At 72.9% G+C, this 114469-nt stretch carries 99 protein-coding genes, 2 tRNA genes and 1 pseudogene (2 of these 102 running past the window's edge); 66 read left to right on the top strand and 36 right to left on the bottom strand.

Annotated elements, in window-relative coordinates:
• The 8 genes from IEY98_RS26945 to IEY98_RS26910 form a co-directional block, all read left to right on the top strand.
• Nucleotides 1-354 carry the 3' portion of a GNAT family N-acetyltransferase gene (locus IEY98_RS26945; protein WP_189213460.1) on the top strand. 411 nt of this gene lie to the left of the window's left edge, so only the last 354 of its 765 coding nucleotides appear in the window; its start codon lies beyond the left edge, outside the window; its stop codon occupies nucleotides 352-354.
• Between the two features lie 2 nt (nucleotides 355-356).
• Complete coding sequence (locus IEY98_RS26940) at nucleotides 357-1244, top strand: lysophospholipid acyltransferase family protein (protein WP_189213459.1); 888 nt, start codon at nucleotides 357-359, stop codon at nucleotides 1242-1244.
• Complete coding sequence (locus IEY98_RS26935) at nucleotides 1225-2571, top strand: MFS transporter (RefSeq protein ID WP_189213458.1); 1347 nt, start codon at nucleotides 1225-1227, stop codon at nucleotides 2569-2571. Before IEY98_RS26940 ends, IEY98_RS26935 begins: the two co-directional genes overlap by 20 nt.
• A 113-nt stretch (nucleotides 2572-2684) precedes the next feature.
• Complete coding sequence (locus tag IEY98_RS26930; RefSeq protein WP_189213457.1) at nucleotides 2685-3875, top strand: cysteine desulfurase family protein; 1191 nt, start codon at nucleotides 2685-2687, stop codon at nucleotides 3873-3875.
• A complete protein-coding gene (mnmA, locus tag IEY98_RS26925; RefSeq protein WP_189213456.1) occupies nucleotides 3875-4954 on the top strand; it encodes a tRNA 2-thiouridine(34) synthase MnmA in 1080 nt (359 codons plus the stop codon). The genes IEY98_RS26930 and mnmA overlap by 1 nt, the downstream gene beginning before the upstream one ends.
• Nucleotides 4955-5168: 214 nt before the next feature.
• The gene (locus IEY98_RS26920) at nucleotides 5169-6854 is read left to right on the top strand and encodes a S8 family peptidase (protein ID WP_189213455.1); all 1686 of its coding nucleotides are present in this window, start codon (nucleotides 5169-5171) and stop codon (nucleotides 6852-6854) included.
• 92 nt (nucleotides 6855-6946) lie between these two features.
• Entirely contained in the window at nucleotides 6947-9520 is a 2574-nt protein-coding gene (locus tag IEY98_RS26915) for a CHAT domain-containing protein (protein ID WP_189213454.1), read from the top strand.
• A 230-nt stretch (nucleotides 9521-9750) separates the two neighbouring features.
• Nucleotides 9751-11532, top strand: coding sequence for an AMP-dependent synthetase/ligase (locus IEY98_RS26910; RefSeq protein WP_189213453.1), 1782 nt, complete (start codon nucleotides 9751-9753; stop codon nucleotides 11530-11532).
• Here the strand turns inward: IEY98_RS26910 and IEY98_RS26905 are convergent.
• The gene (locus IEY98_RS26905) at nucleotides 11522-11833 is read right to left on the bottom strand and encodes a hypothetical protein (RefSeq protein ID WP_189213452.1); all 312 of its coding nucleotides are present in this window, start codon (nucleotides 11831-11833) and stop codon (nucleotides 11522-11524) included. The genes IEY98_RS26910 and IEY98_RS26905 overlap by 11 nt on opposite strands.
• 95 nt (nucleotides 11834-11928) lie before the next feature.
• On the opposite strand from IEY98_RS26905, the gene IEY98_RS26900 reads away from it, so the two are divergent.
• Genes IEY98_RS26900 through IEY98_RS26890 form a run of 3 tightly spaced genes read left to right on the top strand, consistent with a single transcriptional unit; the run spans nucleotide 11929 to nucleotide 14877 of the window.
• Nucleotides 11929-12909 carry an efflux RND transporter periplasmic adaptor subunit gene (locus IEY98_RS26900; protein ID WP_189213451.1) on the top strand — a complete coding sequence of 327 codons (981 nt, stop codon included), beginning with the start codon at nucleotides 11929-11931 and terminating at the stop codon, nucleotides 12907-12909.
• 1 nt (nucleotide 12910) lies between these two features.
• Entirely contained in the window at nucleotides 12911-13600 is a 690-nt protein-coding gene (locus IEY98_RS26895) for an ABC transporter ATP-binding protein (protein WP_189213450.1), read from the top strand.
• Nucleotides 13597-14877, top strand: coding sequence for an ABC transporter permease (locus tag IEY98_RS26890; protein ID WP_189213449.1), 1281 nt, complete (start codon nucleotides 13597-13599; stop codon nucleotides 14875-14877). Before IEY98_RS26895 ends, IEY98_RS26890 begins: the two co-directional genes overlap by 4 nt.
• A 506-nt stretch (nucleotides 14878-15383) precedes the next feature.
• Here IEY98_RS26890 and IEY98_RS26885 read toward each other — a convergent pair.
• Complete coding sequence (locus IEY98_RS26885) at nucleotides 15384-16415, bottom strand: methionine synthase (RefSeq protein ID WP_189213448.1); 1032 nt, start codon at nucleotides 16413-16415, stop codon at nucleotides 15384-15386.
• 25 nt (nucleotides 16416-16440) lie between these two features.
• Between IEY98_RS26885 and IEY98_RS26880 the strand changes: the two genes are divergently transcribed.
• Nucleotides 16441-17316: a serine/threonine dehydratase gene (locus tag IEY98_RS26880; RefSeq protein ID WP_189213447.1), complete on the top strand. Its 876-nt coding sequence runs from the start codon at nucleotides 16441-16443 to the stop codon at nucleotides 17314-17316.
• Here the strand turns inward: IEY98_RS26880 and IEY98_RS26875 are convergent, their stop codons facing one another.
• Complete coding sequence (locus tag IEY98_RS26875) at nucleotides 17317-18228, bottom strand: LysR family transcriptional regulator (protein WP_189213446.1); 912 nt, start codon at nucleotides 18226-18228, stop codon at nucleotides 17317-17319.
• Between the two features lie 114 nt (nucleotides 18229-18342).
• On the opposite strand from IEY98_RS26875, the gene IEY98_RS26870 reads away from it, so the two are divergent.
• The 3 genes from IEY98_RS26870 to IEY98_RS26860 are packed head-to-tail and all read left to right on the top strand — an operon-like array spanning nucleotide 18343 to nucleotide 21607.
• Entirely contained in the window at nucleotides 18343-18963 is a 621-nt protein-coding gene (locus IEY98_RS26870; protein WP_229787534.1) for a succinate dehydrogenase cytochrome b subunit, read from the top strand.
• A complete protein-coding gene (locus IEY98_RS26865) occupies nucleotides 18960-20873 on the top strand; it encodes a fumarate reductase/succinate dehydrogenase flavoprotein subunit (protein WP_189213444.1) in 1914 nt (637 codons plus the stop codon). The genes IEY98_RS26870 and IEY98_RS26865 overlap by 4 nt, the downstream gene beginning before the upstream one ends.
• Nucleotides 20870-21607, top strand: coding sequence for a succinate dehydrogenase/fumarate reductase iron-sulfur subunit (locus IEY98_RS26860; RefSeq protein ID WP_189213443.1), 738 nt, complete (start codon nucleotides 20870-20872; stop codon nucleotides 21605-21607). The genes IEY98_RS26865 and IEY98_RS26860 overlap by 4 nt, the downstream gene beginning before the upstream one ends.
• A gap of 4 nt (nucleotides 21608-21611) precedes the next feature.
• On the opposite strand, the gene IEY98_RS26855 is transcribed toward IEY98_RS26860, so the two are convergent.
• Nucleotides 21612-21806, bottom strand: coding sequence for a hypothetical protein (locus IEY98_RS26855; protein ID WP_189213442.1), 195 nt, complete (start codon nucleotides 21804-21806; stop codon nucleotides 21612-21614).
• 151 nt (nucleotides 21807-21957) lie between these two features.
• Here IEY98_RS26855 and IEY98_RS26850 point away from each other — a divergent pair, with 151 nt between their 5' ends.
• The 5 genes from IEY98_RS26850 (at nucleotide 21958) to ligA (ending at nucleotide 27052) form a co-directional block, all read left to right on the top strand.
• Entirely contained in the window at nucleotides 21958-22290 is a 333-nt protein-coding gene (locus IEY98_RS26850; RefSeq protein WP_189213441.1) for a hypothetical protein, read from the top strand.
• A 136-nt stretch (nucleotides 22291-22426) separates the two neighbouring features.
• Entirely contained in the window at nucleotides 22427-23506 is a 1080-nt protein-coding gene (locus IEY98_RS26845) for a WD40/YVTN/BNR-like repeat-containing protein (RefSeq protein WP_189213440.1), read from the top strand.
• Nucleotides 23507-23791: a ubiquitin-like small modifier protein 1 gene (locus tag IEY98_RS26840; RefSeq protein WP_189213439.1), complete on the top strand. Its 285-nt coding sequence runs from the start codon at nucleotides 23507-23509 to the stop codon at nucleotides 23789-23791.
• Between the two features lie 454 nt (nucleotides 23792-24245).
• Complete coding sequence (locus tag IEY98_RS26835) at nucleotides 24246-24893, top strand: hypothetical protein (protein ID WP_373292470.1); 648 nt, start codon at nucleotides 24246-24248, stop codon at nucleotides 24891-24893.
• Nucleotides 24894-24928: 35 nt separating this feature from the next.
• Nucleotides 24929-27052 carry an NAD-dependent DNA ligase LigA gene (ligA, locus tag IEY98_RS26830; RefSeq protein ID WP_189213437.1) on the top strand — a complete coding sequence of 708 codons (2124 nt, stop codon included), beginning with the start codon at nucleotides 24929-24931 and terminating at the stop codon, nucleotides 27050-27052.
• A 65-nt stretch (nucleotides 27053-27117) separates the two neighbouring features.
• Here the strand turns inward: ligA and IEY98_RS26825 are convergent, their stop codons facing one another.
• Nucleotides 27118-27759 carry an ACT domain-containing protein gene (locus IEY98_RS26825; RefSeq protein WP_189213436.1) on the bottom strand — a complete coding sequence of 214 codons (642 nt, stop codon included), beginning with the start codon at nucleotides 27757-27759 and terminating at the stop codon, nucleotides 27118-27120.
• A 206-nt stretch (nucleotides 27760-27965) separates the two neighbouring features.
• Between IEY98_RS26825 and gatC the strand changes: the two genes are divergently transcribed.
• From gatC to gatB, 4 genes are read left to right on the top strand one after another with little or no spacing between them, the layout of a single operon-like run.
• A complete protein-coding gene (gene gatC, locus IEY98_RS26820; protein ID WP_189213435.1) occupies nucleotides 27966-28265 on the top strand; it encodes an Asp-tRNA(Asn)/Glu-tRNA(Gln) amidotransferase subunit GatC in 300 nt (99 codons plus the stop codon).
• On the top strand, nucleotides 28262-29764 hold the full coding sequence (gene gatA, locus IEY98_RS26815) for an Asp-tRNA(Asn)/Glu-tRNA(Gln) amidotransferase subunit GatA (RefSeq protein ID WP_189213434.1): 1503 nt from the start codon (nucleotides 28262-28264) through the stop codon (nucleotides 29762-29764). Before gatC ends, gatA begins: the two co-directional genes overlap by 4 nt.
• Nucleotides 29764-29961, top strand: a complete 198-nt coding sequence (locus IEY98_RS26810; protein WP_189213433.1) for a hypothetical protein — start codon at nucleotides 29764-29766, stop codon at nucleotides 29959-29961. The genes gatA and IEY98_RS26810 overlap by 1 nt, the downstream gene beginning before the upstream one ends.
• Complete coding sequence (gene gatB, locus IEY98_RS26805; RefSeq protein WP_189213432.1) at nucleotides 29958-31460, top strand: Asp-tRNA(Asn)/Glu-tRNA(Gln) amidotransferase subunit GatB; 1503 nt, start codon at nucleotides 29958-29960, stop codon at nucleotides 31458-31460. Before IEY98_RS26810 ends, gatB begins: the two co-directional genes overlap by 4 nt.
• A gap of 403 nt (nucleotides 31461-31863) precedes the next feature.
• Here gatB and IEY98_RS26800 read toward each other — a convergent pair whose 3' ends face one another.
• Entirely contained in the window at nucleotides 31864-33027 is a 1164-nt protein-coding gene (locus tag IEY98_RS26800) for a PQQ-dependent sugar dehydrogenase (RefSeq protein ID WP_189213431.1), read from the bottom strand.
• A 94-nt stretch (nucleotides 33028-33121) separates the two neighbouring features.
• Here IEY98_RS26800 and IEY98_RS26795 point away from each other — a divergent pair, with 94 nt between their 5' ends.
• Both IEY98_RS26795 and IEY98_RS26790 read left to right on the top strand, forming a co-directional pair.
• Nucleotides 33122-34033 (top strand): 2-hydroxyacid dehydrogenase, encoded by a 912-nt coding sequence (locus tag IEY98_RS26795; RefSeq protein WP_189213430.1) that lies wholly within the window; start codon nucleotides 33122-33124, stop codon nucleotides 34031-34033.
• Between the two features lie 17 nt (nucleotides 34034-34050).
• The gene (locus IEY98_RS26790; RefSeq protein WP_189213429.1) at nucleotides 34051-34671 is read left to right on the top strand and encodes a DoxX family protein; all 621 of its coding nucleotides are present in this window, start codon (nucleotides 34051-34053) and stop codon (nucleotides 34669-34671) included.
• Between the two features lie 40 nt (nucleotides 34672-34711).
• On the opposite strand, the gene ilvC is transcribed toward IEY98_RS26790, so the two are convergent.
• From ilvC to IEY98_RS26775, 3 genes are read right to left on the bottom strand one after another with little or no spacing between them, the layout of a single operon-like run.
• Complete coding sequence (gene ilvC / locus IEY98_RS26785) at nucleotides 34712-35725, bottom strand: ketol-acid reductoisomerase (RefSeq protein WP_189213428.1); 1014 nt, start codon at nucleotides 35723-35725, stop codon at nucleotides 34712-34714.
• Between the two features lie 30 nt (nucleotides 35726-35755).
• Nucleotides 35756-36262 (bottom strand): acetolactate synthase small subunit, encoded by a 507-nt coding sequence (gene ilvN / locus IEY98_RS26780; RefSeq protein WP_189213427.1) that lies wholly within the window; start codon nucleotides 36260-36262, stop codon nucleotides 35756-35758.
• A gap of 2 nt (nucleotides 36263-36264) precedes the next feature.
• Nucleotides 36265-38097 (bottom strand): acetolactate synthase large subunit, encoded by a 1833-nt coding sequence (locus IEY98_RS26775; protein WP_189213426.1) that lies wholly within the window; start codon nucleotides 38095-38097, stop codon nucleotides 36265-36267.
• Between the two features lie 279 nt (nucleotides 38098-38376).
• Here IEY98_RS26775 and IEY98_RS26770 point away from each other — a divergent pair, with 279 nt between their 5' ends.
• Complete coding sequence (locus tag IEY98_RS26770) at nucleotides 38377-38772, top strand: PH domain-containing protein (protein WP_229787532.1); 396 nt, start codon at nucleotides 38377-38379, stop codon at nucleotides 38770-38772.
• 75 nt (nucleotides 38773-38847) lie between these two features.
• Complete coding sequence (gene ilvD, locus IEY98_RS26765; protein WP_189213425.1) at nucleotides 38848-40692, top strand: dihydroxy-acid dehydratase; 1845 nt, start codon at nucleotides 38848-38850, stop codon at nucleotides 40690-40692.
• A 42-nt stretch (nucleotides 40693-40734) separates the two neighbouring features.
• Here the strand turns inward: ilvD and IEY98_RS26760 are convergent, their stop codons facing one another.
• Nucleotides 40735-42210, bottom strand: a complete 1476-nt coding sequence (locus IEY98_RS26760; RefSeq protein ID WP_189213424.1) for an alpha/beta hydrolase — start codon at nucleotides 42208-42210, stop codon at nucleotides 40735-40737.
• Between the two features lie 124 nt (nucleotides 42211-42334).
• A complete protein-coding gene (locus IEY98_RS26755; RefSeq protein WP_189213423.1) occupies nucleotides 42335-43045 on the bottom strand; it encodes a hypothetical protein in 711 nt (236 codons plus the stop codon).
• Nucleotides 43046-43143: 98 nt separating this feature from the next.
• On the opposite strand from IEY98_RS26755, the gene IEY98_RS26750 reads away from it, so the two are divergent.
• The 4 genes from IEY98_RS26750 to IEY98_RS26735 all read left to right on the top strand — a co-directional run bounded on the left by IEY98_RS26750 (nucleotide 43144) and on the right by IEY98_RS26735 (nucleotide 48434).
• Complete coding sequence (locus tag IEY98_RS26750; RefSeq protein ID WP_189213422.1) at nucleotides 43144-43419, top strand: DUF397 domain-containing protein; 276 nt, start codon at nucleotides 43144-43146, stop codon at nucleotides 43417-43419.
• Nucleotides 43420-45361: 1942 nt separating this feature from the next.
• A complete protein-coding gene (locus IEY98_RS26745; protein WP_189213421.1) occupies nucleotides 45362-45499 on the top strand; it encodes a hypothetical protein in 138 nt (45 codons plus the stop codon).
• A gap of 131 nt (nucleotides 45500-45630) precedes the next feature.
• Entirely contained in the window at nucleotides 45631-47226 is a 1596-nt protein-coding gene (gene serA / locus IEY98_RS26740; protein ID WP_189213420.1) for a phosphoglycerate dehydrogenase, read from the top strand.
• Nucleotides 47227-47396: 170 nt separating this feature from the next.
• Nucleotides 47397-48434 carry a 3-isopropylmalate dehydrogenase gene (locus IEY98_RS26735; RefSeq protein WP_189213419.1) on the top strand — a complete coding sequence of 346 codons (1038 nt, stop codon included), beginning with the start codon at nucleotides 47397-47399 and terminating at the stop codon, nucleotides 48432-48434.
• Between the two features lie 53 nt (nucleotides 48435-48487).
• Here the strand turns inward: IEY98_RS26735 and IEY98_RS26730 are convergent, their stop codons facing one another.
• On the bottom strand, nucleotides 48488-49066 hold the full coding sequence (locus IEY98_RS26730; protein WP_189213418.1) for a CGNR zinc finger domain-containing protein: 579 nt from the start codon (nucleotides 49064-49066) through the stop codon (nucleotides 48488-48490).
• A 71-nt stretch (nucleotides 49067-49137) separates the two neighbouring features.
• Between IEY98_RS26730 and IEY98_RS26725 the strand changes: the two genes are divergently transcribed.
• The 4 genes from IEY98_RS26725 (at nucleotide 49138) to IEY98_RS26710 (ending at nucleotide 52905) form a co-directional block, all read left to right on the top strand.
• Nucleotides 49138-49875 (top strand): class I SAM-dependent methyltransferase, encoded by a 738-nt coding sequence (locus IEY98_RS26725; protein ID WP_189213417.1) that lies wholly within the window; start codon nucleotides 49138-49140, stop codon nucleotides 49873-49875.
• A 274-nt stretch (nucleotides 49876-50149) separates the two neighbouring features.
• Nucleotides 50150-51769, top strand: coding sequence for a citramalate synthase (gene cimA, locus IEY98_RS26720; protein ID WP_189213416.1), 1620 nt, complete (start codon nucleotides 50150-50152; stop codon nucleotides 51767-51769).
• A 9-nt stretch (nucleotides 51770-51778) separates the two neighbouring features.
• Nucleotides 51779-52567, top strand: coding sequence for a fumarylacetoacetate hydrolase family protein (locus IEY98_RS26715; protein ID WP_189213415.1), 789 nt, complete (start codon nucleotides 51779-51781; stop codon nucleotides 52565-52567).
• An 86-nt stretch (nucleotides 52568-52653) separates the two neighbouring features.
• Nucleotides 52654-52905, top strand: a complete 252-nt coding sequence (locus IEY98_RS26710) for a hypothetical protein (protein ID WP_189213414.1) — start codon at nucleotides 52654-52656, stop codon at nucleotides 52903-52905.
• 91 nt (nucleotides 52906-52996) lie between these two features.
• Here IEY98_RS26710 and IEY98_RS26705 read toward each other — a convergent pair whose 3' ends face one another.
• Nucleotides 52997-53572 carry an NUDIX domain-containing protein gene (locus IEY98_RS26705; protein ID WP_189213413.1) on the bottom strand — a complete coding sequence of 192 codons (576 nt, stop codon included), beginning with the start codon at nucleotides 53570-53572 and terminating at the stop codon, nucleotides 52997-52999.
• Between the two features lie 56 nt (nucleotides 53573-53628).
• Between IEY98_RS26705 and IEY98_RS26700 the strand changes: the two genes are divergently transcribed.
• The gene (locus tag IEY98_RS26700; RefSeq protein ID WP_189213412.1) at nucleotides 53629-54855 is read left to right on the top strand and encodes a helix-turn-helix domain-containing protein; all 1227 of its coding nucleotides are present in this window, start codon (nucleotides 53629-53631) and stop codon (nucleotides 54853-54855) included.
• Nucleotides 54856-55061: 206 nt separating this feature from the next.
• On the opposite strand, the gene IEY98_RS26695 is transcribed toward IEY98_RS26700, so the two are convergent.
• Complete coding sequence (locus IEY98_RS26695) at nucleotides 55062-56228, bottom strand: aKG-HExxH-type peptide beta-hydroxylase (RefSeq protein WP_189213411.1); 1167 nt, start codon at nucleotides 56226-56228, stop codon at nucleotides 55062-55064.
• Nucleotides 56225-57319: an FxsB family cyclophane-forming radical SAM/SPASM peptide maturase gene (locus IEY98_RS26690; protein ID WP_229787529.1), complete on the bottom strand. Its 1095-nt coding sequence runs from the start codon at nucleotides 57317-57319 to the stop codon at nucleotides 56225-56227. Before IEY98_RS26690 ends, IEY98_RS26695 begins: the two co-directional genes overlap by 4 nt.
• 168 nt (nucleotides 57320-57487) lie before the next feature.
• Here IEY98_RS26690 and fxsA point away from each other — a divergent pair, with 168 nt between their 5' ends.
• The 4 genes from fxsA (at nucleotide 57488) to IEY98_RS26670 (ending at nucleotide 63556) form a co-directional block, all read left to right on the top strand.
• A complete protein-coding gene (gene fxsA / locus IEY98_RS26685) occupies nucleotides 57488-57676 on the top strand; it encodes an FxSxx-COOH cyclophane-containing RiPP peptide (protein ID WP_189213410.1) in 189 nt (62 codons plus the stop codon).
• A gap of 115 nt (nucleotides 57677-57791) precedes the next feature.
• Complete coding sequence (gene fxsT / locus IEY98_RS26680) at nucleotides 57792-61514, top strand: FxSxx-COOH system tetratricopeptide repeat protein (protein WP_189213409.1); 3723 nt, start codon at nucleotides 57792-57794, stop codon at nucleotides 61512-61514.
• Nucleotides 61492-62442 carry a hypothetical protein gene (locus tag IEY98_RS26675; RefSeq protein WP_189213408.1) on the top strand — a complete coding sequence of 317 codons (951 nt, stop codon included), beginning with the start codon at nucleotides 61492-61494 and terminating at the stop codon, nucleotides 62440-62442. The genes fxsT and IEY98_RS26675 overlap by 23 nt, the downstream gene beginning before the upstream one ends.
• 1 nt (nucleotide 62443) lies before the next feature.
• Nucleotides 62444-63556, top strand: a complete 1113-nt coding sequence (locus tag IEY98_RS26670; protein WP_189213407.1) for a cation:proton antiporter — start codon at nucleotides 62444-62446, stop codon at nucleotides 63554-63556.
• On the opposite strand, the gene IEY98_RS26665 is transcribed toward IEY98_RS26670, so the two are convergent.
• From IEY98_RS26665 to IEY98_RS26645, 5 genes and pseudogenes are all read right to left on the bottom strand, one after another.
• Entirely contained in the window at nucleotides 63516-65705 is a 2190-nt protein-coding gene (locus IEY98_RS26665; protein ID WP_189213406.1) for a hypothetical protein, read from the bottom strand. The two genes, IEY98_RS26670 and IEY98_RS26665, sit on opposite strands and share 41 nt — an antisense overlap.
• Before the next feature lie 22 nt (nucleotides 65706-65727).
• Nucleotides 65728-66663: a hypothetical protein gene (locus IEY98_RS26660; RefSeq protein ID WP_189213405.1), complete on the bottom strand. Its 936-nt coding sequence runs from the start codon at nucleotides 66661-66663 to the stop codon at nucleotides 65728-65730.
• Entirely contained in the window at nucleotides 66660-67403 is a 744-nt protein-coding gene (locus IEY98_RS26655) for a hypothetical protein (RefSeq protein ID WP_189213404.1), read from the bottom strand. The genes IEY98_RS26660 and IEY98_RS26655 overlap by 4 nt, the downstream gene beginning before the upstream one ends.
• A gap of 107 nt (nucleotides 67404-67510) precedes the next feature.
• Nucleotides 67511-68563: pseudogene (locus tag IEY98_RS26650) on the bottom strand (aminotransferase class V-fold PLP-dependent enzyme); the annotation flags it as partial.
• A gap of 25 nt (nucleotides 68564-68588) precedes the next feature.
• Nucleotides 68589-69815, bottom strand: coding sequence for an FAD-dependent oxidoreductase (locus tag IEY98_RS26645; RefSeq protein ID WP_189213402.1), 1227 nt, complete (start codon nucleotides 69813-69815; stop codon nucleotides 68589-68591).
• A 100-nt stretch (nucleotides 69816-69915) separates the two neighbouring features.
• Between IEY98_RS26645 and gltX the strand changes: the two genes are divergently transcribed.
• The 4 genes from gltX to IEY98_RS26625 all read left to right on the top strand — a co-directional run bounded on the left by gltX (nucleotide 69916) and on the right by IEY98_RS26625 (nucleotide 72643).
• The gene (gene gltX, locus IEY98_RS26640; RefSeq protein ID WP_189213401.1) at nucleotides 69916-71400 is read left to right on the top strand and encodes a glutamate--tRNA ligase; all 1485 of its coding nucleotides are present in this window, start codon (nucleotides 69916-69918) and stop codon (nucleotides 71398-71400) included.
• A gap of 135 nt (nucleotides 71401-71535) precedes the next feature.
• Entirely contained in the window at nucleotides 71536-72327 is a 792-nt protein-coding gene (locus tag IEY98_RS26635; protein WP_229787527.1) for an HAD family hydrolase, read from the top strand.
• Between the two features lie 98 nt (nucleotides 72328-72425).
• Nucleotides 72426-72497, top strand: a tRNA-Gln gene (locus IEY98_RS26630).
• 73 nt (nucleotides 72498-72570) lie between these two features.
• A tRNA-Glu gene (locus IEY98_RS26625) sits at nucleotides 72571-72643 on the top strand.
• A gap of 1501 nt (nucleotides 72644-74144) precedes the next feature.
• Here IEY98_RS26625 and IEY98_RS26620 read toward each other — a convergent pair.
• Nucleotides 74145-74846 (bottom strand): IclR family transcriptional regulator, encoded by a 702-nt coding sequence (locus tag IEY98_RS26620; protein ID WP_189213400.1) that lies wholly within the window; start codon nucleotides 74844-74846, stop codon nucleotides 74145-74147.
• A gap of 64 nt (nucleotides 74847-74910) precedes the next feature.
• On the opposite strand from IEY98_RS26620, the gene leuC reads away from it, so the two are divergent.
• The 3 genes from leuC (at nucleotide 74911) to IEY98_RS26605 (ending at nucleotide 77841) form a co-directional block, all read left to right on the top strand.
• On the top strand, nucleotides 74911-76314 hold the full coding sequence (gene leuC, locus IEY98_RS26615) for a 3-isopropylmalate dehydratase large subunit (RefSeq protein ID WP_189213399.1): 1404 nt from the start codon (nucleotides 74911-74913) through the stop codon (nucleotides 76312-76314).
• An 11-nt stretch (nucleotides 76315-76325) separates the two neighbouring features.
• Nucleotides 76326-76928 (top strand): 3-isopropylmalate dehydratase small subunit, encoded by a 603-nt coding sequence (gene leuD / locus IEY98_RS26610; RefSeq protein ID WP_189213398.1) that lies wholly within the window; start codon nucleotides 76326-76328, stop codon nucleotides 76926-76928.
• A gap of 247 nt (nucleotides 76929-77175) precedes the next feature.
• The gene (locus tag IEY98_RS26605) at nucleotides 77176-77841 is read left to right on the top strand and encodes an HU family DNA-binding protein (protein ID WP_189213397.1); all 666 of its coding nucleotides are present in this window, start codon (nucleotides 77176-77178) and stop codon (nucleotides 77839-77841) included.
• Between the two features lie 398 nt (nucleotides 77842-78239).
• Here IEY98_RS26605 and IEY98_RS26600 read toward each other — a convergent pair whose 3' ends face one another.
• The 3 genes from IEY98_RS26600 to cofC are packed head-to-tail and all read right to left on the bottom strand — an operon-like array spanning nucleotide 78240 to nucleotide 81910.
• Complete coding sequence (locus IEY98_RS26600) at nucleotides 78240-79100, bottom strand: NUDIX hydrolase (protein ID WP_189213396.1); 861 nt, start codon at nucleotides 79098-79100, stop codon at nucleotides 78240-78242.
• Between the two features lie 4 nt (nucleotides 79101-79104).
• Entirely contained in the window at nucleotides 79105-81267 is a 2163-nt protein-coding gene (locus IEY98_RS26595) for an RNA degradosome polyphosphate kinase (RefSeq protein ID WP_189213395.1), read from the bottom strand.
• 49 nt (nucleotides 81268-81316) lie between these two features.
• On the bottom strand, nucleotides 81317-81910 hold the full coding sequence (gene cofC, locus IEY98_RS26590) for a 2-phospho-L-lactate guanylyltransferase (RefSeq protein WP_189213394.1): 594 nt from the start codon (nucleotides 81908-81910) through the stop codon (nucleotides 81317-81319).
• 91 nt (nucleotides 81911-82001) lie between these two features.
• Between cofC and IEY98_RS26585 the strand changes: the two genes are divergently transcribed.
• Genes IEY98_RS26585 through IEY98_RS26575 form a run of 3 tightly spaced genes read left to right on the top strand, consistent with a single transcriptional unit; the run spans nucleotide 82002 to nucleotide 84813 of the window.
• A complete protein-coding gene (locus IEY98_RS26585) occupies nucleotides 82002-82721 on the top strand; it encodes a lysophospholipid acyltransferase family protein (protein WP_189213393.1) in 720 nt (239 codons plus the stop codon).
• Nucleotides 82718-83716 (top strand): NAD(P)H-dependent glycerol-3-phosphate dehydrogenase, encoded by a 999-nt coding sequence (locus IEY98_RS26580; RefSeq protein ID WP_229787525.1) that lies wholly within the window; start codon nucleotides 82718-82720, stop codon nucleotides 83714-83716. Before IEY98_RS26585 ends, IEY98_RS26580 begins: the two co-directional genes overlap by 4 nt.
• A complete protein-coding gene (locus IEY98_RS26575; RefSeq protein ID WP_189213392.1) occupies nucleotides 83716-84813 on the top strand; it encodes a cystathionine gamma-lyase in 1098 nt (365 codons plus the stop codon). The genes IEY98_RS26580 and IEY98_RS26575 overlap by 1 nt, the downstream gene beginning before the upstream one ends.
• Here the strand turns inward: IEY98_RS26575 and IEY98_RS26570 are convergent.
• Both IEY98_RS26570 and IEY98_RS26565 read right to left on the bottom strand, forming a co-directional pair.
• Nucleotides 84810-85547, bottom strand: coding sequence for an anti-sigma factor (locus tag IEY98_RS26570; RefSeq protein ID WP_189213391.1), 738 nt, complete (start codon nucleotides 85545-85547; stop codon nucleotides 84810-84812). The two genes, IEY98_RS26575 and IEY98_RS26570, sit on opposite strands and share 4 nt — an antisense overlap.
• Nucleotides 85544-86143, bottom strand: a complete 600-nt coding sequence (locus IEY98_RS26565; protein ID WP_189213390.1) for a sigma-70 family RNA polymerase sigma factor — start codon at nucleotides 86141-86143, stop codon at nucleotides 85544-85546. The genes IEY98_RS26570 and IEY98_RS26565 overlap by 4 nt, the downstream gene beginning before the upstream one ends.
• A 251-nt stretch (nucleotides 86144-86394) precedes the next feature.
• On the opposite strand from IEY98_RS26565, the gene IEY98_RS26560 reads away from it, so the two are divergent.
• The gene (locus IEY98_RS26560) at nucleotides 86395-86823 is read left to right on the top strand and encodes a cysteine dioxygenase (protein ID WP_189213389.1); all 429 of its coding nucleotides are present in this window, start codon (nucleotides 86395-86397) and stop codon (nucleotides 86821-86823) included.
• On the opposite strand, the gene IEY98_RS26555 is transcribed toward IEY98_RS26560, so the two are convergent.
• Nucleotides 86810-87448, bottom strand: a complete 639-nt coding sequence (locus IEY98_RS26555) for a pyridoxamine 5'-phosphate oxidase family protein (RefSeq protein WP_189213388.1) — start codon at nucleotides 87446-87448, stop codon at nucleotides 86810-86812. The genes IEY98_RS26560 and IEY98_RS26555 overlap by 14 nt on opposite strands.
• Before the next feature lie 69 nt (nucleotides 87449-87517).
• On the opposite strand from IEY98_RS26555, the gene pdxR reads away from it, so the two are divergent.
• Together pdxR and IEY98_RS26545 are read left to right on the top strand one after the other, a co-directional pair.
• Nucleotides 87518-88948 carry a MocR-like pyridoxine biosynthesis transcription factor PdxR gene (pdxR, locus tag IEY98_RS26550; RefSeq protein ID WP_189213387.1) on the top strand — a complete coding sequence of 477 codons (1431 nt, stop codon included), beginning with the start codon at nucleotides 87518-87520 and terminating at the stop codon, nucleotides 88946-88948.
• Nucleotides 88949-89058: 110 nt separating this feature from the next.
• Nucleotides 89059-90135 carry a D-alanine--D-alanine ligase family protein gene (locus tag IEY98_RS26545; protein WP_189213386.1) on the top strand — a complete coding sequence of 359 codons (1077 nt, stop codon included), beginning with the start codon at nucleotides 89059-89061 and terminating at the stop codon, nucleotides 90133-90135.
• Between the two features lies 1 nt (nucleotide 90136).
• Here the strand turns inward: IEY98_RS26545 and fakA are convergent, their stop codons facing one another.
• Complete coding sequence (gene fakA / locus IEY98_RS26540; RefSeq protein ID WP_189213598.1) at nucleotides 90137-91759, bottom strand: DAK2 domain-containing protein; 1623 nt, start codon at nucleotides 91757-91759, stop codon at nucleotides 90137-90139.
• A 131-nt stretch (nucleotides 91760-91890) separates the two neighbouring features.
• Between fakA and rpmB the strand changes: the two genes are divergently transcribed.
• Nucleotides 91891-92082: a 50S ribosomal protein L28 gene (gene rpmB, locus IEY98_RS26535; RefSeq protein WP_189213385.1), complete on the top strand. Its 192-nt coding sequence runs from the start codon at nucleotides 91891-91893 to the stop codon at nucleotides 92080-92082.
• Nucleotides 92083-92110: 28 nt separating this feature from the next.
• On the opposite strand, the gene IEY98_RS26530 is transcribed toward rpmB, so the two are convergent.
• The 4 genes from IEY98_RS26530 to IEY98_RS26515 all read right to left on the bottom strand — a co-directional run bounded on the left by IEY98_RS26530 (nucleotide 92111) and on the right by IEY98_RS26515 (nucleotide 95628).
• A complete protein-coding gene (locus tag IEY98_RS26530) occupies nucleotides 92111-93298 on the bottom strand; it encodes an MFS transporter (RefSeq protein ID WP_189213384.1) in 1188 nt (395 codons plus the stop codon).
• Nucleotides 93299-93358: 60 nt separating this feature from the next.
• A complete protein-coding gene (locus tag IEY98_RS26525) occupies nucleotides 93359-94030 on the bottom strand; it encodes a uracil-DNA glycosylase (protein ID WP_229787521.1) in 672 nt (223 codons plus the stop codon).
• Nucleotides 94031-94164: 134 nt separating this feature from the next.
• Nucleotides 94165-94644, bottom strand: a complete 480-nt coding sequence (locus tag IEY98_RS26520) for a GNAT family N-acetyltransferase (protein WP_189213383.1) — start codon at nucleotides 94642-94644, stop codon at nucleotides 94165-94167.
• Between the two features lie 30 nt (nucleotides 94645-94674).
• Nucleotides 94675-95628 carry a thiamine-phosphate kinase gene (locus IEY98_RS26515; RefSeq protein ID WP_229787520.1) on the bottom strand — a complete coding sequence of 318 codons (954 nt, stop codon included), beginning with the start codon at nucleotides 95626-95628 and terminating at the stop codon, nucleotides 94675-94677.
• 103 nt (nucleotides 95629-95731) lie between these two features.
• Between IEY98_RS26515 and IEY98_RS26510 the strand changes: the two genes are divergently transcribed.
• From IEY98_RS26510 to IEY98_RS26495, 4 genes are all read left to right on the top strand, one after another.
• Entirely contained in the window at nucleotides 95732-95965 is a 234-nt protein-coding gene (locus IEY98_RS26510; RefSeq protein WP_189213381.1) for an Lrp/AsnC family transcriptional regulator, read from the top strand.
• A gap of 19 nt (nucleotides 95966-95984) precedes the next feature.
• On the top strand, nucleotides 95985-96527 hold the full coding sequence (locus IEY98_RS26505; protein WP_189213380.1) for a DUF3515 domain-containing protein: 543 nt from the start codon (nucleotides 95985-95987) through the stop codon (nucleotides 96525-96527).
• A 52-nt stretch (nucleotides 96528-96579) separates the two neighbouring features.
• Entirely contained in the window at nucleotides 96580-98769 is a 2190-nt protein-coding gene (gene recG / locus IEY98_RS26500; RefSeq protein WP_189213379.1) for an ATP-dependent DNA helicase RecG, read from the top strand.
• A gap of 97 nt (nucleotides 98770-98866) precedes the next feature.
• A complete protein-coding gene (locus tag IEY98_RS26495) occupies nucleotides 98867-99625 on the top strand; it encodes a S1 family serine peptidase (protein ID WP_189213378.1) in 759 nt (252 codons plus the stop codon).
• A 489-nt stretch (nucleotides 99626-100114) separates the two neighbouring features.
• Here IEY98_RS26495 and IEY98_RS26490 read toward each other — a convergent pair whose 3' ends face one another.
• Nucleotides 100115-101512: a coiled-coil domain-containing protein gene (locus IEY98_RS26490; RefSeq protein ID WP_189213377.1), complete on the bottom strand. Its 1398-nt coding sequence runs from the start codon at nucleotides 101510-101512 to the stop codon at nucleotides 100115-100117.
• A 257-nt stretch (nucleotides 101513-101769) separates the two neighbouring features.
• Here IEY98_RS26490 and IEY98_RS26485 point away from each other — a divergent pair, with 257 nt between their 5' ends.
• Nucleotides 101770-102888: a S8 family peptidase gene (locus tag IEY98_RS26485; RefSeq protein WP_189213376.1), complete on the top strand. Its 1119-nt coding sequence runs from the start codon at nucleotides 101770-101772 to the stop codon at nucleotides 102886-102888.
• A 163-nt stretch (nucleotides 102889-103051) separates the two neighbouring features.
• Here IEY98_RS26485 and IEY98_RS33460 read toward each other — a convergent pair whose 3' ends face one another.
• A complete protein-coding gene (locus IEY98_RS33460) occupies nucleotides 103052-103819 on the bottom strand; it encodes a pentapeptide repeat-containing protein (protein WP_505606723.1) in 768 nt (255 codons plus the stop codon).
• Between the two features lie 300 nt (nucleotides 103820-104119).
• Here IEY98_RS33460 and IEY98_RS33455 point away from each other — a divergent pair, with 300 nt between their 5' ends.
• The 4 genes from IEY98_RS33455 to IEY98_RS26460 all read left to right on the top strand — a co-directional run bounded on the left by IEY98_RS33455 (nucleotide 104120) and on the right by IEY98_RS26460 (nucleotide 109548).
• On the top strand, nucleotides 104120-104875 hold the full coding sequence (locus IEY98_RS33455; RefSeq protein WP_268244612.1) for a discoidin domain-containing protein: 756 nt from the start codon (nucleotides 104120-104122) through the stop codon (nucleotides 104873-104875).
• Between the two features lie 134 nt (nucleotides 104876-105009).
• Entirely contained in the window at nucleotides 105010-108387 is a 3378-nt protein-coding gene (locus IEY98_RS26470; protein WP_189213374.1) for a pyruvate carboxylase, read from the top strand.
• Nucleotides 108388-108489: 102 nt separating this feature from the next.
• On the top strand, nucleotides 108490-109089 hold the full coding sequence (locus IEY98_RS26465; protein ID WP_189213373.1) for a hypothetical protein: 600 nt from the start codon (nucleotides 108490-108492) through the stop codon (nucleotides 109087-109089).
• A gap of 15 nt (nucleotides 109090-109104) precedes the next feature.
• Nucleotides 109105-109548: a hypothetical protein gene (locus tag IEY98_RS26460; protein WP_189213372.1), complete on the top strand. Its 444-nt coding sequence runs from the start codon at nucleotides 109105-109107 to the stop codon at nucleotides 109546-109548.
• A gap of 3 nt (nucleotides 109549-109551) precedes the next feature.
• Here IEY98_RS26460 and dinB read toward each other — a convergent pair whose 3' ends face one another.
• A complete protein-coding gene (dinB, locus tag IEY98_RS26455; RefSeq protein WP_189213371.1) occupies nucleotides 109552-110745 on the bottom strand; it encodes a DNA polymerase IV in 1194 nt (397 codons plus the stop codon).
• 59 nt (nucleotides 110746-110804) lie between these two features.
• Here dinB and IEY98_RS26450 point away from each other — a divergent pair, with 59 nt between their 5' ends.
• The gene (locus tag IEY98_RS26450; RefSeq protein ID WP_189213370.1) at nucleotides 110805-111557 is read left to right on the top strand and encodes an ArsR/SmtB family transcription factor; all 753 of its coding nucleotides are present in this window, start codon (nucleotides 110805-110807) and stop codon (nucleotides 111555-111557) included.
• A 339-nt stretch (nucleotides 111558-111896) separates the two neighbouring features.
• On the opposite strand, the gene IEY98_RS26445 is transcribed toward IEY98_RS26450, so the two are convergent.
• Nucleotides 111897-113975 (bottom strand): HelD family protein, encoded by a 2079-nt coding sequence (locus IEY98_RS26445; protein WP_189213369.1) that lies wholly within the window; start codon nucleotides 113973-113975, stop codon nucleotides 111897-111899.
• Between the two features lie 140 nt (nucleotides 113976-114115).
• On the opposite strand from IEY98_RS26445, the gene rsmD reads away from it, so the two are divergent.
• Nucleotides 114116-114469: the 5' portion of a 16S rRNA (guanine(966)-N(2))-methyltransferase RsmD gene (gene rsmD / locus IEY98_RS26440; RefSeq protein WP_189213368.1), read on the top strand. It continues 210 nt past the right edge of the window; only the first 354 of its 564 coding nucleotides appear in the window; its start codon is at nucleotides 114116-114118; its stop codon lies off the right edge, out of view.

Below are 114469 nucleotides of genomic sequence, written 5' to 3'. Positions count from 1 at the left end.
GCCGGGATCGCGCGCTACATGCTGCTGTCCGGCCACCAGTGGCTGGCCGGGTGCGCGTCCGTCCCGCTGACCGACGGCGGCACGCTCGCCTCCGGCGTCTGGCAGACCGTGCGCGCCAAGCACTTCGCCGACGAGCGCTACGGCGTGGAGCCGCTGACGCCGTGGCACCCGGAGTCGGTGGCGCCGCCCGCGCGCACCGTCCTGCCGCCGCTGCTCAAGGGCTACCTGCGGCTGGGCGCGTGGGTGTGCGGGCGGCCCGCGCTCGACGCCGACTTCGGCGTGGCCGACTTCTTCGTGCTGCTCGGCCTCAAGCACGTCGACCAGCGCTACCTGAAGTTCTTCCTGGGGGAGTAGCGATGCACCCGTACATGCCGCTCTCGCCGTGCGGCCCGCACTGCCTCGACGGCGACGAGCCGACGGTCGGCCGCGCCCGGGTCGTCCTGCGGCTCGCCGCCGCGGTCGGCGTCGTGCTCGGCGCGTTCCTGGTGCTGCCGTTCCTGGCGCTGATCGGGCGGCGCGGCCGGGAGCTGGCGGCCAAGCTGATCTTCCGGGGCCTGCTGGGCGCCTTCGGGGTGCGGCTCACCGTCACCGGCGACCTGCCCCGCTCGGACGGGCGCGGCGTGCTCGTGGTGACCAACCACATCTCCTGGCTCGACGTCGCCGCGCTCAACGCCGTGCGCCCGATGCGCGCGATGGCCAAGACCGACCTGCGGTCCTGGCCGGTGCTGGGCACGCTGATCGCCCGCGCTGGCACGGTGTTCCTCGACCGGGAGAGCCTGCGCGCGCTGCCCGGCGCGGTGGACGAGTTGGCCCGGGTGCTGCGCGACGGCTCGATGATCTACGTGTGCCCGGAGGGGACCACCTGGTGCGGCAAGGGGATGGGCCGGTTCCGCCCCGCGCTGTTCCAGTCCGCGTTGGACGCGGGCGTGCCGGTGCGCCCGGTCGCCGTGCGCTACCACCTGGCGTCCGGGCGGGAGACGCCCGCGCCCGCGTTCATCGGCACCGAGACGATCCTGGAGTCGATGACGCGGGTGGCCCGGCTCCGCGGCCTGCACGTGGAGCTGCGGGTCTGCGCCGAGATCGCCCCCGGCCGCGCCGACGACCGGCGCTCGCTGGCCGCGCTGACCGAGGCCGCGATGAACACCGCGCTGGGACTGCGCGTGACCATCCCGGCACCGAGAACGGTCTGGACCTCCAGTGCGGTCGAGAGTGCACGATTGGCCGGTGACCACCACCCCGGCTGAGGCGCCGACCGGCAATCCCCTGTGGGGCAGGCAGAACCGCGCGACGACCGTCGGCATCCTGCTGCTCATCACCATCGGCGCGTTCGAGCACCTGGGCGTCAGCACCGCGATGCCCCGGATGCTCGCCGAACTCGACGGCGGGCACCTGTACTCGTGGCCGTTCACCGCGTTCCTCGCCGCGAGCGTGATCTCGACGGTGCTGGCTGGCCGCGTCGCCGACCGGATCGGCCCGCGCCCGGTGCTGCTGGTCGGTCCGGCGCTGTTCCTGGTGGGCCTGGTCGTGGCGGGCACGGCGACGGCGATGCCGACGCTGCTGGCCGCCCGCTTCCTGCAGGGCCTCGGGCTGGGCGCCGAGGCGGTCGCGATCTACGTGCTGATCGCGATGGTGTACCCGGAGAACCTGCGGCCGAGGATGTTCGGCCTGCTCGCGGCGGCGTGGGTGGTCCCGTCGATCCTCGGCCCGACGGCCGCGGGCGTGGTCACCGAGCTGGTGGGCTGGCGGTGGGTGTTCCTGGGCCTCGCCCCGCTCGCCCTGCTGGGCGTGCTGCTGCTCATCCCGACGCTGCGCGACCTGCCGTCGACGGAGTCGTCCGGCCCGGCGCGCCGGGGACTGCCGCTTGCCGCTGTCGCCGCTGGCACCGGCATCGCGGCGCTGACCTGGGCGGTCCAGCACAAGACGCTGTGGCTCGGCCTGCTCGGTCTCGTGCTGCTCGCCCCCGCCCTGCGCGTCCTGCTGCCCGCCGGGACCCTGCGCGGGCGCCCTGGCCTGCCCAGGGTCGTGTTGGGCCGTGGTCTGTTCGCGGGCGCGTTCTTCGGGGTGGAGGCCTTCGTGCCGCTGACGCTGACGGCGGTCCACGGGTACTCGCCCGCGCTGGCGGGCCTGCCGCTCACCGTCGGCGCCCTGGGCTGGTCCGCGGCGTCGTGGTGGCAGGGTCGGGTGGAGCTCCCGCGGTCGGTCCTGGTGCGGATCGGCTTCACCATCCTGGCGGTGGGCCTGGCCGGGATGGCGCTCGTCGCCCCGGACTGGCCGCTGGCCTGGACGGCGTCGCTGTGGTGGGCGATCGCGGGCGCGGGCATGGGCATGGCCTTCCCCGCGGTGAGCGTGCTCGCCCTGGACTACGCCGCCGAGAGCGAGCGCGGCTTCGCCTCCTCGGCCCTGCAGGTCTCGGACATGGTCTTCTCCGCTGTGATGGTCGGCACCGGCGGCGTCCTGCTGGCGGCGCTGGCCTCTACCGCGGCTCCTACGCAGGCCGTGCTGGTGCTCAACCTGGCCATGGCCGGGGTCGCCGCGCTCGGCGCGCTGCTGTTCGCCCGGGTGCGCGACTGACGCGCTGCGTGAGTGCGGCATCGCGGTGCGTGGAACATTCCGCGCCATCGCGGTGTTGGAAGGAGGGTGCTGAGCCTGATGCCCGCGACGGCCCTGGTTACGCTGGTGGCGCGATGACCTACCTCGACCACGCGGCCACCACGCCGATGCTCCCCGAGGCGGTGACGGCGCTCACGAACGCGTTGTCCACCGTCGGCAACGCGTCCTCGCTGCACACGTCCGGCAGACGCGCCCGCAGGGCCGTCGAGGAGGCCAGGGAGTCCATCGCCGCCTCGCTCGGCGCGCGGCCCAGCGAGGTCGTCTTCACCTCCGGCGGCACCGAGGCCGACAACCTCGCCGTCAAGGGCGTCCACTGGGCCCGCAAGGGCCGCAACCGCGTGCTGGTCAGCGCGATCGAGCACCACGCCGTGCTCGACGCCGCCGACTGGCTGCGCGAGCACGCGGGCGCGGACGTCACGTTCCTCGAGGTCGACGACTTCGGCCGCGTGCACGCCGACACGCTGCGCGCCGCCATCGCCGAGGACCCCGACGCGGTGTCGCTGGTCAGCGTGATGTGGGCCAACAACGAGGTCGGCACGGTCAACCCGGTCCGCGAGCTGGCCGAGACCTGCGCCGAGTTCGGCGTCCCCTTCCACACCGACGCCGTCCAGGCCGTCGGCGCGCTCCCGGTCGACTTCGCCGCCGCGGGCCCGAACGCGATGACGGTGTCCGGGCACAAGGTCGGCGGCCCCTACGGCGTGGGCGCGCTGCTGCTCGGCCGCGACGTCCCGTGCGTGCCGCTGGCCCACGGCGGCGGCCAGGAGCGCGAGGTGCGCTCCGGCACCCTCGACGTGCCCGCCATCATCGCCATGGCCGAGGCCGTGCGGGTCGCCGTCGACGAGCGCGAGGCGCGCGCCCGCAAGCTCGCCGACCTGCGCGACGACCTCGTCCGCCGGGTCAGGGCCGCGGTCCCGTCGGCGATCTACAACGGCGACCCCGGGCACACCGCCATGGACGGCGGCCCGTCGCGGCTGCCCGGCAACGCGCACTTCACCTTCCCCGGCTGCGAGGGCGACAGCCTGCTCATGCTGCTCGACGCGCGCGGCATCGAGTGCTCGACCGGGTCGGCGTGCACCGCGGGCGTCGCCCAGCCCAGCCACGTGCTGCTCGGCATGGGCGTCGACCCCAAGCTCGCCCGCGGCTCGCTGCGGTTCTCCCTCGGGCACACCTCGACCCGGCAGGACGTCGACGCGCTCGTCGCGGCCATCGGGCCGGTGGTCGAGCGCGCCCAGTCCGCGGGCCTGGCCGGATTGCGGCGCGGCTGATGCGCGTGCTGGCCGCCATGAGCGGGGGAGTGGACTCCGCGGTCGCCGCCGCGCGGGCGGTCGACGCCGGGCACGACGTCACCGGCGTGCACCTGGCGCTGTCGGCCAAGCCCGGCACGCTGCGCACGGGCTCCCGCGGCTGCTGCACGGTCGAGGACGCCCACGACGCCCGCCGCGCGGCCGACATCCTCGGCATCCCGTTCTACGTGTGGGACTTCGCCGAGCGGTTCACCGAGGAGGTCATCGAGGACTTCGTCGCCGAGTACGCCGCGGGCCGCACGCCCAACCCGTGCCTGAAGTGCAACGAGCGCATCAAGTTCGAGGCGTTGCTGGACAAGGCGATCGCGCTGGGCTTCGACGCCGTCTGCACCGGCCACTACGCCCGGCTGGCGGACGGGACCCTGCGCCGGGCCAAGGACGCGGGCAAGGACCAGTCCTATGTGCTCGCCTCGCTGACGCCGGAGCAGCTGCGCCACGCCATGTTCCCGGTCGGCGACACGACCAAGGACGACATCCGCGCCGAGGCCGCCGCCCGCGACCTCGCCGTCGCGGACAAACCGGACAGCTACGACATCTGCTTCATCCCCGACGGGGACACCCGCGCGTTCCTGGAGTCGCGGATCGGCAGCAGGCCCGGCCAGCTGGTCGACGCCGAGTCCGGCGCGGTGCTGGGCGTCCACACCGGCGTGCACGGGTTCACGGTCGGACAGCGGCACGGGCTGGGCATCGACCGGCCAGCGCCGGACGGGCGGCCGAGGTACGTGCTGTCGTTGGAGCCGGTCGACGGGACCGTCCGGGTGGGACCGGCCGACCGCCTCTCCGTGCGGGAGATCGTGGCCGATCGGGCGGTGTGGCCGCACAACCGGCCGTTGGACGGCGTCGTCGAGTGCGTCGCCCAGGTGCGGGCGCACGGCGGCACCAGCCCGGCGACCGCGGAGTTCCGCGACGGGACGCTGACGGTGCGCCCGCAGGCCCAGTTGCGCGGTGTCGCGCCTGGACAGGCCGTGGTCCTGTACCGACCGGACGCCGACGGGGACGTCGTGCTCGGCAGCGCCACCATCCGCGCCACCAGCGCCTGAGCGCGGTTCATGATCACTGTCCGACACGGCTGATTGAGTGAGTGCTGCTCAGCAGTTCTACTCTGCGTCACCGCCCTCACCCCACTGTGACTTCGCCGCGGCCCGTTACGCAGGAATTATGTAGAGCGACGTATCTGGGGGAGCACGGGATGCTCTACTACCAACGGCAGACACCACCTCTTGAGCAACACGGACCGTCACGAAGGGTGGGGCGATGGTGACGATGGGACCGCACGCCGGATCGACCGTCGATGAGGACTGCCCGCCGGGCGGCGGGACCAGACTCCCCGTCGGTCCCGCCGTGGCGCTGCTGGAGCGCCACCGGGCCAGGATCCTCGACCCGGCGTCCGCCCTGGCCACCCCGGACGGCGCCAAACCCGCGTCCACCCTGTACCGGGGCGACACCCTGCTGGTGCCGCTGCGCCTGGTGCGCGACGCGGAGGCGTTCGCCCGCCTCAACGAGGTGATCGCGCCGATGGGCGCCGTCCTCGAGGCGGTAGTGCCCGCGACCAAGCGCTGGCAGGAGGTCCTGCCCCGGCTCTCCGACGACCTGCCGGTCTCCACCCTGGTCCGGCTGACCGAGGACTCCTGCCTCGACCAGCTGCCCGACCCGTGGGCCCTGCTGGTGCGGCTGCGCCGCAAGCTCGGCATGGCGGAGACCCAGGGGATCGGACTGGAGCACCTGGCGGGAGCGGCATCGGTGGAACTGCACGGGACGCCCTTCGGACACGGCCAGCCGTTCGGCCACGGGCAGCCCTTCGGCCACGGGCAGCCCTTCGGCCACGGCCAGCCGTTCGGGCACGGCCAGGGGCCTGCCGGTCTGCCGCTGGCGACCGGCAGCCGCAACCCCGTCCGGCTGTTCATGCCCCGCCCGCGCAGGCGCGACGTCGACGACATCGGCGCGGGCAGGCGGCCCGTGGTCGCGGTGCTCGACACCGGCATCGGCGAACACCCCTGGCTGCCGGTCGGCGACCCCTGCGACGACCCGGTGGTCGAGATCGCGCCGGACTTCCAGCAGCTGCTGGCCGACGCCGAGGCCGCGCTGGCCGCCGCGAGCGGGCACCAGCCCGGGCCGTCCCTGGCCTCGCCGAACGACCAGCGCGACGTCGTGCAGCCCCTGCTGGGGCTGACGGACTCGCACAGCGGCCACGGGACGTTCGTGACCGGCCTGGTCCACCAGAACTGCCCCGACGCGCGCATCCTGTCGCTGCGGGTGCTGCACACCGACGGCGTCACCACCGACCGGATCGTCCTGCTGGCCCTGGAGTGGCTGCGCCTGCGCGTCGTCGCGGCGCTGGCCGACGGCACGCCGGAGAAGCTGGTCGACGTGGTGTCGCTGTCGCTGGGCTTCTACCCCGAGGCCGACGACACCCAGACCGGGTACCTGCTCGCCGAGGCCGTGCGGAAGCTGACCGACCTGGGCGTCACGGTCGTGGCCGCCGCGGGCAACGACGCCACCGCGCGCCCGTTCGTCCCCGCCGCGCACGCGCTGAACGCCGACGGCAGCAACAACGGCAACGAGCTGCTCGTGGCCGTGGGCGCGCTGAACGCCTCCGGCAAGACCGTGGCGGCGTTCAGCAACGAGGGCGACTGGGTGACCCGCTGGGCGCCCGGCAACGCGCTGGTGTCCACGGTCCCGCTCTGGCAGGGCTCGGGCACGGGGTCGCTCGAACTGGAGAGCGCGGGCCAGGTCCGCTCCGGCCCCGACGGCGACGACCTCACCACCGGCTTCGCGGTCTGGGCGGGCACGTCCTTCGCCACGCCGGTGATCGCGGGCATGCTCGCCGACCGCCTCGCCGACCGGCCGGACCCGGACGAGGTCGCCGAGCGGCCGCACCGGGCCGCGGCGGCGCTCGCCGAGGTCGACGACTACCTCAAGACGCTGGGCTGGAAGCGCTGACGGCGGGCGCGGCGAAACCGGCAACGGCAAGGGAGTGCGGAACGGGCAGGCAGCTTAGGGATACTGAGCGGGAGTCCGTACTGTAATGATCTGTGGCCAGCGACCGTGAGCGGGTTCTGCGCCGGGCCGGGCGGTTCCAGGAGCGGGCTCGGCAGGCCGTCTACGCCTACCGGTTCGCCGACGCGCGCACCGCGCTGAGGTCGGCGCTCGCCGCGCTCGACACCGTCGACCACACCGGGGACGCCGACCTCGTCACCATGCGGGTCCGGGTGCTCGTCAGCCTCGCCTACTCCGACGCGGAGGGGGCGGGCAAGGGGCTCGACGCGCTCGACGCCGCCGAGCGCCTGCTCCCGCAGATCCCGGCCGGGCCCCGGCGGCGCGAGCTGCAGGGGCTCGTCGAGCAGCAGCGCGGGTTCCTGCTGATCCGGGCGGGCCGCGGCGACGAGGGCATGCGGCTGCTCGACTCCGCGGTCCACCACCTGGAGACCGTGCTGGAGCTGGGGGTCGGCGACCCGGACGTGCTCGCGGGCCTGCACATCAACCGCAGCCTGGTGTTCATCGAGCGGGCCGACACCGCCGGGGCCGTCGCCGAGCTGCGGCGCAGCGTCGACCTCGCCGAGCGCTACGACCTCAACCTCGTGGGGATCAAGGCCCGGCACAACATCGGCTACATCGCCTACATGAGCGGCGACCTGCCGACCGCGCTGCGCGACTTCGAGCGCGCGGCGCGCGAGTGCCTCGCCCACGCGCCCAGCCTGGTGCCGGTCGTGCGGCTGGACCAGGCCCGCGCGCTGCTCGCCGCCGGGCTGCCGCAGGACGCCGCCCGGCACCTGGAGGACGCGCTTCCGCTGCTGCGCAAGCAACGCGCGGGCCAGGACGCCGCCGAGGTCGAGGTGACCCTGGCCGCCTCCGCGCTGCTCGACGACCGGGTGCGCGACGCGCGCAGGTGGGCGCGGTCGGCGGAGCGGCGGTTCATCCGCCGGGGCAACCAGCGGTGGGCGGCCGTCGCGGCGCTGGCCGGGCTGCGCGCGGAGACCGCGGGCGCGCTGAGCGCCGGGCGGGTGCCCGGGTCGCTGCCCGCGGTGGCGGTGAAGCTGGCCGAGGAGCTGCGCGGGCTGGGGTTGGTCGACGAGACCGCGCTGGCGCTCATGCTGGCCGTGCGGCTGGAACTGCGCCGCGGCGACCGGGAGGCGGCGCGCTCGCTGCTGGCGCAGGTGCCGAGGCCGCGGCCCACCACGCCGGTCGACCACCGGATGCTGCTGCGGCTGTGCCGGGCCGAACTCGCCGTCGCCGACGGCAACCGCAGGCGCGCGCTGGCCGAGGCCCGGTCCGGGCTGACCGAGCTGGGCACGGCCCGCGACCGGATGGGCGGGCTGGACCTGGTGTGCGGGACCGCCGTGCACGGCCGCCAGCTCGGCGAGCTCGCCGTCCGGCTGACCCTGCGCGGTCGGCCGAGGGCGCTGTACGACTGGCTGGAGCGCACCCGCGCCCAGGTCTACCGCTACGAGCCGCTGCCGGAGATCGACGACCCGCGCATCGCCCAGACGGCAGCGGAGCTGCGGCGCTCGCGGCGGGAGGCGCAGCTGGCCCGGCTGTCCGGCAGGCCGGTGGCGCCGCTGGAGAAGCAGACGGCCGCGCTGGAGCGCGAGGTCGTGCGGCTGGGCTGGTACGCCAGCCCGTGGGGCAGGCCGCGCCCGGTGGCCCCGCTCGACGCGGTGGCGGCCGCGCTGGGGTCGACGGCCCTGGTGGAGTACGCGTCCTCGGGCGGGGACCTGGTGGCGGTGGTCGTCGCCGACGGGGTGACCCGGCTGGTCCGGCTGGGCTCGATGGCCGAGGCCGCCGAGTGGGCGGCGCGGCTCTACAACGACCTCAACGCGCTGGCCCCCGACGTGCTGCCGCCGCCGATCGCCGCCGTGGTGCGCGACTGCGCGGTCCGCAGCGCGGGCAGGCTGGACGAACTGCTGGTGCGGCCGCTGCTGCCCGTCATCGGGGACCGGGATCTGGTCGTGGTGCCCACCGGGGAGCTGTACGCGGTGCAGTGGGGCAGCCTGCCGTCGCTGGTGGGGCGGCCGGTCGTGGTGGCCCCGTCGGCCACGGCGTGGCACACCGCGGCGACCTCGCCGGGCGCGCCGTCCGACCGCGTCCTGCTGGCCCGCGGCCCGAACCTGACCGGCCGGGTGACCGAGGGCGTGTCCCTGCGCGGCATCTACCCCGACGCGATCGACCTCGACGACGAGCACGCCACGGTCGCCGAGGTCCTGTCCGCATTGGACGGAGCCGCGCTTGCCCACGTCGCCGCGCACGGCGAGCACGAGTCCACCAACGCCCTGTTCTCCCAACTCGAACTCGCCGACGGCCCGCTGTTCGCCTACGAGGTAGCCCGCCTGCCCCGCCCACCCCGCCAGGTGGTCCTGGCGGCCTGCGAGCTGGCGCTGAGCTACGTCCGCCCCGGCGACGAGGCCCTGGGCTACGCGGGCGCCCTGCTGGCCGCGGGCGTCCCCACCGTCATCGCCGCCACCAGCCGCGTCGGCGACGAGGCCGCCGCCACCGCCATGGTCGACTACCACCAGCGCCTGCGCGCGGGCCATCCCCCCGCCCGCGCCCTCGCCGAGGCGGTGGCCGTCGACCCGTACCGCCGCCCGTTCGTCTGCCTGGGCTCGGGCTGACCGAATGCCCGTGACCCTCCGACTCGCGCGGGTGACCAGCATCTACTGGTAAGCATCGTCGCCGGGATTCGGCGATGACGCCTGCTGCCCCCGCCTCCACCGACGGCAATCCCCCTGACTACCTGACCTGAACCACCCAATCCGGGCGCAAGGACCGTAGACAGGCGTCAAGGCCGTACCTACGATCACGCCACTGTGTTCTGACCCACACCTCCGCGAGAGGCGGCGTGATGAGTTCTCCCGAGACCCTCTGCTCGGCGTTCCAGGACATCGCGGGGAGGCAGCCCGATGTGGTCGCGTTGCGCGCGCCCGGCGACGTCGTGTCGCTGCGGTGGCGGGACTACGCCGAGCGGGTGCGGGGGGTGGCCGCCGGGCTGGCGGCGCTGGGGGTCGGCCGCGGGGACACCGTGGGGATCATGCTGGCCAACCGGCCGGAGTTCCACGTCGTCGACGCGGGCGCGCTGCACCTGGGCGCCGTGCCGTTCAGCGTCTACAACACCCTCGCCGCCGAGCAGTTGGCCTACGTGCTGGCCAACGCGGGCAACTCCGTGGTCGTCACCGAGGAGCAGTTCCTGCCCGTGGTCCGCGCCTCCGGGGCGGACGTGCGGGTCGTCTGCCTGGAGGAGGGCGTCGAGGGGACGATGTCGCTGCGGGAGCTGGAGGAGTCCGGCGCCCCGGACTTCGACTTCGACGCCGCGTGGCGCGCGGTCGGCCCCGACGACCTGGCCACGATCATCTACACCTCCGGCACCACCGGCCCGCCCAAGGGCGTCGAGCTGACCCACCGCAACGTGCTCGCCGTGGCGGACGCGGTCAAGCAGGCGTTCCAGGTCCGCCACGGGGACCGGGTGCTGTCGTTCCTGCCCTCGGCGCACATCGCCGACCGGGTGGTGGCGCACTACACCTCGATCCTGTTCGGGTCGGTCGTGACGTCGGTGGCCGACCCCAAGCAGCTCGCCGCCGGGCTGGCGGACTGCCACCCCACCGTCTTCTTCGCCGTGCCGAGGGTGTGGCAGAAGTTCAAGCTCGCCATCGACACCGCGCTGGCGGGCGAGCCGGAGAAGAAGCGCAAGATCGCCACCTGGGCCATCCAGACCGGCGTCAAGCACGCCAAACTCTCCGTCGCGGGCAAGCCCGTCCCCACCCTGCTGAGCATCCAGCACAAGCTGGCCGACAAGCTCGTGCTGTCCAAGCTGCGCCACAAGCTCGGCCTCGACGAGTGCCGCGTCGCCGTCTCCGGCGCCGCCGCGATCCCGGTGGACACCCTGGAGTACTTCTGGGGCCTGGGCATCCCGGTGTACGAGGTGTGGGGCATGTCCGAGACCGCGGGCCTGGGCACGTCGTGCCGCCCGGGCCAGGTCAAGCTCGGCAGCGTCGGGATGGCGGTGCACGGCGCGGAGGTAGGGCTGGCCGACGACGGCGAGCTGCTGGTCCGCTCGCCGTCCACCATGCGCGGCTACCGCGGCGACCCGCAGCGCACGGCCGAGACCATCGACATGGACGGCTGGGTGCACACCGGCGACATCGGCGTCATCGATGCCGACGGGTTCGTGTCCATCGTGGACCGCAAGAAGGAGCTGATCATCAACTCCGGCGGCAAGAACATGTCGCCGACGAACATCGAGAACGCGATCAAGGCGGCCAGCTCGGTGATCGGGCAGGTGGTGGCCATCGGCGACGACCGCCCGTACGTCACCGCCCTGGTCGTGCTCGACGTCGACGCGGCCGCGGGCCTGGCGGCCAAGCTCGGCGTGGCGGCCTCCCCGAGCGCGATCGCCGAGCACGAGCAGGTCCGCGAGTTGGTGGCCGAGGCCGTCCGCGCGGGCAACGCCCGGCTCGCGCGCGTCGAGCAGGTCAAGCGGTTCCGCATCCTGTCGGCGGCGTGGGAGCCCGGCGGCGACGAGCTCACCCCGACGCTGAAGCTGCGCCGCAAGCCCATCGCCCGCAAGTACGCCCACGAGATCGACGACCTCTACGCCGAGTCGCCGAGCCCGGCCACGATCAGCGTCTGACGGGGAACCGGACCACCCCGTATCCGGTGGCGGCCGCGGCGAGGCAGACCACCGCCAGGCCGGGGACCGCCACCGGCAGCGGCGCGTCGGTCAGCACGGGCGCGACCGCGAGGACCTGGCCGACGGCCGCCACCTGCACGACCCGCAGCCTGGCCAGCTCGGTCCAGCGCGTGCGGTTGAGCAGCAGGGCGAGCACCGGCAGCACGGGCGCTGCCCAGACCAGGGCGTCCGCGTCGACCAATGCGGTCACGGCGATCGTCAGCAGCGCGACGATGACGGCGAACCGCGTGTGCGAGCGCATGGCGTCCAGCATGCCGGCCGCGGCGTGACCCGGTTCAACATCACTATTCATTAGATGTATACACTCCCGGTCACATTCATACCTGGGGGTGGCCAGTGCTCAACCCACTTCGTGCGGCCGTAGTCGCCGCGTTCGTCCTCACCGCCGGTTGCACCGCGGCCGACCCGCCCGGGCCGCCGCCCGGACTCGCCGAGCGGGGCACGACGTTCACCAAGGCGACCGTCACCAAGCAGGACCTGACCGCGAAGGTCAGCCTCACCGGCAAGGTCGAGCTCAACCCGGTCTACGGCATCGCCGCGCCCGTCGACGGCGAGGTCCGGTACCTGGCCGCGCCGGACGCCGGGCCGGTCGCGCGCGAGACGCGGGTCGCCACCGTGTGGTCGGACGGCGAGCCCACGCGCATCGTCATCCCCGCGGGGGCGGAGTTCGCGGGCAGGCTGGTGGCCGACAGGGCGGTCGTCGTCAAGGGCACGCCCATCGTCTCCGTGCGCCACGGCGGGTACGCCGTCGCCGCCGACATCGACGGCAAGCAGGCCTACGCGATCGCCAACGGCCTCAAGGCCGTGCGCGCGCAGATCGAGGGCGGGCCCGGTCCGTTCGCCTGCGCCACGCTCGGCACGATCGCCGCGCTGCCGCCGGGGACCGTCCCCGAGCCGCCGGAGCCGACCGCGCCGCCGGTGGACCCGACCGCGCCGCCGACGATGGCCGGGCCGCCGAAGGACGTCGAGCCGCAGCCGGAGCCCTCGGAGCCCACCGGCATGCGCCTGGTCTGCACCGCGCCGTCGGGCACCACGCTGATCAACGGCGCCCCCGCGACCGTCGAGGTCGTCACCGCGGAGGCCAAGAACGTGCTCGTCGCCCCGGTCGAGGCCGTGGCGGGCACGCAGGGCAAGGGCCAGGTCGACGTGATCGGGCCGGACGGGGAGCGGGTCACCACCCCCGTGCAACTGGGGCTCACCGACGGCAAGGTGGTGGAGATCAAGTCCGGGCTGGAGGGCGACGAGACCCTCGCCGTGCCGGGGCCGACGCTGGCGGCGCCCGAGCCGACCGGCGAGTTCGGGCCGGGGGGTCCCTGACATGACCGCGCTCCTGGAGCTTTCCGGCATCGCGAAGGTCCTGACCGGGCAGGGGCAGCCCCGGCCGATCCTGACCGGCGTCGACCTCACCGTCCACACTGGGCAGAGCGTGGCCATCCTCGGCCGGTCCGGGTCGGGCAAGAGCACGCTGCTGAGCCTCATCGGACTGTTCGACCGGCCCGACGGCGGCCGCTACCTGCTGGCGGGCGAGGACATCACCACCGTGTCCGAGCGCCGGGCCGCGCGGCTGCGCAGCGAGCGGTTCGGGTTCGTGTTCCAGCGGTTCTTCCTGCTCAAGCATCTCACCGCAGCGCAGAACGTGGCGATGGCGCTGGTCAACGGCCAGGGATGGCTGCCACGGCGCAGCCGACGGGCCACGGTGATGGCCGCGCTGGACCAGATGGGCATCGCGCACCTGGCCAAGCACAAGCCCACCCGCCTGTCCGGCGGCGAACAGCAACGCGTCGCCATCGCGCGGGCGTTGGTGCGGCGGCCGCAGGTCCTGCTGGCCGACGAGCCGACCGGCGCGCTGGACACCGAGACCGGCTCGCTGGTGATCGACGCGTTGCACGCGGCCACCGAGCGGGGCTGCGGCCTGGTGCTGGTCACCCACGACCAGGCCCACGCCGCGCGCATGGGCCGCGTCCTGCGGCTGGTCGACGGCGCGCTGGTGCAGGAGGTCCGGCGATGAGGCTGTCCGGGAAGCTGCGCTCGGCCCTGGTGATCGGCGGCCAGGGGATCCGGGCGCGCAAGCTGCGCACGTTCCTGTCCATGGTCAGCCTGTTCCTCGGCGTCCTCGCGGTGGTCACCGTGCAGGCGGGCGCGGTCATCGCCGACCGCGCCGCGCGGATCGACCTGGAACTCAACATGGGCCGCGATGGCACCGTGCAGGTCTACCTGCCTGACCACGCGGAGACGGTCGACATCACGCTGGACACGGTGAGCGGCGCGGCCGGGACGGCGGCCCTCACGTCCTACCGCGCCGTGGTCGGCGAGCCGGGCGTGACCCCGGTGAACGCGGGCGGCATGTCCTTCGACCACCTCGGCGGGAACTACGGCGGTTACACGTGCGACCGCTACGGCAACTGCGTGTCGTTGGAGGCGGACAAGACCAAGCCGCCGGGCCAGGCGGTGGAGTTCAGCCTGTACGGGCTGACCGGCGACCTCCGCCAGTTCCGCCCGTTCCACCTGGTCAGCGGCGCCTGGCTGGACTTCACCGGCGGCCCCCTGATGTCGCCGGGGCTGGTGGTGAACGAGGAACTGGCCAAGGGCCTCAACCGCTACCAGGTCCCCGCCGAACTCCGCCTGGCGGGAGCGACGACCAACGCCACCCCCCGCATCATCGGCGTGGTCGACGACGGCAACAGCATGCCGACCGCCTACGCCCGCTCCGACGAACTCCGCACCTGGTCCCCACCCGACCGAGTAGCCCAGCTCTACCTGTCCTCGGACGCCGAGCCGGTGGCCCAGGTCCTGAAAACCCGCCTGACAGCGGCGGGCGCCCCGATGGACCAGTGGTACTCCCAGGTCATCGACTCCGAGGAGTTCGTGGGCGACCAGCTGATGCTCCTCCGCCTGATCTTCCTGGGCATGGCCGCCCTGGTCCTCCTGATCGGCGCAGCAGGCATCCTCAACGTCGGCCTGGCGACGGTGGGCGAACGCATCGAGGAATTCGCCCTCCGGAGAGCGGTAGGAACGCCCCGCCTGCTGCTGGCAGGCATCGTGTTGGCGGAGACCATGATCGTCGGCCTCCTGACAGCGGGAGCCGCGACCGGGGTGGGCGTGCTGGGCTTGGAAGTCGCGAGGCGGGTGCTGGGAGACCGGGAGCCATTGCTGGCGGAGGTCGCCTTCCCGTGGGAAGCAGGATTGGCAGGCGTCATCGCAGGAGTGGCGGCAGGCGTACTGGGCGGCCTGATACCCGCGATCAGAGCAGCAAAGATCCCCATCGCCACGGTAATGCGCGCCTAACCTTTGAAGCAGCGCAACCACCAACAATCGCAACACGCCCCACACAACTGTCCGATGGGGTGGACCCGCATTCGTGGGGAGCGAAGCGGTGCTACCCTCGCTCGGGCGTGGACGGCTTCGCCGCTCCGCCCTTTCTCCACGCCCGCGCCGCTTCGCTTAGGGGCCCCGCGAATGCGGGTTCACCTCATCGGACGCCACCAGATCAAATCGCGCCATGAACCTTGAGTGCGCACTTGATCGCCCGCTTTGGCCAGGCGCAGGTGCCGTAGGGCGACAGGCGGTGGCGAGGGTGGTTCGCGATTTGCTTTGTTGGTGTCCGATGGAGTGAACCCGCATTCGCGGGGCCCCTAAGAAAAGCGGCGCGGCGCGGAAAGAAGGGCGGAGCGGCGAAGCCGTTCCGCGCCGAGCGAGGGTAGCACCGCTTTTCTCCCCACGAATGCGGGTTCACCCCATCGGACAGTTGTGGGGCGTGTTGCGTTTTGTGGGTGGTTGCGCTGCTTCTAGGGCTACCAAGACTCCGGTGGCTCTACGAAAGCCTTGCCGACGTCCCGGACCAGTGTCATGGCGCGTCGGGCCCAGTCCGGTGTGGCGCCCGCGAGACCGCAGGACGGAGTCGGCACCGCCCGCTCCGCCAGGATCGTCCTCGGGAACCCGAGCCGGTCCACCAACCGGAGTGCCGGGTCGGCGGCAGCGCGCAGGGTGGGCGCCTGGGCGGGTTCGACTCCGGGGATCACGCCCAGGAACAGGACCGTCCCGTCCTCCCAAGCCTCCCCGATCTCGTCCAGCGCTGCCGCGTCCATCGCCAGGGTCGCGTCGAAAGCGATTGCGTCCGCGCCCGCCGAGCGCAGTAGGGAGATCGGGGGGCGGGGGGCGCAGCAGTGGACGATCACCGGTTGGCCGGTGGCTTCCCTGGCCGTCTCCACCAGGGTCGACAGGACCTCCCGGGCCTCCGGCTCCGCGACCGCGGGCACCGTGCCGTAGCCGGACGGGGTCGGGACCGTGCCGTTGAGGACGGCGGGGAGGCCGGGCTCGTCGAACTGGACGACGATCTCCGCGCCCGTGCGCCTGCGGGCGTCGGCGACGTGCTGGGTCACGCCCTCGGCGAGGGAGGCCGTGACATCGCGGAGGGCGCCGTGGTCGGTGATGACGCGGTGGCCTCGGGGGAGTTCGATGCCCGCCGTGAGGGTCCACGGGCCGGGCAGTTGGAGCTTGAGCACCGGCGGTGCCGCGCCCGCCCGGCCGATGGCCTCCTCGACGGCGTCGAGGTCGCGGCGCAGGAGGTCGACCGCGCGGCGGTGGTCGCCGCCGGGGCGGGCGGTGATGCGGTAGCCGCTGGGCACCAGCTCGACGGCGATGTCGACCAGCAGGGCCGCGCCTCTGCCGAGGATGTCGGCCCCGAGTCCGCGCGCGGGCAGTTCGGGGATGTGCGGGAACTCGGGCAGCTCGCCGAGCACGACGGCGGCGGCCTCGACCGGTTCACGCCCGGGCAGCGACCCGATGCCGGTCGCCGCCCCCGGGGCCCAGGGTGCGGTGCTCATTGCCGCAGTTTGGCAGAGTGGCGGCATGGACCAGGTCGCGGCCGCAGCCGAGCGCATCGCCCCGTACATCCGCCGCACCCCGATCCTGCGCGCCGAGGTCGACGGCAGGCCGGTGGTGTTCAAGCTGGAGCACCTGCAGCGCACCGGCTCCTTCAAACTGCGCGGCGCGCTCAACGCGCTCCTCGGCGGGCCCGCGCCCGAACACGTCGTGACCGCGTCCGGCGGCAACCACGGCGTCGCCGTCGCCACCGCGGCGAAGCTCCTCGGCCTGCCCGCCACGGTCTACGTCCCGGAGACCGCCCCCGCCGCCAAGGCCCGCCGCATCGAGGCGGCAGGGGCGAAGCTGGTCCGCGTCGGCTCCTCCTACGCCGAGGCCAACACCGCCGCCCGCGCCGAGGCTGAGGGGTCCGGCGCCCGCTACGTCTCCGCCTACGACGACCCGCTGGTCGTCGCGGGCCAGGGCACCTGCGCCGCCGAGGCCGTCGCCGACGCCCCCGACATCGCGGCGTTCGCGGTCGCCGTGGGCGGCGGCGGGCTGGCCGCCGGGACCGTGCTGGGCGGCGGGCGGCCGGTGATCGCGGTCGAGCCGGACGGGTGCTGCGCCCTGCGCCGCGCGTTGGACGCGGGCCACCCGGTCGACTCACCGGTCGACTCCGTCTCGGCGTCCGCGCTGGGCGCGACCCGGGTCGGCGACGTGCCGTTCGGCATCCTCCGGGGCGCCCGCTCGGAGCTGGTGACCGACGCCGAGACCCTGGCCGCGCGCGACCGGCTCTGGGAGGAGTTGCGGCTGGCCGTCGAGCCTGCGGCCGCCGTCCCCTTCGCCGCCTGGCTGAACACCCCCGGCGAGGCATTGACCTGCGTGATCCTCTGCGGCGCCAACTCCGACTGGACGCCTGCGTGATCACGCGGGCGTGACCCCCGCGGGCAGGGCGTCGGTGGCGACGAGCGCGTCCACGTGCGCCCGCAGCACGGACCGGAACGCGCGCGCGGCGATCGTGGGCGGCGCGTCGCTGCGGTGGGCGAGGGCGACCGTGCGGCGCAGCCCCGGGCCGACCAGCGGCGCCGAGTGCAGGCGCGGCCGGTCGACCAGCACCAGGCTCGGCACGACGGCCACGCCCAGCCCCGCCTCCACGAACCGCAGGACGGCGTCCATCTCGCCGCCCTCGACGGCCAGCGCGGGCTCGAAGCCCGCGGCCAGGCACGCCCGCAGCGTGGTCTCCCGCAGGTCGTAGCCGCGCCGGTACATCACCATCGGGCGGTCGCGCAGGTCGGTCAGCCGCACCCGCGCGGGCAGCTCCGTGGCCGCGGCCACCATCAGGTCCTCCCTGAGCACCGGCGTGGCGTGCAGCGCGGGGTCGACGCCCTGCGGCGGGACGATCACCAGCGCGAGGTCGAGGTCGCCCGCCACCAGCGCCCGGGTCAGGTCGCGGGAGCCGCCCTCCTCCACCAGCAGCCGGACCCCGGGGTGCTCGTCGTGGAACCGGCGCAGGACGTCGGCCAGCACGCCGACGCACACGCTCGGCGTCGCGCCCAGCCGGATGCGGCCGCGGCGCAGACCGGCCAGCTCGGCCACCTCCAGCCTGGCCGAGTCCACATCGGACAGGATGCGCTTGGCGATCGGCAGCAGCGCCTCGCCAGCCGGGGTCATGGCGACCGCGGGCGTGCGGGTGAACAGCGGCGTCCCGAGTTCCGACTCCAGCGCGTGGATCTGCTTGCTCAGTGAGGGCTGCGCCACATGCGACCGCCGCGCCGCCCGGGTGAAGTTGCGGGTCTCGGCCACGGCCAGGAAGTACGCCAGCTGCTGGAGCGTCATAGCCACAGGCTATCGAGTCGAGCGGGTTCATGTATTGGACGACTGATCGAACGCGCGCATAGCGTGGGCGGCATGCTCACGGAATCACCGGTGCGGCAACGGATTCGGACCACAGTGGGCCGCAAAGCCGTGATGGCCGTCACCGGAATCGTGCTCCTGGCCTACGTCCTGGTGCACATGGCCGCCAACCTCAAGGCGTTCGCAGGCCGGGAGTCCATCGACGGCTACGGCCACTTCCTGCGGGAGTTCCTGGAGCCCGTGTTCGGCTACGGCGGCTTCGTCTGGATCGTGCGCGTGGTCCTGCTCGCCGCCGTCGTGCTGCACATCGCGGCCGCCGTGTCGCTCACCCGGCAGGCCCGCAAGGCGCGTCCGATCCCGTACGCGGTCAAGCAGGGCGGATACGCAGCGCGCACGATGCGGTGGGGCGGCGTGATCATCGCCCTGTTCGTCGTCTACCACATCCTCGACCTCACCGCGGGCGTGCTCAACCCGCACGGCGTCCCCGGCGAGATCCACGCCAGCGTCGTCGCGGGCTTCAGCCGCTGGTACGTCGTCGCCTTCTACACCCTCGCCGTCGTCTCGCTCGGCTTCCACATCCGTCACGGCATGTGGAGCGCGCTGCGCAGCCTCGGCGCCAGGACCGCGGCCCAGCCCGCCGCGCTCGCGGTCGCCGTCGCCATCACCGTCGGGTTCCTCTCCGTGCCCTACGCCGTCCTGTTGGGGGTCATCCGATGAACTACACCGAGGGCACACCGCTGCGCGACACCCGCGCCCCGGACGGTCCGCTGGAGACCCGCTGGGAGCGGCGCAGGTTGGCCGCGCGCCTGGTCAGCCCGGCCAACCGGCGGCGGATGAGCGTGATCGTGGTGGGCACCGGCCTCGCGGGCGCCTCGGCCGCGGCGACCCTGGCCGAACTCGGCTATCAGGTCCTGTCCTTCTGCTACCAGGACAGCCCGCGCCGCGCGCACAGCGTCGCCGCGCAGGGCGGGATCAACGCTGCCAAGAACTACGCGGGCGACGGCGACAGCACCGCCCGGCTGTTCCACGACACCATCAAGGGCGGCGACTTCCGCGCGCGGGAGTCCAACGTGTACCGGCTGACCGAGGTCAGCGGCGCGATCATCGACCACTGCGTGGCCCAGGGCGTGCCGTTCGCCCGCGAGTACGGCGGCCTGCTCGACACCCGCTCCTTCGGCGGCGCGCAGGTCTCCCGGACGTTCTACGCGCGCGGGCAGACCGGTCAGCAACTCCTGCTGGGGGCGTATCAAGCGCTTGCGCGGCAGATCCACGCCGGGCGGGTGGTCAGCAGGCCGCGCACGGAGATGCTGGACCTCGTCGTGTCGGACGGCCGCGCGCGCGGCGTCGTGGTGCGCGACCTGGTCACCGGGGAGATCACCACGCACACCGCCGACGCCGTCGTGCTCGCCACCGGCGGCTACGGCAACGTCTTCCACCTGTCCACGAACGCCAAGGGCAGCAACGCCACCGCGATCTGGCGCGCCCACAAGCGCGGCGCGTGGTTCGCCAACCCGTGCTTCACCCAGATCCACCCGACGTGCATCCCGGTCGGCGGCGACCACCAGTCGAAGCTGACCCTGATGAGCGAGTCGCTGCGCAACGACGGCCGGGTCTGGGTCCCCGCCCGCCCGGGCGACCCGCGCAGACCTGCGGAGATCCCGGAGTCCGAACGCGACTACTTCCTCGAACGCCGCTACCCGCGCTTCGGCAACCTCGTCCCGCGCGACATCGCCGCCCGCGCCACCAAGGCGGTGTGCGACGAGGGCAAGGGCGTCGGGCGCGGGGTGTACCTGGACTTCGCCGACGCCATCGCCCGGCTCGGCCGCGACGTGATCGCCGAGCGCTACGGGAACCTGTTCGAGATGTACCAGCGGATCACCGCGGAGGACCCGTACTCCACGCCCATGCGCATCTACCCCGCCGTGCACTACACGATGGGCGGCCTGTGGGTGGACTACGACCTGCGGTCGACCATCCCGGGGCTGTTCGTCGTCGGGGAGGCCAACTTCTCCGACCACGGCGCGAACCGCCTTGGGGCGAGCGCCCTGATGCAGGGCCTGGCCGACGGGTACTTCGTCCTTCCCGCGGTCATCGGCGACTACCTGGCCGACGGCCCGTTCGGCGCGGTCTCCCCGGAGGCGGTCGACGAGGCGGAGGACTCCGTGCACGCCACCGTCGCCGCCCTGCTGGCGGTGAACGGCGACCGCACCCCGGAGTCCTTCCACCGCGAGCTGGGCCGCGTCATGTGGGACCACTGCGGCATGGAGCGCTCCGCCGACGGCCTGGCCGAGGCGCTCAAGCGCATCCCCGACCTGCGCGCCGACTTCTGGCGTCGGGTGAAGGTGACCGGCTCGGGATCGGCGCTGAACCAGACCCTCGAACACGCGGGCCGCGTCGCCGACTTCCTCGAACTGGCCGAGCTGATGTGCCTGGACGCCCTGCACCGCGCCGAGTCCTGCGGCGGCCACTTCCGCGCCGAGAGCCAGACCCCCGACGGCGAGGCCCGCCGCGACGACGAGCGCTTCGCCTACGTCGCGGCGTGGGAGCACACCGGGGGAACCCCTGTCCTGCACCGCGAGGAGCTGGCCTTCACCGCGGTCCGGCCGAGCGAGCGGAGCTACCGGTGAAGTACACCCTGCGCGTCTGGCGCCAGAACGGCCCCGACGACCGCGGCCGCCTCGTCGAGTACACCGTCGACGGGATCACGCCCGACATGTCGTTCCTGGAGATGCTCGACGTCCTCAACGAACGCCTGCTGCTCGACGGCGACGAGTCGATCGCCTTCGACCACGACTGCCGCGAGGGCATCTGCGGCATGTGCGGGCTGATGATCAACGGCACCGCCCACGGGCCGCAGAAGGCGACGACCACCTGCCAGCTGCACATGCGCGAGTTCGACCCCCGCAAGCCGATCACCATCGAACCGTGGCGGGCCCGACCGTTCCCGGTCGTCCGCGACCTCGTGGTGGACCGGTCGGCGCTGGACCGCGTCATCGAGTCGGGCGGGCACGTCGGCGTCCACGCCGGCGCCGCCCCGGACGCCCACGCCGTGCCGGTGCCCAAGCCGGACGCCGACCGCGCCTTCGCCGCCGCGGCCTGCATCGGCTGCGGCGCGTGCGTGGCCGCCTGCCCCAACGGCTCGGCGATGCTGTTCACCGCCGCGAAGGCCGTCCACCTGGCCGCCCTGCCGCCGGGCCAGCCCGAGCGCGGCACCCGCGCGCTGACCATGGTCCAGACCCAGGACGACCTCGGCTTCGGCGGCTGCACCCAGGCAGGCGAGTGCGCGACGGCCTGTCCGAAGGAGATCGGCACGGACGTGATCGCCCTCCTCAACCGCGACGTGCTGTGGAAGGTCGATTGATTACCTAGGGCGAGTTACTTGTCCTGGTCGGGTTGGACGGGAAGGTGTGCGGGGGCGGCGGTGACGGGGCGTCCGGGAGCGGATGCGCTTGCTCGACGAAACGCTGCTTCTCGACCATGCCGCGAGCCGCGAACTCCCACTGCTGCTCCGTCGCGTCCTGCCGTTGCCTGCTGCGCAACAGCAGGGTGGTTGCGCCCACCCCGGGAACCCCGATCCCCTTCCTCATCACATCCGCAGCCGTTCTCGGCGCACCGATCGACGTCCTCGGGACGTTAATGTGCGAGGTTGCTGGCCGACGAAGTCCGGGGTGCTCCGCGTTGGCGATGGCGGGAGGGGACAACGAAATCTTGATGGACGATAAGAGCCGCGCCGAACTACTCGGCATCGTGCGCCGTGGTGAGGTGGTCTCGGCCACGGATGCGCTGCTGTGCATAGTCCTGAACGAACCTGACAACAGGTGGGTCGAGCAGGTGGTGCTCGAGTGCCTCGAAGCGGGGAAGACGGAGGCTGTTCGGCAGTTGGCCGTGACCTGTGTCGGTCATATCGTCCGGTTACACGGGGAGTTGGTCGACTCCCGGCTGCGGAGGAAGTTGGACGAGTACGCGAAGGACCCGACCTACGCGGGGTTGGTCGAAGCCGCGCGGGACGACATCGAGGTGTACGAGCGGCGTGGCCCGTTCTGAGCTGCTTCGTCAGTTCGTTGATCAATTGATCTGCGCGCACCCCCACTTCCGTCGCAGGTCCATGCCGCCAGCCAACCACGGTGCCGTTGTCGGTGCCCCGGCGTAGCGTGGCGCGCACCACATCCGAGGAGGGGCGATGACGCAGGAAGTGCTGGTGGCGATCGGGACGCGCAAGGGGCTGTTCCTGGCGTCCGGCGACGGGTGGAAGGTGACGGGGCCACATCATCCGATGACCGATGTGTACGCCGTGGCCATCGACACGCGGCGGGAGAAGCCCAGGGTGTTGGCCGGGGTGACCTCGGAGCACTGGGGCCCGAGCGTGGCGGTGAGCGACGACCTGGGGCAGACCTGGGAGGAGCCGGACCACGCGCCCGTCGCCTTCCCGGAGGACACCGGGGCGACGCTGGGGCGGGTCTGGCAGCTCGCGCCCGGTCCGGCGGACCAGCCGGACGTCGTCTACGCGGGCACCGAGCCGTCGGCGCTGTTCCGCTCCACCGACGGCGGGCGCACGTTCGAGCTGGTGCGCGGCCTGTGGGACCACCCGCACCGCAAGGACTGGTTCCCCGGGTTCGGCGGCCAGGCCGTGCACTCGGTCATCCCGCACCCGAGCGACGCCGACCACGTCACCGTCGCCATGTCCACCGGCGGCGTCTACCGCACCACCGATGGCGGGGCCACTTTCCACCCCAGCAACTCCGGCATCAAGGCGTACTTCCTGCCCGACCCGTTCCCCGAGTACGGGCAGTGCGTCCACAAGATCGCCCAGCACCCGTCCCGCCCGGACCGCTTCTACGCGCAGAACCACCACGGCGTCTACCGCAGCGACGACGGCGGCACGACGTGGAAGTCCATCGCCGACGGCCTGCCGTCCGACTTCGGCTTCCCGATCGTGGTCCACCCGCACGACCCGGACACGGTCTACACGTTCCCGCTGGTCGCCGACGGCCACCGCTTCCCGCCGGACGGCCGCTGCCGCGTCTACCGCAGCCGCGACGCGGGCGAGACCTGGGAGGCGCTCGACAACGGCCTGCCGAAGACCCCGTACTGGACCACGATCCTGCGCGACGCCATGTGCGTGGACAACGCGGACCCCGCGGGCGTCTACTTCGGCTCCCGCTCCGGCGACGTCTACGGCAGCCGCGACGGCGGCGACACGTGGGTCCGCATCGCCGAGAACCTGCCGGACGTGCTCTCCATCCGGGCGGCGGTGGTCTAGATGACCGTCACCGTCCGCCTGCCCAATGTCCTGCGCCCACGCGCGGGCGACCAGCCCAAGCTCGACGTCGACCTCGCCCCCGACGCCACCCTCACCGACCTCCTCGACGTGCTGGCCCACCGACACCCCGCCCTCGAACGCCGCCTCCGCGACGAACAGGGCGCCCTCCGCCGCTACGTCAACTTCTTCATCGACGGTGAGGAATGCCGCCAACTCCAGGGCAAGGACACCAGGCTGCGGGCGGGCGCGGAGATCCAGATAATCCCGTCGGTGGCAGGCGGATAGGGGGAGTCGCCGAACGGGCCGGTGGGCGCGCAGGTGCAGGCTTCCCGGATGAGACCCGTCCGGCCGGAGGTGCGGGTGAGGCTGCCGTTGTGCACGCCTTCACGGGCCACGTCCGCTGAGCGCGCCCAGTTGTCCCGCCTGCCCCGGACCAACGGTCAGCCGGTGGCGGCGACGCCCGCGCGGACCGTTGGCAGGACCCGCTGCCCAGCCGTGCCGCGCCAGCCTGCGGTGACTGGGCTGGCTTGCGGTGACTGGGCTGGCTTGCGGTGACTGGGCTGGCCTGGGGTGAGCGGGCTGGCCTGGGGTGAGCGGGCTGGCCTGGGGTGAGCGGGCTGGCCTGGGGTGAGCGGGCTGGCTTGCGGTGAGCGGGCTGGCTTGCGGTGACCGGGCCAGCTTGCGGTGACTGGGTCGGCCTGCGGTGACTGGGTCGGCCCGCGGTGACCGGGCCAGGCCGGTGCGCCCTTTCCCTGAACCACCCGGCCCGGGCGCGTCCGTTTGGCAGGATGGCCGGGTGACTCCCGCCGACCGCGCTGCCGCCTTCTGGGCCGCCTGGCACACCCATTTGCCCACAATCGCCGCCGCCCTCGGGGATGGTGAGCCGCAGCGGGTCGAGGCGTTGTTGTGTGAGCTGGTCGCCGAGTTGCATCCCGAGCTGCACTTCGCGCTCGAACGGGGGGAGCGGGCCATCTACGCGTTGGTCGTGTCCGGGCAGGAGGATCCGGAGCTGCGGCCGCTCACCGACGCCTGGAAGGCCGCCGCGCCGCCCGATGACGCCATCTGGGAGTTCCACGACTCCGTGCCGCCGGTGCCCGACCCCACCCAGGTCACCGTCAACATCGGCGCCCACCGGCTCGCCCTGGCCGACGTGCGGGTGCACGCGCAGGTCGACGGTGACGTCGTCGACGTCGCCGTGCACCACCCGCTGCTGTCCGAGCTGGCCCCCGACATGCGGCAGGCCATGACCTTCCTCCCGCTGGACGCGACGCTCGGGGAGCGGGTGGCGGGGGAGCGGCTGCGGCGGGTCGAGACGGCCGAGCAGGAGCCCGCCGACAGCATCGGCCTGCTGGAGCTCCGCGACCTCGTCCTCGGCCTCCCTCAGTAGCGGCGAGTGTCGGTCGTCCTGGCTACTCTAGGCCGGTGACCAGTGAGAACACGGAAAGCACCGACGTACCGGCCGACGTCCGCGACCGCCACGCCGTGCTGGCCGACGAGCTGCTGGGCCACCAGTTCCGCTACTACGTCCTCGACGCCCCCACCATCCCCGACGGCGAGTTCGACGCCCTGCTGCGCGAGCTGGCCGACCTGGAGGAGCGCTACCCGAGCCTGATCACCCCCGAGTCGCCCACCCAGCGCGTCGGCGGGACGTTCTCCACGGAGTTCGCCGCGCACGACCACCTCGAGCGCATGCTCAGCCTCGACAACGCCTTCGACCTCGACGAGCTCGGCGCCTGGGTCGACCGGGTGCGCCGCGAGGCCGCCGACGCCCGCTACCTGTGCGAGCTGAAGATCGACGGCCTGGCCGTCAACCTCCTCTACGAGGACGGCAGGCTCACCCGCGCCCTGACCAGGGGCGACGGCCGCACCGGCGAGGACGTGACGCTCAACGTGCGCACCATGCGCGGCGTCCCCGAGCGGCTGACCGGCACCGACGAGTTCCCCGTCCCCCGGCTGGTCGAGGTGCGCGGCGAGGTGTTCTTCGAGGTCGAGGACTTCCTCGCGCTCAACGCCCGGCTCGTCGAATCCGGCAAACCGCCCTTTGCCAACCCGCGCAACACCGCGGCGGGCTCGCTGCGGCAGAAGGACCCCCGGGTCACCGCCTCGCGCAACCTCCGGCTCATCTGCCACGGCCTCGGCAGGCGCGAGGGCTTCGAGCCGACCGCCCAGTCCGAGGCGTACCGCGCGCTGGCCGCGTGGGGCCTGCCGGTCTCCGAGCACACGGTCGTGCTGGACGACCCCGAACAGCTCGCCGAGCACGTCAAGCACTGGGGCGAGCACCGCCACGACAACCCGTACGAGATCGACGGCATCGTCATCAAGGTCGACCAGGTCGCGCTGCAGCGCCGCCTGGGCACCACCTCCCGGGCGCCGCGCTGGGCGATCGCGTACAAGTACCCGCCGGAGGAGGCGACGACGACCCTGCTGAACATCGAGGTCAACGTCGGCCGCACCGGCCGGGTGACGCCGTTCGCGGTGATGGAGCCGGTGAAGATCGCGGGCTCGACGGTCGCGATGGCGACCCTGCACAACGCCTCCGAGGTCAAGCGCAAGGGCGTGCTGATCGGCGACCGCGTGGTCATCCGCAAGGCGGGCGACGTCATCCCCGAGGTGCTGGGCCCGGTGATCGACGTCCGGCCCGCCGACGCCCGCGAGTTCGTCATGCCGACGGAGTGCCCGGTGTGCGGCACGACGCTGCGGCACGAGAAGGAGGGCGACGCCGACATCCGCTGCCCGAACGCGCGCTCGTGCCCGGCGCAGCTGCGGGAGCGGCTGTTCTACCTGTCCAGCCGGGCGGCGCTGGACATCGAGGGCCTGGGCTACGAGGCCGCCGCGGCGCTGCTGTCCTCAGGCGTGATCACCGACGAGGGCGACGTCTTCTACCTCGACGAGGACAAGCTCGGGCGGGTGGACCTGTTCCGCACCAAGGCCGGGGAGCTGTCGGCCAACGGCCGCAAGCTGCTGGCGAACCTGGAGCTGGTGAAGGATCGTCCACTGTGGAAGGTCCTGGTGGCCCTGTCGATCCGCCACGTCGGCCCGACCGCCGCCCAGGCCCTGGCCCGCGAGTTCGGCTCCATCGACGCCATCCGCGACGCCGACGAGGAGCGCCTCGCGGCCACGGAGGGCGTCGGACCCACCATCGCCGCCGCGGTCAAGGACTGGTTCACCGTCGACTGGCACGTCGACGTGGTGGAGAAGTGGCGCGCCGCGGGCGTCCGCATGGCCGAGGACCGCGACGACTCGGTCCCGCGCACGCTGGAGGGCCTGTCGATCGTCGTGACCGGCAGCCTGGCGAGGTACAGCCGCGACGAGGCCAAGGAGGCCATCATGGCCCGCGGCGGCAAGGCGTCGGGCTCGGTGTCGAAGAAGACCGCGTTCGTCGTGGTGGGCGACGCCCCCGGGTCGAAGTACGACAAGGCCGTCCAGCTCAAGGTCCCGGTCCTGGACGAGCAGGGCTTCACCGTCCTGCTGGACGACGGCCCCGACGCCGCCCGCGAGGTGGCGACCGTCGGCGACGGCGCGGCCGAGCCGGAAGCGACCGAGTAGCCGCCCTGGCAGGAGGCGCGGGACGGGCGCCTGCCTGCTCGGGCGGTGCCTGCCCGGCGGAACCGCTAGTCCGGCAGGACCACCGACACGATGCCCGCCAGGTGGGCCAGCCGGGCCACCTCCGCCGCGCGGAACATGGGCCCGCCGGGGCGGCCGACCAGCAGGACGCGCTCCGGCTTGCCCACCGGGGTCGCCGCCAGTTCGGTGCCCAGCTCGCGCCACGTCGGCGGGACCCAGCCCTCCTCGCCGTCGAGGACCGTCGCCCGGGCGAGGGGCATCCACGGCAGGTCGAGTTCCTGCAGCTCAGGGGCCGCCGTGGAGGCAGCGAGGCGGCCGGAGGGGCCGACCATCAGTGCCCAGCCAGCTCGGATGATCTTCGGCACGCCCTCGGTGAAGATCGACAGGCCGTGAGCGGGGTCGGCGGCCACCTCCTCGACCAGTTCCAGCTCGCGGTGGGTGTCCAGGACGCCCGCGTAGGGGCGCACGGCGTCCACCTCGACCCCGGTCACCGACTCCGCCGCGGTGATCAGCACGTCGGGGAGGCGGCCGCCGGGCAACTCGACCACCAGGTCGTCGATCGCCAGGCCGCCGACGCGCTCCACCACGTCGACACTGAGGATGTCGGCCCCGATGGCGCCGAGGGCGGTCGCGACCGCGCCCAGCGTGCCAGGGCTGTCCGGGAGCTGGACCCGGATCAGGAAGGACACCTCGAACGCCTCCCGCTGCTAATCGGTGTTGGGCGCCCGGACTCCCGGCCAGTCGCCATGCCGATCGCCGATTGTCGCAGACCGGGCATGGCGGGCGTCCACCACGGACCGGATGCCGGGACGAGAACCGGTTCGAGCCCGCGCCGCCCCGGCAAATAGACTCGGCCGGAAGACCGGACAACGAGACCCCGGGGGGTTCGCGCCCAGTGCCCAGCATTTCCCGCGACGAGGTGGCCCACCTCGCCCGCCTGGCCCGGTTGGCCGTCACCGACGCCGAACTGGACCTGTTCGCAGGCCAGCTCGACCAGATCGTGGGCGCGGTCGCCGCCGTCGGCTCCGTCGCCGACCAGGACATCCCGCCGACGTCGCACGCGGTGCCGCTGACCAACGTGTTCCGCGCCGACCAGGTCCGGCCCGGTCTGACCCAGGCGCAGGCGCTGGCCGCCGCGCCAGCCGCCGAGGACGGCCGCTTCCGCGTGCCGCGCATCCTGGGGGAAGAGGCATGATCCGCAAGACGGCAGCAGAGCTGGCCGACCTGATCCGCACCCGCGAGGTCTCCGCCGTCGAGGTCGCGCAGGCGCACCTCGACCGCATCGCCGAGGTCGACCCGGCCGTGCACGCGTTCCTCCACGTCGACACCGAGCGCGCGCTCAACGCCGCCAAGGCCGTCGACGAGGACGTCGCCGCCGGGCGCGAGCTCGCCTCCCCGCTGGCCGGTGTCCCGATCGCGGTCAAGGACGTCCTCACGATGCAGGGCGCGACCACGACCTGCGGATCGCGCATCCTGGAGGGCTGGCACCCGCCGTACGACGCCACGGTCGTGCGCAAGCTGCTGGCCGCGGGCATGGTGATCCTCGGCAAGACCAACATGGACGAGTTCGCGATGGGCTCCTCCACCGAGAACTCCGCCTACGGCGTCACCCGCAACCCGTGGGACCTCGACCGCATCCCCGGCGGCTCCGGCGGCGGCTCGTCGGCCGCGCTGGCCGCCTTCGAGGCGCCGCTGGCCATCGGCACCGACACCGGCGGCTCCATCCGCCAGCCCGGCGCGGTCACCGGCACGGTCGGCGTGAAGCCCACCTACGGCACGGTCTCCCGCTACGGCCTCGTCGCCTTCTCCTCCTCCCTCGACCAGGCCGGGCCGTGCGCGCGGACGGTGCTCGACGCCGCCCTGCTGCACGAGGTCATCGCCGGGCACGACCCGATGGACTCCACCTCCATCGACGCGCCCGTCCCGCCGGTCGTCGCGGCCGTGCGCGAGGGGCAGGGCGGCGACCTGACCGGCGTGCGCGTCGGCATCGTCACCGAGCTGGGCGGCGATGGCTACCAGGACGGCGTGCTCGCGGCCTTCCACGGCGCCGTCGAGCAGCTGCGCGCGCTCGGCGCGGAGATCGTCGAGGTCTCCTGCCCGAGCTTCGACCTCGCGCTGCCCGCCTACTACCTCATCGCGCCCAGTGAGGCCTCGTCCAACCTGGCCCGCTTCGACGCGATGCGCTACGGCCTGCGCACCGGGGACGACAGCACCCGCAGCGCAGAGGACGTCATGTCGCTGACCCGCGAGGCCGGGTTCGGCGCGGAGGTCAAGCGCCGGATCATGCTCGGCACCTACGCGCTCTCCGCGGGCTACTACGACGCCTACTACGGCTCCGCGCAGAAGGTCCGCACGCTCATCACCCGCGACTTCGCCGCCGCCTTCGACAAGGTCGACGTGCTCATCTCGCCGACCACGCCGACCACGGCGTTCCGCATCGGCGAGCGGGTCGACGACCCGATGGCGATGTACCGGGCAGACCTGTGCACCATCCCGGCGAACATGGCGGGCAACGCCGCGCTGAGCGTCCCGTGTGGACTGGCCGACGGGCTGCCGGTCGGCCTGCAGATCATGTCGCCCGCGCTGCAGGACCACCGCGGCTACCGGGTCGCCGCCGCCTACGAGGCGGCCCGCGACGCCGCGCAGGGCGGCGCGCTCATCCACCGCGTTCCCGAACTGGAGGTCGCACACTGATGGCCGACGAGAACAAGATCCGCGGCGCGATCCGCCTCGCCAGCTCGGTGGCCTCCACCACCAACGCGGTGCGGACGTTCAAGACGGCGCGCGAGGAGAAGGACCAGCTCGCCCTGGTCAACGCGATCGCCAGCGTCGTGGTCGCCATCACCGCGATCCTGCTGGCCGTCCGGAACCTGCGGAAGGCGGCCAAGTGACGTCCACTGTGGAGCTGATGGACTACGCCGACGTCGTCGCGCGGTTCGACCCGGTGCTCGGGCTGGAGGTGCACGTCGAGCTGTCCACGAACACGAAGATGTTCTGCGGCTGCCCGACGGCCTTCGGCGCCGAGCCCAACACCCAGGTCTGCCCGACCTGCCTCGGCCTGCCCGGCTCGCTGCCCGCGCTGAACGGCAAGGCGGTGGAGGCGGCCATCCGCATCGGCCTCGCGCTGAACTGCGAGATCGCCGAGTGGTGCCGCTTCGCGCGGAAGAACTACTTCTACCCGGACATGCCGAAGAACTTCCAGACCTCGCAGTACGACGAGCCGATCGCCTTCGACGGCTACCTCGACGTCACGCTGGAGGACGGCGAGGTCGTGCGGGTGGGCATCGAGCGCGCCCACATGGAGGAGGACACCGGCAAGTCGCTGCACGTCGGCGGCGCCACCGGCCGCATCCACGGCGCGGACTACTCGCTGCTGGACTACAACCGCGCGGGTGTGCCGCTGATCGAGATCGTCACCAAGCCGATCACCGGGACCGGCGAGCGCGCTCCCGAGGTCGCCCGCGCGTACGTGACCGCGCTGCGGGACCTGCTCAAGGCGCTGGACGTGTCCGACGTCCGGATGGACCAGGGCTCGCTGCGCTGCGACGCCAACGTCTCGCTCATGGCCAAGGACGCCACCGAGTTCGGCACCCGCACCGAGACCAAGAACGTCAACTCGCTGCGCAGCGTCGAGCGGGCGGTGCGCCACGAGATGACCCGCCAGGCCGCCGTGCTGGCCGCCGGTGGCTCGATCCTGCAGGAGACCCGGCACTTCGACGAGGCGACCGGGCACACCAGCGCGGGCCGCCGCAAGGAGACCTCCGAGGACTACCGCTACTTCCCCGAGCCGGACCTGGTGCCGATCGCGCCGTCCCGGGAGTGGGTCGACGAGCTGCGCGGAACGCTGCCGGAGCTGCCGTGGGAGCGCCGCAGGCGCATCCAGGCCGAGTGGGGCCTGTCCGACGCCGAGCTGCGCGACCTGGTGAACGTCGGCGCGGTCGACCTGATCGCGGCCACCGCCGACGCGGGCGCGCCCGCGGCCGAGGCGCGCTCGTGGTGGGTGTCGTACCTGGCCCAGCAGGCGAACACGCGCGGCGTCGAGCTGGCCGAGCTGCCCATCACGCCCGCCCAGGTGGCCGCGGTGATCGCGCTGGTCGCCGACGGCACGCTGACCAAGGCGCTCGCCCGCGAGGTCGTCGACGGCGTGCTGGCGGGCGAGGGCGAGCCCGCCGAGGTCGTGGAGAAGCGCGGCCTGAAGGTCGTCTCCGACGACTCCGCGCTGTACGCGGCGGTGGACGAGGCGCTGGCCGCCCAACCGGACGTGGCCGCCAAGATCCGCGACGGCAAGGTCGCCGCCGCAGGCGCCATCGTCGGCGCGGTGATGAAGGCGACCAAGGGCCAGGCGGACGCCAAGCGCGTCCGGGAACTGGTGCTCGAACGCTGCCAGTGACGCTTTAGCGACGCGGTGAGGGGTCCCGGCCGGTGGCCGAGACCCCTTGCTGTCGGTCCGCCTGCCGCTGAGGGTGGTGGTCTGGCCAGCCGGTGTGGTGGCAGAGGGTTTGCCGCGGTGAGGCTGCTGTGGCGGGGCGTGCGGTGGTGAAGGCGGCCCTGTGGTCTGGGAGCTTGGTGCTCGACCGGTGTTGGTGACCTGTGAGGGCCCCGGGCGCCTTGCTGTCGGTCCGTCCGGCGCTGTCGCCGTGCATGGGAGATGGTGGTCTGGCTAGCCGGGTGGTGGCAGAGGGACTGCGTCGGTGAGGCTGCTTTGGCGGGCCGTGTGGTGGTGAAGGCAGCCCTTCGCGGTCCGGTAGCAGGTGCTCGACCGGCGTCGGTGACCTGGTGAGGGCCCTTTGCTGTCAGTCCGCCCCGCCGCCGTCGCCGTGGGTCGGGATGATGGCGATGGCGCGGTCGTCGCTGGTCGCGGGTTTGCCGCCGTGCTTGTTGGCGGTGGTGGCGACCGCCATGGAGTCGTTGACCAGGTCCAGGCCCGCGAGCCTGCCGAAGCCCTCGTCGCCGTCCATGGTGACCTGGGGTTTCCCGGTGAAGGTCCCGTCCGGGGCCTGCGGGAGGTTCTGCAGGTGGCCCGCGCTCGACATGGCGATCCACAGCGCCTGCGACGTCGACGCGCAGCCCGCGACGCCCGGCTTGTCCTTCCACGACCACGCCGGGGTGCCCAGCGGCCTGCCGTACTCGACGCGGTGGACGACGTCGGCCTTCGCCGTGCGGTCGGTGACCCACGTGCGCGAGCCGTCCAGGGAGGCGCAGACGCCGCCCGGGCTGGTCAGGCCGCTGGCGACGATCGCCGAGGCCGGGTCCGGGTTCTCCGGGTGCGGTTTGCCGCCCGCGGTGATGCGCAGCAGCTTGCCCGCGAGCGACTTCGGGCCAGCGGGCTTGCCCGCGTTGCCGGTGGCCAGCAGCAGGGCGCCGGTGTGGTCGAGCGCCAGCGCGCCCCGGTTGCCGGACGGGCCGCGCGGGATGCCGGTGAGCACCGGCTTGGCCACGTCGCCCGGGGCGATGCGGACCAGCCGGTTGTCGGTCTTCGTGGTGACGTAGGCGAAGATCAGCTGGTCCTCGACGTACGACGGGGACAGGGCCAGGCCGGTGAGCCCGCCGTCGCCAGCGGCGTCGACCGCGACGGTGGCCACGACCTTGGGCTCGGTGTCCTTGCGGACCAGCAGGATGCGGCCGGTGGTGCGCTCGCCGACCAGCGCGGACGGGTCGCTGCCGTCGCCGGGCAGCGCGGCCACGGCCACCGGCGAGTCCAGGCAGGTGGCGAGCACCGCGGGGTTGAAGTCGGTGCAGCCGTCCGGCGGGGGGATGGACTGCGGCGGCTGGTTCCCGCCCTGACCGCCGCCGCCTCCCGAGCCGCCGCCCTGCTCGCGGGGCTGGGGACCGGCCTGCGGGGTCAGCGGGACCTGTGGCTGCCAGCTCTGGGGCGGCGGCTGCGCGGTGAACGTGGCGCACCCGGTCACGGTCATGACCACGCCGGTGGCCAGCGCTGCGAGGTTCCGGCGTCCCATGGGTCCAGGCTAGGCGCCGGGTCGTGAATCGCTGGTTAGGGCGGGTGCCGGTGACGGACGCCCTACGCTGCGTTGCGGATTAGGGTCGGGAGCCGTGACGGTTACGGTTCTGGTTCCCGATGAGCACGGCGTCGCGGCGCTGTCCGACCTCGACGGCGTGCGCGCGGTGCGGTACCCCTCCCTGGACGAGCTGCCCGCCGAGGCCGCCGAGGCGCAGGTGCTGGTGCCCGGCATCGGCGTCCCGCCCGGCCCGGACGTGTACTCCCGCCTGCCCGCGTTGCGACTGGTGCAACTCCTGACGGCGGGTGTGGAGCACTGGACCGGGACGGTGCCGGAGGGCGTCATGCTCTCCACCGGCCGCGGCGCACACGGCGCGAGCACGGCCGAGTGGGCGATGACGGCCCTGCTCACCGTCTACCGCGAGTTCCGCGAGTTCGAGGCCGCCCGAATCGAGCGGCGGTGGGCGTCGCACGTCACCGAAACGCTGCAGGGCAAGCGCGTGCTGGTCCTCGGCGCGGGCGACCTGGGCCAGGACCTGCGCCGCAAGCTCGACGCCTTCGACGCGCACGCCACCCTCGTCGGCACCCGCGCCCGCGACGGCGTCCACGGCCTGGACGAACTGGACGCGCTGATCCCCGAGCACGACGCCGTCGTGCTGGTCGTGCCGCTGACCTCGGCCACCCGCGGCATGGTCGACGCGAGGTTCCTCGCCCGGATGCCCGACGGCGCGATCCTGGTCAACGCCGCGCGCGGGGCCGTGGTGGACACCGACGCGCTGCTGGCCGAACTCCGGTCCGGGCGGCTGCGCGCCGCGCTGGACGTCACCGACCCGGAGCCGCTGCCGTCGGACCATCCACTGTGGTCGGCCCCGGGACTGCTGCTCACCCCGCACGTCGGCGGGGCGTGCGCGGGCCACCGGGACCGGGCGTACCGCGTGGTCGCCGAGCAGGTGGCGCGGTTCGTCGCGGGGGAGCGGCCCGCCAACCTCGTGCGCGGGGAGTACTGATCGCCTAGTCTGCGCGCGTGAGTAGCGAGAGCGATTACTTCCGGCCCTCGGAGGCGCAGAGTACCGCCGCCTACGACAGCCCGTACGACACCAACGACACGACCGTCCTCACCAGGCCGGACACCGAGGCCGACCGCCGCCCCGACCCGCACCGCTGGCACGTGGGGGCCGACCTCGGCCTCCTCGTGCTGCGGGTGGTGCTCGGCGCGCTCGTGCTCGCGCACGGCCTGCAGAAGGTCTTCGGGATCCTGGAAGGACCCGGGATCGAGGGCTTCGCCACGGTCCTGACCGCGTTCGGCTTCCAGCAGGCGACCCTGCTGGCCTGGATCACCGGCGTCACCGAGCTGGTGGCGGGCCTGCTGCTGATCATCGGCCTGTTCACCCCGGCAGCGGCCTCCGCCGTGGTCGGCATCCTCATCAGCGCGATCTGGGTCCGCGTCGACGTCAACCTCTTCGCGGGCGGCGTCGAACTGGAGACGATCTACCTGGCCGCCGCCTTCGCCCTGCTGTTCACCGGGGCGGGCCACATCTCCCTGGACCGCAGGTCGCCGTGGTTCCGCCGGGCGCCTGCGTTCGGCTTCATCTTCCTGATCCTGGCCCTGGGCCTGTCCGCGGTGGCGCTGTTCGTCATGCGGTGAAAGACGGGGAGGGCGTTCACGGCCCTCCCCGCCTTTCCGGTCACGCGGTCTCGGTGATGGGGCGGTCCACCCAGGACATCAGGCCGCGGAGCTTGCGGCCGGTCTCCTCGATGGGGTGCTCGGCGCCCTGCTGCTGGAGCTTGGTGTAGTTCGGGCGGCCCGCCTCGTCCTCGGCGACCCACTCGCGGGCGAAGGTGCCGTCCTGGATCTCGCCGAGGATCTTCTTCATCTCCGCCTTCACCGCGGGCGTGATGACGCGCGGGCCGCGGGTGAGGTCGCCGTACTCGGCGGTGTCCGACACCGAGTAGCGCTGGCGGGCGATGCCGCCCTCGTACATCAGGTCCACGATGAGCTTGAGCTCGTGCAGGACCTCGAAGTAGGCGATCTCCGGGGCGTATCCCGCCTCGGTGAGCACCTCGAAACCGGCCTGGACCAGCGCGGACGCGCCGCCGCAGAGCACGGCCTGCTCGCCGAAGAGGTCGGTCTCGGTCTCCTCGGTGAACGTCGTCTTGATGACGCCCGCCCGCGCGCCGCCGATGGCCGCGGCGTAGGACAGGGCCAGCGCCTGGGCGCCGCCGGTCGCGTCCTGGTGCACCGCGATCAGGCAGGGCACGCCCTTGCCATCGACGAACTGGCGGCGCACGAGGTGGCCGGGGCCCTTGGGCGCGACCATCGCCACGTCCACGTTCGCGGGCGGCTTGATGAGGTCGTAGCGGATGTTGAAGCCGTGGCCGAAGAAGAGCGCGTCGCCGTCCTTGAGGTTCGGCTCGATGTCCTCGGCGTAGATGAAGCGCTGCTTGGTGTCCGGGGCGAGCACCATGATCAGGTCGGCCTCGGCGGACGCCTCGGCCGGGGTGAGCACGCGCAGGCCCTGCTCCTCGGCCTTGGCCCGGCTCTTGGAGCCCTCCGGCAGTCCGATGCGGACGTCCACACCGGAGTCGCGCAGGCTCAGCGCGTGCGCGTGGCCCTGGCTGCCGTAGCCGATGACGGCGACCTTGCGGCCCTGGATGACGCTCAGGTCGGCATCGGCGTCGTAGAAGATCTCGACGGACATGGGGACGGATACTTCCCTTCGGTAATGGATCTAGCGGACGGCGGTCGCGGTGATGGACCGCGGTCCGCGGCCGATGGCGACCATGCCGGACTGGACCATCTCGCGCACCCCGTAGGGCTCCAGCATGCGCAGCAGCGCCTCCAGCTTGTCCGCGGTGCCGGTGGCCTCCACGGTCAGGGCCTCGGGCGAGACGTCGACGACCTTCGCGCGGAACAGCTGCACCGTCTCCAGCACCTGGCTGCGGACGGTGGCGTCGGCGCGCACCTTGACCAGCAGCAGCTCGCGCTGCACGGCGGCGGCCGGTTCCAGCTCCACGATCTTGATCACGTTGACCAGCTTGTTCAGCTGCTTGGTGACCTGCTCCAGCGGCAGTTCCTCGACCGCGACCACGATCGTCATCCGGGACACCTCCGGATGCTCGGTCGGGCCGACGGCCAGCGAGTCGATGTTGAACCCGCGCCGGGAGAACAGGCCCGCGACCCGGGCCAGCACGCCGGGCTTGTTCTCCACCAGGACGCTCAGGGTGTGGGTGCTCATCGTCAGTCCTCGTCGAACAGGGGCCGGATGCCGCGCGCGGCCATGATCTCGTTGTTGCCGGTGCCCGCGGCGACCATCGGCCACACCTGGGCGTCCTTGCCGACCACGAAGTCGATGACGACCGGCCGGTCGTTGATCTCCATGGCCCGCTGGATGACGGTGTCGACGTCCTCGCGGGTCTCGCAGCGCAGCCCCGCGCAGCCCAGCGCCTCGGCGAGCAGGGTGAAGTCGGGGATGCGGTGCTTGTGCGTGCCCAGGTCGGTCTGGGAGTAGCGCTCGGCGTAGAACAGGTTCTGCCACTGGCGGACCATGCCCAGGTTGCCGTTGTTGATGACCGCGACCTTGATCGGCGCGCCCTCGATGGCGCAGGTGGCCAGCTCCTGGTTGGTCATCTGGAAGCAGCCGTCGCCGTCGATGGCCCACACGACCTTGTCCGGGCGGCCGAACTTCGCGCCCATCGCGGCCGGGACGGCGTAGCCCATGGTGCCGAGGCCGCCGGAGTTCAGCCAGGTGGCGGGCTTCTCGTACTTGATGAACTGCGCGGCCCACATCTGGTGCTGGCCGACGCCCGCGGTGTAGATCGCGTCCGGACCGGCGATCGCGCCGATGCGCTCGATGACGTACTGCGGGGACAGCGTGCCGTCGGCGGGCCACTCGTAGCCCAGCGGGAACTTCTCCCGCCACGTGTCGAGGGTCTGCCACCACGGCGCCAGGTCGGCGGCCGGGCTCTGCGCCCGCTCGGCCCGCACCGCGGCGATCAGCTCGACCAGGATCTCCTTGCAGTCGCCCACGATCGGCACGTCCGCGCGGCGGTTCTTGGAGATCTCCGCCGGATCGATGTCGGCGTGCACGACGGCCGCGTCCGGGGCGAAGGTGTCCAGCTTGCCGGTGACCCGGTCGTCGAACCGCGCGCCGAGGGCGACCAGCAGGTCGGCGCGCTGGAGCGCGCCGACGGCGGGCACGGTGCCGTGCATGCCGGGCATGCCGAGGTGCTGGGCGTGCGAGTCGGGGAACGCGCCGCGCGCCATCAGCGTGGTGACGACCGGGATGCCGGTCAGCTCGGCCAGCTCCAGCAGCTCGGCGGACGCCTGGGCCTTGATCACGCCGCCGCCGACGTAGAGGACCGGGCGCCGGGCCGCGTTGATCAGCCGGGCGGCCTCGCGGACCTGCTTGCCGTGCGGGCGGGTGGTCGGGCGGTAGCCGGGCAGGCGCAGCTCCGGCGGCCAGGAGAACGAGGTCATCTCCTGCAGGACGTCCTTGGGGATGTCTACCAGGACCGGGCCGGGGCGGCCGGTCTTGGCCAGGTGGAACGCCTCGGCGATCGTGCGCGGGATCTCGGCCGGGTCGGTGACCAGGAAGTTGTGCTTGGTGACCGGCAGCGTGATGCCGCAGATGTCGGCTTCCTGGAAGGCGTCGGTGCCGATCAGCGCGCGGGTCTGCTGGCCGGTGATGGCCACGACCGGGACCGAGTCCATGTTCGCGTCGGCGAGCGGGGTCACCAGGTTGGTCGCGCCCGGCCCCGACGTGGCCATGCACACCCCGACCTGGCCGGTGGCCTGCGCGTACCCCGTCGCGGCGTGTCCTGCGCCCTGCTCGTGCCTGACCAGCACGTGGCGCACCTTCGTCGAGTCCAGCAGCGGGTCGTAGGCCGGGAGGATCGTCCCGCCCGGAATCCCGAACACGACCTCGACGCCGACGGCTTCCAGCGACCGGACGAGCGACTGCGCGCCGGTCACGCGGATGGGCGCGCCCGCTGGCGGGGCGGGCTTGGGACGCGCAGGCGCGGCGCCAGGATTGCCTGCGGCCGGGGTGGGCCGCGAAGTTGCGCTGGTCATCTCTGCCTCGTGGGTAGAAGGAGTCGGGGCCGGACACGAAAAAACCCCCGTCGACCGCCGATGGGTCGTACGAGGGTCCGCGCGTTCGACGCAGGAGTTGTGGCTTCCGTCAGCGTCGAACGCGCGGCGGAAGTACGAGAATGAACTGCGTCGGCACGATCGTGACGGTAGAGCGTCCGGTCTCGCGGCGTCAACTCTGCGGGACGGTCCTCTCGCATGATGGACACGACTGGGGGACCCGGACGCGGGCCGACCGGGCGCGGAGTGCACCATTTAGGCGTGTCCGAGCAGCAGATACCGTCCCGGCTGGTCTTCCGTGTGCCGCAGGTCTCCATCCTGGCCGCCCTGCTGGTGGCCGTCTGCGTCACCCCCATGGCCATCGCCCTGCCGGTGCTGGCGCTGCTGTACGTGTTCCCGGTCGCTGCCATCGTCTGGATCGCGCGCACGCGCACCGTGGCCGACGCCACCGGGCTGACCGTGCGCCGGGTCGCGGGCGGCGCGTCGCTGCCGTGGGACGACCTCAAGGGCCTGCTGCTCATGCCCAAGGGCAAGGTCGTCGCCGTGCGGACCGACGACTCGCGCGTGCCGCTGCCCTCGGTGCGCCCGCGCCACCTGCCCGCGCTGTCGCTGATCAGTGGCGGGCGCATCAAGGACCCGACGGTCGCACCGGAGTAGCCTGGACGGCACCGTCCTCCACCGCGGCCCACCAGGCCTGCCTGTTCAAGACCATCCCGAAACCCTGGAGGAGCCGTGCCAGCGCTGCGCTCCCGCACCACCACCCACGGCCGCAACGCCGCGGGCGCCCGCTCGCTGTGGCGCGCCACCGGCATGACCGACGACGACTTCGGCAAGCCGATCGTGGCCATCGCCAACTCCTACACCCAGTTCGTGCCGGGCCACGTGCACCTGCGCGACCTCGGCGACATCGTCGCCGAGGCGATCAAGGCCGCCGGGGGCGTCGCGCGGGAGTTCCACACCATCGCCGTCGACGACGGCATCGCCATGGGCCACGGCGGGATGCTCTACTCGCTGCCGTCGCGGGAGATCATCGCCGACTCCGTGGAGTACATGGTCAACGCCCACCAGGCCGACGCGCTGGTGTGCATCTCCAACTGCGACAAGATCACCCCGGGCATGCTGAACGCCGCGATGCGGCTCAACGTGCCCACGGTGTTCGTCTCCGGCGGGCCGATGGAGGCGGGCAAGGCGGTCGTCGTCGGCGGCGTCGCGCACCCGTCCAGCGACCTCATCACCACGATCGCGGCGTCGGCGAACTCCGCCGTCGACGAGGCTGGCCTGTCGGAGGTCGAGCGCTCGGCCTGCCCGACGTGCGGGTCGTGCTCGGGCATGTTCACCGCGAACTCCATGAACTGCCTCACCGAGGCCCTCGGCCTCGCGCTGCCCGGCAACGGCTCCACGCTGGCCACCCACGCCGCCCGCCGCGACCTGTTCACCCGCGCGGGCACGACCGTGATGGAGCTGTGCAGGCGCTGGTACGGCGAGGACGACGCCACCGCGCTGCCGCGCTCGATCGCCACGCGCGCGGCGTTCGAGAACGCGATGGCCCTGGACGTGGCGATGGGCGGCTCGACCAACACGGTCCTGCACATCCTGGCCGCCGCGCAGGAGGGCGAGATCGACTTCACCCTCGCCGACATCGACGCGGTGTCGCGGCGGGTCCCGTGCCTGAGCAAGGTGTCGCCGAACTCCGACTACCACATGGAGGACGTGCACCGGGCGGGCGGCATCCCGGCCATCCTCGGCGAGCTGTACCGGGGCGGGCTGCTGAACACCGACGTCACCACCGTCCACAGCCCCACGATGGCGGAGTGGCTGTCCACCTGGGACATCCGCTCCGGGTCGCCGTCGGCGGAGGCCGTCGAGCTGTTCCACGCCGCGCCCGGCGGGGTCCGCACCACGCAGGCGTTCTCCACGACCAACCGCTGGTCGTCGCTGGACACCGACGCCGAGGGCGGCTGCATCCGGTCGGTCGAGCACGCCTACACCGTCGAGGGCGGGCTGGCCGTGCTGCGCGGGAACCTGGCCGAGTCCGGGGCGATCATCAAGTCCGCGGGCATCGACGAGGACCTGTTCCGCTTCCAGGGCCCGGCCCGCGTCGTGGACAGCCAGGAGGAGGCCGTGTCGGTCATCCTCGGCAGGAAGATCCAGCCCGGCGAGGTCCTGGTCGTGCGGTACGAGGGCCCCGCTGGCGGGCCGGGCATGCAGGAGATGCTGCACCCCACGGCGTTCCTCAAGGGCTCGGGCCTGGGCAAGAAGTGCGCGCTGATCACCGACGGCCGCTTCTCCGGCGGCTCGTCGGGCCTGTCGGTCGGCCACATCTCCCCGGAGGCCGCGGGCGGCGGCACGATCGCCCTGGTCGAGGACGGCGACCAGATCCTCATCGACGTCCACGAGCGTCGACTGGAACTGCTGGTCGACGCCGACGTCCTGGCCGAGCGCCGGGCGAAGATGGTGGCGAGCGAGCGCCCGTGGCAGCCCCGCGAGCGCGTCCGCCCGATCACGGCAGCGCTGCGCGCGTACGCCCGCCTGACGACCGACGCCTCGACCGGCGCGGTCCGCGACCCCTCCCGCTGACCGACGGCGGGCGTCCCCACCCGGGGACGCCCGCCGCGGCGGTCACCAGCCGATCGTGGTCGGCGGGCTGCCCGCGGTGGTCAGCTGCGCGGGCGGCACGGCGGCGCAGTGGGTGTCCGGCGCCGGGGCGATCCCGTCGATCAGGTACCGGTTGAGCGCGCCGAGGGTGCACTCGCTGCGGTTGTGCACGCCGTGGCCCCAGCCGTCGTAGGTGAGCAGGACGCTGTCGCCGATCTGGCGGGCGACGCTCGTGGCCCACTCGTGCGGGGTGGCCGGGTCGTACTGGGCGTTCATCAGCAGGACCGTGGGGCCGCCGTCGATGTCGGTGCGGTGCTGCGGGTTGCCGGTCCGCGCTGGCCACTCGGCGCACAACGTCACCAGCGTCCACGCGAAGTGCCCGCGCACGGTGGGCGCCTCGCGGTTCATCATGCGCCACGCCTTGGTCCATTCGCGCTGCGACCGGAAGTCGAAGTCGTGGTCGCCGCAGAACGAGGCGAGCGGCATCGGCGTCAGCTCGGGCGCGACCTGCGCGCCGACCTGCGGCCGCTGGCTGTCCAGCTCGTCGAGCAGCACGGCCAGCTCCGCCCAGTGCGGGCCGTAGAGGTGGTTGACCGCGACGCCGATCAGGTCCAACGGGCCGACCGGGCGCGTCGGGTCGCCGGGCACGTGCAGCTCGCCCGCGAGCGCCTTCTCGTACAGGCCCGCGTAGACCTCGGCGGCGTCCCTGCCGTGCAGCGCGCAGGAGGCGTCCTGCTCGCACCAGGCGACGAACTGGCCGAAGCCGTCCTCCGCGGCGCGGGCCTCGCTCGCCAGGAAGCGGGTGGTGGAGAGGCTGTGGTCGAACACGCTGTCCAGGACCATCGCGCGCACCCGCTGCGGGAACCGCTCGGCGTACATCTGGCCGGTCAGCGTGCCGTAGGAGATCCCGTACAGGCTGACCTGCCGCTCGCCGAGCGCGGCCCGCAGCGCGTCCATGTCGCGGGCGACGCTGGCGGTGTCGACGTGATCGATCAGCGGCCCGGTGTGCTCGCGGCAGCTGCGGCCGAGCCGCTTGCTGTAGGCGGTCATCTCCGACAGCCGCGCGCCCAGGTCGGGCACCTGCTCCGGCGGGTTCGCGACCAGCGCCGCGTCGCAGACCACGGGGTGGCTGCGGTTGGTGCCGCGCGGGTCGAAGCCGACGATGTCGAACCGGGCGGCGATGTCGGCGGGCAGCCTGCCGCCAGCCAGCACGGTGTTCACCCCGGACCCGCCCGGGCCGCCCGGCAGGAACAGGAGCGTGCCGATCCGGGCGTCCGGGTCGGTCGCCTTGCGCCGCGCCACGGCGATGTCGATCGTGCCCTTCCCCGGCCGGGCCCAGTCGATCGGCACGGTCACCTCGCCGCACTCGACGGCGGCGTTCTCCGGGCACGGCGCCCACTCGATGCCGCTGTCGGCCGCGGCCGTGCCCGCGCCCGCCAATCCGATCCCCGCCACCAACACAACGGCCAACGCGACGCGCGGGCCGGTGGAGACTCGCATGTGTCCCTCCCCACGGGATGTGGATCATCCGTGGTCCCGAGTATGGCCGGCGGCGCCTCGGGAGGAACCGACAAAACGGATCCGCCGAGGTCATCACCGGCGGACCGCGTTCCGCTCGCGGGGGTCAGAAGTCGGGGTCGGCGCGGAGGGTGATGAGGGCGTGCGGGGCCAGGTCGGGGTGCAGGCTCCAGCCCGCGAACCCGCCCCAGCGGACCGAGTCGCGCAGGTACTCGACGAGGGTGGCGCCGGGCTTGCCCGCGACGCCCAGCAGCGGCGGGTCGGCGAGGTCGCTGGGCAGGGCGACGCTGTGGTCGCCGCCGTCGAGGTTGGCCTTGCCCAGTTCGTCGGGGGCGATGGGGAAGGCGAAGTCGGCGGGGTCCTCGCACTGCTCCCACTCATAGGCCAGGGAGTAGGCGTTGCCCAGGCACAGCGGGTCGGGGAACTCCGGGCCCGGCGGGAGGGAGCGGGGGGCGGGCTCGGAGTGGTAGGTGAGGTCGAGGACGGGGCAGTCGCCCGCGAACCACACCTGGCCGACGCGGCGCAGGCAGGCGTCGAGGGCGAGCGGGAGGCCGCCGATCTTCTCGGTGAGGGCGTCGACCAGGGCGTCGTCGTCGGGGGGCTCGTGCGGGGGCACCAGCGGGTCGGCGGGGACCCACCCCAGCTCCGGCAGCGCAGCGGCGATGCGGGCCACGTGCTGGGCGACGCGGATCATCGTCTCGTCGGCGACGGCGGCGGCGTCCTCGACCAGGGCGTCCGGCACGGGGCCGAGGGCGCGCAGTTCGGCCCAGACGGCCTCGCGGTCGCCGCGCAGGTACCGCCGGTAGTACGAGGTCACCCCGCTACGCTACTGAGCGCGACCGGGCTGGTGCGGGATCGACACGACCGGCTGCGGTATACCTGGTCCCTGCCGAACTAGCGAGGGAGACCCTGCTTATGGACAGCGCCCCCATCTACGACGATAAGGCCGAGGTCCGCGGCAACCTCGACCTCACCAAGGCGGACTGGCAGCGCGCCGCCGAACCCGACGCCGACCCCGACGGCGAGTACGTCGAGATCGCGTTCGTCCCGCACACCGACGGCAACACCTACGTGGCCATGCGCAACAGCAAGTACACCGGCCCGGAGGACACCGTCCTCGTCTTCACGATGTCCGAGTGGGACGCCTTCGTGGAAGGCGCCAAGGCAGGCGAATTCGACGAACCATGGTGACCCGGTGACCGACGGCCCGGTCTGGATCCCCCCGGAGAACGCCCAGCCGTGGACCGAGGAACCCGCCCCCACCCGCGCCCTCCACCCACCGCAACCGGGCGCGCCTGCCGGTTCGAGCGGCCACTCCGCCGACGGAACCCGCCCTGACGCCCCACCGCAAGCAGGTTCGCATCCGGGGACGCGCTCGCCGCACCCGGCGGATGGGCCCGGCCACGCCCTTCCCAGCACACAGGCGCCGGGCCGGGCAGGCCCGAACGGAACTGCTGGCGCGCACCCAGGCGGGCAGGGACCACGCGGACAGAACCGGCCCTTCCCGCCGAGCCCACCCGGACCCCACCCGGGGACCGCCGGGCCGGATTCACCGATGCCGCAGCGCGCCTCCGCACCCGCACCCTCCACCCCTGCGCGCCCAGACACGTCACACCCCCGCCAGGACGCCCTGCCCCCACCCCCACCCAGCCCCCACACCCGACCGGACGCGCAGGGACGACCCCCGGCACCCACCCGCATTCCGGGCGACCGCCCGACACCACCACCGGCGCCCTCCCACACTCCCGGCACCCGCTCGACACCACCGGCGCCCTCCCGCACTCCCGGCACCGGCTCGACACCACCGGCACCCTCCCGCAGCCCGGGCAATGGCCCGACTTCGCCGCATTCCACCGGACACTTCCCACCCGGACCGGGGCAGTCGCCGCCCGAACCTCGCCAGACCCACCCTCAGGCCGGACAAGCGCCACCCCCCGCCGGACAGCTCCCGTCCGCACAGACTCCGCCCGCGCCCGCTCCGTTCGCGCTGTCCGCGCCCGCTTCGCCCGCGTCCGCTCCGTCCGCGTCCCGGCAGAGCCCGGCTGCTTCTCAGCAGGTTTCGCCCGGGCCGTCGACGATTTCGCCTGCGCCCCGGCAGAGCCTTCCTGGTTCTCAGCAGCCTTCGCTCGCGTCCGCTCCGTCCGCGTCCCGGCAGAGCCCGGCTGCTTCTCAGCAGCCTTCGTCCGGGCCTGCTCCGTCCGCGTCCCGGCAGAGTCCGTCTGCTTCTCAGCAGCCTTCGCCTGGGCCTGCTCCGTCCGGGCACCGGCAGAGCCCGCTTGCTTCTCAGCAGGTGTCGCCCGCATCTTCGCCGGTTTCGCCCGCGTCCCGGCAGAGCCCGCCTGCCTCTCCGCAGACTTCGCCTGCACCCGCTCCTTCCGCGCAGGTTCCGGATGTATCCGGGCAGTTTTCGCCGCCAGGCCGCCAGACCGCGCCCGCCTCGGGACAGGTCTCGCCCGCGTCTGCGCAGGCTCTTGCCTTGTCCGGGCAGCATTCGCCCGCCTCCCGACAGACTTCGCCCGCGCCCGGGCAGTCCTCGGCGGCGTCCGCGCAGCTTCCGGGCGCAGCGGGGCTGGTTCCGGCCGCCCCTGGTCAGATTCGGCCCACCCCCGCTCAGGCCCCAGCCCACGCGTCGGTTTCGGCTGCGTCTGGCCAGTTCCCGCCCGCTCCCGGGCAGGCCCCGCCCACTGCCGGGCAAACTCCGCCCGCTCCCGGGCACGCCTCGCCCGCCTCCGGGCAGGTCCAGCCCGCGATCGGGCAGACCCCGCCCACCGCCGGGCAGGCCCAGCCCGCGATCGGGCAGGTCTCGTCAACCTCCGCACAAGCCCCCACCGCGCCCGGACATGCCCCCGCTGCATCCCGGCAGGTTCCGCCTGCATCCGCGCCCCTGCCGCCGCCCCCGCCCCGCCCGTCTGCTCCGGTGAACCGGCCCGCCCCCACCTCATCCCACACTCCGGGACCACGCCCGTCTGCCCCGAGCTGGTCGAACCCGTCGGCACACAGCGGTTTCGGGCCCTCCGGCAGCTACCTCCCGCCCGCTCCACCCCCACCCCCGCGCAGGCCGCTGCCCGCGCTCCCGGCCGACGGGTTCGGGCCGACCGGGTCCGGCAGTGTCACCGGGCAGACGCCGGTTCCCGTGCGGCACCACGAGCCCGAGCCGGAGGCGCCGCCGCCTCCGCCGCCGGTCAAGCGGCCGTCCTACCTCGTCGAAGGGGACGATGACGAGATGTTCGGCAACGACGAGTTCACCGCGCCCCCGGTCATCGGCGAGTGAGTCTGACCAGAACCTGACATGTCACAAGTCTCACCCTCCGGGTGGAACGGTTCAGCGGCGGTCATAGACTCGGGTCCGGGTTACAGCGGCGTAACCGCATCCCCAATCCCACGCACCCCGGGAGTCGTAGCGTGACACCGAACCGTCCCGTCGTCCTGATCGCCGAGAAGCTCGCGCCGTCCGTGCTCGACGTGTTCGGTTCCGAAGTGGAGATCCGGCACGTCGACGGCACCGACCGGGCCGCGCTGCTCGCCGCCGTCGCCGACGCCGACGCGCTGCTCGTGCGCTCGGCCACCCAGGTCGACGCCGAGGTGCTGAAGGCGAGCGACCGGCTCAAGGTCGTCGCCCGCGCGGGCGTCGGGCTGGACAACGTCGAGGTGCCCGCCGCCACCGAGCGCGGTGTGCTCGTGGTCAACGCGCCGACCTCGAACATCGTCAGCGCCGCCGAGCACGCCGTGGCGCTGCTGCTGGCCGTGGCCCGCCAGATCCCCGACGCGCACGCCACCCTGCAGGACCACGAGTGGAAGCGCAGCGCGTTCTCCGGCATCGAACTGCGCGGCAAGACCGTCGGCGTCGTCGGCCTCGGCAAGATCGGGCAGCTGTTCGCCCAGCGCCTGGCCGCCTTCGAGACCACGCTGATCGCCTACGACCCGTACGCCTCGCCCGCCAGGGCCGCGCAGCTGGGCACCGAGCTGGTCTCCCTCGACGAGCTGCTCACCCGCGCCGACATCATCTCGGTGCACCTGCCCAAGACGAAGGAGACCGCGGGCCTCATCAACGCCGAGGCGCTGGCCAAGACGAAGAAGGGCGTCATCATCGTCAACGCCGCCCGCGGCGGTCTGATCGACGAGCAGGCGCTGGCCGACGCGGTGCGCTCCGGGCAGGTGCGCGGCGCGGGAGTCGACGTCTTCTCCAAGGAGCCCACGACCGACAACCCGCTGTTCGGCGTGCCGGGCGTCATCGTGACCCCGCACCTGGGCGCGTCCACCGCCGAGGCGCAGGACCGCGCGGGCACCGACGTCGCCCGCTCCGTCCTGCTGGCCCTGCGCGGGGACTTCGTGCCGGACGCGGTGAACGTGGCCGCGGGCGGGGTCGTCGGCGAGGAGGTGCGCCCGTACCTGCCGCTGACCCAGAAGCTGGGCGCGGTCGTGTCGGCGCTGGACGGCAAGGCCCCTTCGGCGCTGCAGGTCATCGTCCGCGGTGAACTGTCCTCTGAGGACGTGAGCATCCTGCCGCTCGCCGCGCTGCGCGGCGTCTTCTCCGGCATCGTCGCCGACCAGGTGACGTTCGTGAACGCGCCCCGGCTGGCCGACGAGCTCGGCGTGGCCGTCGAGCTGAGCACGGAGACCGAGAGCGCCAACCACCGCAGCCTGGTGACGCTCCGCGCCGTCTACGCCGACGGCTCGGTGATCACGGTCAGCGGAACGCTCTCCGGCCTGGCGCAGGTGGAGAAGCTGGTCGAGGTCAACGGCCGCCACTTCGACCTGCGCGCCGAGGGCAGCGTCCTGCTGCTGGAGTACCCGGAGCGCACGGGCGTCATGGGCACCGTCGGCACGCTGCTCGGCGAGGCGGGCGTCAACATCGACGCCGCCCAGATCAGCCAGACCAAGGACGGCGCCGACGCCGTCATGCTGCTGCGCGTCGACCGCGCGGTGGACGCCGCCGTGCTGGAGTCGATCGGCGCCTCCGTCGGCGCGCGCGTCGTGCGGCGCATCGATTTCCACTAGACCCCTTCGCGGACGGTGCCCGGGTCGGCGTGCCCCGGGCACCGTTCGTGTGCATCCGCGCCTGCGAAAACCACCCCTAGGGGTGGCGAGGTGCGGAGGTCGGACCGCAAACCGGTAGCCTTCGATCGACTACCAGGCCCCTTCGGGCCGATACCCCGGGAGGTGTGTGCATGCGGCTCGCGGTGATCCCAGGTGACGGGATCGGGCCGGAAGTGATCGCCGAGGCGCTGAAGGTGCTCGAGGAGGTCGTTCCGTCCGCCGAGACGACGCGCTACGACCTCGGCGCGGCACGCTGGCACGCCACCGGGGAACTGCTTCCCGAATCGGTGCTCGGCGAACTGCGCGAGCACGACGCGATCCTGCTCGGCGCGGTCGGCGACCCGTCGGTGCCCAGCGGGATCCTGGAGCGCGGCCTGCTGCTGCGCCTGCGGTTCGAGCTGGACCACCACGTCAACCTGCGCCCGGCGCGGCTCTACCCGGGCGTCAAGAGCCCGATCGCCGAGCCCGGCGAGATCGACATGATCGTCGTGCGGGAGGGCACCGAGGGCCTCTACGCGGGCAACGGCGGTCTGTTGCGTAAGGACACTCCGCACGAGATCGCGACCGAGGTCAGCGTCAACACCTCCTTCGGGGTGGAGCGCGTCGTGCGCGACGCCTTCGCCAGGGCGGCCGCGCGTCCGCGCAAGCACCTCACGCTGGTGCACAAGACCAACGTGCTGACCCACGCGGGCTCGCTGTGGTCGCGCGTGGTGGAGGAGGTCTCGCTCCAGCACCCGGACGTGACCGTCGCGTACCAGCATGTGGACGCCACGACCATCCACATGGTCACCGACCCGCAGCGGTTCGACGTGATCGTCACCGACAACCTCTTCGGCGACATCCTGACCGACCTCGCGGCGGCGGTGACCGGCGGCATCGGCCTCGCGGCCAGCGGCAACCTCGACATCACCCGCCGCAACCCGAGCATGTTCGAGCCGGTGCACGGCAGCGCGCCGGACATCGCCGGGCAGGGCATCGCCGACCCGACGGCCGCGGTCCTCTCGGTGGCCCTGATGCTCGACCACCTCGGCGAGACCGAGGCGGCCCGCCGCATCGAGGCCTCCGTCGCCTTCGACCTGGCCACCCGCGACCACGCCTCGCCCGGCGGCACGTACGCCATCGGCGACCGGCTGGCCGCGCTGGTGTCGTCCAACGCCAAGGCGTTCTAGAGTCCCACCCCGAGTGCCGCCCTCCTGCGCGCAGGAGGGCGGCACTCGTGTTCTCAGCCGCCCGCGCCCTTGCGCGCGCGGAAGGCGGCGGTCTTCACCCGGTTCTGGCAGGCCGTCGAGCAGAACCGCCGCGTCCCGTTGCGCGAGACGTCGAGGTAGGCGCGGTCGCAGGCGGGCGCGGTGCAGATGCCCAACCGCTCGACGGCGGCGTTGCCCAGCACGACGGCCAGGCCGGTGGCCATGGACGCGGCCCAACTGATGTCCCACGGGGCGTCCGGGGCGTGGAAGTGCAGGTGCCACGGCTCGTTGTCGTGGCGGGCGAGGACCGGCGTGGCGTCGGTCTCCCGCATGATCCGGTTGACCTCCTCGCACGCGGCGTCGATGTCCTCGGCGACGGCCGCGATGACGGCGTGCATCCGGACGCCGTACGCGGCCAGGCTCTCGGCCGCCTCCGGGCTCGGCGGCGCCGACCACGTCCGGTCCCGCTGCCTGATGACGTCCGTGATGGCCGTGACCAGCGCGCTCCCCGTGGGCGGTCGATAGGGGCGGCCGCGGCGGTGGCCGGGCGTGACCTCGTTGATCAGGCCGAGGGCGGCGTCCAGCACCACGCTTGAGTGACTGTCGAAGTCCACTTGACCAGTCACGTCCTCGTCTCGTAGCTTGTCACTGTCGATCGCATCTTAGACAGTTACTGGAGGGGTTCATGGAGACCGCTGCCGCCCGCGCCTGGCTCGACCGCTGGGACGTCCAGCAGGAACGCTACGTCCCCGACCGCGAGGAGCGGTTCCGGGTGGTCATCGACGTCGTGGCCGCGGCGGTCGCCGGGGTGGCGCGGCCGAGGATCGTCGACCTGGGCTGCGGCCCCGGCTCGCTGGCCACGCGCCTGGCCGCCGCGCTCCCGCACGCGGAGATCGTCGGCATCGACGCCGACCCGCTGCTGCTGGACCTGGCCGCCTCCGCAGGCGGGTCCGGCGTGCGGTTCGTGCGCGGGCTCCTCAACGAGCCCGGCTGGGACTCCTGCCTGGACGGCCCGTGGGACGCCGTGGTGTCGAGCACCGCGCTGCACTGGCTGGAGCACTCGCAGCTGGCCGACGTCTTCGCGACCGCGGCCGAGCGCCTGCGCCCCGGCGGCGTCCTGGTCAACGCCGACAACATGCACCTGCCCGAACCCCTGCGCGAGTACGGCAACCTCGTCCGCAAGGCCCGCGCCGCGCGCGTGGGCGTGACCGACAACGAGGACTGGCGCGCCTGGTGGGAGGCCATCCTCGCCGACGTCGACGACGAGACCGCCCGCGAGCACAGCGCCCTCGCCATCTCCCACGACTCCTCCAGCGACCTGACCGTCGACCAGTACACCGAGCTGCTCCGCAAGGCGGGCTTCACCGCCGCGGGCCCGGTCTGGCAGTTCGGCGACGACCACGTCCTGGTCGCCGTGCGCTGAGCGCACCAATGGGGCACCGTTCGCTGAGCGCACCAGGAGGCGCCGTGCGCTGAACCGTGCCAAGTGGACGTCCACTGAGTGGGAGCACCCGCCCGTGCGTTGGACGCGCGCGGGCGGGTGTGGCACCATCGTCGCCGTGGCCGACTTCGTCGTGATCATTATTGACGAGCGCGCTGGATAGCCGAAGCATCACGGCACCAGCGCGCAGACCTCTCGCATCCATCGCGGGGGGTCTTTTTGTTTGGTCGGCAAAGTCCCTCACCTAGGAGCCCCCGTGACCCGCACGACGCCCGCAGGCACACCGCTCGGTGACGCCTTCCACGTGTACGACACCACGCTGCGCGACGGGGCCCAGCGGGAGGGCATCTCCTACTCCGTGGCCGACAAGCTCAAGGTCGCGCGGCTGCTCGACGGGCTCGGCGTCGGGTTCATCGAGGGCGGCTGGCCGGGGGCGCTGCCGACCGACACCGAGTTCTTCGCCAGGGCGGCAGCAGGCGAGCTCGACCTCAAGCACGCCGCGCTCGTCGCGTTCGGGTCCACCCGGAGGGCCAACACCAAGGCGCACGAGGACCCGCAGGTCAGGGCCCTGCTGGACAGCCAGGCGCCGGTGGTCACGCTGGTCGCCAAGTCCGACCGCCGCCACATCGAGCTGGCCCTGCGCACCGACGTCGACGAGGCAGCCGCCATGGTGGCCGACACCGTCGCCTTCCTCGCCGGGGAGGGCCGCCGCGTCTTCCTCGACGCCGAGCACTTCTTCGACGGCTACGCCTTCGACCCCGACACCGCGCTGCGCGTGCTCGACGCCGCCGCGACCGCGGGCGCCGACGTCGTCGTCCTCTGCGACACCAACGGCGGGCAGCTCCCGCTCGGCATCGCCGACACCGTCGGCGAGGTCGTCGCCCGCACCGGCTTCCGGGTGGGCATCCACTGCCAGGACGACACGTCCTGCGCGGTGGCCAACAGCATCGCGGCCGTGCAGGCGGGGGCCACCCACGTCCAGTGCACCGCGAACGGTTACGGCGAGCGGGCGGGCAACGCCGACCTGTTCCCCGTGATCGGCAATCTCGTGACCAAGCTCGGCAAGGACGTGCTCCCGACCGGGGCGCTGGCCGAGCTGACCCGGGTCTCCCACGCCGTCGCCGAGATCGCCAACATCGCACCCGACTCCCACCAGGCCTACGTCGGGTCGTCGGCCTTCGCCCACAAGGCGGGCCTGCACGCGAGCGCGATCAAAGTCGACCCGGAGCTGTACAACCACATCGATCCGGGCGTCGTCGGCAACGACATGCGGGTGCTGGTCACCGAGATGGCGGGCCGGGCGAGCCTCGAACTCAAGGGACACGAGTTCGGGCTCGACCTGGCCGCCAGGCCCGAGGCGCTGGGCAGCGCCCTGCGCCGGGTGAAGGAGATGGAGGCGCGCGGCTGGTCCTTCGAGGCCGCCGACGCCTCCCTGGAACTGCTGCTGCGCGCCGAGTTGGACGAGCGCGCGCAGGCGCCGTTCTCGCTGGAGTCCTACCGCGTCATCCTCGACCACTCGATGGACGGCACGGTCGTGTCGGAGGCCACGGTCAAGGTCCACGTCGCCGGTCAGCGGGTCATCGCCACCGCGGAGGGCACCGGCCCCGTGCACGCCCTCGACGCCGCGCTGCGCCGGGCGCTCGCGCCGCACCTGCCGTGGCTGGACGAGGTCGAGCTGACCGACTACAAGGTGCGCATCATCAACCGCGGCGCGGCGCACGGCACCGACGCCGTCACCCGCGTGCTGGTGGAGTCCTCCGACCACGAGCACGAGTGGACGACGGTGGGCGTGCACGGCAACATCGTCGAGGCCAGCTGGCTGGCGCTCTGCGACGCGCTGGCCCACAAGGCGATGCGGGTGACCGCGACCGTTTAGGGTGGTCAGGTGCGTATCGCTCGTATTGCCCATCCCGAAGGTGTCGCGTTCGTGGCCGTCGAGGGCGGCGGAGACCTCGCTGATCCCGATGTCATGGTCGCCGAGATCGGCGACCAGCACCCGTTCGGGCCGCACACGTTCACCGGCAGGCGCTGGCCGCTGGCTGACGTGCGGCTGCTGGCCCCCATGCTGCCCCCGAAGATCGTCTGCGTCGGCAAGAACTACGCCGACCACGCCGCGGAGATGGGCGGGGAGGCGCCCGCCGACCCGGTCATCTTCATGAAGCCGTCCACGGCGGTGGTCGGGCCGGGCGCGGCGATCAAGCTGCCCGCCGACTCCGCGCGGGTGGACTTCGAGGGCGAGCTGGCCGTCGTGTGGGGTCCGCGGCCCATGCGCGACGTCCCGGCCTCGCGGGCCAGGGACTACATCCTCGGCTACACGATCGCCAACGACGTCACCGCGCGCGACCAGCAGCAGGCCGACGGCCAGTGGACCAGGGCCAAGGGCCACGACACGTTCTGCCCGCTCGGCCCGTGGATCGAGACCGAGCTCGACCCGGCCGACCTGGCCGTCCGCACCGAGCTGGACGGCGAGGTCAGGCAGGACGGGCGCACCTCGGCGCTCATCCACGACGTGCCGAAGCTGATCGAGTGGATCTCCCGGGTGATGACGCTGCTGCCCGGCGACGTCATCCTCACCGGCACCCCCGCTGGCGTCGGGCCGATGCGCGCGGGCCAGCAGGTCTCGGTGACCGTCGAGGGCATCGGCACGCTGACCAACTCCGTCGCCAACCGCTGAGCGGTCACGCTCAGTGGCGACCGGGCCGGTTTCCGCACCGTTCAGGGAATCGTTCGTGCCCCGGTCCTGTGGATAGCGTGCCGGTCGTGACCTCTCCCGAGATGATGGCGGGCATCGCCGAACGGGCGCGGGTGTTCGCCCCGCGCCTGTTCGCCGTCTACGGCCCGTTCCGGAAGACCAGCGGCGCGCTCATCGTGTGGGGGATGGAGTTCGCGCGGCCCACCAAGGTGCTGGCCTGGTCCTCCGACGGCGCCATGTGGAGCGGCGACACCGCGGAGGGCCTGCTGCGCTCGATCTCCGTCATCTGCGACGCGGAGCTCGTCTGGCTGAGCGACTAGGAACTGTCGGCCTTTTGTCCTTGTCCGCCCGCGCCCGTTGGATAGCGTGACGGTTTGAGCGTCCGCGCCAGGGGTGAGGAGCGGGATGGCTTCAACGACGGTTGCGCCGGAGCGCGGCGCGCAGCAGGGCATAGGCGCTGGCCGCGTGCGGCACCTGGTCCTTCTCCACGAGCGCCACCGCCTCGGCGAAGGGCAGGCGGACGACGTCGAGGTCGGCCTCGCCCGGCTCCAGCGCCTGCGGCCCGGACGTGCTCAGCCCGGTCGCCAGGAACACGTGGTCGACGTGGTTGCTCAGGCTGTCCGCGCCGTGCACCTGGCCCAGCGTCTCCCAGTGGGACGCCGACAGCCCGGTCTCCTCGGCCAGTTCGCGGCGCGCGGCCGCCAGCGGGGTGGTGTCGGTGACGTCGACCCCGCCGCCGGGCAACCGCCACTGCCGGGTGCCCCAGGTGTAGATGTACTGCCGCGTCAGCACGACGCGGTCCTCGTCGTCGATGGCGAGCACGGTCGCCGAACCGGGGGCGACCACGTGGTCGTAGGTGTCCTGCGCGCCGTCCGGGCGGATCACGTCGTCCCTGCGCACGGCGAAGTACGGCCCCCGCACCAGTTCCCGGGTCTTCAGCAGCCGCCAGGGTCTGCGCTCGGCGGCGTTCTCGCGCGTGGATGCCATTCCGCAATCGAACCAGCCGTGGGACCGTCTGGCATAGATGCGGGGGGTGGATTGTCATGAGCGAAGCGGGCGACCTGCTCCGCGTGCTGCGTGAGCGGAAGGGCTACTCGCTGACGAGGCTGGCTCGGGAAGCCAACTACAACAAGGGATATCTCAGCAAGATCGAGAACGGCGAGCGCCCGCTCGGCGCCGACAAGGCCCGCCACCTCGACCGCATTCTGGAAACGGACGGCGTGCTGGTCAGGGCCGTGACGCCGCGTCCGCCGGAGCCCGAACCCCTGCCGGACACCGACGACGGGCCGTGGAGCCTCGTCCTCGAACCCACCGGCCGGGTGCGCTACGCGCCCGCCGGGCACGACGGTGTCGGCGCGACGACGTTCGCCCCGAACAGCTACGTCGTCGACGACGACACGCTGGCGCTGTTCGAGGCGCAGTTCGAGCACCTGCGGATGGTGGGCCACCGGGCCAGCCCGGCGTTCGTGCTCCCCGACCTGGTCACCAACTTCACCAAACTGCGCGCGCTGCTGCGCGTCGAGGCCGCGCCCGAGCTCATCCGGCTGGCCTACCGGTTCGCCGAGTACGCGGGGTGGATGTTCCAGGAGGCCGGGAAGACCGACATGGCGCACGGCTGGACGACCAAGGCGGTCGGCATGGCAGCGCGGGTGGGCGACGCGGGCCTGGCGGGCTACGCCCTGGTCCGCGCCAGCGAGATCGCCCTCTACGACGGCGACGGCTACACCATGGTCGACCTGGCCCGCCGGGCCGCCGCCGCCCCCGACGCCACGGCGGCCGTGCGGTCCCTGGCCGCCCAGCGGGAGGCGCAGGGCCACGCGCTGGTCGGCGACCTGACGGCGTGTCTGTCCGCTTTGGATGCCGCCGAGCGCTGGGAGGAGGAGGCGGCGGCCGAGTCGGGCCCGCACTTCGGCACCACGAGCCTGCCGAACCCGATCGCCATAGCGCGCGGCTGGTCCATGCACAGCCTCGCCCGCAACGACGAGTCGGCGGAGCTGCTGACCGCCGAACTGGCGCGCATCCCCACCGGCTCGGTGCGGTCCCGCGTCCGCTTCGGCGTCCGCCTCGCCCTCACCAACGCCGAACGCGGCGACATCGAGGGCGCGTGCACCCAGGTAGCGGCAATGCTCCGCGACCTCAAACGCACCGACAGCGCCACCGTACGGGTCGACCTGCGCAGCCTGGTGGGGGTGCTGGCCAAGCACAACACCAACCCGATGGTGCGCGACCTACGCCCGGAATTGGGAGAGCTACTCCGCGTACGACGCTAGTTCCAGGCGGTGGGGGTGGCTGGAGTACGGCGGATGGGGGATGGGATGCCGCTCGCGTCTGGCACCGGAGGGGTGTGGGGCGGGGTGCGCGCGTGGGTGTGGGGTTCGGCGTGGGCGGTTGCGAGGTGGGTGTCGTGCGGGTCTGGCGTGGGCGGTTGTGAGAAGGCTGGCGTGCGGTCTGGTGCTGGAGCGTGGGACGCGTGCGGCTAGTTCGGTGTGGACGGTTCTTGGCGGTGCCATCTGCGGCGGTGGGCGGTGTTTGCCTCGGCGGCGTGGGTGATGGCGGTTGGGGGGACAGGGTCGGCTGACCACTCCCACAAAGTTCTGGCGACGCCGTCGACGAAGTGGCGGCCGTGGGGGGTGAGGTCGGTGCCGGACAGGAGGGTGCAGGCGGCCGACAGGGCCGCTGAGCGCCATCGGGCGTACTCGTTCTCCGCGCGCGTGCCACCCCCCAGTGCCCGCCTCCGCCGCCAGAAGCCCGTGACGCCGAGGAAGGCGTAGACGCCGTGGAGCAGGCCCGCGACCGGGCGGGGGTCCTCGCGCCATGGGGCGTAGTAGCGCGTCCGGCTCGTGGTCGTCAGCGGGTGCATGTCCATCACCGCGGCGAGTTTGGCGTGCTGGAGTTCGTGGACGAGGGTGGCGGCCAGGGTCTCGGGATCGGTGTTGAACGTCAGGAAGACGCACCCCAGCGCGTCCGTCACGGTGGAGCTGTTGGCCTTGTCGTCGTGGGCCGCCATGGGCGCCAGCGTCGTGATCATCGCGCCGAGTTCGGCCGCCGCGCCGGGATCGGTGCGCCGCAGTACCCGCCACGCCGCGCGGAGCAGTGGTGTCCACGCGGCCACATCGACGGTCGGGGACTGCTCCAACGCGGGCAACAACGACGGCGGCAGCCGGGTGATGGTGAACTCCACCCCGTCCAGCGAGACCACCGGCGCACGCTCCCACTCCAACCGATCGGTGCTGACCGGCCCGACGACAGGCGCGGTGAGCCACCCCAGCGACGGCAGGAACCCGGTGGGAGTCCGGGGGAAGTCCACGGTGACCGGGACACCCGCCCGGATGGCGGCCGCGGCGGCCACGAACGCCAGGTCGGCCTGCCGCCCCGAGCGACGGCCCGCGACCGCCGCCGCCCACGCGCCCACCGCCGGGTCGTCGAGCACCCGGTCGACCGCCGCCGGGGCACGGCGGCGCAACGCGGCCAGCGTCCGCCACGCGCGAACAGCGCGCGGATCGCGGCCGAGGACGTCGGCGATGAACATCAGCGTCGTGCTGCGCCGCGCGCGGACCAGCAGGCGCGCCAGGTCCGGGCCGCCCCCGCCGCGGGCGAGCGCGTCGAGGTCATCGGGGCCGAGCGCGATCAGCGGGATGGTCACCGCGGTCCGCCCAGGCCCGCGGCGATGCGGGAGCGCACGTGCGTGGTGAACCGCAACAGGTCCGGGCAGTACACCGACGGGTTGTCGAACCCGGTGCCCGGCGCGTACCGGTGCGCGGGCTGACCGCCGCCGCATACCGCGAAGACCGGGCAGGCGACACAGGTCGACGACGGCGGGCTCACGGGCAGCGGCAGGACGGCGTCCAGCGGATCGGTGTGCACGCTCAGCCCGGTCGCCCCCGCGCCGGGATACGCCACCGCCAGGATGTCCGAGCGTTCCAGCGTGCCGTCGGTCTCGATCACCACCTGCGGCGACGCGTCCGTGCCCAGGCCCTCGACCAGGGAGCCGCCGCCCAGCCACAACGCGGTGACCGCGTCGAAGAACCGCACGCCCGGACCCGGATCGGCGTACCAGTGGTCGAACACGGCGATCAGCCAGTCGGCGTAGGGGGTGCCGCCGCCCGCGCGCCCCGGCGGCGGCGCGGCCCAGGTCCCGTGCGGCAGCAGGAAATCGATGGCGGGCGGGTCGAACGCGGCCAGCGCCCTGTAGGTGTCGACCGGGTCGTTGGCCAGGTCGACCACGCACAGCAGCCCGGCGAACAGGTCGCGGAACTCCGGGCCGGACACCAGGTCGACGGCCGCGCGCACCCGGTCGTGGCTGCCCCGTCCGCGCGCGGTCCTGCGGTGCCGGTCGTGCGCGGCCGCGTCGCCGTCCACGCTGATCCCGACCCGGATGCCGTGCTCGCCGAATAGTTCGAGAAACGCGCGGTCGAGCCGCATCCCGTTCGTCTGCGCGGTGATCCGGACGGCCGCCGGGATCCGCGCGCGGGCATCGGCGGCCAGGAAGTCGATGAATGCCGGTCCGGCCAATAGCGGTTCCCCGCCGTGGAGCACGATTTCCACCGAGTCGAGCGCGTGGGCGCGCACGTGCTCGGCGATGCGGGTGACGGCGGCCGCTGCCGTCTCGGCCGACATCGCCGGGGGCCGCCCGCGCCAGCGCTGGTCGGCCCCGGTGAAGACGTAGCAGTAGTCGCAGGCCAGATCGCAGCGGCCGTGCACCTTCATGACGAACTGCCGCAGCGCGCCGGTCACCGTGTCCCCTCCGCGGCGCGGCTGGACAATTCCGCGCCTGCCTCTTCCATGAAACAGCGCCGACACCGAACCCGCAGTCGGCCGAACGGGGTATTTGACGCCCGACTCGCGGAAAGCGCTAGAATCGGATTACGCGCGTGTTCAAGCTATTGGACAAAAAGAGGACAGATGACGTCGAAGAACGCGACACCGCCCCCCGAACCCGGCGATGTCGGGGGCCTGCTCGACGTGAGCGGCATCGATCTCGACGCCATCGCCGCGCTGCCGGATCCGGTGCTGCGCAACGCTCTGCGCCGCGTGCTGGCGAGCCGGGCCGCCCTGCCGGACCGCTTCGCCGCATTCCAGAGCTCCCTCTAGGCCGCTTGCGCCGATCGAGTGATTCACCAGGCCCCCTCCGCACGATTCGGGAGGCGGCGCGATAGGAAGTGGGAGGCACGACGGGGTGATGGTGAGCGAGATGGGCGGTCGGCCGATGGCAACCGGTCAAACGAGAGTTTCCGTCGTTTTCCCCGCGTCCGCCCGCAGCGACCACGTCGACATCGCCGCCAACCTCGCCGCCGTCCTGGCCTGCGGCGGCAGGCGGGTGCTGGTGGTCGACTTCGCGGGCGGCGACCGCCGGGTCCGCGACTACCTCTCGGTGTTCCCCGCCGAGGTGACCGCGTGCCCGGACCGGCTGCGCATCGCGGTCCGCGAGATCACCGCCGACCGGTCCGCCGTGCTCGGCGAGGTGCGCCGGTTCGACCTGCCGGGCGACCAGGTCGGCGCGGTCTCGTCGCTGAACGTCGGCGCCACCCAGCAACGGCTCGACCTCGCGCGCGCCGACCCCGAGGCCGTCGCCGCGCTGCGCAGCCGCCTGCTCGACAGCGGCTACGACGACGTGCTCGTAGTGCTGCCCGAGACCGACGCGGGCGCCCGCGCCGAGACGATGGCGGGCATCCTCGCCGACGCGGTCCTGCTCGCCTTCGGCCCCAGCGAGCGCGCCGTGGCCAGGGCCGTCGACGTCGCCGCCCGCATCCGCAAGGCCACCCCGATCCAGGTGGACGTGCTGCCGGTGCTGGCCAGGGTGCCCGCGACCGACCGGTCGTCGCCGCTGATCGCCCGCGTGCGCTCCGACGCCAACGGCATGTTCGCCGTGCTGTTCGCCGAGCAGGCCGAGCGCGTGCCGAACCAGTCCTGCGCCGAGCTGCCGCTCATGGCCTACGCCGAGTCGTCGCCGATCCTCTCGGTCGTCGCCGAGGACGCCGGGACGCCGCTGTGGCGCGAGTACGCCCGGCTCGCCACCTGGCTCACCGGCCGCGTCGGCTGGCTGGCCATGGCCCCGCACATCCGCGCCGGGTACCGGTGGTCGTGCGGGCTGGACAGCGACCCGGACACGCGCCCGGTGGTCATCGCCGACCTGCCCGGCACCCGCGAGTGGGTGCCCTGGGTGCGCACGCAGATCATCCGCGCGGGCGGGACGGTCGTCGACGCGGCCGACGCCCCGCCGGGCGTGCCGGTGCTGCTGCTGCACCGCGACGACGAGGACGAGTTCGCCGTGCCCGCCGAGGCGGGCGCGCCGGAGGCGACGCTGGTCCCGGTGGCCGTCCCCGACCGCGACGACGACGGCGGGCCGGACGCGTTCGCGGGCGCGGCGAGCCAGGCCGAGGCCTTCCGCACCCGGCTGCTGTCCGCGCTCGGCTTCGTCGGCCCGAGCCGGTTCCCCGAGCGCGCGCCCACCCGCTTCCCGTGGTCCACCCCGATGAACCGGCACCTGCCGGTGACCGGCGACCTGCCGGGGGTCGACGACCCGGACCTCGCCGCGCTGCGGGCCGCCCTCGTGCTGCCCACCGGCCGCCGCACCATCGCTCTCGTGCACGGCGGCGCGGGCACCGGCAAGAGCACGCTCGCCCGCGCCTACGCCGAGCACTACGCCTGGGACTACCAGGGCGTCTGGTGGCTGTCCTCAAGGGACCGCCGGTCGCTGCTGCAGTCGGTGGCCGCGCTCGCCGAGGTGGTGCTGCCCGGCGACAGCGTGGCCCGCCAGTACGGCAGCACGCGGTCGCTCACCGCGGTGACCGCGCCGCGCAACTGCCGGTTCCTGCTGGTCTACGACGGCTGCGACGACCTCGACGTGCTCGCCGACGGGCTGCTGCCCGCCGAGGACGGCGACGTCCACGTGCTGGTCACCTCGCGCGCGCCCAGCGGCTCGGTGCCCATCGACCACCAGATCGAGCTCACCGCGCTGCGCCCGGAGCAGTCGGTCGCCCGGCTCACCGAGCGCGTGCCCGACCTCAATCCCGCCGCCGCTGCCGAGGTCGGCGCCGCGCTGGGCCACAGGCCGCTGGCCGTGCGGCTGGCGGGCGCCTGGCTGGACGAGGCAGGCGCGCGGCTGCGCGAAGCAGGCCACGACGCGGTGAGCGCCGCCAGGACCGCGCAGGCCGAACTGCTCGCCGCGCTGGCCGAGCGGGATGGCGACGACCCGGTCAGCGCCATCGTCGCGGTCGTCGTCGACACCCTGCTCTCCCCGGAACTCGACGCCGCGACCGGCGGCACCGGCCTCGGCGAGGTCACCGTGCTGCTGGCCCGGTGCTTCACCGCGTTGGCCTCCAACGGGATCGGCCTGGAGTTCATCCAGTCCCGGGAACTGGTCGGGGCGCTCGCGGGCAGGCTGGGCCGCGCCGCGCCGCGGCTGCTGGTCGACACCGCCGACATCGACCGCGCGCTGCGCCTGGGCGAGCGGTACGGCCTGCTGACGGTCGACTGGGGCCTGAGCGGCGTGGTGCGCGTCAACCGCGCGATCACCGCGGCGCTGATCGCGCTGGCCGAGCCGGAGGAGGCGGCCGCGATCGCCGCGATGGTCCTGTCCGCGCTGGCCGAGTTCGCGCCCACCGAGAGCGCGCCGGAGTCGCTGCGCCACCGGTTCCGGCTGCTCATCTGGCACGTCGAGCCGTCGGGGGCGCTGCACAGCACCGACGACCAGGTCCGCCGCTGGCTGGTCAACCAGGTCCGCTACCTCTACGAGCAGGACATCAAGGCCATCTCCGAGGAGACGCTGGTCCACGGCGAGCGGCTGCTCGCCGCGTGGGAGCAGGCGGGCATCCCGGCCGACGACCCGCTGCGGCTGCGGCTGATCGTGCAGCTGGCCAACCTGGCCAGGGCGCTCGGCGACCGCGACCGGGCGCGCAAGCTGGACGTCGAGGCGCTCGACCTCCAGAGCGATGTCCACCAGGCCCCCACGCCCGCCGCGCTCGCCGCAGCGCGCGGCCTCGGCGGCGACGACCGCGGCCTCGGCCGCTACCTCGACGCGCTGGCCACCGACCAGCTCGTGTGGGCGGGCAAGGTCAGGGAGCTGGGCGAGGACCACCCGCAGACCCGCAGCGCCGCCAACAACCTGGCCACGTCGCTGTACCTGTCGGGCAACACGCAGCGCGCGCTCGCCGTCGAGCGGCAGAACCACAGCCGGGTGGTGCGCCTCTTCGGCGAGCACCACGAGCGCACCGACTGGTCCGCCGTGCGGATCGCCACCTACCAGCGCGACCTCGGCCTCGGCGACTCCCGCGCGCGGCTGGCGAACCTGGTCTCCGCGCTGCGGGGCAGGCCGGGCCGCGAGCGGCTGACGCTGATCGCGCAGTGGCAGTGGAGCATGGAGCTGCGCGACACCGGCGAGCTGCGCACCGCGACGACCATCATCACCGAGGCGCTGGACGGGTTCCGCGCGCTGCTGCCGGACGGGCACCCGGACATCACCGCCGCGATGCTGACCAGCGCGTCCATCACCCGCCGGTCCGGGCACCTGCCGGGGCAGGCCGAGGAGATGGCGCAGGCCGCGGTCGCCCGCCTCGACCACCGCGACTTCGACGAGGCGCACCCGATCCGCGCCCTGGCCGGGCTCGGCCTCGGCCTGGCCACCGCGGCCGCGGGCGACCACGCCGCGGGCACGGAGGCGGTCGCCCGCGCCTACGATTCCCTGCTCTCGCGCTTCGACCGCGCCCACCCGTGGTCCCTGGCCGCGGCCATCGACCTCGCCGTGCTGCACGCGTCGGCGGGCGACCTGGCGACCGCGGCGTCGCTGACCGAGGAAGCGTTGGAGGACCTGCTGGACACGGTCGGCCCCACCCACCCGTACGTCGCCATCGCCGGGCACAACCTCGGTCTGGCCAGGGAGGGCGCGCAGCGGACCTGGAGGGAGATCGATGTCGACATCCCGCACACCTGACCGCGAGACCTGGGTCAGCCCGAGGGTGGACGCCGACGACGCCTACCTGGCGTCGGTGCGCGAGGCGTGCGAGGAGACCGCGTCCCGGCTGCCCGCGCTGTGCTACCTGGCGTACCTGCGCAACGGCGTCCCGCTGGTCCGGCTCGGCCGGGGCGAGGCGGGCGACGTCAGCGGCGGGACCGGCATGGCGAGCGCGTTCACCGTGCTGGCCAGGCAGATGGCCTACCACGTCCGCACCCTCGACGAGGACCTGCAGAAGGCCCGCACGGGCAGGCTCATCCGCACGGTCCTGCACACCGACGCGCACGCCCTCTTCTACGACATGGTCCGCCCCGGCGAGGAGTTCCTCGGCGTGGTCGAACAGCCCGACGCGGTGCGCGCTGGCGACGAGGCCGTCGCCGAGCTGGCGGCCGCCTTCCGCGCCAGGGCCCGGCTCACCTCGGCCAACTACGGCTCCTTCGCCTGCGCCCACCCCGGGCCGCCGCCTGCGGTGCCCGCCGACGGCACCGTCCAGGACCGGCTCCGCGCGGTCGTGCGCCCCGACGGTCTGCACTTCGCGTCCTATTGGGTCAACGGCAGGCGCGAGGAGATCGAGCACTGCTTCTCCCACCCCGGGCTCACCGCGCCCGTCGTCGTGGACGCCGACGCCGAGATCAGCCCCCGGCAGCGCCTCGACTTCCACCTCGCCTTCGCGCGCAGGCTCAAATCCCTGGCCACCGACCTCAAACTGACCTCCGGCGGCGCGTTGAAGGGCAGGCTCAACCGCATCGTGCTCGATGTGGAGGCGGGCGCGGTGTTCTACGCGCGCCTGCCCGCCCAGCGCTACCTCACCGCGGTGACCCTCGACCAGTCCATGGTGTCCCTGGCCGACGACATCGTCGTCCGCCTCGCCCAGACCCTGTGGGAGCCGAACGGGGACAACGGGTGACATGAACGGGGCCCTGCGCGCAGCCCTGCTGCTGACCACCGCCGCCGCTGGCTGGTTCATCGCGGACTGGTTTGGGCTGCACGACGTCACCGGCTCCGCCGCGTACGCCTGGCTGATCACCGCCCTGCTCGGCACCGGCCTCTACGCCGCCGCGTACGGCATCGATCTGCAGGAGGCGCGCACGCACCTGCGCACGGTCATCCTCGCCGTCACCGTCGGCGTCATGGCGAAGGTCGCCGTGATCGCCACCGTCATGGTGGTGTTCTTCGGCGACTCGCGGATGATCCTGCTGGCCGTCGCCGTCGCGCAGATCGATCCGCTGTCCGTGGCCGCGCTGCGCCACCGCAGCAAGCTCTCGCCCGCGGCGTCGTCGCTGCTGTCCGCGTGGGCGTCCTTCGACGACCCGATCACCGTGCTGCTGACGGCCTACCTGGCAGCGTTCGTCCTGCACGGCGAGGGCGACGCCGGGCTGGGCGCGCTCGACACCGGGCTCCTGCCGTTCCTGGCCAACCTGGGCCTCAACCTGCTGTTCGCCGCGCTGGCCTTCGTCCTGTGGCGCGCCTACGAGTCTCGCTGGCGCGCTCGGGTCCCCAAGACCGCGGTGCGGCGGCGGTGGGCGGTCGTCGCCGCGGTCGTCGTCGTGCTGGCCCTGGCCACGGTGGCGGTCTCGTACGCGCTGCTGCTCTCGCTGGCGTTCATCGGCCTGTTCGTCCGCCCGAGGATCGCCTCGGCCATCGACCGGATCGCGACCGCCGCGCTCTACGCAGCCACGTTCGCGATCGGCATGGTGGTCGTGGTCGACCGGCCGACGGCGCTCGCGGGCATCGTGTTGGGCGCCGCCGCCTTCTTCGCGCAGTTCCTGATAGCCCTGCTGCTGCCTGCGCGCGGGCTCTCCGCCGCCGACCGGATGGGCCTGGCCTTCGCGCAGCAGAACGGGTTGACTGCGATCGTGCTGGCCCTGCTGCTCGAACCGCTCTACCCGGGCGCGGCCGGGACCATCGCCTTCGCCGTCGTCGTCATCAACGTGCTGCACGGGGTGGCGAACGCGGTCCGCCGCGTGGAGGACGAGCCGGTCAGGCCCGTTCGCTTGCCGCGTCCAGAGCCGCGTCCCTGACCTTGGCCGCGAACCCGGTCAGCGTGCCGATCGCCTGCTCGACCGCGGTGCTCGCGCCGATGGCCGGGACCGGCGCGTCGACCACCGCGGCCAGCGGCGCGAGGTCCGACAGCGGCACCCAGTCCTCCATCGCCTGGTAGGTCTCGCAGATCGCGGCCAGCGCATGGTCGTCGCCGGACTCGTGGAACCACCGGGCCAGCCGGACGCGGAACCCGTGCAGGAACACGCCCATCACCGCAGCCGCGCCGATGGCCTGCCGGGCCGCGGGCTCGAAGAACCGGGACCGGAACGCCGCGGCCGAGTCGTAGCCGCCGCGGTCGAACGCCGCGCGCACCCTCGGCTCGATCGCCAGCAGCGCGGACAGCCGGTCCTCGGCCAGGGTGAACAGGTCGGCCACCGGGTCGGGCAGCTCGTCCGCGCGCGGCTCGGGCCGCGCGGGCGCGAGGTAGGCGGCGATCTCCTGGGCGATGGCCCTGGGGTTCAACTCGCGGCCGTGCGCCCCGGTGGCCAGCATCGCCTTGATCTCGTCGAGCGTGCGGGACACGTGCGCCAGCGCGCCCTGCCCCGGGTGCACCGGCACGGGGCCAGCCGACAGCGCGGCGGTGAGGTCGGCCTGGAAGGTCGTGCGGCGCACGATCGGCTCGGCGTGCAGCACCTGCCGCACGGCCACGAGCGCGGAGTTGCTCGGCGTGCCGACCGTGACCAGCGCGATGGGCCGGTTCTCCTCGGTCCCGCGCACCGCGGCGACCCAGTCGACGAACCGCCGGATCTCCGTGTCCGACAACAGCGAACGGGCCACCAGCACGGCGAAGTCCCCGTCGCGGTGGCCGGACTCGACCCGGAACTCCGCCCACGCGTGCGGGTCCAGCGCCAGCGTCTGCTCCTGCCGGATCGGCCAGCCGTGCTGCGCGGCGACCATCCTGATCTCGTCGACCACCGTGTCGAACGTCGGCGGGGTGAGCAGGCTGGCAGCCTGGTACAGCACGTCGTGGGTGATCTCGGGCAGCTCGGTGGGGCCCGCGTCCGGGTGGCCAGCGCCCGCCAGCGCGAACGCCCGGTGCAGCAGCCGCACGACCTGGCGCGGGTTGCCCCTGGTGAAGTCGCGGATGGTGCGCTGGGCGTGCTCGGCGAACGGCGCGAACCGCCGCTCGCCGAAGGTCCGCTCGTGCGAGCGCAGGATGAACTCGATGATGTCGTTCTCGGTGAACCCGCCGAGCTCCACGTGCACGCCGACGCGCTCGCGCACCTTCGGGCTCAGGCTCTCCATCAGATCGGGCAGCCCGCACAGGATGAAGCACGCGCCGGACCGCTTCGCCGTCTCCAGCAGGACGCGGAACGCTTCCATCAGCCGCTCGCGCGGAGTGTCGCTGCGGGCGAAGATGTCGCTCATCTCGTCGACGGCCAGCACGAACTTCTGGTCGCGGCCGCCGAGGACCAGCGCGAGCACGCCGAGGGCGTCGAGCGCGGCGAGGTCGTTGTCGATGCGGTGCTGCACGCGCCGGTTGCGCAGCGCCACCGGGGGCTCGGCGCCGTTCAGCCACTCCCACACCGGGTCGGCCAGCCGCTTGTCGCGCATCAGCAGGGACAGCGCGGTCGTGAAGTCGGCGTTGTCGGTCACCCGCGCCAGGTTCTCGTGCACGCGCCGGTTGACCACGCTGGAGAGCACGTCGTACTCGCGCTCGACCTCGCTGGTGTCCGCGCGGCCCGCCAGCCCGGCGTGCGGCACGTCGTTGGCGGCGAGCTCGGCCTGCACGGCGTCGGCGTAGTACTGGCTGACCTGGCGGACCAGCTCGTCCTTGGTCACCGCCTTGAGGAAGTTGCGGAACAGCGCGAGGAACCCGTCCTCGCCCGCCACGACGTAGAGCGCGCGGCCCGGCTCGCCGATCGCGGCGAGCGCCTCGTCCACCATCCGGACGAGCAGGTGCGTCTTCCCGGTGCCGTAATCGCCGGAAACCACGATCGTGGTGCCGTTGCCGCGGTGGCCGTCCTCCCCGGCGAGATAGGCGCGCAGGGGCGCGAGGACGCGCTGCTGCGCGGCGGTGTCGACGTTGGTCTCGACGCCGTTGGGGTCGCGGCCGATGAGCGCGGTGTCCGCGACCGCCGTCGAGCGGAACGGATTCCTGCGCAACGCGTGCCCGCCGGTGCTCATCTCAACCGCCCTCGCCGTCGAATCATGGGCCCAGTGCCCCCGCGAAATCGCCGTCGGTCACGACGTCGTCCTCGGTGTAGTCCGTGTTCGTGTCCAGCCGGGCCTGATACGCCCTGAAGCACAACTCCTGCACCCGGCGGATGGAGTTGGAGTGGTCGGCGAGGTACGCCAGGCCGGACTTGTCCACGCTCGGGAAGATACCGGTCGCCGCGCATCTGGTCAGTCGATCGGCGATAAACGCCCGGATCTCGTCAGCGGTGATTCGCTGCACCGAGACAATCACCGGCGGTGCGGAATCGGAGGGAATCCGGTACCGCAAGTGGTCGAGATGCTCACGTTGGAGTGAACTCGTCTCGGTCACGAAGACCACGCCGGGGCTGGTCGCGGAGTAGGCGTAGCTGGTGATCTCGTCGACGAGGTCGCCCGGGGTCGGGAGGTGCACGATCACGGCCGTGTTCGGCTTGAGCGACTCGGGCAGTCGGCGCAATGCCCACAGATGCCCTTTTTCCCGCCCGGCTTTGTCCAGGCCGTCCAATTCGCCGTTGTAGAGCACTCCTCGGGAGTCGAGGACGTGGAACAGCTCGTTGCAGACCGTTTTGATGCGCTCTTGGATCGAGAGCTGGTTGACCTGGTCGAACGGCGAGGGCAGCAGCCGGTCCAGGTTCTCGACGACCACCCGCTCGACGACGCCGTCGAGCGTCTTGAGCATGTGGTGGACGCAGCGATTCACCACCGCCGTCTTCCCGCAGCCGGAATCGCCGACGACGAGCAGGAAGCCGCCGCGGGCGGTGACCGCCGCGACGTCGAACCCGGTCCGGAACGCCTGGTAGGCCGCGTGGCTGCCGCACACGTCGACGTACAAGTCGTCCTGGCTGTGGTCCTCGTGCGGCCGCAGCACCTTGACCAGGCCGAACTCGACGCCGGGGAGCGCGAACGGGTTCATCGGCACGCGGATCATGCGCTCACCCGGTCCGGGTTGCGCCGCCTCGGCCGCAGCAGCCCCGCCGCGATCCGCTGGACCCCGGCGTGCAACTCGGTGACGACCCCGCGCACCGCCTTGGCGCGGGCGTCCTTGTCGGCGTTCCAGCCCGAGGTCAGCTCGTCCATCCCGAGGTCGCCCGCGGTCAGCCGCTCGTGGCAGTCGGCGGCCAGCCGCCAGTCCGGGTACTCGGCCCTGGCCTCGGCGAGCCTGCCGACCAGGGCGCCGTGGGCCGCGCGCAGCCGTTCGACCGGCCGGTCCCCGGCCAGCACGTGGGTGTAGTGCCGGGCGGCCGCGTCGAACTCGGCCAGCGCCGCGCGCAGGGCGTCGGCCTGCCTGCGGCGCAGCATCCGGCGCTCCTGGCCGAGCGCGGCGAAGTAGGCCAGCAGCGCGCCGACGAGCGCGGTGAGGAAGGGGAGGGCGTCGGCGAACGCGCCCGGCTGCGGCTTCGCCGCCTCGTACAGCGCCTCGCAGGTCTCCTCGAACGCCGCCGCGTCCCGCCCGCGCCATGCGGCGATGTCAGCGAGCGCAGCGGTGTCGGCAGCCTTGCCCAGCGCGACCGCGGCCTCGCGCAGCGCGTCCCGCTGGTCCTTGCCGAGGCAGTAGACGATCTGCGCGTCGTCGATGGCGGCCGCGGGCAGGGGAGCGGCCAGGCAGAGGGACGCGACGGTCGCCGCCACCGCGACCCGGCGCGGCCACCGGCCCTCTGCGCGGTCCACCATCACCCCCGCTGCCCCGACGTACGGCGATCAACTCTACCGATACGACGGTCGGGGTTCCGGCACGATCGTTACGGCGGCCACCCGATCGGCGTAGCTCATCCGGCCAGCGCCACCCGCACGGCGTCGATGGACTCGACCGTCGTGGAGGCGTGCGGCGAGAGCCGGATGTGCCCCGGCCGGACCGTGGCGGCGACGCCGTGCTCCCGGAGCGCGGCGCCCGCGCGCGGGATGTCCGGCATCGCGAACGACAGGACCGTGGTCGCCTGCGACAGGACCCGTCCGCCCGCGGACCGCACCACGTCGCCGAGCCTGCCCACCCGCTCGGCGATGCGGGCCTCGATCGCGGCCACCCCGACGCCCTCGACGAGTTCCAGCGCCGCGGCGAGCGCGCCAGCGGCGAACGGGCTGAGGTGGGTGATCTTCCAGCGTGCGGCCGTGTCCGCGGGCTCGCGGATCTCGTTGTCGAACACCATCGGGTCCCGCGCGCCCGCCCAACTGGCCACCAGGGGCCGCAGCCGCTCCAGCGCGGCGTCGGAGAGGACGCCGAAGCCGGTGCCCCAGCCCGCGCGCAGCCACTTCTGCCCACCCGCCACGAGGACGTCGGCGGCCTCCCACGCGGCCGTGACCGCGCCGAACCCCTGGATGGCGTCGACGATGAGCAGCCGGTCGCCGACGATCTCCCTGACCGCGGCGAGGTCCATCCGGTAGCCGGTGCGGAAGTCCACCGCCGCCACGGTCACCGCCGCCGTCTCCGGGGTGAGCGCGGCGGCGATGGCGTCGGGGGTAGCGGGTCCGGTCAGCCAGTCCACCTTGACCAGTCCGGCCTGCTCGGCCTTCACCCACGGATAGGTGTTGGCCGGGAAGTCCGTCGCGGGCACGAGCACGCGGCCGGAGCAGCCGAACGCGGCCTGCACCAGGCCGAGGCTGGTGTTGGGCAGCACCACGACGTGCTCGGCGTCGGCGCCCACCAGCCGGGCGACCGCGTCGCGGGCCCGGCCGTCCTCGGCCATGAGCGCGTCCACCGTCCCCGGGCCCGCGTGCGCCGCCTGTCGCATCAGCTCGGCCGTGGTGTCGAGCACCGCCCGGCTCGGCGGCCCGAACCGGGCGAAGTCGAGGTAACCGGTCGGCTCGGCGAACTGGGACAGGTAGGAATCCATGGCTCCATTCCTACCGTCCGGCCGGTCAGCGGCGGGCGAAGCGGGGCGTCGGCTCCGTGCGCACGCCCCGGCCCAGGACGGTCGCGGGAAGCCCGCGCAGGCGCGGGAACCGGCGCAGCACCCGCATCGGCAGCGGCAGCCGGTCCGACATCGCGACCTCGACCTCGCCGCGCACCACCGGGCCGATCGCGACCCGGTGCAGGAACCGCTGCATGCCCTGCAGGACCACGGTCGGCAGCAGCCTGCGCCGCCGCACGAGGGCGAGGTCGTCCCCGGTCAGCGAGCCCCGCTTGATCTTGTCCGCCAGCAGGCCCGCCGTCGCGATCGCGTCCTGCACGGCGAGGTTGATGCCGATCCCGCCCACCGGCGACATCGCGTGCGCGGCGTCGCCGATGCACAGCAGACCGTCCACATGCCACCGGTGCAGCCGGTTCAGCTTCACGTCGAGCACCTTGACGTCGTCCCAGGAGTCCAGGGCGTCGACCCGGTCGAGCACCCACGGCGTGCCGACGCCGAGCTGGCGGACGATGTCGGCCACCTCGCCGCGGCGCGCGGCCCGGTCGGTGCCCTTGCCGATCAGCACGGCGCACTGCCAGTACTCGCCCCGGTCGATCATCACGGCCGCGCGGGCCGCGGTGATGTTGCCCACGATCCCCGACGGGTCGGTCTCGTGGCGCGGCAGCCGGAACCACCAGACGTCCATCGGGGTCGCCCACTCCTTCGGCGTCAGCCCGGCGGACGCGCGCAGCAGCGACGAACGGCCGTCGCAGGCGACCGTCAGGTCCGCCCGGATCTCGCCGGCGTCCCCCGCCGCGGTCCGGTACGTCACGCCGACCACGCGGCCGCCCTCGCGCAGCAGCCCCGTCGCCTCGGTCTCCATGCACAGGCGGAAAGCCGGCTCGTCCTCCGCGGCGCGCTTGAGCAGGTCGAGGAAGTCCCACTGCGGCACCATCGCGATGTACGGGTGCCTGCCCTTCAGCTGCGACAGGTCGCCGATCTGCACGATCTGGCCCTGGTACGGCAGCCCGACCGTGTCGATGTGCCGCTGCGGGATCTTCGCGAACTCCTCGCCGAGCCCCAGGTCGTCGAGCAGGTCGAGGGTCGGCGGGTGCACGGTGTCGCCGCGGAAGTCGCGCAGGAAGTCCGCGTGCTTCTCCAACACCGTCACCTCGATGCCCGCGCGCGCCAGCAGCAGTCCGAGCACCATCCCCGCCGGTCCGCCCCCGACCACGCACACCGTCGTCCGGTCCATGATCCCCCTCCTCAGTTTTTCAACGGTGGTTGAATAATTACAGGATGCACCCGGACGCCGAAGTGGTCAAGCGGCCGGGCGGCGATACGCTCACCACGCCATGACCACGCCAAACGCAGACACCCCAGTCCGGGCCCGCTTCTGCCCGTCACCCACGGGCACCCCGCACGTCGGGCTCATCCGGACCGCCCTGTTCAACTGGGCCTTCGCCCGGCACACGGGCGGCAAGCTCGTCTTCCGTATCGAGGACACCGACGCCGCCCGCGACTCCGAGGAGAGCTACGCCGCCATCCTCGACGCGCTGCGGTGGCTGGGCATCGATTGGGACGAGGGCCCCGAGGTCGGCGGCGACTACGGCCCGTACCGGCAGAGCCAGCGCAAGGACCGCTACCGCGAGGTGATCGCCAAGCTGGTCGACGGCGGCGAGCTGTACGAGTCGTACTCCACGCCCGATGAGGTCGAGGCCCGCCGCCGCGCCGCGGGCCAGGACCCCAAGCTCGGCTACGACAACGCCGACCGCGACACCACCGACGAGCAGCGCGCCGCGTACCGCGCCGAGGGCCGCGATGCCGTGCTGCGGCTGCGGATGCCCGACCGCGACATCACCTTCACCGACCTCATCCGAGGCGAGATCACCTTCCCCGCGGGCAGCGTCCCGGACCCGGTGCTCGTCCGCGCCAACGGCCAGCCGCTCTACACCCTGGTCAACCCGGTCGACGACGCGCTGATGCGGATCACCCACGTGCTGCGCGGGGAGGACCTGCTGCCGTCGACGCCGAGGCAGATCGCCCTCTACGAGGCTTTGCAGCGCGTCGGCGTTGCCGAGTTCACCCCGCACTTCGGACACATGCCGCTGGTGCGCGGCGAGGGCAACAAGAAGCTGTCCAAGCGCGACCCGGAATCGGATCTGTTCGGCTACCGCACCCGCGGATTCATCCCCGAGGGAATGCTGAACTATCTCGCGCTGCTCGGCTGGTCCATTGCCGACGACCGGGACATCTTCACGATGGACGAGATGGTGTCGGCATTCGACATCGGCAAGGTCAGCCCCAACCCCGCGCGGTTCGACATCAAGAAGGCCGAGGCGATCAACGCCGAACACCTGCGAGCGCTCCCGGTCGCCGAATTCGTCAGCCGGTCCGTGCCGTACCTGATCGCCGAGGGACTGCTGCCCGCCGAGCCGACGGCCGAGCAGCTGGCCACGCTGACCGCCGTCGCGCCGCTGGTGCAGGAGCGGGTGATCGTGCTGTCGGACACCGCGGGCATGGTCCGCTTCCTCTTCACCGACGAGGCCGACTTCGCCCCCGAACCGGATTCGGCGGCCAAGGCGCTCGGGCCCGACGCCAAGCCCGTTGTGGACGCGAGCATCGAAGCCCTTGCGGCACTGGGGGAGTGGACGACCCCGGCGATCGAGGGCGCGCTCAAGGCAGCGCTCATCGACGGCCTCGGGCTCAAGCCGCGCAAGGCGTTCGCGCCCGTGCGGGTGGCCACGACCGGCCGCACGGTGTCCCCGCCGCTGTACGAGTCGCTGGAGCTGCTGGGCCGGGAGCGCACCCTCACCCGGCTGCGGAAGGCACTGCCGTAACGACACGCCGACGGTCCGCGATATAGGCCTTTCACGGCCTTTGTCGCGGACCGCGGCGGCTTGACCGAAAAAGATCCCGAAACATCACCTGGGCAGACGAGTCGCAATGCCCGATCCGCGATCTAATCTGCCGTAATGACTTCTGCGCGGTCGTCTTTCGCTGCCCTCACGCACGTGTCCATGCCCGCCGCGCTCCCGCCAACGATTCACGCGATCTGCCTGGATGTCGACGACACGGTGATCGATTTCACCGGCTCGGCCAGAATGGCACTGTCGGAATTGACCGGCCGCGACGACCTGTGGCCTGCGTGGCTGGAGATCACCGAGGACCACAGCGCCCGCGCCATCGCCGGCGAGTTCGACCACGACACCATGCGCCGGGTCCGCACGAAGGCGTTCCTCGACGCCCAGGGCGCCGACTTCGACGAGGCCACCGTCGCCGTGCTGGAGGACCGCCGCCGCGACCGCATGACCCGCCTCAACCGCGCGTTCCCCGACGCCGCCCCCACCCTGGACTGGCTGCGCGCGGCCGGGTTCCGGATCGCCGCTGTGACCAACGCCTCACACCCCGACCAGCACGCCCGCCTGGCCCGCGTCGGCCTCGCCCGCTTCTTCGACGCCGTGATCAGCGCGGGCGCCCTCGGCGTTGCCAAGCCCGACCCGGCCATCTTCCACGCCGCCTGCGCCGAGCTGGACGTCCTGCCGGAGCACACCATGCACGTCGGCGACCGCATCGACCTCGACGCCCGCGCAGCCGCCGACGCGGGCCTCCACGGCGTCTGGCTGGACCGCGCCGCCCGCCCCGGCCCGGTCGAACCCGGCATCCACGTGATCGACAGCCTGTCCGACCTGCCCACCCTGCTGGTCACCGAGTTCCGCACCCCCACCGTCACGACCAGCGGCGGAGTGCCCGCGCAGCGCGGGTAGACCCCCTGATTTCTCGATCAGCCGGGTCGTGGTCTAACATCTTCCATGACAACGCGCCGGGCCGAACAGCGCAAGCTGCCGGGTCAGGGCGAGGTCATTGGGGTATGGTGTAATTGGCAGCACGACTGATTCTGGTTCAGTTAGTCTAGGTTCGAGTCCTGGTACCCCAGCGGAAAGCCTCCAGAAGCCCTCTGGTAAGCTTCCAGCCAGCAAGAGAGCAAGACCAACTGAATGAAAGTCCACGGCCCCGTCGTCTAGCGGCCTAGGACGCCGCCCTCTCAAGGCGGTAGCGCGGGTTCAAATCCCGTCGGGGCTACGTAAAGATTGGGAGATCCCTGTCACCGGAAAGCGGTGACAGGGATCTTTCCGTTATTGCATGTGGGGGCCGAGCCCCCACACCCCCACGGTGCGGTAGGTCTCGACCCAGCGTGGTCGGGTTGGGGGAGTGCGGTAGGTCTCGACCCAGCGTGGTTAGGTTGGGGTGTGGGGGTGTGGTCGGGTTGGGGTGTGGTCGGGTCGGTGTGCGGGCGGGTTGTCAAACCGGCCTAGAAGCTGACAGCGAGCTGACCCCGTAACCACAGTCACAGCCACCGCAAAGCGACCCTGCCACCACCGCCCACATTCCCCAAACCCGCCCACACCGGTCTCTGCCCTGCTGGCCCCGCGCCTATTCGGTGGTCGGTCTCGGGCGGGATCGTTCCCGGCGGACTGTCCCGGGTGACGTTGCCGAAGCGGGCTGACCGTGGGTGAGTCGAGGAACTGTCCCGACCGGACCGGTCTGTTCCAACCCACGGTCCGTCGCACTGAAGCGAGCTCGTCCTGTGGGTTGGTCCTTCTACGCGAAACGACTGCCCCGGGGGAACCGGTCGCTCCCTGCGGAGCGACCGCCTCACGGGCCTGACGGCCTCGACCGCGTCCTGCGCGCCGTCCGTCTCCACAGCCTCACCGATGGGCTGGGGTAGGGCCTGGACATCCCGCTGTCGGCCAGCGACTGATCCCACGGATCCCGGACCACCCGTCGAACCGACTGGTCCCGTCGAATCGGCCTGCCCTGCGGAACCGGCCCATCTCACGAATCGACCTGCCGTGCGGAACCGGCTTGTTCCACGGGGCCGGCCGGTCCCACGGACCCAGCCAGCCGCCGCAGCGTTGGCCTTGCCGAACCGAGCCCAGCCGCCGGGCCTGTCCGATCGTGCCGGACCGTCCTGTCCCGCGGAACGGACTGATCCGACGGGACCTGCCGCTGTCGAACCGGGCCATCCACGGGACCGGGCTCACTCGCCGGACCCGACTGGTCCCGCCGGACCGTCCTGTCCCGCACAACGGACCGATCCCACGGGACCTGCCCCTGGCGAACCGGGCCATCCACGGGACCGGGCTCACCCGTCGAACCGACGGATTCCTCTCAACCGGGTGAGCCGATGGAATCGGCCTGTCCTGTCCAACCGGGCGACCGTGTCGGAACGGGTCATCCCGGCGAACCGGGCGAGCCCACCTGCCCCAGGGAGGCGGTTTGCCTGGCCCTTCTTGGGTCGGGCGTTGCTCGCAGCGGGCCGGGTTTGCTGGTCGGGTGGGCCTTTGCTCCTGGCGCACCGGCTCGTGCTGGTGGTGGGGGTTCGCCTCGTTCGGGCCGGGTGGTGCGAATCATTCGGCTCGTCTGCTGCGTCTGCTCCCCATCGGACTGGGTCGGTGGGCGGGGGCGTCGCTGGGCTGGCCGTCGGCGAACCTGATCGTCGGTCCGCTTCATCGAATCGGTCCCGGCTGGGCCACCCACGCGCCATTTCTGTGAACCCTTGCCGACGGCTGCCGGCCTGGCCTCAGAGGCGGTTCTGTAGGGCGTCTGCGGCGGCTAGGAGGTCGGCTGCCCAGCGGGCGCCGGGGCGGCGGCCCATGCGGTCGATGGGGCCGGACACCGAGACCGCGGCCACGACGACGCCCCCGGTGTCGCGGACCGGGGCTGAGACGCTGGCCACGCCGGGTTCGCGTTCGGCGACGCTCTGGGCCCAGCCGCGCCTGCGGACCTCCAGCAGCGCCCGCTCTCCGAACACCGCCTCCTGCAGCAGGCTGCGCTGGGTGGCCGGATCCGCCCACGCGGCAAGGACCTTCGCGCCCGAGCCCGCCGTCATCGGCAGCCGGGCGCCCACCGGGACGGTGTCGCGCAGGCCGCTCGGCGGCTCCGCCGAGCTGATGCAGATGCGGTACAGACCATCCCTGCGGTAGAGCTGCACGCTCTCGCCCGTGCGGTCGCGCAGCCTCGGCAGCACGGCCGCGGCGGCGTCGAGCAGGGGGTCGGTGGCCCCGCCCGCCAGTTCCGCGAGCGCGGTCCCCGGCCGCCAGCGGCCGTCGGAGCCGCGGCGGAGCAGGCGGTGGACCTCCAGTCCTACCGCCAGGCGATGGGCCGTCGCGCGGGGCAGGCCCGTCTTGCTGCACAGCTCCGCGAGGCCGCACGGCTCCTTCGCCACGGCCTGCAGAACCGCCATCGCCTTGTCCAGAACGCCGATGCCGCTATGCTGTCCCACGTCTCGATACTACTTTCCCGTCATATGGGATGTCCAGCAAGTGGGAAGCTGATGGTGATGAGCGATGGGTAAGACGCTCGCCGAGAAAGTCTGGGACCAGCACGTCGTGCGCCGGGGCGACGGCGCCGAGCCGGACCTGCTCTACATCGACCTGCACCTCATCCACGAGGTGACCAGCCCGCAGGCCTTCGACGGGCTGCGGCTGGCGAACCGGCCGGTGCGCAGGCCCGACCTCACCATCGCCACCGAGGACCACAACGTCCCGACCATCGGGATCGACCTCCCGATCGCCGACCCGGTCTCCCGCACGCAGGTCGAGACGCTGCGCCGCAACTGCGCGGAGTTCGGCGTCCGGCTGCACCCGATGGGCGACGCCGAGCAGGGCATCGTGCACGTCGTGGGCCCGCAGCTCGGCCTCACCCAGCCGGGCATGACGGTCGTCTGCGGCGACAGCCACACCTCGACCCACGGCGCGTTCGGCGCGCTCGCGTTCGGCATCGGCACCTCCGAGGTCGAGCACGTGCTCGCCACCCAGACGCTGCCGCTGCGTCCTTTCAAGACCATGGCGATCACCGTCGTCGGCGACCTGCCCGCCGGGGTCACGGCCAAGGACCTCATCCTCGCCGTCATCGCCCGCATCGGCACCGGCGGCGGGCAGGGCTACGTGCTGGAGTACCGGGGCGAGGCCATCGAGGCGCTGTCCATGGAAGCGCGGATGACCATCTGCAACATGTCCATCGAGGCGGGCGCGCGCGCCGGGATGATCGCCCCCGACGAGACCACCTTCGCCTACCTCAAGGACCGCCCGCACGCGCCCAAGGGCGCCGACTGGGACGCCGCCGTCGAGGCGTGGCGGGAACTGCGCACGGACCCCGACGCCGAGTTCGACGCCGAGGTCGTCATCGACGCCGCCGCGCTCGCGCCGTTCGTGACCTGGGGCACCAACCCGGGCCAGGGGCTGCCGCTGTCGGCCGCCGTGCCGGACCCGGAGTCCTTCGCCGAGGAGACCGACCGGATCGCCGCGGAGAAGGCGCTGGCGTACATGGGACTGACGCCGGGTACCCCGCTGCGCGAGGTGACCGTCGACACGGTCTTCCTCGGCTCGTGCACCAACGGGCGCATCGAGGACCTCCGCGCCGCCGCCGACGTCCTGCGGGGCCACCGCGTCGCCGACGGCGTGCGGATGCTGGTCGTGCCCGGGTCCATGCGCGTGCGCGCCCAGGCCGAGGCCGAGGGGCTGGACCGGGTCTTCACCGAGGCGGGCGCCGAATGGCGGCAGGCGGGCTGCTCCATGTGTCTGGGCATGAACCCCGACCAGCTGGCCCCCGGCGAGCGCAGCGCGTCCACATCGAACCGCAACTTCGAGGGCAGGCAGGGCAAGGGCGGGCGCACCCACCTGGTGTCCCCGCTGGTGGCCGCCGCGACCGCGGTCCGGGGCACCCTGTCCTCCCCGGCCGACCTGAACTGAGAGGGACCCTCATGGAGCCGTTCACCAGCCACACCGGCGTCGGCGTGCCCCTGCGCCGGTCCAACGTGGACACCGACCAGATCATCCCGGCGGTCTACCTCAAGCGGGTCACCCGGACCGGCTTCGAGGACGGCCTGTTCGCCGCGTGGCGGGGCGACGAGCACTTCGTGCTCAACGCCGAGCCCTACCGGTCGGGCAGCGTGCTCGTCGCCGGGCCCGACTTCGGCACCGGCTCCTCCCGGGAGCACGCCGTGTGGGCGCTGTCGGACTACGGCTTCCGGGTGGTGCTCTCCGCCCGGTTCGCCGACATCTTCCGCGGGAACGCGGGCAAGGCGGGCCTGCTGGCCGCCGAGCTCGACCAGACCGACATCGAACTGTTGTGGAAGCTGCTGGAGGCCGAGCCGGGGACGGAGGTCACCGTGGACCTCGCGGAGAAGACCGTCACGGCCAAGGACTTCACCGCGCGCTTCCGCATCGACGACTACACCCGTTGGCGGCTCTTGGAAGGGCTCGACGACATCGCCCTGACCCTGCGCCACGAGGCGGCCGTCGACGCGTTTGAGCAGGCCAGGCCCAAGTGGAAGCCGGTGACGACGCCGGTTTCGGCGTCCTGAACGCCGGGGGCCGGAACCCCGCGGCCACGCCGGGGAATCCGGCCCCCGCCCCCTCCCGAATAGCTCCACACCCGCTCCACGCGACCCCCTAAGAGCCCCGAACCACCCCCCCGGTTGGCGAACCTCGGGCGGTTCAAGGAAAAATTAGGGCGCGTCGCGTGGAAATTGCGCGTCCAAAGGAATACGGTGACGTGAAGGTCGGCCCATGGGCCGTAACTGCAGTGTGGTCTCAACGGAGGACTGAAGCGTGAACAAGGCCCAACTCATCGAGGCGCTTACGGAGCGGCTGGGCGACAAGAAGGCCGCAGGCGCTGCGGTCGACGGTCTCGTCGACGTGATCGTTCGCACGGTCAACAAGGGCGAGAAGGTCAACATCACCGGGTTCGGCGTCTTCGAGAAGCGCGCCCGCGCCGCTCGCACCGCCCGCAACCCCCGCACGGGCGAGACCGTGAAGGTGAAGAAGACCAACGTTCCCGCCTTCCGCGCGGGCACGATGTTCAAGGAGGTCGTCAGCGGGGCGAAGAAGCTGCCCAAGGTGGCCGCCACCAAGACCGGCGCCCGCGGCACCGCCGCGACCGGCACCCGCGCCGCTGCGGGCACGGCCACCAAGGCCGCCACCACCCGCAGCACCACCACGCGGACCCGCGCCGCGGCCGCGAAGCCCGCCGCCGCCAAGACGACGACGGCGCGCGCCACCCGCTCCACCGCGGCCAAGGCGCCCGCCAAGACGACGGCGGCGAAGACCACGGCCACCAAGGCGACGAAGGCCACCACGGCGGCCAAGGCCCCGGCCCGCGCCAAGGCGACCACGGCCAAGGCGACCACCGCCAAGGCGACGCCTGCGAAGAAGACGTCCGCGGCGGCGAAGACCACCACCCGGACCACCAAGCGGACCTCTGCCGCCAAGAAGTAAGCCCACGAGGTGGTCGGTCCGGCAAGCCCCGGACGCCAGTTCGCGAGAGCCCCGCACGCAGGCCACGTGCGGGGCTCTCGGCCGTTCACCGGCGCTAGGGCACCGGCGACCGGTGTCCTCTCGGCGCTTGCTCAATGCGGAAGCGGAAGCCGGATCGGGACCACTTACCGAGGGCGTGCCGCAGCGGCCTGCATTGTCTCGGGACTTGCTCTGTCGGGTGCTTAGGCGCCGGATCGGACCACTCGGGCCCGCCCGGCCGCGATAGGGGCCATTCGACCGCGGTGGGCATTGTGTGTCGGGCCGAGAGCGCCTCTCGGTCCGGGTGCGGGCGACGCGGCCCCCTTTATCGCTCAGCGTCCTGGCTTTCGCCGCGCCCCCGATTCCGCCCTTGCCGCAGGCTACGGGCGGGCCACGTAATCCGCCCCCACCAGCTTGTCGCCGTCCAGGCTGAGCACCCAGACGCTGCCCTTGCGGGCGCGGTGCCCCTCCACTCCGGACTCCGCCCCCAGCGCGTCGAGGAGGCTGGGGATGACGCCGCCCTGGCTGCACACCACCGCCGTGCCCGGGCCCGCCGCGATGGTCAGCAGGCGGCTGTGGGCGGCTTCCGGCGCGGCCTGGTACCCCGCCTCGCCGAGGCCCTTCTCGGGCGTCACCGGACAGCCCAGCCGCTCGGCCAGGGGGCGCACCGTGTCCTCGCAGCGGACGTTCGGCACCGAGTGGACGCGGGTCGGCCCGAAGAGGGGGAGGAACTCCATCAGGGCGGCGACCTGGGCGTGGCCCTTCGCCGACAGCGGGCGCAGTTCGTCCGGCCCGTCCCACTCGGAGCGGTCGCCCGCGTGGGCGTGGCGCACGAGCAGCAGCGTCGTCGCCAGCGGCGCCACGGCGAACGCGGCGAGGACGTCGCGGTCGTGGTGGTAGGTCAGCAGCCCCGCCGCGTCGGGGATGGGCAGCCAGACGAGCTCGTCCACCTCCTCGTTGCTGACGAAGGAGCCGGAGACCGCGCGGGCGGCGAAGTAGTCCACCGTCTTGTCCGAACGCCCCACCCGATACGCGACCTGACCCAGGTGGCGGCCCAGGACGGCGCGGTGACCCGTCTCCTCGAACACCTCCCGCACCGCCGCGCGGTGGATGGTCTCGCCCGGGTCGAGTTTGCCCTTGGGCAAGCTCCAGTCGTCATAGCGCGGACGGTGCGCCACCGCCACCTCGACGCCGCCGGGAGCCGGACGCCACAGCACCGCGCCCGCCGCTGCGATCGCCATCGGCTCAGTCCCTGGACCGCAGGCGGAGCAGCATCTCGGTCTGGTGGTCGCGCACGTTCTCGCTGTCGGCGGGCGAGGCCGTCCAGTCGCCGTTGCCCGACAGCACCCAGCAGCGGGTGGCCGGGTCCATCGCCGACTCGAAGACGCGCGCCAGCTGCGCGGTCAGCGCCGGGTCGGTCACCCTGACCATCACCTCCACCCGCCGGTCGAGGTTGCGGTGCATCATGTCCGCGCTGCCGATCCAGTGCTCGTCCGCCCCGACGAACCACACCGTGCGGGAGTGCTCCAGGAACCGGCCCAGGATCGAGCGCACCCGGATGTTCTCCGACAGCCCCGGGATGCCCGGCTTCAGCGCGCAGATCCCGCGCACGACCACCTCGACCGGGACGCCGTGCTGCGACGCCCGGTAGAGCGCGTCGATGACCTGCTCGTCCACCAGGGAGTTCACCTTCATCCGCACCCCGGCGGGCCGCCCGGCGCGGGCGTGCTCGATCTCGGCGTCGATGCGCTCGATGATGCCGCGCCGGACGCCGTGCGGGGCGACGAGCAGGCTGCGGTAGTGGTCCTGGCGGGCGTAGCCGGTGAGGACGTTGAACAGGTCGGTGAGGTCGGCGCCGATCGCGGGCTCCGCGGTCAGCAGGCCGATGTCCTCGTACAGCCGGGCCGTCTTCGGGTTGTAGTTGCCGGTGCCGATGTGGCAGTAGCGCCGGATCGTCGAGCCCTCCTGGCGCACCACCAGCGCGGTCTTGCAGTGCGTCTTGAGCCCGACGAGCCCGTAGACGACGTGCACGCCCGCCTTCTCCAGCGTCCGCGCCCACTTGATGTTGGCCTGCTCGTCGAAGCGCGCCTTGAGTTCCACCAGCGCCACCACCTGCTTGCCCTCGCCCGCCGCGTCGATGAGCGCGTCCACGATGGGCGAGTCGCCGGAGGTGCGGTAGAGCGTCTGCTTGATGGCCAGCACGTGCGGGTCGGCGGCTGCCTGCTCGATGAACCGCTGCACGCTCGTGGAGAACGAGTGGTACGGGTGGTGCACGAGGACGTCGCCCTCGCGCAGCCGGGCGAACACGCTCTTGGGCGTCTCGCCCTCGGCGAAGGCCGGGTGCGTCGCGGGGACGAACGGCGGGTCCTTCAGCTCCTTGCGGTCGACGGCGTAGATGCCCCACAGGCACGACAGGTCCAGCAGGTCGCGCACGACGACGACGTCGTTCTCGTGCACGTCCATCTCGCGCAGCAGCAGCTCCAGCATGTGGTCGCTCATGTCGTCGGCGACCTCCAGCCGCACCGGCGGGCCGAACCGCCGCTGCGCCAGCTCGCGTTCGAGCGCCTTGAGGAGGTCCTCGTCGCGGTCCTCCTCCACCTCGAGGTCGGCGTTGCGGGTGACCCGGAAGGCGTGCACCTCGATGATCTCCATGCCGGTGAACAGCATCCCGAGGTGCGCGGCGATGAGCTCCTCCAGCGGCAGGAACACCGCGGTGCGCTCGTCGGGGCTGCGGTCGACCGGGACCAGCCGGGGCACGTTGTCGGGCACCTTGACCCTGGCGAAGCGCGGCGGGCCCTCGTCCGGGTTCCGCACGGTGACGGCCAGGTTCAGCGACAGGCCGGAGATGTAGGGGAAGGGGTGGGCCGGGTCGAAGGCCAGCGGGGTGAGCACCGGGAAGACCTGGTCCCGGAAGTACACCGACATGCGGGTGCTCTGCTCGGTGGTCAGCTCGCCCCAGGTGGCGATCCGGATGCCGTGGGCGGCCAGTTCCGGGCGCACGTGCTCGGCGAAGGCCCTGGCGTGCTGCTCCACCAGCTCCTGGTTGCGCTTGGCGATCCAGGCCAGCTGCTCGCGCGGGGTCATCCCGTCGGCGCTGCGCACCGAGAGCCCGGTCTCCATCCGGCGCTTCAGCCCGGCGACGCGCACCATGTAGAACTCGTCGAGGTTGGATGCGAAGATCGCCAGGAACTTCGCCCGTTCGAGCAGCGGCTGGGAGGCGTCCTCGGCCAGCGCCAGCACCCGGGCGTTGAAGTCCAACCAGGACAGTTCCCGGTTGAGGTAGCGGTCGTCCGGCAGGTCGGTGGGCACCTGGGCGCGGGTGGCGGCCGGTGGCGCGGCGGGCACGCCACGGGGTTCGGGCGCGTCGGGTCCTGGGGCGGCGGTGCGATCCGTGCTCACGTTTCGCATTCTGCGCCACCAACGCGGCGAAAGCCCACCAAGAGTGTGAATTCTCAGGTCAGAGGGCGGCGGTGTGGCGACCGACACCCAGCGCGGCGGCCGCGGCGAGGTCGGCGGGGGTGTCGACGTCGTGGCGCAGCGCGGCCAGGTGGACGCCCACCGCGACGGCGGTCTCGGCGTGCCGGGCGGCCGAGCCGACGCCGAAGCGCGGCATCAGCGGACCGCCGGGGGCCGAGAGGAGCAACACCGTGCCGGTGCCCTCGTGATCGGGGACGAACGCGCGCCTGCCCGCCGCCTCGGCGATGGCGGCGTCGAGGTCCCCGGGGCGCAGCGCGGGCAGGTCGGCCTGCAGCGCGGCCACGACGGAGTCCGGGTCGCGCTCCCGCAGCAGTCGCGCGCCGAAGCGCAGCGTGGCGTTGAGGCCGGGCAGGCCGCGCTCGTCGACGCACTCCGCCCCGGTGCCCGCCAGCCCCTCGACCACCCGCTCGTCCTCGCACACCACCAGCACGGTGCGCACGGCGCTCGCCGCGACCGCGGCCGTGACCGTGTCCCTGACCACGGCGAGGACGAGCGCGCGGTGGTCGGGGTGCGCGCCCCGCAGCCGCGACTTCGCCCGGTCCAGGTGCTTCACCGGGATCACGATGTCGACCATGCTTCGCGATCCTGCCAGCCACCCCGTCTGGACCCCCAGCGCGGGCGCAAGCCAGACTCTCACCTCAGCACCGACGAAGAGGAGGACCGGGGTGGGCAAGCGCGAGAAGAGCGGCTTCTGGGTGTTGGCGGCCGCATCGATCTTCTACCCGCTGAGCTGGCTGGGCAAGCGCACCTACCGGGGCGCGGAGAAGATCCCGGCGACCGGCGGCGCGCTGCTGGTGATGAACCACGTGTCCCACCTGGACCCGCCCAACGACGCCGTCTTCGTGCACCGCAACCGGCGGGTGCCGCGGTTCATGGCGAAGGACAGCCTGTTCAAGGTGCCCGTGTTCGGCCGCATCCTGGCCGGGTCCGGCGGCATCCCGGTGTACCGGGGCAGCACGAGCGCCGCCGACAGCCTCAAGGCCGCGCACGCCGCGCTGCGCGAGGGCAAGCTCGTCGTCATCTACCCCGAGGGCACCATCACCAAGGACCCGACCGGCTGGCCGATGCGCGCCCGCACCGGCGTGGCCCGCCTGGCGCTGGAGAACGACGTGCCGGTGCTGCCCGCTGCCCGATGGGGGACCAACGACATCTGGAACGGCTACTCCAAGAAGTTCCGCCCGTTCCCGCGCAAGCGGGTCTGGACCGTCGTCGGCGACCCCGTGGACCTCTCGGCCTACCGCGGGCAGCCGGTGACCAACCAGGTGCTGCGCGAGGTCACCGACCTGCTGATGACCCGCGTGCGCGACCTGCTGGCCGACATCCGCGACGAGCCGGCGCCCGCGGAGTTCTACAGCGCGGGGGCGCGCCGCGAGGCCGAGCAGTGACCGTCACCGTGCTCGGCGCGGGGTCGTGGGGGACGACCTTCGCCAAGGTGCTCGCCGACTCCGGGCAGGACGTCCTGCTGTGGGCCCGCCGCCGCGACCTCGCCGAGGCCATCGCCACCGACCGGGAGAACGCCGAGTACCTGCCCGGCGTCCGGCTGCCCGACCGGCTGCGCTCCACATCGGACCCCCGGGAGGCGCTGGACGGCGCGACGACGGTGGTGCTCGCGGTGCCCAGCCAGTCGCTGCGGCACAACCTGACGGCGTGGCGGGGCCTGCTGCACCCGGACGCGACACTGGTGAGCCTGGCCAAGGGGATCGAGCTGGGCACGCTGCGCCGGATGAGCGAGGTCGTCGCCGACGTCGCGGGCGTCGGCCAGGACCGGATCGCGGTGGTCTCGGGGCCGAACCTGGCCAAGGAGATCGCTGCCGAGCAGCCGACGGCGACCGTCATCGCCTGCCAGGACCACGACCGGGCCGTGGCGCTGCAGCGAATGTGCACCAACGGCTACTTCCGCCCGTACACCATCACCGACGTGGTGGGCTGCGAGATCGGCGGGGCGTGCAAGAACGTCATCGCGCTGTCCTGCGGCATGGCGGCGGGGCTGGGGTTCGGCGCGAACACCCTGGCCACGCTGATCACCCGGGGGCTGGCCGAGACCGCCCGCCTCGGCGCGGCGCTCGGCGCCGACCCGATGACCCTCAGCGGCCTCGCCGGGCTGGGCGACCTCGTGGCGACGTGCTCGTCGCCGTTGTCGCGCAACCGCACGTTCGGCGAGCGGCTGGGCCGCGGCGAGACGGTGGCCCAGGCGCAGGCCGCCCAGCACGGGCAGGTCGCCGAGGGCGTGAAGTCGTGCTCGCCGATCCGCGAGCTCGCCGCCCGCCACGGCGTCGAGATGCCGATCACCGAGGTCGTCCACCGCGTCTGCCACGACGGCTTCCACCCCGGCGAGATGGCGGGCGAGCTCATCGGCCGCAAGACGAAACCGGAGCGATGATGACCGGAGACGGCACCCGCTGCGTGCGGGCCGGGCTGCCCGAGGAGACCCCCGGCGCCCCCGTCCCGCCGCAACTGGTCATGGCCTCCCAGTTCCACCTGGCCGACGGCCCCACTGCGGACTTCTACGGCCGCGCCGGAAACCCGACCTGGCGCGCGCTGGAGTCGGCCATCGGCGACCTCGACGGCGGCGACTGCCTGGTCTACCCCTCCGGAATGGCCGCGATCTCGGCCTTGCTCCGCACGGTCACGACCCCCGGCGACACCGTCGTGGTCCCGTCGGACGGCTATTACCTCGCCCGCCGCTACACCCACGACTTCCTGACCCTCGCAGTCCGCGAACTGCCGACAACTCCCCCTGACGCGCGGGGGAACCTCGCCGATGCGGACTTCGCCGGGGTGCGGTTGGTCCTCATCGAGACCCCCTCCAACCCCGGGCTCGACGTCTGCGACATCGCCGCCGTCGTCGAGCGGGCGCATGCCGCGGGAGCGCTTGTGGCGGTGGACAACACCACCGCGACCCCGCTGGGCCAGCGGCCGCTGGAGTTCGGGGCGGACTTCGTCGTCGCCAGCGACACCAAGGCGCTCGCCGGGCACAGTGACGTCGTGCTCGGCCACATCACCGCGGCGTCGCCGGAGTGGGCGGCGCGCCTGCTGGCCGAGCGGACCACCTCCGGCGCGATCCCCGGCCCCTTCGAGACCTGGTTGGCGTTGCGCGGGCTGGGCACGCTCGACCTGCGCCTGGCCCGCCAGGCCGAGAACGCCGCCGCCCTGCACGCCGCGCTGCGCGGCCACCCACGGGTCAGGCGGCTGCGTTGGCCCGGCAGCCCCGACGACCCGGCGCACGCCGTCGCGGTCCGGCAGATGCGCCGCTTCGGCGGCGTGCTCACTATCGAGCTGGAGTCGGCCGAGGCCGCCGCCGAGTTCGTCGAGCGGTCGGCGCTCATCGCCTCGGCCACGAGCTTCGGCGGCCTGCACACCACAGCCGACCGCCGCGAGCGCTGGGGTGACGCCGTGCCGCCCGGCCTGCTGCGGATCTCCTGCGGCTGCGAGGACCCCGACGACCTGGTCGCCGACGTCCTCGCCGCGCTCGGCTAGGACAGGTCCATCTGCATGATCGGCTCGGTCGACGGCGCCGCCGAGCCGCCCTCCGGCTCGATCGTGATGCCCACGTTGGTGGCGCTCGCGACCTCCCCGGTGGTGTCGACGATCGCCGCGCGGCCCCGGCCGTCCGGGGTGACCAGACCGACGGAGTGGAACGGCGTCCGCCCGCCCATCAGCCAGACCTGGTAGGTCTTCCCCTCGGGCGCGGCCGGGACGCCGTCGGCGAGCAGCAGGATGTCGCCGCGCTCCCGGGAGTAGACGACCGTGCCGGACAGGCCGTCCACCGCGCCGGTCACCAGCTCGGCGTCGCCCGCCGACAGGATCTCCGACATCACGGCCGCCTGCGCGCGGGTGTCCGCGAGGTCCGCGCGCGTCTGGTAGAGCACGACGCCCAACGACACCGACACCACCAACAGCACCGCGGCGGCCATGCCCAGGATGCGCACCGGCCACGGCGAGCGGGCGGGTGGGGCGGCAGCGCCGTCCGAGCCGACCGGGGGCAGCTGGCGGATGTCGCGGATGCGGGCCATCACCGCCGCCTTCATGGCCGGGGGCGGCGACTCGGCGACGGCCTCGCCCAGCCGCGCGGCTGTGGCCTGCAGTTCCGCGACCTCCTGCGCGCAGGCGCCGCACTCGGCGAGATGGCGCTCGAACGCCGCGCGCTCCGGCTCCGGGATCGCGTTCAGGGCGTAGGCGCCGGTCAGCGCGTGGATGTCGGCGCTGGTCATCGGGCCACCCCCAGGCAGTCGCGCATGCGGATGAGGCCGTCGCGCAGGCGGGTCTTGATGGTTCCCAGCGGGGTGCCCAGCAGTTCGGACACCTCGCGGTAGGTCAGTCCTTTGTAGTACGCCAGCTCGACGGACTCGCGCTGCAACTCGGTCAGCGAGCCGAGGCAGCGGCGCACCTGCTCGTACTCCAGGCGGGTGCTCACCTGCTCGGCGACCTCGTCGAACGGGCGGGCGGCCTCCTGCCGGTGGGCGCGGTCCTCGCGGTCGGTGGCCGACTGCGCCGAGCGCACCCGGTCGACCGCGCGGCGGTGCGCCAGCGTCATAACCCAGGTCATCGCGGACCCGCGGTCGGGGGAGTAGCGCGCGGCCGTGCGCCACAGCTCCAGCATCACCTCCTGGGTCACCTCCTCCGACTGCGCCGGGTCCCGCACGATCCGCCGCACCAGGCCGAACACCGGGCCGGACACCGCGTCGTAGAGCCGCTCGAACGCCGACTCGTCGCCCCTGGCCACCCGGTGCAGCAGGGCGGCGGGGTCGGGCGCGGGCTCCGAGGGGGTGTCGGGCACGCCGGAGAGCCTCCGCGCGCGTTCGGCCATGGTGCAGCTCCCGTCAGGTCCGGCGGATGTGTCGCACTCTGTCATTCGCCCGCGCGGCCCACCCGGATTGGTGTCCCATCGGGTGGACCGCGTTGCGACCGCGCCCGGGGTCTGCTTTCCTGCTACCCGTGTTGACGCGCATCGGTTCCGACCGGCGGGGTCCCATCGACCTCGGCCGGGCGGCCAGCGCGCTCTGTCTCTGTCGGTGAACCGCCCCGCGTCCGTTCATCCGACCACCAGAGAGACCCCTCATGTTCGCAGTGCCCCCGAACACTGTCGCCCTGGGCGGCACCCCCGCCGCCGCGCACCCGGTGCTCATCGCCCGGCAGGTGGCCGCCGACCGCGCCCGCTGGGCGCACCTGCTGCGCTACGACCCCGACGAGCGCTTCGCCGCCTTGGTCGAGCGGACGCTCGACCAGGAGGTGTGGCTGCTGAGCTGGCTGCCGGGGCAGGCCACCGACCTGCACGACCACGGGTGGGCCAGCGGCGCGCTCACCGTTGTCACCGGGACCCTGACCGAGCGGGTCGGGGGCGTCGAGCACGCGCTGGCCGCCGGTCAGTCGCGCGTCTTCGGCCCGGGGTATGCCCACCAGGTCCGCAACGACTCGGCGGACCCGGCGGTGTCGATCCACGTCTACCGGGGCGAGCGGCCCCCGCGCGGCGGGTTCACCGTCTCCTGACGTGCTCGGGGACCGCGTGGTCGCCGCGCAGGTCCGGGGACGGCACCGGCTCGCCCCACTGCCGGGTGATCGGCAGGACGCCCGCCCAGACGGCGTCGGCGGCGATGTCGTCGTCCTCGTCCATCGGGCCGCCCTCGCGCACCTTGACGGCGGCCTCGGTGAGGTCGAGCCCGAGGACGCGGGTCGCGGCCAGCTCCTTGTCGGTGGGACGGCGGGCGTGGTCCCAGGAGCCGGGGGCGAGGTGCTCGGTGAGCACGCGCAGCGCGTGCAGCTTCGCCTCGGGTTCGGTGACCGCGCGGACCCGGCCGTGGATGACCGCCGAGCGGTAGTTCATCGAGTGGTCGAACACCGAGCGGGAGTAGACGACGCCGTCGAGGAGGGTGACGGCGACGCAGACCTCGTCGGCCTCGCGGAGGCTGCGGGCGCCGGTCGAGCCGTGCAGGTAGAGGGTGTCGCCGTCGCGGCCGTATCCGGTGGGCAGGACCAGCGGGGCGCCGTCGAGCACCACCGCGAGGTGGCAGACGAGGCCCGCGTCCAGGATCCGGTGGAGCACGGCCCGGTCGGTCACCGCGCGGGCCTTGCCGCGGCGGATCGTGCTGCGGTCGGTGGGGGACAGGTCGGTCACGGGTCGACCGTAGTGCCGTCGAGTGGCATCCTGGTAGTGCCACGTCTGAGTTAGTCGAGGAGGCCACTTGTGGCGGAGAGCCCCGCGCTGCCGGTGAGCGTCGACCGGTCGTCCGGCACGCCGCTGGCCGTCCAGCTGGCCGACGCCCTGCGCGCCGCCGCCGCCGACGGGCGGCTGCGCGCGGGCGACCGGCTGCCGTCGACCCGGGCGCTCGCCGCGCAGTTGGACGTCAGCCGGACGGTGACGGCGGCGGCGTACGAGCAGCTGCACGCCGAGGGCTGGATCGCCGGGCGGCACGGGTCGGGGACGTACGTCACCACCGCGCCGCCGGGGTCGCCCCGCTCCCGTCCGCGTCGCCCGCGCGTGGGCGTGCTGTCCGCGCCGGACGTGGACCTGACGCCGGGATCGCCGTGGGCGGGCGGCATCGACCGGGCGGCCTGGCGCCGGGCGTGGCGCGGCGCCGCCGAGGCCGCCCCGCTGCCCGGCCCGCGACGGGCGGGCCTGCCCGCGTACCGGGCGGTCGTGGCCGAACACCTGCTGCGCCACCGCGGTCTGCGCGTGGACGACGGCGACTCGGTCCTGGCCACCGGCGGCACGACCGCGGCGGTCGCCGAGCTGGCCGCCGCCGTCCTGCGCCGGGGCGACACGGTGGCCGTCGAGGAACCCGGCTACCAGCGCGCGGTGGCGACCATGCGCACGGCGGGCCTGCGCGTCATCCCGGCCCCGGTCGACGGCGACGGCCTGCTGGTCGACGCGCTCCCGGCGGCGGTGCGGGCGGTCTACTGCTCGCCTGCGCACCAGTACCCGCTCGGCCGCCGCATGTCCGCCGCGCGGCGCGTGGAACTGGTGGAACGCGCGCGTCAGGCGGGCTGGCTGGTGATCGAGGACGACTACGACGGCGAACTGCGCTACGACGTCGCGCCGCTGCCGCTGCTGGCGGCCCTGGCCTCGGACGTCGTCGTCCACCTGGGAACCACCAGCAAGATCCTCACCCCGACCCTCGGTGCGGGCTGGATGGTCGCCCCGCCCCCGGTCGTCTCCGCCGTCCTGGAACACCGCGACCGCACCGGCATCGGCCCGTCGCCCGCGGGCCAGCTGGTCCTGGTCGAACTCGCCCGCAACGGCGACCTGGGCCGCCACCTGCGCAAGGTCCGCCGCGAGATGTCCGAGCGCCGCACCCTGCTGGTCGACGCCCTCACCGCGGGCGGAGTCCCCTTCCTGGGCGACGACGCGGGCGCGCACCTGGTCATCCCGTTGCCCACGGCCGCCGCCGAGAGCGCCCTCATCGCCAGCGCCGCCCGCCGCGGCCTCCGCCTGGACGGCCTGGCCCGCCACCACAACGCCCGCGCCCTCCGCTTCGGCCTCGCACTGGGATATGCGGCGTGCTCGCGGGAGCAGCTGAGGGCGGCCCTGCCGGTCCTGGTGGAACTGTTCAGGGAGACGGAGAAGTCCGCGCGGAAGGGTGCGGAGAAAAACCCGGATCGCGCCGCGGTTCTCTGAACCGCACGCCCTGTCCCGCGAACCGACGGCGTTCCCGGGCCTCCCGCATGCCTTCCGTGCTGGGCCGGTCGTCGGCAGGGGGTTGGGCCATCCGGGTAGGGTCCCGATTCATGGGCAAAATCAGGGTTGCGGTGGTTTTCGGCGGGCAGAGCACCGAGCACGCGGTCTCCTGCGTGTCCGCGGCGAGTGTGCTGACCCACCTCGACCCCGAGCGGTTCGAGGCCGTGCCCGTGGGGATCACGCCCGCGGGGCGGTGGGTGCTCGGGCCGTCCGACCCTGAGCGGCTGCGGATCTCCGGGCGGACCCTGCCCAGCGTGTCCGAGGGGACCGCGTTGACGTTGCCCGCCGCGGCCGACGGGCTGGTGCTGTTGGAGCCGGGACGGGAGGGGGAGGTGCTCTCCTCCGTCGACGTCGTCTTCCCCGTGCTGCACGGCGCGTACGGCGAGGACGGGACCATCCAGGGGCTGCTGGAGATGGTCGGCCTCCCCTACGTCGGCGCTGGCGTGCTCGCCAGCGCCGTCGCCATGGACAAGGGGTTCACCAAGAAGGTCCTCGCCGCCGAGTCGCTGCCCATCGGGCGGTACGTGGACCTGCCCCGCGGGCGCGCCGACCTCACCGACGACGAGCGCGCGCACCTGGGGCTGCCCGTCTTCGTCAAGCCCTCCCGCGCGGGCTCGTCCACCGGCATCACCAAGGTGACCGAGTGGGCAGCGCTGCCCGCCGCCGTCGAGCACGCGCGGACCATTGACCCCAAGGTGCTCGTCGAGGCCGCGATCGCGGGCCGCGAGGTCGAGTGCGCCGTCCTGGAGTACCCGGACGGCCGCGTGGAGGCGTCCCAGCCCGCCGAGATCAGGCTGAACGACGGCGTCGACTGGTACGACTTCGAGGCCAAGTACCTCGACGTCGGCGACCTCGACATCCCCGCCAAGCTCGACGACGCCGTCACCGAGCGGGTACGCGCGACGGCCGTCGCCGCGTTCCGGGCGCTGGACTGCCAGGGGCTGGCCCGGGTCGACTTCTTCGTCGCCGAGGACGGCTCGCTGATCATCAACGAGGTCAACACCATGCCCGGGTTCACCCCCACCTCGGCCTACCCGAAGATGTGGGCGGTCACCGGCGTGGACTACCGGACGCTGGTGTCCACGCTGATCGACACCGCGATCGCCCGCGGCGCCGGGCTGCGCTGACCTACTCCAACCCCAGGACGAGCACCGCGTCGCCCTGGCCTGCCCGGTGCACGGCCAGGTCGGCCTCCGGGCGGGTCAGCCGCAGGTGCTCGGCCAGCGCGTCCGCCAGCGTGTCCGGCGCGGACGCGCCCAGCAGCGCGGTGACGAGTTCCCCGCCCGCCGCCAGCATCCGGTCCACCACGCCCACCGCCGCGCGGGAGACCGCGTCGGGGGTCGCCGGGCCGGGCTCGATGAGCACGACCTCGCCGTCGGCGAAGCCCAGCACGTCCCCTTGCGCGCACGGCCCGATCCAGGTGATCGCGTCCGCGTCGGCCACCACGACCTCGCCGCGCCGGGTCGCCGCCGCGGCCTCGGCCATCGCCACGACGTCGTCCCCGGCGCGCCGCCTCGGGTCGTGCACCGCCAGGGCGGCCAGCGCCTGCACCGGGGACGCGCACGGCACCACGACCACGTCCTGCCCGGCGGCCACCGCCCGCGCCGCCGCCTCGTCGGCCGTCGCCGTCAGGTCGGGATGGCCGGGCAGCACGGTCACGTGTGCCGCGCCCGTGCCGGTGATGACCTGCAACAACTCGTACGGCGTCGGCGGCAGGCCGTCGTCGACGCGCAGCACCGCCACCCCCTCGGCGAGGAACAGGTCCGCCAGGTCGTCCCCGCGCACGGGCGCCACCACAGCCCGCTCCCGGACGTACCGCGCCGGGCCGTCGGGGACCGCGTCGGCGAAGCGCGCGACCCGGATGCGCCTCGGCCTGCCCGCGTCGATCCCCGCCTCGATGGCCCCGCCGATGTCGTTGCAGTGCACGTGGACGGTCCACAGCGCGTCCCCGTCCCCGGCCACCGACACCGAGTCGCCCAGGTCCTCCAGCGCGCGCCGCAGCCGGTCGGCGCTCTCGGCCGACGCGTCCTCCAGCAGGTACATCACCTCGTACCCGTACAGCTCCGACCCGCCCTCCCTGGCGGCGACGACCGCGGTGTCCGGCGGCCGGGGCACGCCGTCGACGCGCGCCGCCGTCGTGCTCACCGGCTCCCCGGCGATCACCGCGACCAGCGCGTCGAGCAGCACGACCACGCCGCGCCCGCCCGCGTCGACGACCCCGGCCTCGGCCAGGACGGGCAGCTGCGCGGGCGTCTCGTCCAGCGCGGCCGCCGCGGCCCGCGCCGCGTTCAGCGCCACGTCGTGCAGCGAGTCGCCCGACCCGCGCGCCGCTGCCGCCAGCACGGTCAGCATCGTCCCCGGGGCGGGCTCGGACACCGCCGCGTGGGCGCGCCGGGACCCCTGGGCCAGCGCCGCCGCGAGCACCCCCGCGTCCACCACCGGGGCCGACCACGCCGCCTCGGCCATCCCGCGCAGCAACTGCGAGGCGATGACCCCGGAATTGCCGCGCGCGCCGGTCACCGCGCCCTTGGCCAGCACGGTCAGCGCCGCGCCCGCGGTCGAGCGGTCCGCAGACGGGGCGCGCAGCAGGGCCTCCAGGGCCGCGCGCAGGGTGTGCAGGAGGTTCGAGCCCGTGTCACCATCGGCGACCGGGAAGACGTTGATGCGGTCGATCAGCGCCCGGTGCGCGTCCAGCGACTCCACGCAGGCCGCCGCCCACCGGCGCACCTCGCCCGCGTCCAGCGCCTCCAGCACCGCCGACTCCCTTCCGTCCGGGGCAGACTAGCCCCGGTTTGGAGTCGGGAATATCGACCGGCTACCCTGGGACGACCGCTCGGGCCACGCCCGAGCCTGTGTACTGCAACCTTGAAGGAGTGTCTGACGTGGCTGCCGTGTGCGACGTCTGTGGCAAGGGGCCAGGCTTCGGCAAGTCGGTCTCGCACTCCCACCGGCGCACCAACCGCCGGTGGAACCCGAACATCCAGACCGTCCACGCCAAGCTGGGCATCTCCCAGCGGAAGCGGATGAACGTGTGCACCTCGTGCATCAAGGCGGGCAAGGTCGTCCGGGGCTGAACCCAGACTTTCAGGCGGCGCCGGTGACTCAGGTCACCGGCGCCGTTTTCGTCGTGTCCACCGCGCGCAGCGCCAGCAGCGCGGCCACGCCCGCGGCGAGGGTGGCGATCCCGGCGAGCACGAACGTCTGACGCGGGCCCATCAGCGCCACGACGGCCCCGCCCAGCACGGTCCCCAGCACGTTCGCGCCCACCAGCACCGCGCCCGCGGCCGCGAACGCGCGCCCGCGCAGGTGTTCCGGGCTGCGCGCCCGCACGATGCCCTGGTTGGTGACGCTCTGCACGCCGTTGGCCGCCCCGCCGACGATGTACCCGAGCGCCGCCAGCGCGGTGAACGGCAGCGCGGCGGGGATCAGCATCCCGACGCCCATCACCGCGCAGGCCGTGCCGAGGCCCAGCAGCAGCGCGCGCTGGCTGGTCAGCCGCACGGCGACCCGCGCGCCCGTCAGCACGCCGAGCATCCAGCAGGCGTGCAGCAGGCCCAGGGTGGCCGCGCCGCCGCCGAGCACCCCGGTCACGTAGAACACGGTGGCCACGTCGGCGAACATCACCCCGACGCACGCCACTGCCAGGCAGACCGTCGCGACGCGCAGCACCGGGTCGGCGGCCAGCAGGCGCAGGCCAGCCGTGGCCGCGTCGCGCCCGGTTTGCCGCTCCCGCCCGCGCGGATCGCGCTCGGTGCGGACGAACGACAGCAGCGCCGCCTGCGCCAGATAGGTCCCCGCGTCGACGAGCAGCGCGTCGCGCGTGCCCAGCGCGGCGACCAGCAGGCCGCCCGCCGCCGACCCGGCCAGCATGCCCGTGCCGCGCCCGAAGGCCAGCCAGGAGTAGCCGCGCGCGGAGCGGTCCTCGCCGCAGATCGCCGGGATCAGCGCCGCGGCCGCCGGGTTCACCACGGCGGTGCCGCAGCCGAGCACCACCAGCGTGACCAGGATGAGCGGCAGGCTGTGCAGCACGGTCGTGACGACGATGACCGCGCCCGCCTGCAGCAGCTGGCCCGCGATCATCAGCCTGCGGTTCGGCAGCCGGTCCACCAGCAGGCCCGCCAGCGGCGCGGCCAGCGACACCGGCACGAACTCCGCGATCAGCACGCCCACGACGGCGTAGCTGCCGAAGTCCTTGACGTGCAACAGGAGGACGATCAGGGTGATCGCGGTCCCGAACAGCGACACCGCGGCGCCGCTCGCCACGAGCGCCAGATCCCGAGTCCCCCGCACCCCTGCCAACCTAGCGCCCGGGAACCCCCGTGGGCGCGGGATTCACTCGCACAGCCGCAGTCAGGGCAGTTTCCAATCCACCGGCTCGGCGCCCTGCTCCACCAGCAGCGCGTTGGCGCGGCTGAACGGCCGCGAGCCGAAGAAGCCGGAGCTGGCCGACAGCGGGCTCGGGTGGGCGGACTCGATGACCGGCACCGAGCCCAGCATCGGCCGCAGGTTGCGGGCGTTGCGGCCCCACAGGATCGCCACCAGCGGCCCGCCGCGCTCGGCGAGGGCGCGGATCGCCTGCTCGGTCACCTGCTCCCAGCCCTTGCCCTGGTGGGAGTTCGCCTTGTGCGGCTCGACGGTCAGCGCCCGGTTGAGCAGCAGCACGCCGTTGTCGGCCCACGGCGTCAGATCGCCGCTCGACGGGGTCGGGTGGCCCAGATCGGCGCAGTACTCCTTGTAGATGTTGACGAGGCTCTTCGGCGGGGCGACCCCGGGCGCCACCGAGAAGGACAGCCCGACGGCGTGGCCCGGCGTCGGATACGGGTCCTGGCCGACGATCAGGACCCGCACCGCGTCGAACGGCTGCTGGAACGCGCGCAGCACGTGCTCGCCCGCGGGCAGGTACCGCCGCCCGGCCGCGATCTCCTCGCGCAGGAACCGCCCCATGGCGGCGATCTGGTCCTCGACCGGCTGCAGCGCCTTGGCCCACCCGGCCTCGACGATCTCGCTCAACGGCTTCGTCACGCCGGAGAACCCTACTCAGCCCGGCCACCTCGGCCCCGGCAGGGAGACCCCCGATATGCCGCTCGACGGTCCCGGCCGTCATCGCCTCGGGTGACCCGATCCGTTCACCGGCACCGAACCCGAGGGCGTCGGGGTCAGGTCGTCGAGGACGCGGACGGGCACGGGCTGTCCGCCTTGATGACCTTGCCGAGGTGGATCGAGAGCGGCGCGTCGGCGTAGTGGCCGAACGCGGGGATGTCGACGTAACCCGCGCTGCGGTAGAGGGCGACGGCCTCCGGCTGCTTCGAACCGGTCTCCAGGATCAGCCGCTCGTGGCCGGCGGCGAGCGCGGTGGCCTCCAGCTCGGCGAGCATGCGCCGGGCGTACCCGCGGCCGCGGGCCTTCCCGGTGACGTACATCCGCTTGATCTCGGCGTCGGTCCCGTGGCTGCGCCAGCCGCCCGTGGCGACCGGGACGCCGTCCTCGTAGCCGACCAGGAACAGGCCCAGCGGCGGGGCGAACTCCGCGGGGTCGACGGGGGACTCGTCCGGTCCGCCGTAGCGGACCACGTACTCCTGCTGGACCTCGGCGATCAACGCCTGCGAGTCGGCGTGGTCGTAGGCTCGGATCTCCATGCGCACGAGCCCATTCTCCCAGGTCCGGGGTCAGCGCCAGTGCTGCCAGCCCGGGTCGCCGGTGTAGGCCTTGCCGTCGATGGTGACGCCTGCGCCCCGGGTCACCGAGCCGATCACCCGGAACTCCGGCGGCACCGAGGACGCCGACGGGAACGTCGCGGCCAGGGCGTGGTCCTCCCCGCCGGTCAGCACCCAGTGCCGGGCGTCGGCGCCGAGCGCGGAGGCGACCTCGATCAGCCGCTGGTCCACCGGGATCAGCCCGCCCACCAGATCAATGGCCACAGTGGAGGCCTCGGCGATGTGCGCGAGGTCGGCCAGCAGGCCGTCGGACACGTCGATCATCGACGTCGCGCCCGCGAGCGCGGCCGAGGGACCCGCGGCGTACGGCGGCGCGGGCACGCGGTGCGCGCCGACGACCGTCACCGGGGACCGGAATCCCCGCCCCAGCACGGCCAAACCGGCCGCGCTCCAGCCGAGTTTGCCCGCCACCGCGACGACGTCCCCGGGCATCGCGCCGGATCGGGTGACCGGGGCTCTCCCGTCCAGCGAGCCTAAAGCGGTGACCGATATCACAAACGTGTCCGAACGGGCCATATCGCCGCCCACGACGCCCACGCGGGCGCGCGCGGCCTCGGCGGCCAGCCCGGCGGACAGTTCGTCGACGACGGACGCGGGCGTGGTGGACGGGCAGGCCAGGCCGACCAGCAGGCCCGTCGGCGTCGCGCCCATGGCCGCGATGTCGGCGAGGTTCACCGCTGCGGCCTTGCTTCCCACCTGCGTGGGAGGGGACCAGTCGAAGCGGAAGTGGACGCCCTCGACGAGCACGTCGGTGCAGGCGACCACGCGCCCGTCGGGCGCGGCGAGCACGGCGGCGTCGTCACCCGGGCCCAGCAGCGTCGCCGCCCCCTTGGGGCGGCCGCCGGTGATGCGCCGGATCAGGGCGAACTCGCCCACGTCGGCCACCGTCTCCTCGACATCGCCCACATGGTCCTCCAATTGTCGGAATCCCCACTAAACGCGGCGAGTGGGGTACGTTTCACGACACGTTCCTACCCGTTGACGACTACAAGCCGCGAAGGGGCGCGCCGTGGTCCATGCATACATCCTGATCCAAACCGAGGTCGGCAAGGCCGCCGCCGTGGCCGCCGAGATCTCCGGCATCCCCGGCGTGACCACCGCGGAGGACGTCACCGGTCCCTACGACGTGATCGTGCGCGCCGAGGCCGACAACGTCGACCTGCTGGGCCAGCTCGTCGTGGCCCGCATCCAGGCTGTGGAGGGCATCACTCGGACGCTCACCTGCCCGGTGGTCCACCTGTAGCCCGTGGTCTAGTTAAGGGGTGACCGAGCCCCGCACCGCACCGCCGCGCGCCGCGGTCGTCGCGGCCGCCGTCCTGGTGGGACTGCTCGCCGTGGGCGTCATCGTGGCGAGCCGGTTCGCGCCCGACGCCGACCAGCCGATGGCCCAGACCGGGCCGCTGGGCCTGGTCCCCGTGGACGCGCCGCAGTCGACGTCGCCGGACTGCGCCGACCTGCTGGCCGCGCTGCCCGCCGAGGTGCCGAGCAACGGCGGCGTCCTGGCCGCCCTGCCGCTGGCCGACCCCGCGCCCGCGGGCGCCAAGGCGTGGGGCGAGCGCCTCGATCCGGTGGTCCTGCGCTGCGGGCTGCGCAAACCGCCCGAGCTGACGCCGACCTCGGCGCTGCAGGAGGTCTCCGGCGTCAAGTGGCTGCCGGTGCGCGGCGACCTGTCCACCACGTGGTTCATCGTCGACCGGCCGGTGTACGTCGCGCTGACCATGCCCGACAGCGCGGGCAGCGGTCCACTTCAGACGATCTCGACCATCGTGGGGACGGAGCTGGCCGCGCAGCCGGTCGACCCCTAGCCGGGGAATGTCGCCATCGGCCGACATAATTCGGCGCGACGGGAGGGACGTGATGGTCGCGCTGGACGAGCGCCTCGACAAGGTGGTGGGCAAGAAGTCGGCCGACGCGCTGGCCGCGGCCTTCGAGCTGCGCACCGCGGGCGACCTGCTGCGCCACTATCCGCGCCGCTACGCCGAGCGCGGGCAGCTCACCGACATCGCGGGCCTGGAGGTCGGCGAGCACGTCACGGTCATGGCGCAGGTCGTGTCCGTCAACAAGCGCCAGATGCGCACCAAGCGCGGATCGATCGTCGAGGTCGTCATCACCGACGGCAAGCGGTCGCTGGAATGCGCGTTCTTCAACCAGCCGTGGCACATGGACCGCCTGCGCCCGGGCATGATGGCGCTGTTCGCGGGCAAGGTGACGGCCTTCCGTACCAAGCTGCAGCTCGCGAACCCCGACTATCAGCTGCTGGAGGCCGAGGACGGCAGCGGCGACATCCCGGCGGCGCAGGTGGTCGAGGAGTTCGCGGGCGGCATGATCCCGGTCTACCCGGCGACGGCGCGCATCCAGTCCTGGCAGATCGCCAAGTGCGTCGGGCAGACGCTGGACATGCTCACCGACATCGACGACCCGATGCCCGAGCCGTTGCGCGAGCGGCTGGGCCTGTCCGGCTACGAGGACGCGATGCGCACTGTCCACCGCCCGGCCGACCAGGCCGCCCTCCAGGTCGCCAAGCACCGGCTCAAGTGGGACGAGGCGCTGGCCGTGCAGCTGGCGCTGGCCCGCCGCCGCACTGCGGCCCACGCGCGCCCCGCGCCCGAGTGCCCGGTGAAGTCCGGCGGCATCCTCGACGCCTTCGACGAGCGGCTGCCGTTCACCCTCACCGCGGGCCAGGCGGAGGTGGGCGCCGCGATCGCGGCGGACCTGGCCGAGCGGCACCCGATGAACCGCCTGCTGCAGGGCGAGGTGGGCTCGGGCAAGACCGTCGTCGCGCTGCGCGCGATGCTGCAGGTCGTCGACTCCGGCCGCCAGACCGCGCTGCTCGCCCCGACGGAGGTGCTGGCCGCCCAGCACGCCCGCTCGCTCACCGACCTGCTCGGCGATCTCGCCCAGGCCGGTCAGCTCGGCGCCGCCGACACCGCCACCCGCGTCGTGCTGCTCACCGGATCGATGGGCGCGGCCGCGCGCAAGCAGGCGCTGCTGGACATCGTCTCCGGCGAGGCCGGGATCGTCGTCGGGACGCACGCGATCATCCAGGACAAGGTGACCTTCGCCGACCTCGGCCTGCTCGTGGTGGACGAGCAGCACCGCTTCGGCGTGGAACAGCGCGACGCGCTGCGCGGGCGCGCGGGGGAGACCAGCCCGCACGTGCTCGTCATGACCGCGACCCCGATCCCGCGCACCGTCGCCATGACCGTCTACGGCGACCTGGAGGTCTCCGCGCTGCGCGAGCTGCCCGCGGGCCGCTCGCCGATCTCGACCAGCGTGGTGCCGGTGTCGGAGAAGCCCGCCTGGCTGGACCGGGCGTGGGAGCGCATCCGCGAGGAGGTCGGCAAGGGCCACCAGGCCTACGTCGTGTGCCCGCGCATCGGCGACGGCGAGTCGGCCGAGGACGTGTCCGATCCCGAGGGCGACTCCGGCAAGCGCCCGCCGCTGGCGGTGTCGGACGTGGCGCCGATGCTGGCCGACGGCCCGCTGTCCGGGCTGAGCGTGGGCATCCTGCACGGCAGGCTGCCCGCCGACGAGAAGGACGCGGTGATGCGCGCGTTCGCCGCCGGGGAGATCGACGTGCTGGTCGCGACCACCGTCGTCGAGGTCGGCGTCAACGTGCCCAACGCGACGGTCATGGCGATCATGGACGCCGACCGGTTCGGCGTGTCGCAGCTGCACCAGCTGCGCGGCCGGGTGGGCCGGGGCTCCGCGCCGGGATTGTGCCTGCTGGTCACCGACATGCCCGCGGGCACCGCGACCCGCGAGCGGCTGGCCGCCGTCGCGTCCACTTTGGACGGATTCGAGCTGGCCCAGCTGGACCTGGAGATGCGCCGCGAGGGCGACATCCTGGGCGCCAGCCAGTCCGGGGCGAAGTCCGCGCTGAAGATGCTCTCCCTGCTGCAGGACGCCGACATCATCGAGGAGGCGCGCACGGTCGCGCAGGCGCTGGTGTCGGCCGACCCGGCGCTTTCGGAGTTCCCCGGTCTGGCGGCGATGGCCGGGCAGCTGGTCGCCGACGATCGCGCGGAGTACCTGGAGAAGGCCTGACGCCGCTCGGATGGGCGACACCCCCGGCATCAGCGGGTGAATGCCCTTGGCGCGCCGCCACCGGGTGCGGAAAGGTCCGGTGGGGGAGGGTGATCGCATGCGGCGGTTCTGGGTGGCTCTGCTGACGTCCGCGCTGGCCCTGGTCGCGCCCGCGGCCGCGGCGGACGAGCGCATCGTCGGCGGCGAGGAGGTCCCGATCGAGGACGTCCCGTGGACGGTGAGCCTCCAGTCCGACGGCGAGCACCGCTGCGGCGCCGTGATCGTCACCGAGACGGCGGTCCTGACGGCCGCGCACTGCACGATCGATGTGCGCCCCGCGCAGTTGACGGTGCGCGCGGGCAGTTCCCTGCACGCCGAGGGCGGCCACGTGCTCGCCGTCGCCGAGGTCGCCGAACACCCGCGCTACGACGTGGAGGCCAACGACTTCGACGTGGCGATCGTCCGCCTGTCCGAGCCGCTGCCGCTGGGCACGGCGGGGGTCGAGGCCGTCGAGGTCGCCACCCAGACCCCGTCCCCGATGACCCCCGCGCTGGTGGTGGGCTGGGGCGCCATCTCCGAGTTCGGCGACTCCCCCGACCACCTCCGCGGCGTCGAGGTCCCGATCGTCGACGAGGCCACCTGCCAGGACTCCTACGGCGAGGAGGCCATCTCCAGCCGAATGCTGTGCGCGGGCCTCCCCGAGGGCGGCAAGGACTCCTGCCAGGGCGACTCCGGCGGCCCACTGACCGCCCATGCGACCCTGGTCGGCCTGGTGTCGTGGGGCCACGGCTGCGCGCGGCCCCGGTTCTACGGCATCTACACCAACATCGCCCACCCCGGAATCCGCGCCTGGATCACGGAGGAGACCGGCGTCTGATCCGGTGGGCACCGGGTGGACTTGTCACCGACCACGGTCGATGTGAGGCCCGCGGCCACATTCCTGCTCGGCGCCGCACAGTCGCCGTCGTCCTGACCGGCCACCTCGCCTGCACTGCCCGACCTCACCCTGCGCCGATGCCCCCGCTTATCCACGCCCTACGCGATGATGGCAACCATCCACACCGAACCCCATCCGCGGGCTCCCCGCCCCGGCCACCCGTACGGCGACCACGAGTCCGTCCCGTCGCCGCCCGGCAGGGGGCTAGCGAGAACGAGGCCCACACCAACCACTTCATGGTGTCCGACGCCCGCGGCAGCCCTGTGCGGTGGCTGCTTGTCCGCCGCAGTGCCTGCCCTGGCCGCCGTGTGACAACCGGCCCGCCGCCCTCGTTCGACCGTCGCCGCCCACTGTTGTCCGCCGCACCATCAGCCCGGAACAGCGCGGGCGGGCCGTGGGTGTGCCCACGGCCCGCCCCTCCGCGGTGGGTCAGCGGTTGGCCGGCGCGGGTGTGCCGTTGCGGTTCTGGTCGTTCCTCTTGGCGGGCTTCGGTGTCGCCTGCTCCGGGGTGAAGTGGCGCTTCGCCTCCTCCAGCAGCGAGAACGCGCTGGTCACCTGGGCCGACACGCGCTCGTGGAAGTCGGTGGCGGCGGTGTGGCGTTCGGTCGCCTCGGCGAGTTTGGCGTCGGCCTCGGCGGTGACGCGGCTGGCGTAGGCGTCGGCCTCGGCGCGCTTGTCGGCGATTTCGGCGTCGGCCTCGGCGCGGGCGAGTGCGATGGCCTTCTCGGTTTCGGCCTTCTGCTTCTCCGCGTCGGCGACCAGGGCGGCGGCCTTCTGGTCGGCGTCGGCCAACTGCGCGGTGATTTGCTCGTCGGTCGTCTTTCGTAGTTCCGCGAGCATTTCCTCGGTGTCGGCCTTCTGCTTTCGCGCGTCCGCGACCAAAGCCGCCGCCTTCTGGTCGGCGTCGGCCAGTTGGGCGCTGATACGCGCGTCCGCGTCCGACTGGCGCGCGGCGATGTCGGCGTCCACCTCGGCGATGCGGGCGGCCAGGGACTCCTCGGCGGCGGCGCGCGTCGCGGCGATCTCCGCTGCCGACGCGGCCTCCGCCTCGGTGCGGCGCTGCTCGGACTCCAGCTCCAGCCGGGTGCGCAGCTCCTCGGCCTCGCTGTTCAGGCGGTTGCGCAGCTCGGTTGCCTCGTCGTCGAGGCGCTTGCGCTCGGCGGCGGCGTCGGCGTCGAGCTGGGCGATGCGCGCCTCGTTCGCCTTGGTGTGGGCCTCGATCTCGGCGCGCGAGTCGGCCATCAGCTTGGTGTGCTCGGCCGTCAGCGTGGCGCGCATCTGCTCGTACTCGGCGTCGAGCTGCTCGTGGTTGCGCTTGTAGTCGGCCTCCAGCTGGGCGCGGCGCTGCTCCAGCTCGGCCAGCATGCGCTCGTGCCGCGCGCGCAGCTCGGCCGCGTCCTTCTCGGCGGCGGCGCGCATCGCGGCGGCCTGCTCGTCGGCCTTCTTCAGCGCGTTGGCCGCGTACGCCTCGGCGCTGCGGCCGGTCTCGGCGGCCTGTTCCTCGGCGGTGGTCCGGATGCGGGTCGCGGCCGCCTCGGCCTCCTGCCGGTGCGCGGCGCCCCACGCCTCGGCCTCGGCGCGGGTGTTGGCGCCGTACTCGTCGGCCTGGCGCTTGAACTCGGCGATCTCCTCCTCGGCCAGCTGCATCATCAGCCGGACCCGCTCGGTCATGCCCTCCGTGCTGTTGGGGTTGGCCGAGATGCGGTTGAGCCGGGTGGTGGTCTCCAGCAGCTGCTGCTGGAGCGAGCCGAGGGATTTGGTCAGTTCGGCGACCTTCGCCGCGGCGTCGTCGCGGTCTTTCGTCGCGTGCCGAAGGTCGTACGTCAAACGAGTGACCCGCTCGTTCACCTGACGGGGGTTATACCCCCGGAGAACGGTGTCGAAGTGCGGAAGACGATCAGGGGATTCGACGTCATCAGAGGGCATTGGCTCACCATAGTGGGTCACCTGGAGTAGTTAATCCGACGTCACGGTTAATTTCTGCCGGTAATATCGATCTTGCCCACAACTGAGGGCGTGTCGAGTTCCGGGCCGGCAACTGGGGATGATTGCAGCCATCCTCGGGCGCGTCCTAGACAGGGATCATGGCCAAACCCCTGCACCGCCTGTCCGTGCTCGCGGCAGGCGTCCTCACTTTCTCGGCCGTGCTCGCCCAGCCCGGTCACGCCGCCCCGACCGGCGACTACATCGTCGTGCTCAAGCCGGGAACCGCGTCGGCGCAGAGCCACGGCGGTGTCGTCCACCACCGCTTCGCCGTCCTCAACGGCTTCGCCGCCGAACTCACCGCGCGACAACTCCGCGCGTATGCCGCCGACCCGGCGGTGGACTACGTCGTGGCCGACACCCCGGTGCGCGCCTACGGCGAGCAGCCCAACCCGCCGTGGGGGCTCGACCGCATCGACCAGCGCAGGCTGCCGCTGGACGGGCGCTACCGCTGGAACACCGACGCGAGCGCCGTCACCGCCTACGTCCTCGACACCGGCGTCCGCGCCACCCACGCCGAGTTCGGCGGCCGGGTGAGCGGCGGCTACGACTTCGTCGACAACGACACCGATCCCAACGACGGCAACGGCCACGGCACCTTCGTGGCGGGCCTCGTCGGCGCGAGGACGTACGGCGTGGCGAAGGGCGTCAAGATCGTCCCGGTCCGCGTCCTCAACGACTCCGGCTCCGGCTCGATCTCCACGGTCATCGCGGGCATCGACTGGATCACGCGCACCGCCTCCGGCCCGTCGGTGGTCAACGTCAGCCTCGGCGGCCCGGCCAACCAGGCCCTCGACGACGCCGTCCGCCGCTCGATCGCCGCCGGCATCACGTACTCGGTCACGTCGGGCTCCTCCCGCCAGCCCGCCGCCAACTTCTCCCCTGCCCGCGTCACCGAGGCCATCACCAGCGCCGCCATCGGCCGCGACGACTGCGTTGCCCCCCAGGGCAACTACGGTTCCGCGATCGACCTCTACGCCCCCGGCCTCTCGATCCCCGGCCCGTGGCACACGTCCGACACGGCGACGACGACGATCTCCGGCTCCTCGCTGGCGACGGCGCACACCACGGGTGGCGCGGCCCTGGTCCTCGGCCTGTTCCCGGACGCCACCCCCGCCCAGGTCCAGGCGGCCCTGGTCCGCAACGCCAGCCCCGGCGTCTGCAACCTGCCAGCGGAGTCCCCGAACAAGATCCTCTACACCGGCCCGTTCTGGAGGTGACCGCCCTGCGGACCAGATCCACTCTGTGGTGACCGGCACACGAGTCCAAATGGGTGACGGAACTGGTCAAGCCTGGAAAGGCTTGCCAAGATGCGGCGTGCGTCCGGTAGTCGGACGCGCGTCGCATACCGGAGGGACCGCTGTGCCCCAAGGTCCTGGCCGATTAGCCGCGTGCCTGGCCTCCGCCGCTCTCGCCATCCCGACCGCCCTCGCGGGCCCCGCCGCCGCGGTTATCCACAGCCCGCCCGCGAGCCCTATTGACAAGATCCAACCACCGGTACCCTGGAAGGAAAGGGCGGTTAGACCCCCGGTCGGGGCGGGGTCTGTCGGGGCGGGGTCTGTCGGGGCGGGGTCTGTCGGGGCGGGGTCTGTCGGGGCGGGGTCTGTCGGGGCGGGGTCTGTCGGGGCGGGGTCTGTCGGGGCGGGGTCTGTCGGGGCGGGGTCTGTCGACGTTGGGGGCAGTGGGGCGCGGGCTGGTGATGCGCGGAGTGGTGGGGTTCGGGTTGATGGGGCGCTGACTGGTGAGGCGCAGGTCGGTGGGGCGTGGGGTGGTGGGTTGCAGGGCGGCGGCATGCAGGCCAGTGGGGTGCGGGTCGGCGTGTCCGGTGGAGCGCAGGTCGGTGGGGCGCAGGTTGGTGGCGCTCAGGCCGCTGGAGCGCCGGTTAGTGGGGAGCGGACTGGCGGCGCGCAGGGTGGCGCGGGGCGGGATGGCGGCGCGCGGACTGGTGAGTCGCAGGCCGGTGAAGCGCAGGGTGGTGCCGCGCAAGCTGGCGGTGCGCGGGCTGGTGAGGTGCAGATCGGCGCCGCGCAGGTTGGCAGTGCGCAGGATGGCCCCCCGCAAGCTGGTGGTGCTCGGGCTGGTGAGGTGCAGACTGGTGCCGCGCAGGTTGGCACCGCGCAGGCTGGCGCGGCGCAGGTTGGCCCGCCGCAACCTGGTGGCACTCGGGCTGGTGAGGTGCAGATCGGTGCTGCGCAGGTGGGCGTGGTGCAGGCCGGGGCCGCGCAGGGGGGCGCCGGGCAGTTAGGTGCGGTGGAGGGTGTGCGGGTGGCGGCGGCGTTGGGGGAGTTATGGGCGGCTTACCGGCGCGGCGATCGGGAGTTGGCGAGGTTAGCTGCTCGGGTTGATCAGGTTGTGCGGGTGGAGTTGGGGGAGCGGGGGGAAGCTGTTCGGGCGGCTGTGCGGTTGGTGGTGGGGCCGCCGGGGCGGGCTTGGGGGGCTCGGTTGGCGCTTATGGGGGTTGAGGTGCCGGAAGGGCAGGGTGCGTTTGTCAGGGCGGCGGTGCGGGCCTATGACTCCGCTTATGCAGTTTCGCCCAGTACGGTGTCGAGTACTTTCGGTCACCATGGCGATCACATCCCCGATCGGATGGCCGACGGAGATCCTGGCACCTATTACTGGAGCGCGGGGCCTGCCGTGAAAGGCGCGGCCGTTGTGGTGGATCTCGGGCGGGTTCGGCGGGTGCACGGGGTGCGGCTCGCGCTCGGGAAGTCGGATCGGCCGAATGACTATCTGCATCGCGGGGTTCTGGAGTTCTCCGTCGACGGACGCCACTGGTACACCGTCGCCCGGCTTGACGGGCCGCTCCATGAGGTTCGGGTGCGTGCCGACATCCGGTACCTGCGGCTGCGGTCGACCGCCGATCAGGCGCAGTGGCTCGTCGTGCGCGATTTGAGCGTTATCGGGTGTCCGGTCGGCAAGGCGGCCGACGGGGACCCGGCCACCGTGTTCACTGTCACAGCCGCCCCCGTCGAGCTGCCGCTGACCCCCGGGCCGACGGCGTCGGCGATCGTGGTGCGGGCGGGGGCCGACACCGCGCGCGGGGGGAAGGTTCAGGTGAGAATGGGGGGCGGCTGGCGCACGGTGGGCGCGCTGGCCGGGCCGTACACCGAGTTGCCGCTGCCCCGGGGGCGGGCGACGCGGGTGCGGATCGTGCCCGGCGCGACCCCCCTGGGGGTGCACGAGGTCACCGTCCGTCCGGCAGGCTGAGCGGGACCGGCCTCACCGGGGTGTCAACCGCTGTGTGAGGTCGTGCCCGTCACGTGGGACGATCCTCCCGATGGGCGGGACAATCGCGGTAACCTCCTCCGACCGAACCCCTAGGGAGCTGGAGGTAGTCGGGCATGTTCCGCAAGGTGCTCGTCGCCAACCGCGGTGAGATCGCCATCCGGGCGTTCCGGGCCGGGTACGAACTCGGGGCCGGGACCGTGGCGGTCTTCCCCCATGAGGACCGCAACTCGCCGCATCGGATGAAGGCCGACGAGGCGTACCTGATCGGCGAGCCCGGCCATCCCGTGCGCGCCTACCTGTCCGTCGAGGCGATCATCGACGCCGCCAAGAAGGCCGGGGCCGACGCCGTCTACCCCGGTTACGGCTTCCTCTCCGAGAACCCCGACCTCGCGCGCGCGTGCGCCAACGCCGGGATCACCTTCGTCGGCCCCGACGCCGACGTGCTGGAGCTGACCGGCAACAAGGCGCGGGCCATCGCCGCCGCGCGCGAGGCCGGGCTGCCGGTGCTGCGCTCGTCGGAGCCGTCCACCGACGTCGACGCGCTGCTGACCAAGGCCGAGGAGATCGGCTTCCCGGTCTTCGTCAAGGCCGTCGCGGGGGGCGGCGGCCGGGGCATGCGCCGGGTCGAGGACCCCAAGGCGCTGCGCGAGTCGCTGGAGGCGGCGATGCGCGAGGCCGAGTCGGCCTTCGGCGACGCCACCGTGTTCCTGGAGCAGGCCGTGGTCGACCCGCGGCACATCGAGGTGCAGATCCTCGCCGACGGCGAGGGCAACGTGATCCACCTCTACGAGCGCGACTGCTCGATGCAGCGCCGCCACCAGAAGGTCATCGAGATCGCGCCCGCGCCCAACCTCGCCCCGGAGCTGCGCGACCGCATCTGCGCCGACGCGGTGAGGTTCGCCAGGCACATCGGCTACAAGAACGCGGGCACCGTCGAGTTCCTGCTCGACACCCGCGGCGAGCACGTGTTCATCGAGATGAACCCGCGCATCCAGGTCGAGCACACGGTGACCGAGGAGGTCACCGACATCGACCTCGTGCAGTCGCAGCTGCGCATCGCCTCCGGCGAGACGCTGGCGGACCTCGGGCTGTCCCAGGACGTCGTCTACCTGCGCGGCGCTGCGCTGCAGTGCCGCATCACCACCGAGGACCCGGCCAACGGCTTCCGTCCGGACACCGGCAAGATCTCCGCCTACCGCTCCCCGGGCGGCGGCGGCATCCGGCTCGACGGCGGCACGGCCGTCGGCGCCGAGGTCAGCGCCCACTTCGACTCCATGCTGGTCAAGCTCACCTGCCGCGGCCGCGACTTCGGCGCCGCGGTGCGCAGGGCCAAGCGGGCCATCGCCGAGTTCCGCATCCGCGGCGTGGCGACCAACATCCCGTTCCTGCAGGCCGTGCTGGACGACGACGACTTCCAGGCAGGCCGGGTCACCACGGCGTTCATCGAGCAGCGCCCGCACCTGCTGACCGCCCGGCACTCCGCCGACCGGGGCACCCGCCTGCTGACCTACCTGGCCGACGTGACGGTCAACCGCCCGCACGGCGAGCGGCCCAAGGTGATCGACCCCCGGGAGAAGCTGCCCGCCGTCGACCTGTCGGCGGACCCGCCCGCGGGCTCCAAGCAGCGGCTGGTCGAGCTGGGCCCGGAGGGCTTCGCCCGCTGGCTGCGCGAGTCGCGGGCCGTCGGGGTCACCGACACGACCTTCCGCGACGCGCACCAGTCGCTGCTGGCGACCCGGGTGCGGACCCGCGACCTGCAGGCCGTCGCGCCCTACGTGGCGCGGTCGATGCCCGAGCTGCTGTCGCTGGAGTGCTGGGGCGGGGCGACCTACGACGTGGCGCTGCGGTTCCTCGCCGAGGACCCGTGGGAGCGGCTGGCCGCGCTGCGCGAGGCCGTGCCGAACCTGTGCCTGCAGATGCTGCTGCGCGGGCGCAACACCGTCGGCTACACCCCGTACCCGACCGAGGTGACCTCCGCGTTCGTCGAGGAGGCCACCAGGACCGGCATCGACATCTTCCGCATCTTCGACGCGCTCAACGACGTCGAGCAGATGCGGCCCGCGATCGAGGCCGTGCGCGAGACCGGGACCGCGGTCGCCGAGGTGGCCCTGTGCTACACCGCCGACCTGTCCGACCCGGCCGAGCAGCTGTACACACTGGACTACTACCTCAAGCTCGCCGAGCAGATCGTGGGCGCGGGCGCGCACGTGCTGGCCGTCAAGGACATGGCGGGCCTGCTGCGCCCGCCCGCCGCCGCCCGGCTGATCACCGCGCTGCGCAAGGAGTTCGACCTGCCGGTGCACCTGCACACCCACGACACCGCGGGCGGGCAGCTGGCGACCTACCTGGCGGCCATCCAGTCCGGTGTGGACGCCGTGGACGGCGCGGTGGCGTCGATGTCGGGCACGACGTCGCAGCCGTCGCTGTCGGCGATCGTGGCCGCCACCGACCACAGCGACCGGGAGACCGGGCTGTCGCTGCAGGCCGTGGGCGACATGGAGCCGTACTGGGAGATCGTGCGGAAGGTCTACAAGCCGTTCGAGGCGGGCCTGCCCTCGCCGACCGGGCGGGTGTACCACCACGAGATCCCCGGCGGCCAGCTGTCGAACCTGCGCACCCAGGCGGTCGCGCTCGGGCTGGGCGACCGGTTCGAGGAGATCGAGACCATGTACGCCGCCGCCGACCGCATGCTCGGCAGGCTGGTGAAGGTGACGCCGTCGTCGAAGGTCGTCGGCGACCTGGCCCTGCACCTCGTCGGCGCGGGCGTGGACCCCAAGGAGTTCGAGAACGAGCCCGGCCGCTTCGACATCCCGGCCTCCGTCGTCGGCTTCCTGCACGGCGAGCTCGGCGACCCGGCCGGGGGCTGGCCCGAGCCGTTCCGCACCAAGGCGCTGGCCGGGCGGCCCGCGCCCAAGGGCATGGTCGCGCTGACCGACGAGGACCGCACGGGCCTTGCCGAGAACCGGCGCGCGACGCTGAACCGGCTGCTGTTCGCCGGGCCGACCAAGGAGTTCCTGGCCCACCGCGAGCAGTTCGGCGACACCAGCGTGCTGGCCAGCAAGGACTTCTTCTACGGGCTGGAGCACGGCAAGGAGTACGCCGTCCCGCTCGACCGGGGCGTCACGCTGCTGATCGAGATCGAGGCGGTGTCGGACCCGGACGAGCGCGGCATGCGCACGGTCATGGCGAAGCTGAACGGGCAGCTGCGGCCCGTGCAGGTGCGCGACCGGTCCGTGGCGTCGAACGCCCCCGCCGCCGAGAAGGCCGACCGCGGCAACGCCAACCACGTCGCCGCGCCGTTCGCGGGCGTGGTCACGCTGTCGGTCGCCGAGGGCGACGCGGTGGAGGCGGGCGCCACCATCGCCACGATCGAGGCGATGAAGATGGAGGCCGCGATCACCTCCCCGCGCGCTGGCACGGTGTCGCGCGTGGCCATCGGCAAGGTCCAGCAGGTCGAGGGCGGCGATCTCCTGGTGGAGCTTTCGTCGTAACGGTTGGTGGGCGGTCTGGTCGCTGTTGGCTGCTTCCGGGGTTGGGTCGGGCGCCGGGTCGTTAGACTCCGGTGCCCGACAAGCCACCACGGTGGGGGAGACATGACCGACCAGCCGCCCGGCCACCAGCCGCCGGGATACCAGCCTTCCCCCGCCGGGGAGCCCACGCCGCCGGGTGGCTTCCGCGCCGCGCCGTACCAGGGGTTCCCCGCGTCGGGGCCGATGCCCGCGCAGCCGGGCTACCCGGCGTCGGGACCGCTGCCCGCCCAGCCCGGATACCCGGGCTCGGGCCCCTTCCCCGCCCAGACCGGCGGGTTCCCGCAGCAGCAGGCGCCCAAGCGCAAGGGCGGCGCCGCGGTGCCGCTGCTCGCCGTCGCGATGGTCGTGTTCCTGGCCGCGGCGGGCGTGATGGTCTTCCTGTGGCTGGGCGCCTCCGACGACACCAAGGCGCACAACGACAAGCTCACCGCGCTCACGAGCGAGCTGTCCTCGACGCAGCGCAAGACCGAGGAGGCGACGGAGTCCGCGGCCAGCTCCCAGGCGAAGGCCGACGACGCGGGCAAGGACATCGCCGCGCTGGAGCGCGAGATCAGCGGCCTGCGCCGGTGCGCCGACCGGGTGCGCGAGACGCTTATCGTGGCCGAGTCCGGCACCGACGCCGAGCTGCGCGCCGCCGTCCAGACCATGTTCCAGAACTGCTGAGCCAGGAGCCCTGCGATGAGTTTCCCCGGACCCGACCAGGTCGCCGGATGGGGCGCGGCCCAGCAGCCCTCGGCACAGCCGCCGCAGGCCAGGAGCAAGGCGCCGGTCGTCGTGCTGGCCGTGCTGGCCGCGTTGTTCGCCATCGCGGCGGGCGTGTTCACGGTGTTCTACTTCGGTGAGAAGGCCGAGTCCGACCGCGTGGCCGCCGCGGTCGCCGACAAGGAGCGCGAGGTCGCCGCGGCCAAGGACGGCCTCGGCGACGCCGAGGAGCAGGCCAGGGCCGCCCTCGACGAGCTGGAGTCCCAGGAGGGCAAGCTGTCCAGCCTGGAGACCGAGAAGGACGAGGTGGCCGCCTGCACCGCGGCCGCGAAGCGCTACGTCGACGCGCCCGAGGACCTGCCCGAGCCGGAGCTGGACAAGCTGTTCGACACGATGTACGAGGCCTGCCGCTACATCTGAGGCTCAGTCGGGCAGCAGCGGCACCGAGATCCCCGGGTCCCGGCCGAGCAGGGCGGCCCGGGTGATCGCCGTCGTGCCGAAGCGGTCCCGGACGGTGTCGACGGCGGAGTCCAGCACGGGGCCGCCGCGGTCGAACGGCAGCGCCAGCTGGACGGCGTCGGAGTTCTCCAGGTTCGACAGGGCCAGCCCGATCAGCGTGAGGCCGTCGGCGGCGATCCTCGGCCACGCCGCGGCGAAGAGGTCGCGGGCAGCGGCCAGGATGACGGCGGTGTCGGTGGTCGCCTCGGCGATCGTGTGGGAGCGGGTGGCGCGGGTGTAGTCCCGGAAGCGCATCCGCAGGGTCACGGTGCGGCAGGCCCGGTCGGCCCGGCGCAGGCGGCGCGCGAGCCGGTCGGCCAGCGCGGCCAGGGTCGCGTCCAGCTCGTCGTGGCCGCGCTGCCGCGAGCCCAGGGCCCGCTGCGCGCCGATGGACCGGCGGCGGCGGCCCACCTCCACCGGGCGCGGGTCGCGGTTGTGGGCGAGGGCGTGCAGGTGGCGTCCGGCCGCGCGGCCGAGCATCCCGACCAGCTCGGCCTCGCACAGGGCGGCGACCTGGCCCACGGTGCCGATGCCGTGGTCGCGCAGCTTCGCCGACGTCACCGCGCCGACGCCCCAGAGGCGCTCCACGGGGAGCGGGTGCAGGAACGCCAGCTCGCCGTCGTGCGGGACGACCAGCAGGCCGTCGGGCTTGGCGACGGCGGAGGCCACCTTGGCCAGGAACTTCGTCCGCGCCACCCCGACCGTGATGGGCAGCCCGACGGCGGCGGCGACCTCGGCGCGCAGGCGGGCGGCGATGTCCGCCGCCGACCCCGCGATCCGGCGCAGGCCGCCGACGTCGAGGAACGCCTCGTCGATGGAGATGCCCTCGACCAGCGGGGTCGTGGCGGCGAAGACCTCGAACACCGCCTTCGACGCCGCCGAGTAGGCCGACATCCTCGGCGGCACGACGATCGCGTCCGGGCACAGCGCCCGGGCCTGGCGGCCGCCCATCGCCGTGCGGACGCCGCGCGCCTTGGCCTCGTAGGACGCCGCCAGCACCACACCGCCGCCGACGATCACCGGTCTGCCGCGCAGGCGCGGGTCGTCGCGCTGCTCGACGGAGGCGTAGAACGCGTCCAGGTCGGCGTGCAGGATCGGGCCGTCGGTCGACACGAACATATGTTCGCATCCGGTGACCGGATTGACACGTGACCTTTTGGTCACCTAAACTCGGTGGCGTGGACGAGGTGTTCAAGGCGCTGGCCGACCCGACCCGCCGCGGCCTGCTGGACGAGCTGTTCCGGGAGGACGGCCAGACGCTCAGCGCGCTGGAGGCCCGGGTGCCGATGACCCGCTTCGGGGTGATGAAGCACCTGAAGCTGCTGGAGGAGGCCGGGCTCGTCGTGACGAGACGCCGAGGCCGGGAGAAGGTGCACTACCTCAACCCCATCCCCATCCGCCTGATCCACGACCGCTGGGTCAGCAAGTACGCCGAACCCTGGGCCGCCGGGCTCACGGGTCTCAAGGAATCCCTGGAGCGCACCATGGAACGAGTCTTCGAGATCTACATCCGCACCACGCCCGAGCGCCTGTGGGAGGCGATCACGACCAGCGACATCCGCGCGAAGTACCAGTTCGGCGTGCGCATCACCGAGGACTGGTCGCCGGGGGCGCGCATCGAGATGAGCCACCCGGGAGCGGGGCTGCTGGGGGAGGGCGAGGTCATCTCGGCCGACCCGCCCGCGCAGCTGGTGCACACCCTGCGGGCGTTGTGGAGCGATGAGGTGAAGTCGGAGGGGACGTCGAAGGTTACGTGGGACATCGGGCAGGTCGAGGACTCGTGCCGGTTGACGGTGACCCACTCGGAGCTGCGGGAGGGGGCGAACGACGAGCTCTACGGCGGGTGGCCGATGATCCTGTCGGGGTTGAAGACGTGGCTGGAGACGGGGGAGACGCTGACTACGCCGGGGTCGTTGATGTACGGCGGGTGAGTGAGGGCGGTTCGCCTTCGATGGCCGCCTTTCTCGCCGCTGGTCGTTCGTGACCTGAGCCTGGGCTGGTGTTCCATGGCTTCGGCAGCCGCGGTGGCGCGCTTCGCGAGTTGATTTGTTGGTCCGATGGGGTGGACCCGCATTCGCGGGGCCCCTAAGCGAAGCGTCGCGGGCGCGGAGAAGCGGCGGATCGGCGAAGCCGTCCGCGCCCGAGCGAGGGTAGCGACGCTTCGCTCCCCACGAATGCGGGTCCACCCCATCGGACAGTGTTGGTGGGGCGTGTTGCGTGGGGTGGGTGGTTGCGCTGCTTTCTCCGTCTGGGACTGTTGCTGCTTTGCGTTATGTGGGCCAGGTTGGGTTTGTGGTTACCACGGTTAGGCGTTGGGTGGCTCGGGTCAGGGCCACGTAGAGGGTTCTGGGGCCTGTTAAGGACTCTGTGATGAGTTCTGTGGGTTCGGCCAGGACCACTGCGTCGTATTCGAGGCCCTTGGACTCCAGGCCGTCGACTACCTTGACTCGGTCGTCGTCCACGCCTGCTACCGCGGCTCGTGCGGCCTCTACGCGGGACGTTGACGTGATGACGCCTACGGTGCCCTGTACCTCCGCCAGGAGGGTTCGGACCGCGTCGACCACCGCGGACATCAAGGTGTCCTGGGGGACCACGGTGACCTGGGGCTCCTGGCCCGTGCTGCGCACCGCGTGCGGCAGCTCCTCCGGGGTGGCGATGTCCGCGACCACCTTATGGGCCAGGGCGAAGATCTCCGCGGAGTTGCGGTAGTTCGTGCGCAGCGCGAAGCGGCGGTGTTCGGTGGTGGGGCCGCCGAGGGCGGCCGTGCGGGCCCGGCGGGCCTCCTCCGGGTCCGGCCAGGAGCTCTGGACCGGGTCGCCGACGACCGTCCAGCTGGCGTAGCGGCCTCGGCGGCCCACCATGCGCCACTGCATGGGGGACAGGTCCTGGGCCTCGTCGACCACGATGTGCGCGTACTCGTCGTAGTTCGAGCCGCGCGGGGGTTCGGGGTCGCCGTGCTTGCGGCGGCGGCGCGGGGGCCTGCCGAGGAGGATGCGCAGCTCGTCCAGGAGGGCGACGTCGGCGACCGACGGGCCCGCCGAGAGGTCCGACCAGGACGCGGCGAGCAGGTCGACCTCGCGCTTGGTCAGGACCTTCCCTGCCGCCGCGGCCAGCCTGCGGCGCTCGCCGAGGGAGCGCAGCACGTCCATCGGGGTCAGCAGCTGCCACCAGACGACCACGAAGCGGTGGAAGTCGAGGCGTTCGCCGAGGTCGGTGAGCAGTTCGGCGCGGGTGGCCGGGAAGTCGCCGAAGGAGTCGGCCTTGCGCCACAGGGCCTCCAGCAGGGCCTCGGCGGCGTCGACCCGGGACTGGTTCGGCGGGCGGCGTCCGTTGTGGACAGCGCGGCGGACGCCGGCGAGCTCGCGCGCGTCCAGCTTGAGGACCTGGCCTTTGTAGACAATCCGCAGCTCGTCCGGCGCGTCGGCGGGCGCGTCGCGGATGGCGCGCTTGAGCACGCGGCGCATCCGCAGCGAGCCCTTGATCGCGGCGACCTCGGCGCTGTCGTTGCGGACCGCCTTGACGCCGTCGAGCACCTCGCCGAGGGAGCGCAGCTCCACGCTGTCCTCGCCCATCGACGGGAGCACGCGGGAGATGTAGGAGGTGAACGCGGGCGACGGCCCGACGACGAGCACGCCGCTGCCGCCCATCCGCCTGCGGTCCCGGTACAGCAGGTACGCCACCCGGTGCAGCGCCACCGCGGTCTTCCCGGTGCCCGGGCCGCCGGTGATCTCGGTGACCCCGCGCCACGGCGCGCGGATCGCCACGTCCTGCTCCTTCTGGATGGTGGCGATGATGTCGCGCATGTTTTCCCCGCGCGCGCGGGTGAGGCTGGCCATCAGCGCGCCCTCGCCCACCACCGCCATGCTCTCCGCGCGGGCGTCGGGCATGAGCAGGTCGTCGTCGATGTCCACGACCTGCTTGCCGGTCGAGCGGATGACCCTGCGGCGCACCACGTCCATCGGGTGCTCGGCGGTGGCCTGGTAGAACGGCGCCGCCGCGGGGGCGCGCCAGTCGGTGACGAGGTTGTCGAAGTTGCCGTCGCGCACGCCGAGGCGGCCGACGTACTGGGTCTCGCCGGTCGTCGAGTCCAGCCTGCCGAACACCAGTCCCTCGTGCTCGGCGTCGAGCGTGCGCAGGATCTGGGTGGCGTGGCGCACCATCACGTCCCGCTCGAACAGCATCGCCGCCTGCTCGAACACCGCCTCGTTGCGCGCCCCGTGCGCGAGTTGGTCGCCCTTGGTGCGCATGTCCTCGGCGTCGTCGCGGATCTCGGCGACCCGTGCGTAGACGACGTCCAAGTGCTTCTGCTCTACGGCGATCTCGGCCTCTCTGACAGAGGTCTCCGACACCCCGCTGTCCCCCCTGCTCGATTCCGACCGGACAAGCGAGACTACGCGGTCCCCGCGCCCGATGAATCGGCCGCGTGGCCGACTGTGCCCCGTGTCACCCGCGCGGCTGGTCCACGTGGAGCATCCGGCACGATGGGGCCGTGACCAGGATCGTCGCGGGTGTGGCGGGTGGACGCAGGCTCGCGGTGCCGCCCAAGGGCACCCGGCCCACCGCCGACCGGGTGCGCGAGGCGCTTTTCAGCGCGCTGGAGGCCGCGCTCGACCTCGACGGCGCGCGCGTGCTCGACCTCTACGCGGGCTCCGGCGCGCTCGGCTTCGAGGCGCTGTCCCGCGGCGCCGCGCTGGCCACGCTGGTCGAGTCCGACCGCACCGCGGTCAAGGTGCTGCGGGACAACGCCGCCGCGCTCGGCCTGCCGGGGGCGGACGTGCGGCCGGGCAAGGTGGCCACCGTGCTGGCCGAGCCCCCGCCCGCGCCCTACGACCTGGTGTTCGCC

The organism is Actinokineospora fastidiosa, assembly GCF_014648415.1.
Classification (GTDB): domain Bacteria; phylum Actinomycetota; class Actinomycetes; order Mycobacteriales; family Pseudonocardiaceae; genus Actinokineospora; species Actinokineospora fastidiosa.
This window is presented reverse-complemented; position numbering and strand designations above follow the sequence as displayed.

What these genes read in the sequence shown, in the direction of transcription:
- IEY98_RS26600 (WP_189213396.1), bottom strand. Translation starts at nt 79,100, where the DNA reads ATGGCGATCGCAGCGGCGGGCGCGGTGCTGTGGCGTCCGGCTCCCGGC.
- IEY98_RS26465 (WP_189213373.1), top strand. Translation starts at nt 108,490, where the DNA reads ATGACCGACCAGCCGCCCGGCCACCAGCCGCCGGGATACCAGCCTTCC.
- IEY98_RS26775 (WP_189213426.1), bottom strand. Translation starts at nt 38,097, where the DNA reads ATGACCAGCGCAACTTCGCGGCCCACCCCGGCCGCAGGCAATCCTGGC.
- IEY98_RS26880 (WP_189213447.1), top strand. Translation starts at nt 16,441, where the DNA reads ATGGACCAGGTCGCGGCCGCAGCCGAGCGCATCGCCCCGTACATCCGC.
- IEY98_RS26875 (WP_189213446.1), bottom strand. Translation starts at nt 18,228, where the DNA reads ATGACGCTCCAGCAGCTGGCGTACTTCCTGGCCGTGGCCGAGACCCGC.
- leuC (WP_189213399.1), top strand. Translation starts at nt 74,911, where the DNA reads ATGGGTAAGACGCTCGCCGAGAAAGTCTGGGACCAGCACGTCGTGCGC.
- IEY98_RS26575 (WP_189213392.1), top strand. Translation starts at nt 83,716, where the DNA reads ATGACCGGAGACGGCACCCGCTGCGTGCGGGCCGGGCTGCCCGAGGAG.
- IEY98_RS33455 (WP_268244612.1), top strand. Translation starts at nt 104,120, where the DNA reads ATGGGGGTTGAGGTGCCGGAAGGGCAGGGTGCGTTTGTCAGGGCGGCG.
- IEY98_RS26545 (WP_189213386.1), top strand. Translation starts at nt 89,059, where the DNA reads ATGGGCAAAATCAGGGTTGCGGTGGTTTTCGGCGGGCAGAGCACCGAG.
- IEY98_RS26810 (WP_189213433.1), top strand. Translation starts at nt 29,764, where the DNA reads ATGGCCGACGAGAACAAGATCCGCGGCGCGATCCGCCTCGCCAGCTCG.
- IEY98_RS26635 (WP_229787527.1), top strand. Translation starts at nt 71,536, where the DNA reads ATGACTTCTGCGCGGTCGTCTTTCGCTGCCCTCACGCACGTGTCCATG.
- IEY98_RS26865 (WP_189213444.1), top strand. Translation starts at nt 18,960, where the DNA reads ATGAACTACACCGAGGGCACACCGCTGCGCGACACCCGCGCCCCGGAC.
- IEY98_RS26885 (WP_189213448.1), bottom strand. Translation starts at nt 16,415, where the DNA reads ATGAGCACCGCACCCTGGGCCCCGGGGGCGGCGACCGGCATCGGGTCG.
- IEY98_RS26595 (WP_189213395.1), bottom strand. Translation starts at nt 81,267, where the DNA reads ATGCGAAACGTGAGCACGGATCGCACCGCCGCCCCAGGACCCGACGCG.
- dinB (WP_189213371.1), bottom strand. Translation starts at nt 110,745, where the DNA reads ATGTTCGTGTCGACCGACGGCCCGATCCTGCACGCCGACCTGGACGCG.
- IEY98_RS26645 (WP_189213402.1), bottom strand. Translation starts at nt 69,815, where the DNA reads ATGGACCGGACGACGGTGTGCGTGGTCGGGGGCGGACCGGCGGGGATG.
- IEY98_RS26660 (WP_189213405.1), bottom strand. Translation starts at nt 66,663, where the DNA reads ATGATCCGCGTGCCGATGAACCCGTTCGCGCTCCCCGGCGTCGAGTTC.
- IEY98_RS26940 (WP_189213459.1), top strand. Translation starts at nt 357, where the DNA reads ATGCACCCGTACATGCCGCTCTCGCCGTGCGGCCCGCACTGCCTCGAC.
- IEY98_RS26845 (WP_189213440.1), top strand. Translation starts at nt 22,427, where the DNA reads ATGACGCAGGAAGTGCTGGTGGCGATCGGGACGCGCAAGGGGCTGTTC.
- IEY98_RS26890 (WP_189213449.1), top strand. Translation starts at nt 13,597, where the DNA reads ATGAGGCTGTCCGGGAAGCTGCGCTCGGCCCTGGTGATCGGCGGCCAG.
- IEY98_RS26750 (WP_189213422.1), top strand. Translation starts at nt 43,144, where the DNA reads ATGGACAGCGCCCCCATCTACGACGATAAGGCCGAGGTCCGCGGCAAC.
- IEY98_RS26670 (WP_189213407.1), top strand. Translation starts at nt 62,444, where the DNA reads ATGAACGGGGCCCTGCGCGCAGCCCTGCTGCTGACCACCGCCGCCGCT.
- IEY98_RS26470 (WP_189213374.1), top strand. Translation starts at nt 105,010, where the DNA reads ATGTTCCGCAAGGTGCTCGTCGCCAACCGCGGTGAGATCGCCATCCGG.
- fxsA (WP_189213410.1), top strand. Translation starts at nt 57,488, where the DNA reads ATGACGTCGAAGAACGCGACACCGCCCCCCGAACCCGGCGATGTCGGG.
- IEY98_RS26700 (WP_189213412.1), top strand. Translation starts at nt 53,629, where the DNA reads ATGAGCGAAGCGGGCGACCTGCTCCGCGTGCTGCGTGAGCGGAAGGGC.
- IEY98_RS26840 (WP_189213439.1), top strand. Translation starts at nt 23,507, where the DNA reads ATGACCGTCACCGTCCGCCTGCCCAATGTCCTGCGCCCACGCGCGGGC.
- IEY98_RS26920 (WP_189213455.1), top strand. Translation starts at nt 5,169, where the DNA reads ATGGTGACGATGGGACCGCACGCCGGATCGACCGTCGATGAGGACTGC.
- cofC (WP_189213394.1), bottom strand. Translation starts at nt 81,910, where the DNA reads ATGGTCGACATCGTGATCCCGGTGAAGCACCTGGACCGGGCGAAGTCG.
- IEY98_RS26565 (WP_189213390.1), bottom strand. Translation starts at nt 86,143, where the DNA reads ATGGCCGAACGCGCGCGGAGGCTCTCCGGCGTGCCCGACACCCCCTCG.
- IEY98_RS26520 (WP_189213383.1), bottom strand. Translation starts at nt 94,644, where the DNA reads ATGGAGATCCGAGCCTACGACCACGCCGACTCGCAGGCGTTGATCGCC.
- IEY98_RS26910 (WP_189213453.1), top strand. Translation starts at nt 9,751, where the DNA reads ATGAGTTCTCCCGAGACCCTCTGCTCGGCGTTCCAGGACATCGCGGGG.
- IEY98_RS26495 (WP_189213378.1), top strand. Translation starts at nt 98,867, where the DNA reads ATGCGGCGGTTCTGGGTGGCTCTGCTGACGTCCGCGCTGGCCCTGGTC.
- ilvC (WP_189213428.1), bottom strand. Translation starts at nt 35,725, where the DNA reads ATGTCCGTCGAGATCTTCTACGACGCCGATGCCGACCTGAGCGTCATC.
- IEY98_RS26485 (WP_189213376.1), top strand. Translation starts at nt 101,770, where the DNA reads ATGGCCAAACCCCTGCACCGCCTGTCCGTGCTCGCGGCAGGCGTCCTC.
- IEY98_RS26705 (WP_189213413.1), bottom strand. Translation starts at nt 53,572, where the DNA reads ATGGCATCCACGCGCGAGAACGCCGCCGAGCGCAGACCCTGGCGGCTG.
- IEY98_RS26675 (WP_189213408.1), top strand. Translation starts at nt 61,492, where the DNA reads ATGTCGACATCCCGCACACCTGACCGCGAGACCTGGGTCAGCCCGAGG.
- IEY98_RS26905 (WP_189213452.1), bottom strand. Translation starts at nt 11,833, where the DNA reads ATGCGCTCGCACACGCGGTTCGCCGTCATCGTCGCGCTGCTGACGATC.
- IEY98_RS26570 (WP_189213391.1), bottom strand. Translation starts at nt 85,547, where the DNA reads ATGACCAGCGCCGACATCCACGCGCTGACCGGCGCCTACGCCCTGAAC.
- IEY98_RS26460 (WP_189213372.1), top strand. Translation starts at nt 109,105, where the DNA reads ATGAGTTTCCCCGGACCCGACCAGGTCGCCGGATGGGGCGCGGCCCAG.
- ilvN (WP_189213427.1), bottom strand. Translation starts at nt 36,262, where the DNA reads ATGAGCACCCACACCCTGAGCGTCCTGGTGGAGAACAAGCCCGGCGTG.
- fxsT (WP_189213409.1), top strand. Translation starts at nt 57,792, where the DNA reads ATGGCAACCGGTCAAACGAGAGTTTCCGTCGTTTTCCCCGCGTCCGCC.
- recG (WP_189213379.1), top strand. Translation starts at nt 96,580, where the DNA reads ATGGTCGCGCTGGACGAGCGCCTCGACAAGGTGGTGGGCAAGAAGTCG.
- IEY98_RS26800 (WP_189213431.1), bottom strand. Translation starts at nt 33,027, where the DNA reads ATGGGACGCCGGAACCTCGCAGCGCTGGCCACCGGCGTGGTCATGACC.
- IEY98_RS26735 (WP_189213419.1), top strand. Translation starts at nt 47,397, where the DNA reads ATGCGGCTCGCGGTGATCCCAGGTGACGGGATCGGGCCGGAAGTGATC.
- leuD (WP_189213398.1), top strand. Translation starts at nt 76,326, where the DNA reads ATGGAGCCGTTCACCAGCCACACCGGCGTCGGCGTGCCCCTGCGCCGG.
- IEY98_RS26760 (WP_189213424.1), bottom strand. Translation starts at nt 42,210, where the DNA reads ATGCGAGTCTCCACCGGCCCGCGCGTCGCGTTGGCCGTTGTGTTGGTG.
- mnmA (WP_189213456.1), top strand. Translation starts at nt 3,875, where the DNA reads ATGCGCGTGCTGGCCGCCATGAGCGGGGGAGTGGACTCCGCGGTCGCC.
- IEY98_RS26895 (WP_189213450.1), top strand. Translation starts at nt 12,911, where the DNA reads ATGACCGCGCTCCTGGAGCTTTCCGGCATCGCGAAGGTCCTGACCGGG.
- IEY98_RS26850 (WP_189213441.1), top strand. Translation starts at nt 21,958, where the DNA reads ATGGACGATAAGAGCCGCGCCGAACTACTCGGCATCGTGCGCCGTGGT.
- gltX (WP_189213401.1), top strand. Translation starts at nt 69,916, where the DNA reads ATGACCACGCCAAACGCAGACACCCCAGTCCGGGCCCGCTTCTGCCCG.
- IEY98_RS26665 (WP_189213406.1), bottom strand. Translation starts at nt 65,705, where the DNA reads ATGAGCACCGGCGGGCACGCGTTGCGCAGGAATCCGTTCCGCTCGACG.
- IEY98_RS26930 (WP_189213457.1), top strand. Translation starts at nt 2,685, where the DNA reads ATGACCTACCTCGACCACGCGGCCACCACGCCGATGCTCCCCGAGGCG.
- IEY98_RS26560 (WP_189213389.1), top strand. Translation starts at nt 86,395, where the DNA reads ATGTTCGCAGTGCCCCCGAACACTGTCGCCCTGGGCGGCACCCCCGCC.
- gatA (WP_189213434.1), top strand. Translation starts at nt 28,262, where the DNA reads ATGATCCGCAAGACGGCAGCAGAGCTGGCCGACCTGATCCGCACCCGC.
- IEY98_RS26725 (WP_189213417.1), top strand. Translation starts at nt 49,138, where the DNA reads ATGGAGACCGCTGCCGCCCGCGCCTGGCTCGACCGCTGGGACGTCCAG.